The sequence below is a fragment of the Dactylosporangium vinaceum genome (genome assembly GCF_019904175.1).
Classification (GTDB): Bacteria; Actinomycetota; Actinomycetes; order Mycobacteriales; family Micromonosporaceae; genus Dactylosporangium; species Dactylosporangium vinaceum.
Map to the genome: position 1 here is coordinate 5,713,106 of NZ_CP061913.1, position 109,851 is coordinate 5,822,956.

Below are 109,851 nucleotides of genomic sequence, written 5' to 3' on the forward strand. Positions count from 1 at the left end.
TCCTCGCGTAGCACCCGGCCGTTTCGGGGTGTGCACGCCGGGTGTTGCCAGACGGTAGGTGCCGCCTCGGGCAGCGCCTAGGCTTGCCGGCGTTGTGCGCACAAACGTCGTTGCGCCGCTTTCGCGCATTCTGCTCACGGCGTTGCCACCGGGCCGATCCGCACGGTGCCGGCCTGCGCCGAAGCTCCCCGCCGCCTCCGCGAGCCCTCCACAACCGGCACCTACAGTCGGCCGGGTGAGCCGACTCAGCGGGCTGTGGGCCTGTATCGCGGGCGGGGCCGCGCTGGTGCTGCTGGTGCTGTACCTCGACCCGATCACCGATCAGCGCGACTGCCCCAACTGGGGCGCCTCCGGCAACGCGAGCGCCTACGGCGACGAGCGCTGGGACTACGGCGTGCTGCTGCTGTGCATGCTCTGGATGGCCGCCGTCCTCATCGAGCAGTTCCTGCCGCCCGCCCGCCGCAGCCGAAGCCAGGCCGGCGGCGTCTGGCGCACGGCCGCGGCCGGCGTCGTGACGGTGCTCGTGAGCTGCTGCGGCCTCGCGCCGATCGGGCTCACCTGCCACTGAGGCGCCACCCGCCGCTCACTGCCGGGCGGAGAAGCCAGTACGCCACGTCGGGAACGCCGGCCGCGTGAGCGGCGTGCCCATCGAGCTCACCCGCCCGCAGGGGGACTGTCCGAACGGTGGCTGCCGCGGCTAACTCGATGTATATAGAGTTATGCGGTGACCCGGACCCGGCGACCGTCTCCGCAGACCACCGCCGTGCTGCACGCCCTGGCGGCGCAGCCGGCCACGTGGCGGTACGGCTACGAGCTCGGCCTCGAGGTCGGCCTGCAGGCCGGCACCCTGTATCCGATCCTCATGCGGCTGTGCGACCGCGGGCTGCTCGAAGCCGTCTGGGAGGACGGCCCGCCGCCCGGCCGCCCGCCGCGCCACCTCTACCGGCTCACCGGCGAGGGGCTCCGGCTGGCCGCGGCGACCCCGGCCGCCCGCCGCGCCACCTCTACCGGCTCACCGGCGAGGGGCTCCGGCTGGCCGCGGCGACCCCGGCCGCCGCACCGGCCGGAGCGGCGCCCGCCCCGGCGCGTCCGGCGAGACTGCGAGGTGCGTGGTGAACGGCGGCGGGTGGCTGCTGGCGGCGGCGGTGCGGCTGCTGCCGGCGCCGCGGCGGGAGTGGGGCGCGGCGATGCTCGCCGAGCTCGACGGCATCGGCCCGGCCGGGGAGCGGCGGCGGTTCGCGGCCGGCTGCGTCGCGGCGATCCTGACCCGGCCCGCGGTCTGGCGCCGGGTCGGGTACGCGCTGCTGCCCGTCGCCGCGGCCGGGTTCGTGGTGCGGTGGAGCGCGGCGATCGACTGGGCGCCCCGGCGCTGGGGCGTCGTCGCGTTCGCGCTCCTGCTCGCGGCCGTGGCGGAGCTCGGGGTGTTCGGGCCGCTCGGACCCGTCGGGGCCGGGTGGGCGGCGCGGGCCACCCGCCTCGTGGCGTACGCGCTCGTGGGCGTCCTCGCCGTGGAGGCCGGCTGGTTCATGGCCCACCAGACGAACGCCGACCTCGGCGGTGAGCCGGTGCTCGCGGTGGTGTTCGCGGGCTTCCTCGCCGGGGCGCTGGCGGTGACGGGGCATCGCGCGGCGGTGACGGCGCGGACCCTGCTGACCGGCCTCGCGGGCGGCTTCGGGCTGGCCGGGGTCTGGGCCGCGCTGGTGCTGCTGGACCCGCCCGTCCCGGCCGACGTCGGGCTCGCGGTGGTGCTGCTGGGCACGGGCCTCGCCGGGATCGGGTCGGCCGTCGAGCGCCGCCGCGGTCCGGCCGCCGCGTGGACTGCCGCGGCGACCGCGGGGACCATTGCGGTGCTGCTGATCTTCAATATCGTGACGGTATTGTCGGCGACCGGTGCGGACGATCTGATCCCGCACCTCCTGCCGCCTCTGGTGCCGGCCCGGGCGCAGGTCGCCGGAAGCCGGATCGAGCTGCCCGACCACTACCTGTGGCTGCTGCTGCTCGGCTGGTTCCTGGCGCTCGCCCAGTGGGCCGCGGCCCGCCCGGCCCGGGAGCCGGACGCCGGAGCCGCAGCCGTCCCGCCGGGCGGGAGCCTCAGGCTCGGGTCGGCGGGCCGGGTTGCCGGCCGGAGCCGCCCAGGCCGGCCTCGCGGGCCTTGACGATCGCCTGGGCGCGCTCCGAGACCTGGAGCTTGGTGAAGATGTTGGCGATGTGGTTGCGGACCGTCTTCAGGCTGATCATCAGTTCGTGGGCGATCGTCGCGTTGCCCTTGCCCGCGGCGACCATCTCCAGGACCTCGCGCTCGCGTTCGGTGAGGGACGGGAACGCGGCGGTGCGCGAGCCGGTGCCGGTGGCGAAGTGGGCGATGACCCGGCCGGCGATCTGCGGGCCGAAGATCGCCTCGCCGGCCGCCGCGGCGCGGATCGCGCGTTCGATCTCGTCCTGCTCGGCGCCCTTGAGCAGGTAGCCGCGGGCGCCGGCGCGCATGGCGGCGAAGACCGAGTCGTCGTCCTCGAACATGGTGAGCACGACGACCGCGGCGGGCGAGCCGGACCGGACCAGCCGGCGGGTCGCCTCGATGCCGTCCAGGCCGGGCATCCGGATGTCCATGAGGACCACGTCGGGCGCCACGGAGGCGGCCACGTCGAGCGCGCGGTCGCCGGTGTCGGCCTCGCCCACGATCGCGATGTCGGCCGATCCGGTGAGCATCAGCTCCAGGCCGCGGCGGTAGGCCGGGTGGTCGTCGACGACGAGCAGCCGGATCATGGCTGCACCTCCTCGGGGTGGCCGGCGGGCAGCGGCAGGACGGCCCGGACGATCAGGCCGCCCTCGGGGCGACTGGTGATCGTGCAGCTGCCGCCGAGCTCGGCCGCCCGCTCGCGCATCGACGTCCAGCCCACGCCGCCGGTGGCGCCGGGGCCGATGCCGTGGCCGTTGTCGGCGACGGTCAGCTCGAACGCCCCGCCGACCTCGACCGCGATGCGGCAGCGGGTCGCCCCGGCGTGGCGCACGACGTTTGTCATCGCCTCCGAGGCGATCCGGAACGCCGCGGCCTCGACCGCGGCCGGCAGTGACGGGAGCACCGGCGGCCCGGTGACCTCGAACGTGACCTCGCCGGTCAGGGCGGCCGCGCGCTGCCGGACCGCGCCGAGCAGGCCGACCTCGTCGATGGCGGGCGGGCGCAGGTCGTCGACGAGGCGGCGTACCTCCGCGATCGCTGCTTTGACCTCGTCGCGGGTCTCGGCGATGAGCGCGTTGCGCTGCGCCGGGTCGGGCCGGGACTGGGTGGCGTTGAGCTTCAGCACGACCGCGGCCAGCGACGGGCCGACGCCGTCGTGCAGGTCCCGGCGCAGGCGGCGGCGCTCCTCCTCGCGGGCAGCCACGATACGGCTGCGCGACTCCCGCAGTTCGTCGTTGAGCTGCCCGGCCCGGACCACGACCGCCGCGTAGCGGGCGAGGTCTTCCACCAGATCCAGGTCGGCCCGCGCGAACTGCCGCCCGGCCGACAGGTCCACGGCCAGGTAGCCGATCCGCTCGCCCCGGTGCACCATCGGCTCGCACAGCGCGCCGTCGTCCGGCGCCACGCTGCGCTCGATCCGGACCCGGTCCACCCGCAGTGCGGCCGCCACGGCCTCGGCCACGGCGGCGACGAGCCCGTTCGGATCGGCGGCGTCGGCCCGGTCGGCGAGCAGCCGGATCGCCGCGCGCGGGTCGCAGCGCAGGCCGTACACCCAGCGCTCGATGTGCCGGCGCAGGTACGAGTAGGCCGGATGCACCGTGACCGCCACGACGCCGACGGCCAGCAGCCCGCCGAGCGTGTCGTGGCCGGTGAGCCGGGCGGCGCCGAGCAGCAGCAGCGCGTAGACGACGGCCACCGCGGCGACGAGGAGCAGGTACGTCAGCGTGCGCGACAGCACGAGCTCGATGTCGAACAGCCGGTGCCGCAGGATCGCGATGCCGACCGTGACCGGAAGACCCACCGCCACCAGCCCCAGCGCGACCGGGAACAGCGGCACCGCGGGCACCAGGAAGTGGTTCACCCACCCGGTGAGCAGCGCGACCGGGACGGTCAGGGTCCCCCACACCAGCCACAGCAGCTGGAGGCGCTGCGCCCCGCGGGCCCGCCGCAGCCGGCGCCGGACCGCGACCGGGCTGCCGAAGCACAGCGCCACCACCAGCAGGAGCCCGAGCACGCCCAGCCCGGCGCTCACCGGCTCGGGCAGCCACGGCACCGGCGGGGCGGCACCACCGTGACCGTCCTCGAACCCCTGCCGGTCGCCGGCCGCACCGACCATGAACAGCACGGCACCGGCCAGCCCGGCCCGGACCCACCAGCGCCAGAAGGGGCTCGCCGCCCGCCCGTCGCAGCAGGTAGGCGATCAGCACCAGCCACAGGAACAGCAGCACCCAGGCGCCCTGGGTCAGCTGGTCGAAGGCGAGAGCGGCGGCCGAGGTACCCGGCCCGGGCGAGAACAGCAGCGCGAAGAAGCACAGCCCGTCGGCCACCAGCAGCCAGCCGACCGGGTGCCGCGGGCGCCACCGCAGCACCAGCAGGCCGGCCACGACGGGGGCGGCGGCGCCGAGCGAGACGACGGCCTGGTGCATGCCATCAGTCTGCGCGGCGCCGGCAGGCGTGTCAGCCCGCCCGGGAACGGTTCCCGGGTGACCCGGGACATCGGCACCGTGCGGCCGGGGCGCGGGTGCGGCGACAGTCATCGCATCACTGCTCACCGTGCCCGAGAGGACCGACAATGCCGACGTCCGTGTTCGAGAAGCTCCTGCCCTGGTCCGGCGCGCTGGCCGGCGCCGTCTGGGCCGTCCAGTTCGCCGCCGCCAAGACCGCCGACGATCCCGAGGACCCGCAGGCGGTGGCCGTCGTCGCCGGTGCGGTCGCGCGCAACTACGCCGCCGGCTTCGCGCTGCTGGCCGGGTCGTTCCTGCTGGTGCTGTTCGCGGCCGCGGCCCGCCGGACCCTGCGCGCCGGGGAGGCCGGCGAGTCGACGTACTCCTCGATCGCGCACGGCGGCCTCCTGGTCGCCGCGGCGGGCTTCGGCACGCTCGGGATCCTCTAGATCGCCCTCACCAACGCCGCGAAGGCGCACGACGCCGCCGCGACCGCCGCGATCGGCCAGCTCGCGCTGATCGGCTGGCTGCCCGCCCTGGCCGGGCTCGTGGCGGCGTTCTGGGGGCTCGGGCTGGGCGGCCTGCGCACCGCCACGCTGCCGAAGTGGTTCGCCGTGCTGACCGTGGTCCTGGCCGTGATCGGCGTGCTCGGCCCGCTCGCGGTCGTCGTGTATCTGCTGCTGCCGCTCTGGCTGGTGGCCGCCTCGGTCGTGACGGCCCGCGGCCCGGCGGTGCGCGCGCAGTCGCCGGTGGGTGCCTGACCGCCGGGCGGCGCCCGCGCGTCTCGCAGCGGGGCCCCTACCGGCGCTCGTCCCCGCTCGCATTGCGGGCCGCGCGGGCCACGGTCGTCGCGCCGCTGGTCAGGGCGCGGCGCCAGGGCGGGGCGCCGTCGATCTCGATCTGCAGGGAGAAGCTCAGGAACGTGCGGATGAGCACGATGAGGCCGAGGACGGCGACGTTCGCGAGGGTGGGGGCGACGGCCACGGTGCGGATGAGGTCGGCGGCCACGAGGACTTCGAGGCTGAGCAGGAGGACGCCGCCGAAGGTTTCCCGCAGCGCCTGGTAGGCCGGGCGGCCGCCGCGGGTCCGCCAGGTCCGCACGGCCAGGACGAGCGCCCAGAGCAGGCCCACGACGAGCACGCCGGCGCCGAGCGCATCGAAGCCCTGCGCCGTGCGGACCATGAGCTGCGTGAAGGTCATCGTGTGGACAGTACCAATGCGGCGCGTTCCTGTGTCGCAGTTGCGAGCGGGGCGCAGATCGTCGCCGATCTGCGCCCCGGGCCGTGCGTCAGGACGTGGTGCAGGTGAGCGCCGGCGTCGAGGCGTTGCCGGAGCCGGTGAAGCCGAACTGGGTCGAGCCGCCCGCGTTGAGCGAGCCGTTGTACGACACGTTGCGCACCGTGACGGCGGAGCCGCTGGTGGTCAGCGTGCCGTTCCAGAGCTGGGTGATCGACTGACCGCCGGCCAGGGTCCAGGTGACGGTCCAGTTGCTGATCGCCGACGCGCCCGCGGTGACGGTGACGTTGCCCTGGAACCCGCCCTGCCAGGCGCTGGTGGTCTGGTACACCGCGCTGCAGCCACCGCCACCGCCGCCGCCGGTGCGGCTCGGCGAGGTGGACGCGCTCGGCGAGCCGGACGCCGACGGCGACGGCGACGGCGACGAGCTCGTGCGGCTGGGCGACGGCGACGCGGACGTCGGCGTGGGGGAGCCGGCCGGCGGGTACGGCGCGCTGGAGGCCAGGCTGTAGGCGAGGCTGGGCTGGAAGCTGCCGGCGGCGAAGTTGCAGCCGTCGGCCTCGCCCGGGTCCTTGATCCACAGGTAGCCGTCGATGTTGGCGTCACCCGTGTTCAGGGTCGGGTAGTTGCCGAGGCGGCGGTCGGTGTTGTCGTCGGCGCACCAGTCGCCGGCGGCGCCGCCGTTGCGGCTGGTGTCGATGATCTGGTGCTTGCCGTTGATGCCGCGGCTCTGCAGGTAGGAGATGATCGACCGGCCGTAGTTGGCCTCGTTGCCCGTCGGCTGGAAGTTCGAGACGTTGGTGAAGAACCCGTCGGCGTACTGCACGCCGGCCGCGACCAGCCGCGAACCCTGCTCGGACGCGGAGTTCCAGGCGGAGTGCCCGCCGTCGAGGTACACCTTGGCGTTCGGGTTGGCCGACTTCAGCGTCTGCACCGCGGTGCTGATCGCCTGGGCCCGCTGCTGGACCTCGCTGCTGCTCAGGCACGTCTGCAGGGCGAGGGCGTCGGTCTCCATGATGACGATGACGGTCCGGTTGCCCAGGCCGCGCGCATAGCCGGAGATCCATTGCTGGTACTGGTTGAGGTCCGGGGCCCCGCCGGCACTCGCCCCGCCGCAGTCGCGGTTCGGGATCGCGTAGCTCGTCAGGACCGGTACCTGGTTCACGGCGTTGGCGGCGCCGACGATCGAGGAGACCTCGGACTGGATGGTGGAGATGTTGAAGTTCGCCATCCAGCGGGCCTGCGACTGGCTGGCGATCTTGTCGCGGATGACGGGCATCCGCGAGTCGCCCTGGTTGGCGTTGACCCAGCGGGCGACCTGCGAGTCGGGGTCACGGTAGAGGGTGCCGGACAGCGTGCCGGCCGAGGCCGATCCGATCACGGACCAACCGGCGGCGAAGGCGACGCAGGCCGATGCGGCCACGGCAGCTGCGATCAGGCGCCGGCGGGAGCGGCGTGTGGGCACGGAGACTCCTTCGAGTCGAGACGTCGAACCGATTTACGTCAAGCGATATGAGGGGGTGCCTATCATTGGCCGCCTCTGCCCGAATGGTCCACTCCGGCCGCCCGCGCGACCGTCTGGCCTGGGCAAACCCGTGAAACATCCACGCGGCACCGGCACCCGCCCGGCTGTCGCGGCGAAGGGTTCGTCGCCTCAGGGCCTACCGGCGCACCACGGCGCCGGCCTGCCTGGCCGTGAGCCGTCCCGTGCGGTGCAGCCATCGGATCGTGTCGCCGTAGGTCTCGGTCAGCGCGCGCGGCTCGACACCGAGCTCGTCGCGGGCGCGGGAGTCGTCGCAGCGGGTCGCGGCATCGACGAACACGACGCCTTCATGGTCGACCGGCAGGTGGAACGGGGTCACACGCTGGACGGCGGACATGCTCCGGCTCAGCGGCAGCATGGCGGCGGACGGCACGACCAGGCACGGCAGGCGGCGGCCGGTCAGCCCGCGCAGTGTGGCGAACATGGTCGCGCCGTCGACGAAACGGCCCGGGACCAGGTAGCGGGTCGGCTTGGCCGGCAGCGCGAAGACGGCGGCGTGCACGGCGGCGACGTCGCGGACGTCGACGACGTGGAGGCCGCCGCTCGGCCACACCGGATACCGCCCCCGCAGGATGTCCCGCAACCGGCGGGCCTGATCGCCGCAGTGCGGATCGTCCGGGCCGAGGACGGCGCCGGGCTGCACGATCACCACCGGCGCACCGGCGTCCTGCAGCCCGCGGGCGACGGCCTCGGAGGCGACCTTCGACCGGATGTACGGCCCCGGCGCGCTCGACAGCGCCGAGTCCGGGGTGACAGTGGCCCGCCGCCGCAGCAGCGCGGCGGTGCTCGACACGTGCACGACCGGGTCGCAGCCGGCCTCGACGGCCGCCCGCAGCACCGTTTCCGCACCGGCGACGTTCGTGCGCGCGATCGCCGGCCGGGCCCGGGCGTCCAGGTCGTACACGGCGGCGGCGTGCAGCATCGCGGCACACCCGCGCAGCGCGCGGGCGACCGAGCCGGGGTCGGTGACGTCGCCGACCACGTGGTCCACGGTCGCGGGCCCGCCGAGCGGCTCCAGGGCGGGGCCGATGCGCGCGGCCGAGCGGACCAGGAGCCGCACGTCGTGGCCGGCGGCGACGAGCGCCGCCACGCTGTGCGAGCCGACGAAGCCGGTGCCCCCGGTGACCAGGATCCTCATGCCGGCCAGGATCGGGCCGGGCGGTGCTCACCCGCCAGGTCAGATAGTGGCCAAACGCTGTTCAACCGGCGCGCGGCGATGCAGAGTGCAGGTGGAGGTGACGACGTGTCGGCGTCGCTCGGCGAGGTGCTCGAGACCGCCCGGCGGCAGCGGTTCGTCGGCCGCCGGGCCGAGCTCGCCGGGTTCGACGCCGCCGCCGGAGGGGCCTCGGCGCGGCGGGTGCTGTTCGTGCACGGCCAGGGCGGCATCGGCAAGACCACGCTGCTGGCGGAGCTCGGCGCCCGGGCGCGGGCGGCCCGGCGGACCGTGGTGCAGGTCGACGGGCGCGACGTGGACCCCTCCCCGGACGGGCTGCGCACGGCCACCGGGTGGCCGCTGCCCGCCCGGGCGGTGCTGCTCGTGGACGGCTACGAGCACCTGGCCCCGATCGACGGGTGGCTGCGCGAGCAGTTCCTGCCGACCCTGAGCGCCGACACCGTGGTCGTCCTGGCCGGCCGGGAGCCGCCGTCCGCGCCCTGGCGTGCCGACGCGGGGTGGCGGGCGCTGCTGGCGGTGTACCGTCTCGACGCCTTCAGCCCCGACGAGACCGCGCAGCTGCTGGCCCACGCCGGCGTCGCGGCGTCCGTGCGGCCGCACCTGAGCGCGCTCGGCGCCGGGCACCCGCTGACCTTGGCGCTGCTGGCCGACCTGGCCGTCCGCGGGCAGGTGCCCGGCACCCTGGCCGACGCGCCGGACCTGATCTCGACCCTGCTGCGGTCGTTCGTCGGCGAGGTCCCGACCCAGCCCCAGCTCACCGGCCTGGCCACCTGCGCGATCGCCTGGTCCACGACCGAGGACCTGCTCGCCCGGACGGTCGGCGCCGACGCCCCCGCCGTGTGGCAGTGGCTGGCCCGGCTGCCCTTCGTCACGAGCGGGCCCGGCGGGCTGACCGTCCACGACCTGGCCCGTGACGTCCTCAACGCCGAGTTCCAGCGCCGCGTGCCCGAGCGCTACCGGGCCCACGAGCGCCTGGTCTTCGACCACGCGGTCGCCGCCCTGCGCACCGCCGCCGGCCCGCACCGGCAGCCCGCGGCGCACCAGCTGCTGTTCGTCCACCGCCACGGCCCGTTCGGCGCCGTGATCACCGCGCTGCGCACGCAGGGCTCGGCCGCCGTCGTCCCGGCCCGCCCCGACGAGCACGAGCAGGTGTGCGCCGCCGTCGAACGCTTCGAGGGTACGGCGAGCGCCGGCCTCGCCCGCGCCTGGCTGGGCGAGCAGCCGGAGCGGCTGTCCGTGGTGCGCAACGGCGGGCGCGTCGCCGGCTTCGCCCACCACGTGCTGTGCCCGAGCGGCTCCCCGCTGGAGGAGCGCGACCCGGTCGTGCGGGCCGTGCTCGGCCACGTCGCGCGGGAGGGCCCGATCCGCCCCGGCGAGCACGTGCTGATCAACCGCTTCGCCGCCGGGGTCCGCGAACACCAGCGCGACCCCTACATGGTGGTCGCGGGCCCGGTGTCAAGCCTCATCGAGTGGCTCACCCGCCCGCTGGCGTGGTCGTTCGTGGTCGTGGTCGACGACGCGTTCTGGGCGCCGAAGTTCGACTACCTCGCGTTCGCACCCCTGGTCCGCGTCGAGGTCGGCGGCCTGCCCCACGTCGCGTTCGGCATCGACTGGCGCCGCCTGCCGGTCGCCGCCTGGCTCGACCTGATGTACGAGCGCGGCCACACCGGCGGCACCGGCCCGGCCCCGGCCACACTGCTGCGCCCGCCACCGCTGCACCGCGCCCGCTTCGACGCCGCTGTCCGGTCCGCCCTGCAATCCCTGCACCGGCCCGAACGGCTCGCGGCCAGCCCGCTGCTCGGCCCCGCCCTGGGCGCCGACGCGGCCCGGCTGCGGGCAACGATCGAGGCCGCCGTCGTCCAGGTCGGCGACCTCCCGAAGGGCGGGCAGCTCCACGCCGTCCTGCACCGCACCTACGTGCGGCCGGCGCCGACGCAGGAGGCCGCGGCCGCGGTGCTCGACCTGCCGCTGAGCACCTACCGCCGGTACCTGGCCAAGGCCGTCCAGCACCTGACCGACATCCTGTGGACGATCGAGGTCGGCGAGCCCGTCACCGGCTAGCCGGGCCGCGCCACCCAGGCCAGGACGCGGTCCACGTCGGAGCGCGTCCAGCCGATCGCGGGGTCGACCCCGGCGCGGGTGTGCGGGGTCAGCCGATGCGGGCGCCGTAGACGTGGTCGACGGTCATGGCCATGAGGACGCGGCGGTCGGCGACCATCGCTGCGCGGTACTCGGCCCAGTCGGGGTGTTCGCCCGCGGCGCGGCGGTAGTAGGCGACGAGGGCCTCCACCTCCGGGCCGTTCGGGTCGGTGCCGGGGCCGGTGAGGGTGGCGATGCCCTCGGCGGTGGCCCAGGCGCGGCCGTCGCCGCTCGTGACCTCCAGGGTCGCGCGCGGGTCGCGGCGCAGGTTGGCGGTCTTCGCGCGGCCCTCGGTCATCGAGACGTAGATGGCGCCGGCCGCGCGGTCGTAGAAGGGCATGACGGGGGAGAGCTGCGGGCGGCCGTCGGACTTGATGGTGGCCAGGACGCCGAGGCGGCTGTCGGCGAGCAGCGTGCGCGGGTCGAACTCGTCGGCCGTCATGGGGCTCCTCGGGCGATCGCGGTCGTTGGCCCCTGAAACCCTACACGGGCGGTAGGGGGCGCGGCGGGGTTGACGGTCAGGGCGCGACCGCGGCGCGCAGGCGGGCCCGGGCCAGGGTGCGATCGGCGGGGCGGTCCTCGTCGTGGCCGCGGCGGGCGGCGTAGACGCGGACGAGGTCCGGCAGGGTGTAGCGGCCGGGGGCGCGCGGGCGGATCAGGTGCTCGCGTGCGAGGCGCTCCAGGTCCGCGGGGGTGGCCAGCAGCGCCGCGGCGGCCTCGGGGCCGAAGTCGGGGCCGGGGTGCAGGGCCAGGCCGCGCAGGAGGTCCCGGGCCCGGCCGGGCAGGGCGCGGTACGACGGGTGCAGGGCCGACTCGACGCGCCCGTCGAGCTCGAGGCGCCGGCGGCGCTCGTCGAGGCGGTCGGCGTGGTCCGTGACGGTCCAGCCGGGGCGGGCCGTGAGCTCGGCCGCCGCCGCGGTCAGGGCCAGCGGCAGGTGCCCGCACCGCTCGGCCACGCGGCGGTAGGCGGCCGGGTCGGGGCCGGCCGGGACGCCCGGCGCCGCCCGGAGCAGGAGCCGCTCGGCGTCGGCCGGCGGGAGCGGCTCGACCTCGACCCGGGGGCCGTCGAGGCGGCGGCGGGAGGTGACGAGCGTGACCGAGCCGGGGGTGGCCGGCAGCAGCGGCCGGACCTGCTCCATGGACGCCGCGTCGTCCAGCACGACGAGTGCCCGGCGACCGGCCGCCCGGCGGTGCAGTTCGTCGGCGAGCTGGGCCGGCTCGACCGGCGGCAGCGCCGGGTGCCGGCCGCGCAGACCGGCGACAAGCACGACGTCGAAGTCGCCGGCGGCGGCCAGCCGGTGCGCGGCGCGCACGGCCAGTGCGGTCTTGCCGGCGCCGGGCATGCCGGTGAGGACGGTCAGGGGTTCGCCGATGGCGGCCAGCTCGGCGCAGCGGCCGACGAACCCGGGCCCGTCGTCGGGGAGCCGGTCGTACACCCGGACCCGGGCGGCCGCCTCGGTCCCGACCCGGCCGTCGCGCAGCGCCTGGCGCCACCGGGCCAGGTAGTCCGGGTAGTCGTGCAGCGCCTGGACCACGGCGACCACCAGCTCGGCGTTGATCCGGCGGCGGCCGGTCTTGAAGCAGTCCACGACGGTGCCGCGCCGGGCCAGCTCGTCCGCCCGCCGCCCGGCCGCGCGCCAGCGCGTGTTGATCCGCCGCGTGATGGTGTCGAACGACGGGTCACCCGCCCACGTCTTCAGCCCGCGCAGGCAGCCGACCAGGTCGTCGAGGCTGTGCGCGCGCGCCGGATCCGGCGGCCCCGCGGGCACCGCAAACGTCATGTCGAACCCCCGTTCATTCGGCATCGTACGACCCCGGGCCGGGTGGGCGAAGTCCAAACGTTTCCGTATGGAAAGTGAGCGGCCGAACCGTAGGCGCATCGAAATATGTACCGGTAGCGTTCCGGCGCGTGAACCCAGCGTTAACCCGGCCCCTCCGCCGCATCGCGACCGGCTCGACAGTCCTCGTCACGCTGGCCGCGGCCCTCGCCGGCCCGTCGGCGGCCCACGCCGAGCCCCCGGCCGCAACCGCCACGGCCACCGCCGCGGCGCCGGACGCGCGGCCGCTCAGCGCCGCCCAGCTGGCCGCGGCCGACGCCCGCGCGGTCACGAAGGCGCGGGCCGAGGGCCGCGCGGTCGAGGTCGCCGAGCGGGCCACCGAGACCCAGACCTGGCTCGCGCGGCCGGACGGCAGCATGCACTTCGAGGAGTCGGCGGTCCCGACCCGGGTGCGCCGCGGCGACGGGACCTGGGGCACGCCGGACCCGGCGCTGCGGATGGCGGACGGGCGGCTGCGCCCGGTGCTGTCGGCCGCCGACGTGGCGTTCTCCACCGGCGGCAGCGGGCCGTTCGCGACGATGCTCGTCGGCGGCCAGCGGCTGGCCCTGACCTGGCCGACAGTGCTGCGTGCGCCGACGGTCAGCGGTGACGCCGCCACCTATGCCGAGGCGCTGCCCGGTGTCGACCTGGTCGTGCGGGCGACCGAGGACGGGTTCTCCCACGTGCTGGTGGTCAAGAACCGGGCCGCGGCCCAGCTCTCCGAGCTGCAGACGATCCGGCTCGGCCTGGCCGGCACCGACCTGACCGCCGGCGTCTCGGCCGACGGCGAGCTGCGGTTCACCTCCCGCACCGGCGCGGTGGCGGCCTCGGGCAGCCGCGCGCTCATGTGGGACGCCGGTGCCGGGGCCACCGCGAAGGCGCCCGGCGACCTGACCCGCAAGTCGGTCGCGGCCAGCACGCTCGACGGCGGCGCCCTGGTGCTGCGGCCGGACCTGTCGCTGCTCGGCGCGGCCGACACGCAGTACCCGGTGTACATCGACCCCAGCTACTCCAAGGGCGAGAAGCGCTGGGCCTACTCCAACAGCAAGAACGAGAACAACGACAACGAGGTGCGGGTCGGCAAGTCCCCGTCGAGCGGGGCCACGTACCGCGCCTACTTCACCTTCGACGTGAGCGGGCTGGCCAAGAAGCGCATCTTCGCCGCCCAGTTCCACTCGACGATCGTGCACTCGTGGAGCTGCGCCAACACGCCGTTCAGCCTCTACCAGGTGGCCGGCGCCGGGTCCGGCAAGATCACCTGGGACGGGCCGGACCTGGGCGCCAAGATGGGCGAGTATTCCGGCCACGCCCACAAGCCCAGCAGCACGTCGAGCTCGGGCGGCTGCTCCGACGACCCGCAGCCGGACAAGCCGTTCGAGATCGGCGGCAGCATGACGTCGGCGGTGAACACGGCCGCCGGCAACAGCGTGAGCGAGGTCGCGTTCACGCTCACCGCGTTCAGCGGTGCGACCGCCGGAGAGAGCATCGGCGAGCGCTGGAAGAAGTTCAAGCTGGCCGACACCAAGCTCACCGTCGACTACAACTCCCCGCCGGCCACGCCGACGAGCGCCAGCACCGACGGGCGCGGCTGCACCACCGGCGCCGGCCGGCCGGTGCTGTCCACCGCGACGCCGACCCTGCGCGCCGTCGTCTCCGACCCCGACCCGGAGACCGACCTGCAGGCCGTCTTCGAGTGGCAGCAGTACAACAGCGGCACCGGCACCTGGACGGCGCTCGGCAGCGGGCAGATGAACAGCCTCGCCAAGGGCGGCACCGGCTCGGTGCAGATCAGGTCCGGGCTGGCGCAGGGCGGCATCTACCAGTGGCGGGCCAAGACCGTCGATCCATGGACGTACGGCAGCACCAGCGGCACCGACAGCTCAAGCCCCACCGGATGGTGCGAGTTCACCGTCGACCTGATCGGCCCCGCGCTCGCGCCGGGAGTGTCGTCGCCGGTCTACGGCAGCGACCTCAACCAGGTGTACGGCGCCGTCGGCCGGACCGCACCGTTCACGTTCACCGCGTCCGGCGTCGCCGACGTCACCGCCTACCGCTACGGCTGGGCCGACCCGCCGACCACGCAGGTGAGCGTGGCCGCCGGGGCGAGCGCGACCCTCGCGGTCACCCCGCCGCCGCCGGCGCCGGCCGACCCGACCTCGGGCGGGCTGAGCCGCCTCTACGTGGTGAGCCTCGACGCGGCCGGGCACATCAGCCCGGTCACCGAGTACGCGTTCAACCTGGGCTCGGCCACGGCCGCGAACGGCTACTGGAAGCTCGACGACGCCGCCTTCGCCGACAGCGCCGGCAGCGCCCCGGCCGCCGTGCCCGCCGGTGGCCCGGCGACAGGCGTCGCCGGACGGTTCCAGCCCGGCCCCGGCAAGGCCGCGCCGGCGACCGTGACGTTCGACGGCACCGACGACACCGCCACCGTCAACGCGCCGGTGGTCGACACCTCGACGAGCTTCACCGTGTCGGTCTGGGCCCGCAGCGACGGCGACACCGCCGACTACCGCAGCGTGGTCAGCGCCCCGGCCACCCACTCCAGCTCGTTCCTGCTCGGCCGGGCCTCGACGAACAAGTGGCGCTTCGCGATGCCGCAGACCGACACCGTCGCGCCGACCCACGTCAACACCTTCAGCACCTCGGCGATCCAGGCCGGGGCGTGGACGAACCTGACAGCCGTCTACGACGCCGGGGCCAGGATGGTGTACCTCTACGTCAACGGCGTCCTCGAGGGCTCGACCGCCCAGCCGGCCGCGATCGCCGCCACCCGGCTGCAGCTCGCCGGGGACTTCTGGAACGACAGCCCCACCTTCGAGAACAAGTGGAAGGGCGGCCTGGCCGACCTGCGGCTGTGGAACCGGGTGCTGAGCCCGGGCGAGGTCGCACCCCTCGCGGCCGACCTCGTCGGGCGCTGGACCCTTGACGGCGACGGCACCGACTCGACGCCGTGGCAGCGCACCGCCACCCCGACCGCGACGGCGTTCTACGTCGAGGACCGCGACAGCTCGGCGTTCTCGGCGCTGCAGGGCGACGGCGCGACGGTGGCCGCGACGACCGCCGGGCCGGCGCTGCGCAGCGACCAGTCCTACACCGTCGCCGCCTGGGTCCGCCTGGACAGCACCACCACCTACGAGGAGGTCCTCGGCCAGGGCGGCACGGCCCGCGGCGCGATCTTCCTGCGCTACGACTACGTGACGAAGAAGTGGCAGTTCTTCGTCCCGACGGTCGACGTCGGCACCCCGTCGTACTACTCGGCCCGCTCCACCGCCGACGCGGCCGTGGGCGTGTGGACGCACCTGGTCGGCGTGTACGACGCCGCCGCCGGCAACTTCAAGATCTACGTCAACGGGTCGCTCAACGGCTCCATCGCCGGGCGCATGTGGGCCTCGTCGGGTGTGTTCGACATCGGGCGGCAGCGCTTCGGCACCGGCGACTTCTTCACCGGCGCCATCGACGACGTCCGCGTCTACCAGGGGGCCATGCCGGCCGCCCAGGTCGCCGCCCTGTACGCCGCATGAGGAAGGGGCCCGCCATGACGTCCACCCGCACGCGGATCGGGATCGGCGCGCTGATCCTGGCGCTGCTGCCGGTCGTCGCCGCCGACCACGGGTTCACCGACCCCGCGGCCGGGCACCTGCACGCCCAGCGCGACGCCGCGCTGCCGGGCGAGCCGATGCGCTACGACCCGCCGGCGGCGACGAGCACCGGCTCGCAGTACACCATCAAGGCTCCGTCCTGGCCTGAAGGCGCCGCCACCGTCCACCTCGGACGGGACAGGGTCAGAGCCGGTGCCCTGCCGGTGTACGTCCGCGCGGCCGGTGCGCCGGCCGCCGGCGACCTGCCGGTGCGGGTGCTGGACCGAGCCGCCACCCGCGCCACCGGCGTCGAGGGGCTCGTCGTGCAGCTGTCCGGCGCGGATGGCACGACGGTGCACGTGGACGTCGACTACCGCGACTTCGAGGGCGGCTACAGCGGGGGCGCCGCGTCATCCCTCGGCCTCGTCGAGCTGTCCGGGTGTACCCCGCTCACGGCGGCCTGCACCGCGAAGCCCCTGGACACGGCCAACGACGTCGCGCGGCGCACGCTCGGCGCGGACGTCTCCGCGGCCGCGACCCTGGCCGTCGTCGAGGAGCCCAAGGGCCCCGCCGGCGACTACTCGGCCACCCCGCTCAAGGCCACGTCGAGCTGGGAGGGCGGCAACAGCGCCGGCGACTTCACCTGGCAGTATCCGCTGCGCATGCCGCCGGGGCTGAACGGGCCGGAGCCGGACCTGGGCCTGTCGTACTCCTCCAGCTCCATCGACGGCTCGATGGCCGCCTCCAACAACCAGCCGTCGTGGCTCGGCGAGGGCTTCGACATGTCCACCGGCGCCATCGAGCGCAAGTTCGTGTCCTGCCAGAGCGACATGGGCAACGGCGCCAACAACACCACCAAGACCGGCGACCTGTGCTGGAAGACCGACAACGCCGTGCTGCACCTCAACGGGCAGTCCACCGAGCTGCTCAAGGGCACCGACGGCCGGTGGCACGGCCGGTCCGAGGACGGCGCGCGGATCGAGCTCAAGTCGGGCACCGAGAAGGCCGTCAACGGCGACCAGGACGGCCAGTGGTGGGTGGTCACCGAGACCGACGGCACCCAGTACTGGTTCGGCCGCAACCAGCTGCCCGGCTGGGTCTCCGGCAACCCGGTCACCAACTCGGCCTGGACGGTGCCGGTGTTCGGCAACAACGACAAGGAGCCGTGCCACGCCAGCACGTTCGCCGCGTCCGGCTGCGACCGGGCGTGGCGGTGGAACCTCGACTACGTCGTGGACCCCAGCGGCAACACGATGTCGTACTGGTATCAGGTCGAGAAGAACTCCTACGCGAAGGCCGGCTCGGCGACGACCCTGGCCGGCTACACCCGCGGCGGCTGGCTCGACCGCATCGACTACGGCACCCGCTCCACCACCGCCTACGCGACAGCGCCCATGCAGGTCGACTTCGGCGAGGCCGACAGGTGCGTCACCGCCGCCTGCGGCACCCACGACGCCACCAACTGGCCGGACACGCCGTGGAAGATGCAGTGCACGGCCAGCCCCTGCTACAACGGCAGCCCCACGTTCTGGACCACCAAGCGGCTCGGCACCCTCACCACCAAGGTGGCCGGCAAGCCCGTCGACCAGTGGACGTTCAAGCACACGTTCCCGGACCCGGGTGACACCACCCGCGCCGGGCTGTGGCTCGACTCGATCGGCCACACCGGCCTGGCCGGCACCACCGACCCCACGCCCCGGACCAAGGTCGTCCTGCCCGACGTGCACTTCGTCGGCGTGCAGAAGCCGAACCGGGTCGACGCGACAGACCTCGCCCCGGCGATGAACTGGTGGCGGATCAGCACCGTCGAGACCGAGGGCGGCGGCACGATAAACGTCACCTACGCCGACGCCGACTGCGTCGCGGGCACCCGCGTGCCGGACAAGACCGCGCTGTGGAACAACACCCTGCGCTGCTTCCCGGTCTACTGGACCCCCGAGGGCGCGAGCGCGCTGACCCTCGACTACTTCCACAAGTACGTGGTGAGCCGGGTGACGCAGCAGGACAACGCCCTGCCGTCCGACGAGCGCTCGGTGCCGGTCGTCACCAGCTACGAGTACCCGAACCCGCCGGCCTGGCGCTACACCGACGACGACGGGCTCGTCGACGACAAGACGAAGACGTGGTCGGTGTGGCGCGGCTACGACCTCGTGCGGACCATCAGCGGCACCGGCGGCGACGCCGTGCGCGCCGAGACCACCTACTTCCGGGGCATGGACGGCGACAAGTTCGGCACCGGCACCGCCACCCGCTCGGTCACACTGCCCGCGACCGGCGGCGCCCCGGCGGTCACCGACAGCGACTTCTACGCCGGGCTGGTGCGGGAGGAGCGGCAGTACAAGGACCTCACCGGCGGTGAGATCAGCGCGACGGTCAACGTGCCGTGGCGCTCCGATCCGCCGACCGCCACGCGGACCATCGACGGTGTCAAGGCCGAGTCCCGCTTCGTCGCCGTCACCCAGGAGCGCAAGCGGGTCCAGCTCGACGGCGGCCGCGGCTGGCGCTCCACCACCGAGAACACCGTGTTCGACGACTACGGCATGGCGATCCGGCACGAGGACCTCGGCGACGACGCCGTCACCGACGACCAGAACTGCACGATCACCGACTACGCCCGCAACGGCACCGCCTGGATCCTCGACGCGGTAAGCCGCGAGCGGCAGTTCGCCGTCGACTGCACCCGGGCCCAGCAGGCCGGGCTCACCGAGGCCGACGTCGTCTCCGACACCTACACCCTCTACGACAGCGGGGCCCGCCTGGCCGCGCCCAGCAAGGGCCTGGTCACGCAGACCGACGAGCTCGTCGGCTACCCGTCGCGGTACATCACCGCCTCCAAGGCCACCTACGACGACTACGGCCGCGTCCTGACCGCGACCGACGTGCGCGGCAACACCACCAGGACGACCTACACGCCGACCGCCGGCGGCCCGGTCACGGCGACGGAGGAGCTCACCCAGCAGGGGTGGAAGACGAGGACGACGTTCGACCCGGCCTGGGGCGAGCAGCTCAGTGTGGTGGACAAGAACAGCAAGACCACCCTGCAGCAGTTCGACGCGCTCGGGCGCACCACCGCGGTGTGGATGCCGAACCGGACGGCCGGCCAGACGCCGAGCGTCAGCTTCGCCTACTTCGTGCGCAAGAGCGGCAGCGTCACCATCTCCAACCAGCTCGACAGCAACGGCACCGGCTACCGCACCAGCGCCGCGTTCCTGGACGGGCAGGACCGGCCCCGGCAGACCCAGACGGCCGAGGGCACCGCCGCCGGCGGCCGGGTCATCACCGACACCTTCTACGACAGCGCCGGGCGGCAGTTCAAGCAGAACGGCGCCTACGTCGTGGACGGCGCGATAAGCGTCACCGACCCGACGCTCGTCAAGCACCTCGACGACGTGCAGGTGCCGACCCAGACGATCACCGCCTACGACGGCGCCGGGCGGGTCACCACCTCCACGTTCCGGATCAAGGCCGTCGAGCGGTGGCACACCACCACGACCTACGGCGGCGACCGGGTGGACGTCGTGCCGCCGGCCGGCGCGATGCCGACCTCGACCTACGCCGACGTCCTCGGGCGGACCGTGCGGCAGCGGCAGTACCACACCGCGCTCGGCGGCACCGCGTTCACCGATCTGACGTACACGTACGACCGCAAGGGCCACCTGACCCAGGAGACCGACACCGCCGGCAACCCGTGGACGTACACCTTCGACTTCGCCGGGCACGTCATCAGCCGCGACGACCCCGACAGCGGCACCACGACCAGCAGCTACAACGACACCGGCGACATGCTCACCACGACCAACGCCGAGGGCAAGACCCTCGCGTACGTCTACGACGGGCTCGGGCGGATGACCGAGCGGCACAGCGGCACCGTGACCGGGCCGCTGCTGGCCGACTGGGCCTACGACACCGTGCCGCTCGCGGTGGGCAACCTGGTCGTCAACGGCCAGCAGCTGCGCTCCCGCTCCTACGTGGGCACGGCCGCCTACACCACCCGCATCGACGGCATGAACGACCTCTACCAGCCGACCGGCGAGACGATCACCATCCCGCCGAGCGAGTCCGGCCTGGCCGGCACCTACTCCTACTCGTTCGCCTACACCGCCGGCGGGGCCGAGGCGTCCACGACCATGCCGGCGCTCGGCGGTCTGGCCAAGGAGAAGCTGACCACCGGGTACAACGCCCTCGGCCAGCCCGACACGCTCAAGACGAGCATCTCGCCGACCGGCGACGACGTCTTCCTCGTCAACGGCACCCAGTACACCCGCTACGGCGAGCTCGGGATGATCGCCCGGCGCAACGGCACCGGCACCTGGCTGGACACCGCCTACGACTACGAGCCCGGCACCCGCCGCCTCGAGCAGATCCACACCACCCGGGAGACCGGCCCCAGCGAGGTCGCCGACGTGCACCTCACGTGGGACGCCTCCGGCAACCTGCTCAGCGCGAAGGACCTCGTCGCCGGCGACAACCAGTGCTTCGGCTACGACTTCGCCCAGCGCCTGGCCGAGGCGTGGACGCCGGCCGGCGGGGACTGCGACGCCGCCCGCAGCCAGTCCGCGCTCGGCGGCCCGGCCCCCTACTGGAACTCGTACACCTTCGACACGGTCGGCAACCGCTCCACGTCGACGGAGCGCACGAAGACCACGTCGGTGAGCCGGTCCTACACCTACCCGGCGGCCCGGACCAGCCAGCCGCACACGCTGCAGACGATGACGACGAGCGGGGCGGGCACCGCCGCCTACACCTACGACAAGGCCGGCAACACGCTCACCCGCCCGGCCAACGGCACCGCCGGCGCGACGCAGACGCTCACCTGGAACGCCGACGGCACCCTTGCCACGAGCACTGACGCGACAGGCACGTCGAGCTACGTGTACGACGCCGCCGGCAACCGGCTCATCAAGCACGAGCCGTCCGGCAACACGCTCAGCCTGCCCGGCCAGGAGCTGCGCAGCGCCGGGGGAGCGGCGACGGCGACCCGGTACCTCACCCACGCCGGCAAGGTGATCGGCGTGCGCACCACCGGCAGCGGCCTGACCTGGCAGGTCGATGACCAGCAGGGCACCGGCACCATCGAGGTGGACGCGGCCACCCAGGCGGTCGTGCGGCGCTGGCTGACGCCGTTCGGCGCCGAGCGGGGCGGCCCGGCCCCGTGGGTCACCGACAAGGGGCTCGTCAACGGCACCAAGGACAGCACCGGCCTGCTGCACATCGGCGCCCGCGAGTACGACCAGACGGTCGGCCGGTTCGTGAGCCTCGACCCGATCATGGAGCACGACGATCCACAGGCCATCCAGGGGTACAACTACGCCGACGCCAACCCCGTGACGCTGAGCGACCCGGACGGGCGGATGCCGGCCCGCGACGGCGGTGGCGGCAGCATCTGGGGCCGCATCGCCAACGCCGTGCACCGGCTCGTCAAGGCGGTCGTGCACTACATCCAGTACTACCGGCGGGGCAAGCAGCCGGTGTACCAGCACTACATCCCGCCGCGGCGCAAGCCCACGCCGCCCTACCAGCACTACATTCCGCCGCGCAAGCCGCGGGTCTACGGCCCGTTCGTCACGCACGGCATCAACCTGCCGAAGGGGCCGATCTTCTGCCCCCTGATGGGCTGCTACGACGCGCCCGGCGTCCGCCACGGCGGCAACCCACGGGCCGCGTGCCGCTCCTTCAACGCCGGGTTCAGCTCGCCCGCCGCCTGCGACGACGGCTTCGACGCGGCCGAGCGGCTGCGGTCGGGCAAGAGCTCGCACGACGCTCAGGTGAAGCGGGGCTCCGACGCCTACGAGGAGCACTGCGCGGCCAAGGGCGACGAGTCGTGGTGCACCGCGCTGAAGCGGCCGCCGGCGCACATCAACGTCCTGCCCGAGCACGCCGTCGCGACCGAGATCGCGCTCTACATCGGCGGCGAGAAGGAGACGCGGCCGGGTGACGCGTGGACGTACCACAAGGAGGCGCACCGCCACGGCCCGGAGATCTACCTCTCGGTCAACATCTGCGTCGGGCTGTGCGTCGGCATCACCATCACCAGCCGGGGCGACGTCTTCGTCGGCGGCAGCATCACCGCCGGGGCGTCCGGCGGCTCGATGATCACCGTCGGCGTCAACCCGCAGCCGATGTCGAGCATGAACGACAACGGGGCCGCGTACTGCGCCGGCGGCGTGGCCAGCGGCTGCGTCACGGTCGGCTGGGACGGCAAGACCGGCAAGCCGGTGTACGGCGTGTCGGGCTCCCTCGGCGTCGGCGTCAAGGGCGGCGTGACCCGCACCTACAGCCACAAGATCGGAGAGGCGAGTTGAGGAAGACGGCAGCGGTACTCGTGATGGCCGTGACCGCGGCCCTGACCGGCTCGGCGAGCGCCTGGGCGGTCGCCTGGGACAACGTGAAGCCGGTCGTCGACTCCGGCAAGAGCACCGCGGGTCTGCAGAAGCTCGTGTGGACGGCGACGAACCAGGCGCCGGTCGACGCGGCGTTCGCCGACGGCTCGCTGAGCTCCGACGGCGGCGCCGGCCTGGCCCAGGTGTACAGCCACACGAACCAGCAGATGTACTACAAGTCGGCGAGCCAGTGCGCCTCGGCGAAGGCCGCCGTGGCCGACGCCGACGCGAAGTACACCCTGGCCGCCTGGTGCTTCTCCGGCGCCGACGAGACGTCCGACGCGTGGGTGCCGCAGGCCGTCACCAGCTCGCAGGACGCGCAGCAGTCCAGCGGCTACTCGGCCGGCGGCGACGAGATCGTCGGCCTGTGGCGGCAGGCGGCGAACGCGGGCAACCGCGGCCGCTGCACGAGCGTCCCCGACGACGCCGGCCGCTCGGTGAACCTGCGGGCCATGTTCATCCAGCGCCCGTACACCGACGGCACCCACAGCGCGTACCGCCACGTGCTGCTCGTCGCCCCGACCGGCAACGGCAACGTCATCGCGCCGATCTGCGACGTGCACGGCGGCGGCGCGGTCTGGTACGGCCCGTACCTGTTCGTCTCCTGGCACGGCGCCGGGTTCAAGGTGTTCGACACCCGCCGCACGTACAAGATCCCGTACGACACCACCTGCGGCACCGGCGGCGGCGCGCCCGGCGTCAACGACATCGGCGTCGTCGGCGGCCGGGTCTGCGCCGCCGGCTACCGCTATGTGATGGTCCAGGTCGGCCAGTTCGCCACCACGCCGTCCGGCTGCACGACGACGCCGACGAGCCTCAACGCGGGGCTGTGCTTCTCCGGGATCTCGCTGCAGTGGTCGGACAACTCCATCGTGTCCTCGGAGTACCGCAACCCGGCCGACATGACCGCCTCCGCCGTCCCCGCCCGGATCGTCAACTGGTCGACGGCCGACCTGGTCAACCGCATCACCACCGGCTCCGCCACGCCGGTCACCGCCACCCGACTGGCCACCACGAACTTCGAGGGCATCCAGGGCGTCATGGAGCGCCCGAACGCCACCTCGGGCCGGGCCGAGTTCTACATCTCGCGCACCGTGCCGGGCAACGACAGCAGCGAGCTGTGGTACGAGCACGACGGCGACGGCGTGTGCCCGGCCAAGGGCGTCTACGTGGACAACGCCGAGCAGGTCAGCTACTGGGTGGACAGCGACGGCAACGGGCATCTGTGGACCTTCACGGAGTACGGCGGCCGCCGCATGCTGGTGCGGATCTACACGAACGAGTACAACGACCCACCGTCCGGCTGCCCCACCCAGTGAAAGCACCGCGGCCGCCCCATCCCCCCGGGGCGGCCGCGGTCCCACCATGGACCGGGCCGGTGGTGGCGGTGAACCTCAGCAGATGTTGACGGCGCCGCGCATGGGGATCCAGTCGCACGAGGTGGTGCCGGGGTCGGGGACCCCGTCGTGGTCCACGTCGAGCCAGTAGTCGACCTGGGCGATCGGCCGGTAGGTCGCGCCGGAGGTCAGGGTGCTCGGCACCGTGAACGTGTGGGCCAGCAGCTCGGAGTTGTTCTCGTCGACCTGCCGACCGTAGGAGTCGGGCGACTCCACGTCGGCGGTGACGGTCCAGGTGGTGTCGGCGGAGAACCACATGTGCAGCTCGGTCTGCACGTCGTCGGTGGAGTAGTTGGCCAGGGCGACCCGGGTCACGATGCCGCCGCCGGCGCACACCGTGGCCGAGCCGCCGAGTGTCGGCCCGCCGGGCGTGGTGTAGGTGGTGCCGCAGCGGGACTGGAACGGGTCGGCGAGGCTCCCGATGATCATCAACCCGGTGCTCGGCTCGCACAGGGCCTTCTGCTGGGCCGCGCCGTGATCGGTGTCGTTGGAGTCCATCCAGGTGTTCAGCAGGGCCACCTCGGTCCGGGTGCCGGTGGCCGGGTACAGGTCGCGCAGGCCGTGGGCGTCGTCGGGCAGCGGGCGGATCGCGTCGCCGGCCGGGCGGTTGGCCCACGGGTGGGTGCCGTAGTTCATGAACGCGTACGAGCCGTGCGTATGGTGCAGGCCGAAGGCGTGCATGAGCTCGTGGAGGTACGACGGGCGGAACCAGGTGTCCCCGGCGACGCTGTTGCGCCCGGCGCTGAAGAGCGCCTCGCCCGCGTCCGGAGGGGTGCGCACGTCCCAGCCCCAGACGGACTGGTCGAGAAGTGCGATCTGGACCTCGTTGTAGGTGCAGGAGCTGATGCTCATCTGCTTGGTCTGGCCGATCGCGTCCTTCTCCTTGATCGACGTCACGAAGCCGACGTGGATGGTCGGCACGGTGTCGTTGAACGGCGTCCCGTAGACGAACGGTGCGGTGGTGCTCGTCGTCGAGGAGATCTTCGCAGCGGTACCGCCGGTCAGCCCGATCTGGCGGTCGACGTCCTTGACGGCCTGGAGCAGGGCGGCGGTGTCACTCAGGGTGGTGCCGGTGTACTCCGCGGTGTGCAGCACGACCTTCACCGACCCGGAGGTGAACTTGATGGAGTTGCACACCACGTTGCCGTTCCCGTCGTAGCCCTTCAAGGGGATGTAGGCGGCGGCGGGCTCGGCGACGGCGGTGGCGGCCACGAGGCCGGCGAGGGCGCTGAGGAGGCGCCGGGCGAAGGTATCCATGGCGGCCAGTGTGGTCCCGGTCACTGCGGCCGCACCGTGTCGAATGACGCGCACGAAGTGACGGCTGCCCGACTGGCCGGGCGGCTGCAGTTCCCGCCGGGTCGGTGCGCTGTCCACGCTCAGCGGACGGTCACGACTACGCCGCGTTCGGTTACCGTGACGGTCAGCGGCGTCAGGTCGGGGATCGCCGCGTCGGCGTTGAGCTCGGCCAGGGCGTGGGAGGTGGCGACGGCCACGGTCGCCGCCCCGGCCGCGCGCCCGGCGGCCAGGCCGGCGGGGGCGTCCTCCACGACCAGGCAGCGGCGGGCGTCGAAGCCGAGGGCGGCCGCGGCCTTCCGGTAGCCCTCCGGGTCCGGCTTGCCGGCGGTCACGTCCTCGGCGGCGACGAGGACGTCCGGCGCCGGCAGCCCGGCCGCGGCGAGGCGGGCGCGCATCAGGGCCCGGGGGCCGGAGGTGACGGCCGCCCACCGGTGCGGTGCCAGCCGGTCGAGCAGCGCCGCCGCGCCCGGCAGGGCCACGACGCCGTCGAAGTCGGCGCGTTCGAGCGCCTCCAGCTCGGCCACCGCGGCCGCCCGGCCGTCCGGGGGGATGAACATCGCGACCGTGTCCGCGGTCCGCCGCCCGTGGCAGACGCGCAGGATCTCCTCGGCGTCGTAGCCGTGCGCCGCCCCCCACGTCCGCCAGGTCCGCTCCACCACCGGCGTCGAGTCCACAAGCGTCCCGTCGATGTCGAACAGCACGGCGTCCACCTCGAAGATCATGATCGGAGCGTACGTCCCCCTATCGCCGGCCGCGGAGCGCCGCCTCCTGCAGTGCGGCCGCGGCGGCCCGGGCATCGGGGACCGTGACCGTGACGCGGCGGCCGCTCGTGAGGTTCAGGCGCAGGGCCGGGCCGGAGCGCACGGTGCAGTACGTGTGCCAGGGGGTCCACCAGAAGCCGAACGCGACCTGCCCGAGGCCGATCTCGACGACCTCGGCGGAGGCGATCCGGTCGAGCGGGTAGCTGCAGCGGGGCCAGGCGGCCGGGCCGAACCGGATGGCGACGCCGTTGGGGCCGGCCGCGGTGCGGATGCTGACGCCGGTCAGCACGTTGAGCAGCACGATCACGGCCGCGGTGAGGATCGGCAGGGCCAGGTCGCGCGGCGAGCCGTCCGCGCTCGCCCCGCCGATCAGCAGCGGCACCAGCAGGGCGGCGCTGACGAGGACGATCGGCCAGTTCGTGACCCGGCCGGTGTAGATCGAGTATGCCGTCATGGCGTGACCATCCCTAGGTGAGTTTGGCGATCAGGCGGAGCAGGTCGGCGCGGGTCAGGCCGTGCTCGCGGGCCACGGCGACAAGGGTGCGGGCCGCCTCGGCGACCGGCGTCGGCTCGGTGACCGCGGAGGCCACCCGGGCGCCGCGGCCGCGGCGAAACTCCAGCAGCCCGTCGTCGCGCAGGCGGCGATAGGCGGTCAGGACCGTGTTGCGGTCGACGGAGAGGGCCGTGGCCAGCTCGGCCGCGGGTGGCAGCTGCTCGCCGATGGCCAGCTCACCCGACGCCACGCCCCGGCGCACGCACGCGGCGATCTGGTCGGGCAGCAGCTCCCGCGAGGCATGATCGACTGTCCATCTCATAGTGCTAGTATTATTAGCACCATTCACCGCACGGTCAAGCGGCGTCGGCGCGAGCGCCAGGCGACCGGAATTTGTAAACTGCCAAGGTGGAGGTCAGTGAGACGTCGATGATGGCCACGCTGCTCGGCGCGGTCGAGGACGCGGCGCCGGTCGATGCCGTGGAGTCGATCACCCGGGAGCTCGCGAAGGCCCTCGAGGCGGTGTCGGCCTCGTTCCTCATCGCCGACCTGAGCGGGCGGGCACTCGTCCGCCTGGCGCACGTGCCCGGGGACGAGGCCCCACCCGGCGACGCGGGCCGGCGGCGGGGCGACGAGGTGGCGACGGTACTGCCCTTCGACGGCGGCCCCGCGGAGCAGGCCCTGCGCACGCAGACCCCGCAGGTCCTCGCGGGCGAGGCGGGCTGGACGGTGCTCGCGCCGGTCACCGAGCGTGGCGAGGTGATCGGGCTCCTGGAGCTCGTGCTGCCGTCCGAGCCGGACGAGCGGGCGCTGGCCGAGATCGGGCGCATCGCCCACCTGCTCGGCTTCGTGGTGATCGCCAACCGCCGGCACACGGACCTGTTCGAGTGGGGCCAGCGCACCACCCCCTTCAACCTCCCGGCCGAGATCCAGCGCCGGCTGCTGCCCGCCGCGTTCACCTGCGAGGCCGGGGCCTTCACCCTCTCGGGCTGGCTGGAGCCGGCCGCGAGCATCGGCGGCGACACCTTCGACTACGCCCTGGCCCGCGACGCGCTGCACTTCAGTGTCACCGACGCCATGGGCCACGGCGTCGCCAGCGCGCTGACCGCGACGCTCGGCGTGGGCAGCCTGCGCAACACCCGCCGCAAGGGGCAGGGGATCGTGGAGCAGGCCGAGACCGCGAATGCCGCGGTGGCCGAGCACGCCGCGGCCGGCAGCACGTTCGTCACCGCCGTCCTGGGCCGCATCGACCTGAGCAGCGGCGTGTGCACGCTTGTCAACGCCGGGCACCTCCCGCCGTTGCTGGTGCGCGGCGACGAGATCGAGCCGCTGCGGCTGCCGCGCAACTTCCCGCTCGGGATGCTCGCCGAGGCGACGTTCACCGCCGGCGAGGTGCAGCTCGAGGCCGGCGACCGGCTGGTCATCGTGACCGACGGGATGCGGGAGCGGGCGGCGGCCCGGATGGACCTGCACGCCGAGCTGCGCAAGGTGGCCGGCCTGCACCCGCGGGAGGCGACTCGGGCCCTGGCCGACGCGGTCCTGCGCGTGACCGGTCCGGTCCTCGCCGACGACGCCACCCTGCTGATCATCGACTGGTACAACGAGCACGGCCGGCTGCGCCGGACAAGCGCCGGCGCCGACCAGGCCCGGGCCAGCGCGCCTATGCCGGACTGACGAGCGCCGCCTCGGCCGCCGCCACGGTGTCGTGGACCGGCATCAGATGGTCGACCGACGTCAGCTCGAACACCTGGCGCACGATCGGCTGCGGGCCGGCGACCGCGGCCCCGCCGCCGTGGGCCCGCAGCTGCTTGTGCAGCCACACGATCAGGCCGAGCGCGCTGGAGTCGATGAGCGGGACCTCGCCGAGGTCGAGCACGATGCTGCGGGTGCCGTCGTCGAGGACCTCCTGCAGCCGCTGCCGCACGCGGGGTGTGTTGGCCATGTCGACCACCCCGCTGAGCTGCACGATGAGACATTCGCGGCCGGGCCGAGTGGTCCAGGACACATCCACGCCCTCAGCCCACGCCGCCCGTGAGCGCCGGCCGGCGCGACCGGGCCGACACCCCGGTCGACGGCGAGCGGCTCGAGCAGCCGGTGACACCGATGCGCCGGTGAGCCCGGCCGGCCGCCCGATTGACACGGCGGGCGGCGCTGCTCACCCTGGGTTACCCCTGGTCGAGGAGCCGACACCGCATGCCGTACCGCCACCGACTCTGGATCGCCGCCGTGCTCGGGCTGGCCCTGGCGATCGCCGGTGTCCTGCTACGGGTGCCGCACGGGGCGGCCAGCCGGCCGATGGTCGGGCCCATGCCGTTCCTGGACCTGGCCCGGGAGCCGGCGCGGGATCCGGCGGTGCCGCTGGACGCGCTGTTCGTCGGCAACAGCCTGCTCGGGTCGTTCACGAAGGCCGGCGGTGAGGACACGCCGGGGCTGGTGCGCCACCTCGCGGCCGGGGCCGGCCGGACGCTGAACGTGACGGAGGTCATCCACTCCGGATACACGCTGCGCCAGACCTGGAACGACGGGCTCGTCGCGTCCGCGCTCAGCGGGGCCCGGCGCTACGACTGGATCGTGCTGCAGGAGTACAGCACGCAGGTCGCCGTCCACCCGGCCGACACCCGCGGCACGCTGCTGGATCTTTACGCCCCGACGTTCGCCCGCGCCCTGAAGCCCGGCGGGCGGGTGATCCTGGTCAAGAACTGGGCCCTCGTCGACCCGTCGCCGTTCCCGTCCCGCGCCGCGGCGAAGGCGGCGATCGACGCGAACTATGCGGGGCTGGTCGCGGCTCTGGGGGTACACCCGCTGCTGGCGCCCTTCGGCGACGAGTTCGAGGCGCTCATCGCCGACCGGGGCACGCCGTTCCTGATCGTGCCGGACGGCAAGCACCCCAACGACACCGCGATCTACCTCGACGCGGTGACGCTCTACGCCATGCTCTTCGCCGACTCGCCCCGTCACCTGGCCGACCTGTACCTGCCGGCGCCGGTCGCCGCCGACGTCCGCGACCTGGCCGCCCGCGCCCTGGGCTACTGAGCGCAGCCCGGCCCGGCGTGGCGGACCTGGCCGGCGTCGGCGGACGTGTCGAAGAACACCTCGGCACAGTCCGGGTTCGCACACGTCTTCAACCGGGCCAGACTGCCCGTCTGTACCGCCAGCAGCAGCTCGACCTGCACGAGCGCGATGACCGCATCGGCCCCGTCACCCTGCGGCGCATACACCGGCCGGCCCGCCCGCACCGCCACCGTCACCGCCCGCGCGGGCACCGTGAACCCGTCGTCGTGCCGCCGGAGCCATGCCCGCAGCCGGTCCCGGAACGCCCGAAGCGGCGCCAGGTCCGGCTCGACGAGCGTCAACCGCGGTGCCGCCTGCCCGGTCTGCCGAGCCCAGGTCGCCAGCGCCGCCCCCAGCCACGCCCGGGCCGCGCTGCGCTCGTCGAGCGCCGTGGTGTTGGCCAGGTCCTGGACCAGGCACAGCCCGCCCGGGGCCATGGTACTGCCGTTTCCCGCCATAGATGAAGATCTTAGTCGTACGTGGCCCGGGCGCTCGTCCAGAGGCTCGCGGCCCGGTGCGGGGCCACGGCGGCGATGTGGGCGGCCGGGCGGACGGTGGCGCAGCGACGGTCAGGGCAGCGCGGCCAGGACGGCGTCCAGGGGCATGGCGGCAGCGCCGGGCAGGACGAGGGCGGCGGTGGTGAAGCGGGCCGGGTCGGCGTGCGGGTTGGGGACGGCGACGCAGCGCAGGCCGGCCGCGTCGGCGGCGGCCGCGCCGTGCGGGGTGTCCTCGAAGGCGACCGCCTCCGCCGCCGCGACGCCGAGCCGGTCCAGGGCCAGCCGGTAGACGGCCGGGTCCGGTTTCGGGGCGGGCACCTCGTCGCCGGTGGCCAGGACCTCGAACCGGGGGAGCAGGCCGGCCCGGCTCAGCATGGCGCCGACGTGCTCCACGTGGGAGCTGCTGGCCACGGCCAGGCGCAGGCCCAGCTCCGCGGCCCGGTCCAGCCAGCCGGTGATGCCGGGGGCCGGTTGCAGGGCGGCGTTGAGGACGGCCCGGTGGGCCTGGCGCAGGGTGTGGCTGGACGTGCGGTCGTAGGCCGAGCCCACCGCGGCGGCCAGGGCGAGGTAGCGGGCCTCGTTGGCGTCGCCGCCGTGGTCGGCGAAGAAGCCCCGCGGGTCGAGCTCGAGGCCGTGCCGGCGCCACTCCCACTGCCAGCTCGCCAGCAGCGTGGTCTCCGTGTCCATCAACAGGCCGTCGAAGTCGAAGATCAGCGCTTTCGGAGTCACCCGCCGAGTATCGCAAGGAGCGCGCGCAGGCCGGCCGTGACGGCCACGGCGCCGACGATGCACACCAGGTGGGAGCGGCCCCACCGGCGCAGCGCCACGGCCACCGCCAGGCCGGGCAGGGCGGTCCAGTCGAAGTCGTGCCAGCCGGCACCCAGCAGGTCGACGGTGAGCAGGCCGGCCAGGAGGACCACCGGCAGCGCGTCGGCGACGGCCCGGACCCTGGGCGGAAACTCGCGGCCGCCGAGCAGGGCCGGGCCGGCCGCCTTGTAGAGGATGTTGAGCGCGGCCAGCGCGGCGGTGGCGATGATCAGCATGGTCACGGCGTGCGCTTCCGCAGGCTCAGGGTGGCCGCGGCGGCGGCCAGGGTCAGGGCGACGCCGGGCGGCAGGAACCGGCAGGTGGTGGCGATGACCGCGGCGAGCAGGCCGGCCGGGGCGAGGCGCGGGTGCGCGCGGAGGGCGTCGTAGAGCAGCAGGCCGAAGAAGCCCGGGAAGATGATGTCGAGGCCGAGGTCGCGCAGGGCCGTGCCACCGGGGACGAGCAGGGCGCCCAGGGCGGTGCCCAGGATCCAGGCCGGCCACTGCGCGAGCGTGGCCCCGAACATGAGCTGCCGGTCGAGGCCGCCGCCGGGCCGCTGGGCCGCGACCCAGGAGCCGTCGACGACGGCCTGGCCCTGCACGGCGCGGCGCAGCGGGCCGCCGGGCAGGAACGGGGCGGTGGCCGCGGCCATCGGCACGAACCGCAGGTTCATCAGCGCGGCGCTGGCCAGGGCCGGGCCGAGGCCGCCGCCGGCAAGGGCCGTCACGAGGGCGAACTGGGCCGACCCGGAGAACACGACGGCGGACATCGCGATGGCCAGCCAGGCCGGCCAGCCGTGCGTCACCGCGAACGCTCCGAACCCGACCGCGAGCAGGAACGACCCCGCCGCCAGGCCGACGCCGACGCGGAGACCCTGGGACCAGCCTGTCTTCTTCACATGGTCTAACGTACATTAGGCCATGTGAATTCGTACGAGTGGCGGTTCGTCGGCGGGCATCTCGCGCTGGACCTGGCCAACACCGTGTCGTGGCGGCTCGACCCGGCCCGGACCGTCGACCGGCTCGGCTCGGCCGACCTGCTCGCCGGCTGGTTCCGGGCCGCGACCGGGTTGACCGCCGACGCCGACGCCGGCGTGCTGCGGCGCGTCCAAGCGCTGCGGGCGGCGGCGACCCGGCTTGTCGACGCCCACCTCGACGGCGCGGCCGACCGGGGGAGCGCGCGGGTGGTGTTCGACGCCTGGCGGGCCGCCCTGGACCGGGCCGTGCCGGGCGACCGGCTCCCGCTGGCCGAGACGGCGTCCGGCGCGATCGAGGACCACCTCGCCCTGGCCGTCGCCGAACTGCTGCGCCGGCCGGACCCGGCGGCGCTGCGCCGCTGCGACGGCGACGGCTGCGGGTGGCTGTTCCTGGACACCACCCGCAACCACAGCCGCCGCTGGTGCGACTCCGCGGACTGCGGCAACCGGGCCCGGGTCCGCGCCTACACCAGCCGCCGGCGGCAGCGCGCCTGAGCGATGCTCGTCACCGGGTGAGCAGGACCACCGCGCGCAGGCGGGTCACCGGGATCGGGCCCTCCTGCCGCGAGTCGTAGCTCTCGGCGGGGTTGTCCCCGGTCACCACCAGGTGGCCCGCCGGCACCGTGGCGTGCCCGGCCAGCGCCGGATAATGCGCCAGTTCCGCCGGTACCGCCTCACCCGCCGCCGCCACCAGCCGCTTGACGAACCACAGGCGCCCCGGGTCGCCCGCCCGCACCGCCCCGGGCTCGGCCGGCGGCGCCAACAGCACGAGCCGCCCGGTCGCCGCCTGGCGCGTCCGGCGGGCCAGGACCTGGGCGCCGTCGGCAAGCGTCGGCAGCATGCTCGGCCCGTCGACGCGGACCAGCACGAGGCGGCGCCGGGCCCACACCAGCCCGCCGAGCACCAGGAGCGCGGCGAGCGCGGCGGCGATCCGCACGGGGCTCACGCGCCCGCCGGCTGGTAGCCGGACGCCTGGAGGGCGAACAGCGTCGCGTACTCGCCGCCGACGGCCAGCAGCGTCTCGTGGTCGCCGCGCTCGTGGACCGCGCCGTCGGCCAGGACCACGATGTCGTCGGCCTCGCGGATCGCGTTGAGGCGATGGGAGATCAGGACGCTGGTGAGGCCCGCGCGCTCGGCCCGCAGCCGGGCATGCACCTCGTGCTCGGCCGCGGCGTCGAGGCCGGCGCTCGGCTCGTCCAGGATGACCAGGTCGCGGGCGTCGCGCAGGAACGCGCGGGCGATGGCGATGCGCTGGCGCTGGCCACCGGACGGGTTGACGCCGGTGTCCATGCCGGTGGCCTGGGCATCGGGGGCGTTGAAGCGCCGGCCGAGCATGGTGTCGTAGCCGTGCGGCAGCGCCGCGAGGAGCTCGTGCATGCCGGCCCGGCCGGCCGCCGCGTGGATGCGCGGGCGGTCGTCGAGGGCGGGCAGGTCACCGACGCCGATGTTCTCGGCCGCGCTCAGCTCGTAGTTGACGTAGTCCTGGAAGACGGCGCTGATCCGGGCCCGCAGCTCGGCCGGGTCCAGCTCGCGCAGGTCGATGCCGTCCCAGAGGATCGCGCCGCGGGTCGGGTCGTAGAACCGGCACAGGAGCTTGACAAGCGTCGACTTGCCGCAGCCGTTGCGCCCGACCAGGGCCGTGGCCCGCCCGGCGGGGATCGTCAGGTCGAGGCCCCGCAGGACCCACGGATGGTTCGGCCCGTAGCGGAACCAGACGTCACGCAGCTCGATGCCGGTCCGCAGCGGCGGGGCCGGCCGGGTGACGGCCGGGACCGGCAGGTCGGGCGGGTCGGCCAGGACGGCGCGGTAGCTGTCGAACAGCAGCAGCGCCTGGATCGCCTTGGCCGCCTGGGCCGCCGCGCCGGCGAGGGCGGTCTGCACGCCGAGGACGGCGGCGAGGAACATCGCGATGTCGCCGACGCTGTGCGCCCCGGCCCGGGACTGGGCGGTGACCACCAGCAGCGCGGCCCCGGCGACGATCGCGGCGGCGGTGGCCAGGCCGGACTGCACGAGCATCGCGCGGCGGTCGGTGGCGTGCTCGGCCGCCTGGGCACTGCGCCGCTCCCGGAGCATCCGCTCGCGCAGGAACCCGCCGAGGCGGAACAGCCGGACCTCCTTGGCCGCCTGCTCGGTGGCGAGCATGTCGCGGTAGAACAGTTCGCGGCGCTTGGCCGGGCTGATGTCCCACTCGGTCCAGGCCCGCTGCCGGCCCAGGATCAGCTCGGCGGCGAGCACCGGCAGGCCGGACAGCAGCACGGCGGCGGCGACGACGGGGCTGACCGTCCACAGTGACGCGACGAGCCCGCCGACGGTGAGCGCGGCCGCGAACACCCCGAACGCGCTGTCGATGACCTGGCCGGGGCCGCGCCCGCCGGACTCGTCGGCGAGCATGAGGCGGTCGAGGTAGTCCGGGTCCTCGAACCGGGCCACCCCGACCACGGTGTCCACCGCCCGGAACAGCCGGTCCTTGGCCAGCAGCGCGACCGCCCGCTCCACGTCGGCGCGCACGTAGGCCAGGACCGCCGGGCCGAGCCCGATGAGCACGCCGACCCCGGCCAGCGCACCGACCGCGCCCGTCCAGCCCGGGCCGGTGGCGCCCCGGGCGAGCCCGTCGACGACGGCCCGGGTGAGCAGCGCGGCGGCGACCGGCAGGGCCGCGCTGAGCAGCGTGCCGAGGGCCAGGACGGCGGTCCGGCCGGGCGCCGCCCGCACCGCGAGGGCCACGGCGGCGCGCAGGTGCCCGGCGATCCGCGCCGGGGCCAAGCCCAGCCGTTGCTCGGTCATGCCGCCGCCTCCGCAAGCTCCGGCGTCGGCCTGACCGTCGGGCTGTGCGGGTGATTCGCGGCCACTGCGCTTCGCTCCGTACCGCTCATGCTCAAACCAGCGCGGGCTGCTGGTAGTCGTGGCTGGCGATGGTCTGGCCGGGCCCGACGGTGCAGAAGGAGGGCGTGGCGTGCACGTGGAAGGCGCGCGCGACCGGGCCGCGGCGCTTCTCAATGACCGTGCGCACGCCGGGGCCGAACGCCTGGGCCATGAGGTCGGCCTCCTCGGCCTCGCGGATCACGGCGAGGGTGCGGGTCCGGTCGCCGATCGCGGCGGCGGTGGCGCTGAACCCGGCCACGTGCGACTGGCAGAGCTCGCAGTCGGGGTCGAAGAAGCCGATGACGGTGCCGGGCGTGAGCTCGTCGCGGGTCAGGATCTCGCCGGTCGTGGTCGCGGCGGTGAACTCCTCGATCCGCTCGCCGACCTCGGCCATGGTGGGCGCGCCCCGCTCGATGGTGGCCAGCCGGCTCTCGGCCCCGACCACCCGGCGCAGGAGGGCGAAGGTCAGGACCAGGTTCAGGACGACGACGATCGTCAGCACGACGGTGAGCGCGATGAGCACGGGGACTCCTCGGTTCGGGCCGGGCCCGGCGGTGCAGACCGCCGGGCCCGGGGAGGGGGTGTGAGCGCCTAGCAGCAGGGGCGGCGGCCGTCGGCGGTCCGCGCGCTCAGGATGCCGGCGGTGCCGCAGCCGAAGCCGCACGTGCCCCGCACCGGGGTCGCCTTCGCGTCAGCCGTCGGCACGACCAGCTTCAGCAGGCTGTGGGTCAGCTTCTTCATGTCGATCTCCTCCAGGTGGGTGGTGCGCTCCTCTGCCGGACGGCAGAAGTCTTCGGTGGGAGCAGGAACTGCCGCACGTCGTCGAGCACCGTCACAAGCGCGCCGCCGAGCACACCGGCCAGGCCGGCCAGCAGTGCGGCGCCGAGCGCCGGCGTCTCCTCCGCGAGCGCGGTGGTCAGGGCCCCGGCGACGGCGATCGCGATAAGCGCGAGGTTGCGCCCGATGTGGAACGTCCCGAGCGGCGCGGCGCTGTGCCCGAAGCACTGGCAGGTGGTGCTGATCCCGCGCCGCACGACGATCCCGATGGCCACCGCCAGCCCCGCGAGGAGCCCGGCCGCCAGCGTGAGTCCGCCGACGCCGGTTGCCCTGGTGGGTACCGCCACCAGCCCGACGATCGCCAGCTCGCACAGGACGACCAGCCCGGCGACCGGCCGGACCAGCCGCTCCGGCAGGATTCCCATGCGCCGCGTCGAGCGCCGGAACGCCCCGAACGCCCCGGTGCTGCGGACCTTGGTGAAGGCCGAGACCGCGAACACCGTGCCGATGAGCACCCGGCCGAACAGCCCGACGTACAGCACCCGACCTCCCCGTTGCAGAGCCGTGAGCCGATCGTGCCGCCGCGCCGCTGGCATTTTGTTAACGGTTCGTTGGTGCGCTGGTGGCACGCGCCGATACACCGGTCGACGCCGCGCGATATATCACGTACTTATATTCAAGCGTTATGCTTCACGGCGTGAGAGCCACCATCCTGGTCGGCGTCGACGGCACGACGTCCTCCCTGCGCGCGGCCGCCTACGCCGTGGGGCTGGCCCGCCGCCAGCAGTGCCGGCTCGTCGCGGTGTACGTGCGCGCCCGGCCGGCGGGCATGCTGTCGCTCGTGGACACCGGCGGCGCCGCGACCACGAACGTCATCGACGCCCACGACGCGGTCGAACTGCAGCTGCGGACCGCTGTCGAGCAGCAGCTCACCGACCTGTCCCTCGACGCCCGGCTCGTCGTGCGCACCGGCGAGCCGTTCACCGAGCTCGCCACCGTCGCCGACCAGGTGCAGGCGGACTCGGTGATCGTGGGCCGCTCGGCCAGTGCCTGGCACCGCTTCGCCGGCTCCGTCGCCGTCCGCCTGGTCCGCTGCGGCCGCTGGCCGGTCACGGTGGTGCCGTAGGGCCGGCCGGTCACCGTCGCGCGTGCGGGTTGCGCGGCCCTGACTTTCCGGGACCTTCGGCCCTACGGCGGGGTGCCCGAGATCTTGATGCTGAATGGCATGAAGACACTGCTCCTGCGCGGGGGTGCCGTCGCCGTCGCCGCGGCGGCGCTGCTCGCACTGCCGACTCCCGCCGCCGCGCACGAGAAGTGGTTCGTGCCCGACCCGGGCTCCTACCCGACCGACTGGGCCTTCATCCTGCGCCCGGTGACCGCGTCGCTGCTGGTGGCCGTCCTGCTGGCCACGGCGCTCTGGCGCTGGGTGGCGGTGCGCTTCCTGCCCGCACCGGAGCTGGGCTTCCTGCGCTTCGTGGGGCGTGTGGTGCCGTACGTGCCGCGCCTGCTCGCCATCCACCTCGGCGTCTCACTGGTGGCCGCGGCCGTGACCGGCCACTTCCTGACCCACGACCTCGAGGTCGACGAGCTGACCGGCGGCTCGGCCCTGCTGCTGCTCGAAGGCGCGCTCGGCGTGTGGTTCATCACCGGCATCCGCCTGCGCCCGGCCGCGATCCTGCTCGCCCTGACCGGCCCGCTCGCCCTGCTGCTGACCGGCCCGGTCGGGCTGCTCTCCGCGATGGACCTGCTGGGCGTGGCCGTCTTCCTGTCCTTCGTCCCTCCCTCCGACGCCACCTTCGGCCGCGTCGAGCCGGACCCGGCAACCCTGCGCAAGGCCCTCCTCGCGCTGCGCCTCGGCGCCGGCGGGGCCCTGCTCACCCTGGCCTTCGCCGAGAAGCTGGCCAACCCGGCCCTGGCCCGCGAGACCGTCCACATGTTCCCGCGCCTGGACGTGTTCGCGCTTGTCGGCATCCACGTCCCGGTCGACACCTACATCGCCGTGGCCGGCGCCACCGAACTGCTCTTCGGCCTGCTTGTCATCTCCGGCGCCCTGCCCCAGGCCGCCGTCCTGGTCGCGGGCATCCCGTTCAACACGACGCTCTTGCTCTTCGGCGGCACCGAGATGCTGGGCCACCTCCCGGTGTACGGCGTCTTCCTGACCCTCCTGGCCTACGGCTCCAACCCGTCCACCGCCCGGCTGGTCCGCTGGCTCCCCGCCCTGCGCGGGCGCGCCCAGGCCCCGGTCCCCGCCACCGCGTAGCCCGCAGCCGCGGACGCCGGCGTCCGCCCGCCGGCACCGGCTCCGCGCTGCCCTCGCGGCGCAGACCGGTGCAGGCGGGTCCGGACGTGGGCGGCTCACCGTGGACGACCGCCTGACGGGTCGCCGGGCCGCCCCGGCCGTCGCCACCGCAGCGGGCCGGTCCGGCTCCTGGCTGTGGTGGGCGACGGCTGACAACGAGACGATGACCTGGCACCTGCTGGGCCCGGCCGGTGATGGCCGCGGCCCAAGTGCCCGTTACACCGGACTCGTTGTGCCGTTGGTGCGCCCCCGCTGCACCACCGGCCGGACTAGCCTGCCAGAGGCGTGTTAAAAATTTGTTGTACCGCGTTTGCCCAGCTCAGGCCCGCAGCCCGGCCTCTCGCAGCAGCTCCTCGCGCTGCTGCAGCGGGAGCCGGTCGACGTACAGCACCCCGTTGAGGTGGTCGGTCTCGTGCTGCAGGCAGCGGGCGAAGTACCCGGTGCCGGTGACCGTGATCGGGGCGCCGTGGCGGTCCTGCCCAGTCACCGTGGCGATCGACGCCCGGGGCAGCGCGGCCCGCGGGCCCGGCACCGACAGGCAGCCCTCGTCGCCCTCATCGGGCGGGGCGAGCGCGGAGGCGACCGCGAGGACCGGGTTGACGATGTGGCCGACCTGCCGCACGTCGTCGGCGTCCGGGCAGTCGTACACGAACACCTGGAGGTCGACACCGATCTGGTTGGCCGCCAGGCCGACGCCGCGCGCCTCGTACATGGAGGCGAACATGTCGTCGATGAGCGCACCGAGCGCGTCGCCGAACTCGGTGACGTCGGCGCAGCGGCGGTGCAGGACGGGATCGCCGTAGCAGACGATCGGCCGGGCGGTGCCCTCGGTGGTCGGCATTGATCAAGTCTACCCGGCGCGGGTGTCCGATCCCGCGGGGTCCACTGTGGACGCCGGTGGCCCGGCACCGCCCGGCCGGCCGCCGCGTCAGACCTCGAGCACCAGCTTGCCGCGGGTGTGCCCGGTCGCGCTCTGCTCCTGCGCGGCCGCCGCCTCGGCCAGTGGGTACACCCGGGCCACCTCGACCCGCAGGTCGCCGGCCGCGGCCCGCCGGGCGACCTCGGCCAGGGCGGCGGCACCGGTGCCGTCCCCGGCGGAGAAGGTGATGCCGAGCTCGCGGGCGGCCGGGTCGGCGATCGTGACGATCCTCGCCCCGGTACCGCCCCGCAGCGCGACCGAGTCCGCCAGCACACCCGCACCGGCCGCGTCGAACACCGCGTCGACCCCCTGCGGCGCGAGCGCTCGCACCCGCTCGACAAGGCCCTCGCCGTACGCCACCGGCAAGGCCCCGAGCGAGCGCAGGTAGCCGTGGTTGCCCGGCGACGCGGTGCCGATGACCACGGCACCCAGCGCGGCCGCGAGCTGGACCGCGATGCCGCCGACCGCGCCCGCCGCGCCGTGGATGAGCAGGGTCTCGCCGTCCTTGACGCCGAGCGCGCCGAGGACCCGCAGCGCCGTCTCGCCGGACACCGGCAGCGCGGCCGCCGTCGCCCAGTCCAGGCCGGCCGGCTTGCGGACCGCCGCGGTGGCCAGGGCGTACCGCGCGTAGGAGCCCGTGTCCGTGAGCGCCAGCACCTCGTCGCCGATCGCGAGGTCCGTGACGCCCGGGCCGAGCGCGTCGACGACCCCGGCCGCCTCGATGCCCGGGATCTTCGGGAACGCGGTCGGGTACACCTGCTCCAGCCAGCCGTTGCGGATCTTCCAGTCGAGCTGGTTGAGGCCGGCCGCCCGGACCCGCAGCCGGACCTGCCCCGGGCCGGGCTGCGGCACCTCGCAGGAGGCGAGCCGCAGCACCGCGGGCCCGCCGAACTGTTCGAACACGATGGCTTCCATGGCGTGAAGCCTGCGCCCGGCCGCGCGGGTGGTGAAGCGGACCGGCCTGGCTAGGACTCGCGGTCCTTGGCTGCGCGGCGGTGGTGTCACGATGATGGGTGGCATGGACCGTCAGGGGTTGGCCGAGTTCATCCGGCGGCGCCGGCAGGCCGTGGGGCCGCGGGAGGTCGGGCTGCCGGCCGGGCCCCGCCGCCGCACGCCGGGGCTGCGCCGCGAGGAGGTGGCGCTGCTGGCCGGGATGTCGGCCGACTACCTGATGCGCCTGGAGCAGGCCCGCAGCACCCAGCCGTCCACCCAGCTGCTGCAGGCCCTGGCCCGCGGGCTGCGCCTCGACGACGACCAGCGCGACCACCTGTACCTGCTGGCCGGGCACCGCCCGCCCGCCGGCCGGCTCGCGGGGGCGCGCGTCAGCCCGGCACTGCTCACGCTGCTCGGCCAGCTGACCGCGAGCCCGGCGCAGGTCGTCAGCGACCTCGGCGACCTGCTGGCCCAGAACGCGCTCGCCGAGACGCTGTTCGGTGCCGTCTGCTCGCCGGCGCCGCACGACCACGAGCTCGACCACAACATCGTGTGGCGGTGGTTCCACGATCCGCGGCTGCGCGCGGCGTTCCCCGACGACGAGCACGGGTACCTGAGCCGGCTGCACGTGGCCGACCTGCGGGCCGCGGTGACCCGGCGCGGCGCCGACACGGTGGCGGCCGCACTCGTCCGGCGGCTGTGCGCGGGCAGCGCCGAGTTCGCCGGGCTCTGGGCCCGCCACGAGGTCGCGGTCCGCCGGCGCAGCCGCCTGCGGGTCCGCCACCCGGTGGCCGGGCTGCTCGAGTTCGACGCCGAGACGCTGCTGACGCCGTCGGAGGATCAGCGGCTGGTGCTCTTCACACCGCTGCCCGGCGGGGGCGGCCGGCCGCACCTCGCGGGTGCGCCCCACGCGCCCGGCCGTCAGCTCCCGGACGGCGGGTCCACGGCCCGATTGTCGCCCGGGTGAGCAGCGGTGTCGATCCCCCGGAAGCTGTCCGCGAAACGCGTGCCGGATCTACCCGTTGGAGGGACGATCATTCGCTCACCGGACGGATTCGCGGCTCCGCGATTCGTTTTATGGTTCGGCCATGATGACCGTAAAGGTTCAGCACCACCTCGACGAGGAGATCATCGGGATCTCGGTCGGCGGGGTGCTTTCCATGGAGTCCAAGCACCGCCTGCGGTCGTCCATCGGCAAGTCCCTCGTCGCGTGCCCGCGCGCCGTGATCGTCGACCTGACCGACTTCGACGATCCGACAGGCACGGCGGCGCCGCTGTTCCAGGCCGCGCAGCGGCGTTCGTTCCGCGATCACGGGGTGTCCCTGATGTACGTGGTGCCGGCCCGCGGGCAGCTGCGGGCCCGGCTGGCCAACCCGTTCTGGCACCGGGCGCTGCGGCTGTACCGCACCCGCGCGGACGCGTACGCCTCCGCGCGGCGCGGCCCGCCCGCCCCGGACCGGTTCGTGCTCGCGCTGGAGCCCGACGACTTCGCGCCGAGCCGGGCCCGGCTGCTCGTGCACGACGCGTGCCGGCTTTGGGACGTCCCGGAGGTGGCCACCGCCGCCTGCCGCATCGTGTTCGAGCTCGTCCACAACGCCGTGCGCCACGCCGGGACCGGCATGCACCTCACGGTGAGCCGGCGCGGCAACTACCTGCACATCGGGGTCCGCGACGGCGACTCGCGGCCGCCGGTGAAGCTGCCGCCGAGGGGCCCGGCCGCCGCGCCCGGCGACGGCCTGCGCATCGTGGACCGGGACGCGACGGCGTGGGGCTGCCTGCGCAACGCCGGCGGCAAGATCGCGTGGGCCGCCATCTGGCTGCCGCCGGGGAAGCCTCCGAAGGATGAAACACGGCACTGACGAGCGGCTATATGTTCCCAAACCCGCCGTGGCGGGTACCAATGGTCCTATGCACGGCGAGCTGGAAACGCTCGGGCGCCACGCGCGCCCGCTGCACGGCATCCTCGGCTGGTGGGCCGTGACGAGCTTCGGTCTGCTCAGCGTCCTGGTGGCCGTGATCGCCGTGAGCTGGCCGACGTCGGTGCGGGCGGTCGGTGCGGCCGGGCTCGGGGCCTGGCTGCTGTTCACCGCCTGCGGCCGGGTCGGCGGCGGGCAGGTGCTGCGGGCCCGCTACGGCGGCCCGATCGTGCTGCAGGCCGGCCCCGGCGTCCTCGCCCTCACCGGTGTGGTGCTGCTGCGGCTGCCGCAGTTCGACCCGTCGGTCAGCATCGCCATCGGGGGCCTGGCGTTCGGGATCGCCGCCGCCGGTGACGCCGCGTCCGCCCAGCCGTACCCGAGCCTGCCCCGGCAGTGCCTTCGGGTGCGGGCGGCGGCCGGGGTCGTGGCCGCGATCGCGCTCGCCGCGACCCCCGTCATCGGGCTGATCATCGCCGCGGCCGTCGTCGGGATCGGCGAGCTCGTGCTCGCGGTGCGGCTGCTGCCGGAGGTCGAGCGGCTCGCGCAGATGGTCGAGCGGGAGGGCGGTACCCCCGAGGTGCTCTTCGCGGCCGAGGAGGAGCGCTAGGGCCGATCGAGCAGCCCGGCGACGAACCTGTCGAGGCCGGCGCGGATCTGCTCCAGGCTCAGGCCGAGCGTCCGGCGCTGGTGGTCGAGCAGGCTCGGCTGCATCAGTGCGAGCAGGGCGCTGGCGGCGTAGCGCGGGTCGAGGTCGCGGTGCGCGGCGGCAAGCAGGTTCGCCAGGTGCAGGTGGTAGGCGCTGTAGGGCCCGCCCGCGTAGCCGTGCGGCGTCTTGACCGAGGCGAGCAGGCGCAGGTCCCACTGCTCCTCCTGCAGGTCGAGCAGCGCGTGGACGAAGGCGCGGACGCGGTCCTCCGGGCCGGCGCCGGGGCCCAGCGGTGCCGGCCCGGCCAGGAACGCCTCCTGGAACCGGACCTCGGCCTCCTCCAGGAGCGTGTACGCGAGGCCGCTGACGTCCCCGAAGCGGCGATAGGCGGTGCCGACGCCGACTCCGGCCGCCCGGGCCACCTCGTCGAGCGCCAGGCCGGCGACGCCCTTCGCCGCGACGATGCGCTGGGCCGCGTCGACCAGGCGCTGCCGGTTGCGGGCGGCGTCGGCCCGCTCGGCCGGGGGCTGGTCGAGCAGGGGGAGGGGCGCGGGCTTGCGGCGGCTCACGTGACGATCGTCCCATGCCTTGTAACCGGAACGGTTTCCACTTACGCTGGCCGAGTAAGTGGAATCAATTCCGGTTAGCTGAGGGAAACGAGGCGTGCCATGGGCGCGAAAGTCGCCGTCATCTACTACTCGGCCACGGGCAACGTGCACGCCCTCGCCGAGGCGATCGCGGAGGGTGCGGCCGCGACCGGCGCCGAGGTGCGGCTGCGGCGGGTGCCGGAGCTGGCGCCCGACACCGCGATCGACGCCAACCCGGCCTGGCGGGCCCACGTCGAGGCCACCCCGCACGTCGAGGTGGCCACGCTCGACGACCTCGTCTGGGCCGACGCCTACGCCCTCGGGTCGCCGACCCGCTACGGCAACGTCGCCGCGCAGCTCAAGCAGTTCATCGACACCAGCGGCGGGATCTGGTCGGCCGGGCACCTGCAGGACAAGGCGGCGACCGCGTTCACCAGCGCCGGCAACGTCCACGGCGGCAACGAGTCCACGCTGCTCGCCCTGTACAACACCTTCTATCACTGGGGCGCGTTCATCGTCCCGCCCGGCTACACGGACCCGGCGATCCACGCCGCGTACGGCAACCCGTACGGCACCGCCCACCCCGGCGCCGAGGGTGCGCCGTCCGCGGCCACCCTGGCGGCGGCGCGGTACCAGGGCCGCCGGCTCGCCGCGGTCGCGGCCCGCCTGCGCGACAGCGCGCTTGTGGCATAGTCGCCGGAACCGGGTACCATCTACTACGAAGGGGAGTAGTCCTCCGCCGGTCGTCGTCAGTTCGGAGCCCTCGCGGCTCCCGGTGACCGGGCCCTCGCCGGAGGGTGGGCCAGACCTTCGACCCAGCAGGTGACATACGACGTCGCCGCTGTCGGGTCGGAGGCGCGCCTGCTCCGAGCCCGCCGGTGGCGGGAAGGACCTCCGATGAGGATGACCCTCGCCGATCACATCCGCCGGTTCCTGCGCGGCCCGCAAGGTCAGCAGCTGATCTCGCGAGCCCGCCGCGAGCTGGCCAAGCCGCAGAACCGCCGCCGCATCATGCAGGTCGTGGCCCGTGTCCGCCGTCGCCGTTGAGCGCCCGGTCGCCCGGCGCGACCTGGCCGCCGAGCTTCGCTACGACCGCGACGTCGTCCTGGTCGTCGCCGGCATCCCCGGTGCCGGCAAGACGACACTGCTGCGGCGGCTGTTCCCGGACGGCGGCGACGGCGTGCGGGTGCTCGACTCCGACCACACCCGCACGTGGTGGCGGCGCTACCTGGGCCGGCTGCCGTACCGCTCCTGGCGGCCCGTGGTGCACCTCACCCACTACGCGCGCCTGGTCCGGGCCATGCGCACCCCGGGGCCGATCGTGGTGCACGAGTGCGCCACCCGGCCCTGGGCCCGGCGGCTGATCTTCCGCGCCGCCCGCCGCCCCGTCCACCTGCTGCTGCTCGACGTCAGCCCGGCCGAGGCCCTCGCCGGGCAGGTGGCCCGCAACCGCCGGGTCCGCCCGTCGGCGTTCGCCACCCACTGCCGCAACTGGCAGCAGGTCGTCCGCCGGCCCCATCCGCAGGCCGCGACCGTCACCGTCATGGACCGCGCGCAGGCCGCGCGCCTGGAGGCCATCCGGTTCGGCGGATGCTAGCCGGGCACCCGCGCGTCCGGGCGGGCGAAACAGTTCCACATCCCGATGGGATACCCCGCGGCGGAGGGGTACTCGACAGGTGTGGGGGATGAAGATCGTCAAAGGGTCGTGGTCGTGACCGGCGCGTCGAGCGGCATCGGCCGGGCGTCGGCGCTCGCCTTCGCCGCGACCGGGTGCCGGCTGGTGCTGGCCGCCCGGTCCCGGGAGGACCTGGAGCTCGTCGCCGACGCCTGCCGGGCCCGCGGCGCGCCGGTGCGGGTCGTGCCCGCCGACCTGGCCCGCCCGGAGAGCCTCGGCGCGGTCGCGGACACGGCGGTGGCCGCGTTCGGCGGCATCGACGTGTGGGTCGACACCGCCGCGGTGATGGCCTACGGGCGGTTCGAGGACGTCCCGGCCGACGTCTTCGAGCAGGTGGTGCGCACGGACCTGCTCGGCCCGGCCGCTGTCGCCCGGGTCGCGCTGCACCGTTTCCGGGCCCAGGGCCACGGCGTGCTGATCTTCGGCGGGTCGCTGCTGGGCACGATCGCCACGCCGTACATGAGCGGCTACGTGACGAGCAAGTGGGGCCTGCGCGGGCTCGTGCGGGTGCTGCGGCAGGAGACCCGCGACGCGCCGGACATCCACGTCTGCCTGGTCGCCCCGGGCGCCGTCGACACGCCCATCTACCGCAACGCGGCCAACTTCGCCGGGCGGATCGGGCGCCCGCCGCCGCCCGTCGCGTCGCCGTCGACGGTGGCCCGGGCGATCGTCGAGTGCGCCGGGCATCCGCGCGCCACGGTGAACGTCGGCTGGACCAACCGGTTCATCCGGTTCGGCTTCGTCGCGCTGCCCGGCGTCTACGACGCGCTCGTCGGCCCGCTGATGCGCCTGGGCGGGCTGTCGCGCGAGACCGTCGCACCGCACCGCGGCAACGTCTTCGAGCCGCTGCCGCCGGCGCTGCCCGGGGGCGGCGGCGCTACGGGGCGAGATGGTCCAGGATCAGGCCCACAGCGAAGTCGAAGCGTGCTTCGCCGCTACCTGCCGTCAGCTCGGCGGCGTGCCGTCGGGTCTGCGGAAACGCATCGTCCGGCAGCGCCGTGAGCCGGGCCATCAGCTCGTCGCGGCTCAGCACCCACTCGTCGGCGCTGCCCGCCCGGCGCTGCACGACCATGGAGCGCTCCAGGGCGTAGGCGGCGACGTACAGCGACAGCGCGTCCATGGCCCAGGCCGCCGTCTGCGGCGCGATGCCCCCGGCGAGCAGGATGGCCAGCATGCCCTCGCCGACCCGCAGCGTGTCGCGGTTGCCCGGGGCCATGGCCAGGGCGGCCCGGGAGATGCCGGGGTAGCGCAGGTACTGGTCGCGGATCCGGGCGCACACACCGTGGATCTGCGCGCGCCACGCCGCCGGGTCCGGCTCGGGCAGGTCGAGCTCGGCGAACAGCCGGCCGATGATCAGGGCGTCGATGTCGGCCTTGTTGACGACGTGGGCGTAGAGCGACGCCGGGCCGGTCTCCAGCACGGCCGCGATCCGCCGGATCGTGAGCGCGTCGTAGCCCTCGGCCGCGACGACCTGGAGTGCGGCGTCGACGATCCGCTCGACGGTGATCGGCGCCTTGCGCACCTTGGCCCTGGGGGACATGGCCTGACCCTATCGTGGCACGAACTAAGTTCCACGGCGGTACCCGGCGATGTGTGAGCCCGCACCACCCGGGAATAGGCAGCTCATGACCGAGATCACCGCGCACCACGGGCTCCTGCGGGACACGAAGCTGCACGTCGACGACCATGGCGGCACCGGACGGCCGGTCGTGCTCCTGCACGGCTGGCCGCTGTCCGGGGAGTCGTGGAAGGCGCAGCTCCCCGCGCTGCGCCAGGCGGGTCACCGGGCGATCACCTACGACCGGCGCGGGTTCGGGCGCAGCGACAAGCCGCTCACCGGCTACGGGTACGACACCCTCGCCGAGGACCTGCACACCGTGCTGCGGGAGCTCGACGTGCGCGACGCCACGCTCGTCGGGTTCTCGATGGGCGGCGGCGAGGTCGCGCGGTATCTGGCCAACTACGGGCCGGACCGGGTCCGCAGCGTCGTGTTCGCCGCCGCGGTGACGCCGTACATGATGCACACCCCCGACAACCCCGACGGGCCCCTCGCCCCGGCCGCGGCGGCGAAGATGGCGGCCGGGCTCACCGCCGACCGGGACCGGTTCTTCGACGGCTTCATCACGGAGTTCTTCTCGGTGGGCGGGCAGCTGAAGGTCACCGAGCAGCAGCGCCAGGAGGCGCTCGCCCTGACCCGGCAGGCGGGGAAGATCCCGGCGCTGGAGTGCCTGACCGCCTTCGGCAACACGGACTTCCGTGACGATCTGGCCAAAATCACGGTGCCGGCATTGGTACTGCACGGCGACGGGGACGCCACCGTGCCGTTCGACGGGTCCGGGCGGCGCACCCACGCGGCGCTGCCGGGCAGCCGGCTCGTCGTCCTGCCCGGCGCCCCGCACGGCTGCAACGTGAGCCATCCGGACGCGTTCAACCACGCCCTGCTGGACTTTCTGGCCGACTGAGCCGGATCGCGGACCGGCCGGTACCCTCAACATCCGTGGCCACGGAACCTGTACCCGACCTCTTCGACGCGTTCGCCGCGGATGCCGAGGTGGGCCGGGATCTGGCCGCGGTCGACTGGGCCGCGACACCGCTCGGCGAGCCCGCCGGGTGGCCGCAGAGCCTGCGCACCGCGGTGAGCATCCTGCTCGCGTCGCGGTTTCCGATGTGGATGGCCTGGGGCCCGGAGCTGACGTTCTTCTGCAACGCCGCATATCGCCGGGACACGCTGGGCCGCAAGTATCCGTGGGCCCTCGGCCGGCCGGCCAGCACGGTGTGGGCCGAGATCTGGGACGACATCGGCCCGCGGATCGACACCGTGCTCACCACCGGCACGGCCACCTGGGACGAGGCGCTGCTGCTGTTCCTGGAGCGCTCCGGCTACCGCGAGGAGACCTACCACACGTTCTCCTACAGCCCGCTTCGCGACGACGACGGCACGCTGACCGGGATGCTGTGCGTGGTCAGCGAGGAGACCGACCGGGTCATCGGCGAGCGGCGGATGGCGACCCTGCGCGACCTGGGCTCCGACCCGAGCGTGGTGCGCACCGAGCAGGAGATGCTGGGCTTCGTCGCCGAGCAGCTCGGGCACAACCCGCGCGACCTGCCGTTCACGCTCACCTACCTGTTCGACGGCGAGGGCGACGCCCGCCTCGCCGCCGCGACCGGCCTGCCGGACGGGCACCCGGCGGCCCCGGCCCACCTGCTGGCCGGTGACCCGGCGGCCGTGTGGCCGGTGGCCGGGGCGTGGCCGACGCCGGTGCTGGTGGACCTCGACGGGCCCGCGTTCACGGGGCTGCCGCACGGCGGCTGGCCCGACCCGCCGGTCCGGGCGCTGCTGCTGCCCCTGCTGCAGCAGGGCGGCGCACCCTACGGGCTGCTCGTGGCCGGGCTGAACCGCTACCGGCTCTCCGACGCCGGCTACCGCGGGTTCCTGGAGCTCACCGCCGGGCACGTCGCGACCGGCATCGGCAGCGCCCGCAGCTACCAGGCCCAGCAGCGGCGGGCCGAGGAGCTGGCCGAGCTCGACCGGGCCAAGACGACCTTCTTCTCCAACATCAGCCACGAGTTCCGCACCCCGCTGAGCCTCATCATGGGCCCGGTGCAGGAGCTGCGCGAGCGCCTCCCGGCCGGCGACCCGGGCCTGCACGACGAGGTCGACGTCATCCACCGCAACGCGCTGCGGCTGGGCAAGCTCGTCAACACGCTGCTGGACTTCTCCCGCATCGAGGCCGGCCGGATGCAGGCCAGCTACGAGCCGGTCGACCTGCCGCTGTTCACCGCCGAGCTGGCAAGCGTCTTCCGGGCCGCGGTGGAGCGGGCCGGGCTTGCGCTGGAGGTCGACTGCCCGCCGCTGGACCGGCCCGTGTACATCGACCGGGGCATGTGGGAGAAGATCGTCCTCAATCTGCTCAGCAACGCGCTCAAGTTCACGTTCGAGGGACGGATCCGGGTGGCCGTCGCGGCGCAGGAGCAGCACGCGGTCGTCACCGTGGCCGACAGCGGGATCGGGGTGCCCCCGGAGGAGATGCCCCGGCTGTTCGAGCGCTTCCACCGCATCGCCACCGCGCGGGCCCGGTCCAACGAGGGCAGCGGGATCGGCCTGGCGCTGGTGCAGGAGCTCGTCCACCTGCACGGCGGCACCATCGCCGCCGAGAGCCGGCCCGGCACCGGCACCACGTTCACCATCCGGCTGCCGTTCGGCGCCGCTCACCTGCCGGCCGACCAGCTCGCCGCGGCCACCGGCAGCGACACGGCGACCGAGACCGCCGAGCCGTTCGTGCGCGAGGCCCTGCGCTGGCTGCCCGGCGCCGACCAGGACCCCCCGGCGGGCGCCATGGTGCCGGCCGGCGCCGCGGACGGGCCGCGAGCCCGGGTCCTGATCGCCGACGACAACGCCGACATGCGCGACTACCTGCGCCGCCTGCTCACCGGCGGCTACGAGGTGACGACCGTCGCCGACGGCGCGGCCGCGCTCGCCGCCGCCCGCACCCACCCGCCGGAGCTCATCGTCAGCGACGTGATGATGCCCGGCCTCGACGGGCTCGGGCTTGTCGCGGCGCTGCGGTCCGACCCGCGCACGGCGGGAGTGCCGGTCATGCTGCTCTCGGCCCGGGCCGGGCAGGAGGCGGCCGTCGAAGGGCTCTCGGCCGGCGCCGACGACTACCTCGTGAAGCCGTTCGCGGCCCAGGAGCTGCTGGCCCGGGTCCGGGCCAACGTCGACCTGGCCCGCCTGCGCAACCATCACGCCCGCTGGCGTACCGCGCTCATCGACTCGCTGCAGGAGGGCTTCTTCGTCGCCGACGCCGAGGGCACGATCGTCGAGATCAACTCGGCGTTCACCGACATCCTCGGCTACCGGGCCGACGAGCTGCCGTTCCCGCGGCCGCACCCGTGGTGGCCCGACCCCGCGACCGACCCGGCCGCCGACGAGCAGGTCGTCCGGCAGGCCGAGCAGGTGCTCTCCGGGCAGCACGGCACGATGGTGGTGCCGCTGCAGCACCGCAACGGCCACCGGCTGTGGGCCGCCGTCTCCATCAACTCGGTGCAGGACGACACGGGCTCCCGGATGCTCGTGGGCACGCTGCGCGACATCACGACCGAGCGGTCCGCGGCCCAGCGCGACACCGCCCTCAACGCCATGAACCAGCGGCTCGCCGACGCGCGGACCGTGCCCGAGGTCCTGCAGGCCGCGGTCGGCCAGCTGCGCCGCCAGTGGCACGCGACAGGGGTCGCCGCCCGGGCCGCCTCCGTGTCCGCCGCCGACGCCGCGATCGGCGCCGAGGCCCCCGCCGCGCTCGACGGCCTCCTCGACCTCGGCCAGTCGCGGATCCTGATCGAGATGGGGCCCGGCGGCCGGCCCGTCGGCGCCGGCACGACGCTCGACTCGCCGCTCGGCCCGGTGGCGCTGCGGCTGGTCCTCGACCCGGCCCGCGGGTTCGGCACCGAGGACCAGACCCTCCTGCTGCTGCTGTGCGGCAGCATCGCCCAGGCCCTGCACCGGGCCTACGCCTTCGACCGGGAGCGCGAGGTCGCGGTCGCGCTGCAGCGCTCGATCCTCGGCCCGGCCACGCTGCCCGAGGGCTTCGCCGTGCGCTACCAGCCGGCCACCCGGCCCCTGGAGGTCGGCGGCGACTGGTACGACGCGGTCGACCTCCCCGACGGCCGGATCGGCATCATGGTCGGCGACTGCGTCGGCCGGGGTCTGTCGGCGGCGACCATCATGGGCCAGCTGCGCAGCGCCGCCCGCGCCCTGCTGCTGCAGGCGACCGGCCCGGCCCAGGTCCTCTCGGCCCTCGACCGGTTCGCCGGGCTGCTGCCGGGCGCGTCGTGCACCACGGCCTTCTGCGCCATCCTCGACCCCGCCGACGGCGGGCTGGTCTACGCGAGCGCCGGGCACCCACCGGCCATCCTGGCCCTGCCGGACGGTGAGCGGATGCTGCTGACCGGGGGCCGCGGCCTGCCGATCGGGGTGCCGCGGGGCGGGGACCGGGCCGAGACGTCGACGGTGATCTCGCCGCGCGGCGTCCTGCTTGTCTACACCGACGGCCTGGTCGAGCGCCGCCGGCGGCCCATCACCGTGGGCATCGACGACGCCGCCGACACCGTGCAGTCCCACCAGATGCTGCCGGTCGAGCAGCTGGCCGACCGGATCATGGAGCAGATGGTCGGCGCGGACGGCGCCAGTGACGACGTGGCGCTGCTGCTGTACCGCCACCCGGCGCCCCTGGACCTGTCCTTCGACGCCCGCAGCAGCGAGCTGGCCCCGACCCGGGCCGCGCTGCGGGGCTGGCTGCACCGGGCCGGCGTCGGCTCCCAGCTCGCCCAGCAGGTGCTCGTCGCGGCGGGCGAGGCGTGCGCCAACGCCATCGAGCACGGGCACCGCAACGGCGCCGGCTGGGTCCGGCTGCTGGCCCGGGCGATGGGGCCGGACCTGCACCTGACCGTCGTCGACAACGGCGAGTGGCGCCCCGCGCGCGACCAGCCGGACCCGAACCGGGGCCACGGCCTGAAGCTCATGCGTGCCCTCATGCAAAACGTCGACCTGCGCACCGGCGCCACCGGGACCACCGTCGAGATGTTCACGAGGATCACATCATGACCACTCCGCTGCAGATCACGACGGGCCACACCGCCGACGGCGGCGCGCAGCTGCGGGCCGTCGGCGAGATCGACCTCACCAACGCGGAGCAGTTCGCCGACCGGCTCCGGGCCGCGCTGTCGCCCGGCGTCCGGCTGCAGGTCGACCTGACCCGGGTGGACTACCTCGACAGCGCGGCCCTGGCCACCCTGTTCGCGCACGCCGAGCAGCTGGACATCCGCATCAGCCCGCTCAACGAGGCGCTGCTCGTCTTCAGCGGCCTCGACCAGCTCGCCACCGTCGAGGTCGTGGCGAGCGGCGGTGACGCGGACGGGAGCGGGGACGGGCGCGGGCGCCTATGACCGCTCCCGACACCGGCACCACCAGCGGTGACCAGCTGCGGCGCATCCAGCAGATCACCGACACCGCGCTGTCCCGCCTCGGTGTCGAGGACCTCCTCGCCGAGCTGCTCGTGCGCGCCCGCGAGCTGCTGCAGGCCGACACCGCGACGGTCATGCTGCTCGACCCGACAGGCACCGAGCTCGTCGCCACCGCCGCCAGCGGCCTCGAACGCGAGGTCCACCAGGGCGTGCGGGTCCCCGTCGGCCGCGGCTTCGCCGGCTCCGTCGCCGCCCGGGCCGAGCCGGTGGCGATCGACCGGATCGACGAGACCACCGTCGTCAGCCCGGTCCTGATCCACGAGCGCATCGCCGCGATGCTCGGCGTGCCGATGATCAGCGGCGGCCGGCTCATCGGCGTCCTCTACGTCGGCGCCCGCTCGCAGCGCCGCTTCACCCCGGCCGACGTGGAGCTGCTGCAGCTCGCCGCCGACCGGATCGCCCCGGCCACCCAGGCCCGCCTGCAGGGTCTCGACCGGGCCACCGCCTACGCCCTGCAGCGCAGCCTCCTGCCGACCCGCCCCCCGGACATCGCCGGCCTGGAGCTGGCCGTCCGCTACGTCCCGGGCGCCGACGTGGGCGTCGGCGGTGACTGGTACGACGTGTTCGAGTTGCCCACCGGGAGCATCGGCGTCGCGGTCGGTGACATCGCCGGCAACGGCCTGCGAGCCGCCGTGGTCATGGGGCGCATCCGCTCGGCCCTGCGCGCGTATGCCCTCGAGACCGACGACCCCGCCGACGTCCTGACCCGGCTCGACAGCAAGATCCACCGGTTTGAGCCGGGCGCGATGGCCACCGCGATCTACGCCGTGATCGACCCCGGCCTGGAGACCGTCGCGCTGTCGGCCGCGGGCCACCCGCCGCCGGTGTTCGCCGCGCCCGGCGCCCCGGCCGAGCTGCTCCCGATCCGCCCCAACCTGCCGCTCGGCACCGACATGTCCCTGCCCCGGCACGACACCACTGTCGCCCTGCCGCCGGGCGGCACCCTGCTGTTCTACACCGACGGGCTGGTCGAGCGGCGGGCCCATTCGATCAATCGGGGCCTGGACCGGCTGGTCGCCGCGGTCGGCCCGGCCAACCCCGACGAGCTGTGCACGAGGGTGATGGCGGCCATGCTCCAGGACGGCGCGGCCGGTGACGACATCGCCCTGCTCGCGGTGCGCCGCACCGCCGACGGCCCCCGTTGACGGCATGTTCTGTCAATGGTTGACAAATCGCCGGGGGTCGTCTTTGCTTTCGACATGCGTCGATGGCTGCTCGCGGGTGCCGCGATCCTGACCGGCCTGTTCGCCGTCCCGGAGCCGGCCGCGGCCGCGACGCCGGTGCGCATCCTGGCGCTCGGTGCGTCGATCACGTGGGGGACCGCCTCCACCGACGGCAACGGCTACCGCGAGCAGCTGCGCCGCCACCTCGCCGACGACGCCGGGATCGCCGTGGACTTCGTCGGCTCGCAGCAGTCCGGCACCGGCGCGGACCGGGACAACGAGGGCCACCCCGGCTACCGCATCGACCAGGTCGCGGCCGGGGCCGACGCCTGGATCGCGGCCGCGAAGCCCGATGTGGTGCTGCTGAACGCCGGCACCAACGACATGATCCAGAACTACGACCTGGTCGACGCGCCGGCCCGGCTGAGCGCCCTGATCGACCAGATCCTGCGCGGCGCCCCGGCCGCGACGGTCATGGTGTCCACGCTCGTGCCCAACCGCGACAGCGCCGTCGACGCCCGGGTCACCGCGTTCAACGCCAAGCTGCCCGGGATCGTGCAGGCCAAGGCGGCGGCCGGGCGGCGGGTGAGGCTCGTCGACCTCCACGCCGGCCTGACCCTGGCCGACATCGGCTCCGACGGCATCCACCCGACCGACGACGGGTACTCGAAGCTGGCCGACACCTGGTACTCCGCGCTGCAGCCGGTGCTCGGCGCCGGCCGCCCGTGGCCGCTGTTCCGGACCGATCTCGGCGCGGCGGTCCAGCAGCTGACCTGGACCGACACGGTGGCCGGATCGCTCAATGTCGGCGGCTACTGCTGCGGCCTGACCGCGATGGAGTCCGGCCGCCGCGCCGAACTCGCCCACGGCGGCACCTACGCGCTGATGTACTCGGGCAACGATCTGAGCGCGGCCGGCTCGTACTCGTACAACCGCCTCTACGACGTGCACCTGGCCGTCACCACGGGCACGACCCTCACGTACTGGATCCGCCCGCAGCAGGCGAACGGCGCCTACGTGGCGATCGACCTCCTGCTCACCGACGGGCGCAGCCTGCGCGACTCCGGGGCCGTCGACCAGTTCGGCGTGCGTGCCCACCCGCGCTACCAGGGCCAGGGCGGCCACGTGCTTGTCGACCAATGGAACCGGATCACGGTCGACCTCGGCCCGCTCGCGGGCGGCACTGTCGACGAGATCCGCATCGGCTACGACCAGCCCGGGAGCACGGGCCTGTTCCGCGGCTACGTCGACGACATCGACATCACTCGGCCGGCGGTATGACGATTGGCGGTCCTCACTGTGGGAACAGGGGCTGTTGCAGCACCTGAGCAGTGAGGAGTATCGCCATGGCCGAAGAGCGAGCGCCACGGGAAGTGGGGCGGACGGCTGCCGACGAGCCGGAGAGCCCGCCGAACAAGCCGACCGCGGAGCAGGGGCCGGACGAGCTCAGTGCGCTGCCGAAGCAGTCGTACTGGCAGGTGCTCAAGCGCACCGTCAAGGAGTTCAGCGACGACAACATCACGGTGTGGGCCGCCGCGCTCACCTACTACGGGGTGCTCTCGATCTTCCCCGGGATCCTGCTGCTCGTCACCGTGCTGCGGCTGTTCGGGCAGGACACCGTGCAGCGCGTGATCGACAACATCGGTGACGTCGCGCCCGGGTCGACGGGGGCGATTCTCGGCGACGCCGCCCGCAACCTGCAGGACGGGCAGCAGTCGACGGCGGGGCTCCTGGCCGTCGTCAGCATCCTGGGGGCGCTGTGGTCGGCGTCCGGGTACATCGGCGCGTTCATGCAGGCGTCGAACGCCATCTACGACGTGCCCGAGGGGCGCCCGGTGTGGAAGACGCTGCCGATCCGCATCGGCGTCACGATCATCACCGGCGTCCTGCTGACGGTGGCGGCGCTGCTGGTGGTGTTCACCGGCCCGGTGGCCGAGACCGCGGGCCGCTGGATCGGCGCCGGGGGTGCGGCCGTCACGGCGTGGAACATCGCCAAGTGGCCGGTGCTCGTCGCGCTCGTCGTGCTGCTCTTCGCGATCCTGTACTGGGCCTCGCCCAACGCCAAGCACGGCGGCTTCCGCTGGGTCAGCCCGGGCAGCATCCTGGCCGTCGTGATCTGGCTGATCGCGAGCGCCGGCTTCGGCTTCTACGTGGCCAACTTCGGCTCGTACAACAAGACCTACGGCAGCCTGGCCGCGATCATCATCTTCCTGATCTGGCTCTGGATCTCCAACATCGCCATCCTCCTGGGCGCCGAGTTCGACGCCGAGCTCCAGCGCAGCCGGGCCATCCAGGCCGGCCACAGCGAGACCGACGAGCCCTACGTCGACCTGCGCGACACCCGCAAGCTCAAGAACCTGAAGAAGCAGCCCCGCTCGGCCTGACCGCCCGCCCGGCCGGCCCGCAGCGCGGGCCGGCCGGGCGGTGTCACGCGACGACGCGGAAGGTGTCGAGCGTCGCGTCGGTGGCGTCCGGGACGACCATGCCGGCGGCGAGGCCGGAGCGCAGGTAGTCGACGATCTCGGCGCTGATGCGCTCGCCCGGGATCAGGGCGGGGATGCCGGGCGGGTAGGGGGTCAGCTGCTCGGCACAGACGCGTCCGGCCACCGCTGCCGCCGGGACCTGCTCGGCGGCGCCGAAGAAGGCGTCGCGCGGCAGGATCACCGGCTCCGGCTCGAACTGCTGCGGCGACGGCAGGTCGACCGGCTTCGGCCGGGGCAGGCCCGGTGCGGCCGCCACCAGCCGGGTCATGGCGTCGACCAGGCGGTCGGCGGTGGACTCGTCGTCGGCCATCGACATGGTCGCCTCGACGCGGCGGTGGTCGGACAGGCCGACGTCGATCAGGCAGTGCTCGCGCAGCCAGTCGGCCGCCTGGTAGCCGCTGATGCCGAGCTCCTGCAGGTCCATGACCACGTGCATCGGGTCGAGCTCGCGGCTGGCCTCCTTCACCACCAGCTCGTCGTGCAGGACGCGCAGGCCGCCGATCGCGCCGAGGCGCTGCCGGACGTCCGCGGTCAGGGCGAGCGCGTCGGCGAGCAGCCGCTGCCCGTGCTCGACCATCTGGCGGCGCCATCCGTCGATCCCGGCGTACAGGATGACGTTCGGGCTCGTAGTCATGAGCAGATCGGCGCAGGCCGACAGGTGGCGCGGGTCGACCAGGTCACCCTGCGTGTGGAAGACCGAGCCCTGTTCGAACCCGGCGCCCATCTTGTGCACGCTGACCACGCAGACGTCGGCTCCGGCGTCCATCGCCCACGTCGGCAGGTCGTCGTGGAAGGGCAGGTGGGCGCCCCACGCCTCGTCGACGATCAGCGGCTTGCCCCGCCTGTGGCAGATCTCGGCGAGCGCCTCCAGGTCGGCGCAGGTGCCGTACGGCGTCGGGCTCACGACGAGCGCCCCGCTCGCGTCCGGGTGCCGGTCCCAGGCGGCCTCCAGCGCCTCCGGGGACGGCGGGTGGGCCAGGTGCAGCTCCTCGTCGTAGCGCACCGCAATCCACCGCGGCTCGATCCCGGCGAAGATCAGCCCGGCCACGATCGACTTGTGGGCGTCGCGGCTGAGCAGCAGCTGGCCCTGGCCGCCGGCGACGGCCAGCATGGCCGCCTTCACCGACAGGGAGCTGCCCGCGGTGGCGAAGAACGCCGTCTGCGCCCCGACGGCGTCGGCCATCAGCTTCTCGGCCGTCGAGAGGTACCCGTTCGACGACGAACGGTCGTCCAGCCCGGCGGAGGCCAGGACGTCGGCGCGGTACGTGTCCGCGCCCAGGACGGCCCGGGCGCGCGGATCGGCCCCGCGGCCCAGCCGGTGCCCGGGCGGCGTATAGCCGTATCGCCCCAGCCGGTGGTATTCCTCGAGCGCGTCGAGGAGCGGAGCCTGGCTCTGGTTCATTCGGTACTGTCGCACGAGACTGCTCTACCACCCTTCGGGCGACCGGAAACGATCCTCATGCGACTTGGTGAACAGCTCATCGACCTGCGCCGGCGGCTGCACCGGGAGCCGGAGATCGGCCTGGACCTGCCCCGCACCCAGGCCCGCGTCCTCGAGGCGCTGGCCGGGCTCCCTCTGGAGGTGAGCACCGGCCGGGGGCTGTCGTCGGTGACGGCGGTGCTGCGCGGGGCCCGCCCGGGCCCGGTGGTGCTGCTGCGCGGCGACATGGACGCGCTGCCGGTCACCGAGCTGGCCGACGTGCCGTACGCGTCGCAGGTCCCCGGGGTCATGCACGCCTGCGGCCACGACCTGCACACCGCCGGGCTTGTCGGCGCCGCGCATCTGCTCGCCGGGCGCCGCGAGGATCTCGCCGGCGACGTGGTCTTCATGTTCCAGCCGGGGGAGGAGGGGTACGACGGCGCGGGTCTGATGATCGAGGAGGGGGTGCTCACCGCCGCCGGTCGCCCCGCCGACTTCGCCTACGGGCTGCACGTCCTCGCGACCGACTTCCCCCGCGGCGTGTTCGCGGCCCGGCCCGGCCCGCTGATGTCGGCCTCGGCCGGGCTGTTCGTGCGGGTCGTCGGGGCCGGCGGGCACGGCTCCGCGCCGCATGACGCGGCCGACCCGATCCCGGCCGCCTGCGCGATGGTGACCGCGCTGCAGACGATGGTCGGGCGCCGCTACAGCCCGTTCGAGCCGGTCGTGGTCACCGTCGGCGCGTTCCACGCCGGCACGCTGCGCAACATCATCCCCGACGAGGCGGTCTTCGAGGCCACGGTCCGCACGTTCAGCGCCGCGGCCGGCGAGCAGATCGCCCGGGAGTCGGTCCGCCTCTGCGAGGGCATCGCCGCGGCGCACGGGCTGCGGGCCGAGGTGCGGTTCGTCCCGGAGTACCCCGTGACGGTCAACGACCCCGCGCAGGCCGCGTTCGTCGCCGCCACGGCCCGGGACTGCTTCGGGCCCGAACGGTTCCGGGAGATGGCACATCCGGACCCCGGCTCCGAGGACTTCTCGCGAGTCCTCCAGCGCGTGCCCGGTGCGTACTGTTTCCTGGGCGCGGCCGTCGCCGACGATCACCGGGGACTGCCGAACAACCACTCACCCCGGGCCGAGTTCGACGACAGCGTGCTCGTCGACGGCGCCACGCTGCTGGCCGAGCTGGCAGCGCGGCGCCTCGCGCCGGCGGCGTCCTAGACCTCGTCGGGGTCGCCGCCGGAGCGCTCCACGTCGGCCCGCTGATCGGCCTGGCCGACCGGCGTGCCGTCCTCGGCGTCGCGGGCCGTGCGCTCCTCGCCGGCCAGGTCGTCGCTCAGCGCAACCGGCACGACGGGCGGCACCGGCTGCCCCTGTGGTGTCGTCATGGTGTACCTCCAGGCTCGGGAATCGACTCCCGTGATACCCGGCCCGCGGCGTTGTACACGGTCAGTCGGCCGCGGCCGCCGCGGCGGTGGGGTACACCGGCAGGATCCACGTCAGGTTGGTGATGTCCAGGACGCTGCGCACCATCGGCTGGACGGCGGCCAGCCGCAGCCAGCCGCCCGCCGCCACCAGCGCGGTGCGGGTGCGGACGAAGACGTTCAGGGCGCTCGAGTCGCACATCGGGACGTTGGCGAGGTCGAAGATCACCCGCGGATGCCTGGCCGGGTCGACGGCGGCCAGGGCCGTGACAAGTGGCTGGAGCGTGTCGAACAGCAGGCGGCCGGAGACGCAGACCACTGTCGGGTCCCCGTCGAGGATCTGCACCTTGACCAGGTCTGCGGGGTTGCCGCCGGGTTCGCCGCCTCCGTCGCCTGCGTAGGAAGTCTGCACGTCCGGCAGTTTATCCGGCCCGCTCCGCGGGCGGCGCGGGGTGATCTGCGAGAGGGTGGATGCGTGTCGCCATCTGTGAACGAGCCGTGGCCCTGGCGGGCCGCCGTCGCCGATCTGCTCCAGCGGACCCGGCTGGCCCAGCCCGACGAGCTCGCCGGCGAGGTGAGCGCGGCCGCGGCCCCCCTCGGCCTGGCCGCCCGGATCTACCTGGTCGACCAGGAGCAGCGCAACCTGCACCCGGTGCCGCAGCCGGAGGTGGCGACCCCGGAGCCGCTGGCCGTGAACTCCACAGCGGCGGGACGGGTGTTCATGACGGTGCAGGGCGTCACCGAGGGCAGCAACGTGTGGCTGCCGCTGCTCGACGGCAGCGAGCGCCTCGGCGTGCTGCACCTGGCGGCCGGCGGGGCCCCCGTGCCGCCGGACGAGAGTTTCCAGGCCGGCTGCGACCTGTTCTCCCAGCTCGTGGGCCACATGGTGGCGACCAAGATCCCCTACGGGGACGCGCTGCTCAAGGTCAAGCGGACCCGGCGGATGTCGGAGGCGTCGGAGCTGCTGTTCCGGCTGCTGCCGCCGCTCACGTTCGTGTCGCGGCGGATGGTCGTCTCGGCGATCCTGGAGCCCTGCTACGAGGTCGGCGGCGACGGGTTCGACTACGCCTCGGACGACTCGACGCTGTTCTTCGCGATCTACGACACGGCCGGGCACGGGCTGCGGGCCGGGCTCGGCACGGCGACGGTGATGTCGGCCGTGCGCTCCGCCCGCCGTGGCGGCGACGACCTGGTCGGGCTGGCCCGGGCCGCGGACCGCGCCCTGGCGGCGTACCTGCCCGAGCTGCGCTTCACCACGGCCGTCCTGTGCGAGCTCGACGTGGCCGGCGGGCGGCTGCGGTACGTCAACTGCGGCCACCCCCGCCCGCTGCTGCTGCGGGGCGGCAAGGTGGTCGCCAGCCTGGACGACGGGCGCCGCCTGCCGCTCGGGCTGGACGACCCGGGGACCGAGGTGGGCGAGGAGGTCCTCGAACGCGGCGATCGGCTGCTGCTGTACACCGACGGCGTGACCGAGACCCGGGAGCGGGGCGAGCAGTTCGGCATCGACGCCCTGGCCGACCTGCTGGAGCGCACGACCGGTGACCTGCCCGCGCCGGAGGCCCTGCGCCGGCTGTGCCACGCGGCGCTGTCCCGTTACGACGGCCCGCCGACCGACGACGCGACGCTCATGCTCGTCGAGTGGTCCCACGAGGCCGTCCGGGCGATGGTCCCGACCGCGTGACCGGGGGCCGTCACCCGGACGCGGGTGCGGGAGACGCCGAGGGGGCAGCAACGACGTCTCCCGCGAATCCGCGCTGCGCTACGGCGTGACCGCCTGCTTCACGTCGGCCGTGGCGTCGCGGGCGTTGCCCTTGGCCGACTCGGCCGTCGTCTGGGCGGCGCCCCGGGCCGTGCTGCCGACCTCGGCCGCGCGGGTCGCCCCCGGCGCGGACCCGCAGCGGGTGCGGCGGCTGCGCGCGGCGCTGCGGGCGGCGCGGTCCCTGGCCGAGGTCGGCGAGGTGCTGCGCCCGGACGCCCCGGCCACGACCAAGCCCACGCTGACCGGTGCGCCGCTGGCGTACGCGACCCGGCACGGACGCGAGGAGGGCCGGCTGTGAAGGCGCTTGTGTGTCGTCGTTCATCGCGTGCGGGCAGTGCTGGTACTGCCGCCGCGAGGAGTACTCGCTGTGCGACAACGGCAATACGAACCCCGCCGTCACCGAGACCATGTGGGGCGCCGCGCCCGGTGGCTGCTTCGGCTACTCCCACGCGATGGGCGGCTTCGCCGGCAGCCACGCGCAGTACGTCCGGGTGCCGTTCGCCGACGTCGGCCCGTTCACGGTGCCCGACGGCGTCAGCGACGAGCGGGCGCTGTTCGCCTCCGACTCGGCCGCGACCGGCTGGATGGGCGCGGACCTCGGCGGGGTGCAGCCGGGAGACGTGGTCGCGGTCTGGGGCGCGGGCGCGGTCGGGCAGATGGCGGCCCGCGCGGCCCTGCTGCTCGGCGCGGAGCAGGTCATCGTCATCGACCGGTTCACACCCTGATCGTCCGGTTTCGGCCCGTCATCACCGGCCCGTCAGTGCGGCCCGGTCCGGCCGGTGAAGTCCGGCCGGGCCGTGGCGCCGCCGTCCTCGTCGAGCGCCTGCTGGATGCCGGCGTCGTTGCCCGACTCGTCGTCGGTCTGCCCGTCGTCGGCCGAGGTCGCGACCGCGTCGACCAGATCGGCGAGCGGCAGGCGCTCCTCGTCGCGCCAGACGCCCGCGGGGCGGGTGTCGTCCGGGCCGGTATCGTCGGGGCGGGTGTCGTTGGTTGCCATGCGACAGCGCTACCCCGGCGGGGGATCGGCAAACGAAAGCGCTGTGTGGGTTCACCGGCGCCGGGTACCAGTACCGGCATGCGCACTGACGACTACCCGAACCCGGTGTCGGACCCGGAGGCCGCGGGCCTGCCCGGCACCGCCGATGACGACTCCACCGCCCGCGACGACGGCGAGTCCGTCCGCATCGCCGACGGCCCCGACCCGAGCGCGCTGCCGCTGGACCGCGACGACCAGCCGCTCGCCATAGATCACTTCGGCACGACGCCGGAGGAGGCCCGCGAGGGCGAGCCGCTCGACCTGAAGCTCGAGCGCGAGGTCCCGGACCCGGCGCTCGAGGAGATCGGCGAGCCCCGGCCCGACGCGCGGGCGGTGGCCGACACCGAGGAGACGTTCGACCCGGACGCCCTCGCGGCCGATGTCGACGCGGTCGAGCAGGGCACCGTCATCGACGATGCGCCCGTCGAGCCGAACCTCGACTCCCCGGTCTCCATGTACGACACGGGGATCGGCGGCGGCAGCGGCAAGGTCGGGCGGCTGGTCGAGCCGGACGAGGGCCTGGGGCCGGACGAGGAGAAGGACGCGATCGCCTACGACGCCGGCTCGGCCGGTGGCGGCGCGAGCGCCGAGGAGGCCGCCCTGCACGAGGTGCCGGAGCTCTGAGCCAGCGCCGCGACGGCCGCCCCGGCGGTCGTGACGGCGTTGTGCCCGGCCAGCGGAACCTCCCCGACCATGGCGTTCGGTGTGCGGGCGGCGGCCCGCTCCAGCCAGCGCCGGGGTGCGATCGGGTCCCGCTCGCCGCGCAGGAGCAGCGTGGGGACGGTACCCACCAGCGGCAGCCGCTCGTCCATGCGGTGCTCCACGCAGCGGCGCAGGGTGCCCAGCACGCGCCGTGGCCCGGCGTCGCGAAGGTCGGCGGCGAGAATCCGGGCCTGCCAGGGGTCCTCGCGGGCCAGATCGCGCAGCCAGCGCCCGATCTGGCCCGCGGCGCTCGCCGCGGCCGGGTCCACCGTCGGGCCGACGAGCACCAGCGCCGACACGAGATCGGGGCGGACGATCGCCAGCTCGACCGCGACCTGGCAGCCGAAGGAGTTGCCGAGCACGCCGGCGGGGCCGATCCCGGCCCGGTCCATCCAGGCCGCGACGACCTCGGCGTGCCGGCGCGGGCCGTAGATCTCCCGCGGCTTGTCCGACAGCCCGAAGCCGGGCAGGTCCGGGACGTGCACCGATGCCGGGGCCAGGGCGGCGGCGGTCGGCATGAGGTAGCGGTGGGACACGGCCAGGCCGTGCAGGAGCACCCAGGCCGGCGCGCCCGGCGTCAGGTGCTCCCGCACGTGCAGCCGCAGCCGCCCGGCGCACACGTTGTGGCTCACGAACCCGAGGAACGGGTGCGGCGCGGCGACGGCGGCGCGGCGTTCGGCGCGGCTCATGCGGGCCAGGCGGAGTGCCATACGCCGGCGTTCAGCCCTTGCCGTCCGCGGCACGGCGCACCGCGTCACGGACCCGGTCCACGACCGCGAGGATCGGGCCGCCGGCGATGTTCGCCTTCGCCGACTCGGCACCGGGGTGCGGGCGGGTCGGGGCGACCTTCTCCGCCGCGGCGAACGCGGTGGCCAGGCGCTGCAGCCGCTCGGCCGGCACGTGGGCGCGCAGGTGTGGGAACTCGTAGCGCTCCTCGTGCCGGGCGTGCTCCAGCACCGAGGTGCGCAGCAGGAGCAGCCCGGTGTCGAAGCCCTCGGCGTCCACGCCGGCGTCGATGAGCTCGGTCAGCGTCTCCTTGGCCAGGCGCTCCTCGGCGAGGCGGTCCTCGACCATGGCGTCGTTGTCGCCGAGGGTGCGCGACAGCGGGTGGATGAGCTCCTCCTCGGCCGTCTCGTGCACGGCCAGCAGGCGCACGAGATCGTCGAACGCCTGCTTGCGCGCCTCGCCGGTGGCGCCGGTCACGAGCAGGAACTGCTCCTCGATCCGGGCGTGCTGGAGCAGCAGCAGGTCGACGACGTCCTCGGTGCGCGGGTCCAGCACGGCCTCGCGGTCAGGCACGGCGGGCTCCCTCGCGGGCGCGGAGGGACTCGACCGGGTGCGGGCCCTCGGTCTCGATGCGGTACTCGTCGCCGAACTTCTCCCGATGCATGTCGATGACCTCCTCCGACGGCGGCTTGCCACCGGCGTGGAGCTGCTCCTGCATCCACTCGAAGCGCTCGTGGGCCTCGCGGACGTAGCCCTCGCCGAGTTTGGTGAGATCCATCTGGGTGGCCAGCAGGCCGCGCAGGAACTCCTTGTTCGGCTCGAACAGCAGCGGCTCCGGCACACCGGCCGCGCCGACGATCTGCTCGGGCTCCCGGCCGTCGTACTGGCGCAGGAGGTCGGCGGCCTGCTGGAGCTGGGCCAGCTCCATCTGCAGGTGCAGCTCCCAGATCGCCTTGATCCGCGGGTCGCTCTCCTGCTCCATGAACGAGTAGTACAGCCAGCACTCGTTGTACTCGTGGGTGATCAGACGCTCCCACATCGTCTCGCCCGGGTCGACGAGCGACTCGTAGTGCGTGACGTGCTCCTGCTCGATGAGGCTGATCTCCTGGTACAGCTGGCGGGCGATCGGCTCCATGTACTGCGGGCCGACGTTCATGTAGTACATCATCACCTGCTGCTCGGCCGACAGGATCGTCAGCGCGTGCAGCTTCGAGCGCGGGTCGACCAGGTCCTTGTCGTAGGGGGCGCGCACCTCGTCGAACGGGTGGCGGTGCTCCAGCGCCGTCGGGCGGCCGGGCATGACCTCGGTCAGCGCGTCGACGATCTTCTCCGCCCGGCGCCGCTCGACCATCTCGTAGAGGTTCGCGTACCGGTACAGGTGGTCGAAGTCCTCCAGCACACCGAACTCGTAGGCCTGGCGGAGGTACGGGTCCGGCTCGTGGCGGGCGACCCACGCGGTGAGGTCGACGGCCACCTGCTCGTAGCCCAGTGTCGTCTCCAGCACGCTGGCCAGCCCGGGCAGCAGCCAGTTCACGGTGCGCTGCTGCTGGCTCTCGACGTAGCGGGTGTACGCCAGCAGCTGCTTGACCTGCGGGTCCGGGCACATCCGGGCGAACTGGTGACTGAACATGATGGCCTCGACCTCGATGCCGTTCATCGTGATGATGCGGCACCTGGTGTACGGGTCCACGGCCTCCGGATCGACCGGCTCCACGTTCAGCTCACGCCAGCTGCGGATCTGCTCCTGCAGCGGAATTCCCTTGTGATCCAATGGATTGAACACGGCGGCTCCCTTCCCTGCCGCCGCTACCCACGGCCCCCGCGGCAAAACAATCCATTGACGCGCCCCGTGCGGGGTATCGGCGATGGCATGAGCATGCTGACCGCGGCGGTTCGCACGGCCGCACACGCGCGCGGCGCCCGCCTGCTGCACCCGCGGGGCCGGACGTTCACCGGAGCACTGACGACGTTCGGCACCCGCGGCCACCGCTGGGGCGCCGCGCTGCTGGACGAGCCGGCCGTCCACCCGGCCGTCGTGCGCGTCTCGAAGGGCGCCCCGACCCCGGCCGGCTGGCCCGACGTGCTTGGCCTGGCGATCCGCCTGCCGCAGCCCGAGGGTGACGTCGACCTGCTGCTGTCCAGCTGCACGGCGGTGCCGGTCCTGCGGCACCTGCCGTGGCCGCGGCGCGACTTCGGCGGGCGCTACGGCACGCTGCTGGCCTACCGGGCCGGGCGCCGCCGCGTGTTCCTCGCCACCCAGCCCGAGCCGGGCCTGGGCAGCACGCTCGACGCCGTCGTGCGCGCCGCCGCCGGCCCGGGCATCCAGCTGCCGCTCGTGGCCGCCTCCCGCTGGGGGAGCTGGCGGTCGTTCGCGGTCCTGCGGTTCGGGCCGGTCCTGGACGCCGGGGCCGACGCGGCGCTCGCGTTCGACCCGATCGCCAACGCCGCCCCCGACCTGGCCCCGGTAGGCCTGGTGCAGCGGCTGCGCCAGCCGGTCTACCGGGCGTCCCAGCAGGGTCGCGGACGCTGAGCCGTCACCCCTTCGGAGCCGCCGCGTCGGTCCTGCGGGCCGCCGGGTTCCCGGTGATCCGGGCCGGCTTGGCGTTGCGGGCCAGGTGCTCGGTCGTGCGGGCCGGGGCGGCCACCAGGTTGACCGTCCCGGGCGGGCCGGACAGCGGCTCGAGCTCGGCGACGAGCGCCTGGCGGGTCTGCTCGAAGGCGGCGCCGAGGCGTTCGCGCTCGGCGGCGTCGACGGCGCGGCGCAGGGCCGGCAGTACCTCCCGCTCCTCCTCCTGCACGTGGTGGTCCACGGCCGCCACGAAGGCGGCGAACGCCTCGTCGAAGTGCGGCGAGCCGGTCAGGTTCCGGGCCGAGCGCAGCAGGTGCTCGGCCTCGTGATGCTCGTCGATCGCGTGCCCGACCTCCTCGTCCCCGTCCGGCTGCGACCGCTCGATCGCCGGGTACACCTCCTGCTCCTCGGCCCGGGCGTGGGCCGTGAGGCGCACCGCGACCTCGTTGAGCAGCGCGACCCGGTCGCCGGTGCCGGAGCGGACCCGGTCGAACAGTTCCTCCATCGCGCGGTGGTCGCGCTCGATCAGCTCGGCGGCGTCTGTCGTGCCCATGGGAGTACCCCCTGCAGATGCGTGTCGGGTTGTCGCCGTTTCGGCGGGTCCACCCGTGCCCGGCCGATGCCGCGGCAAACACCCGGTTTGCGTTCGGCCATCGACGGAGATCACCCGGTCATGACGAATCGCGTCCGGCCGCCGGTGCCGGTCCTCACTGTTGTGATCATCTTCGCGCTCTTCACGCTGTTTGCGCTGATCGCCCTCGCGGTGTCGGTCCGCGGCTCCGGGTTCGGCGAGGACGCGGGCATCAGCCTGGGCCTGGCCGCGGTGTGCGGGGTCGTCGGGTCCCGGCTCTGGTTCGGCGCGCAGATCGCCCGCTGGTTCGCCGTCGCGATCGGCGTGTTCATGGTCGCGGTCGCCGTGTTCAACGCCTCGACGCCTGCCGTCGCGCTCCTGTACGGCGGGCTCGGCCTGGCGGTCATCGGGCTGCTCACCGGCCCGCGCAGCGCCCGCGAGTTCTTCGCCCGGGGCCGGGAGGTCGGCATCGCCCGTTGATCACCGTCGTCGCGTGTGCCGCGCCCGCTACGGGGTACCACTTTCATGCGGACCTAGTGATTGGCGGGGGAAGTGAATGCAGGACGACGGTGGCGTACTCGGTGACAGCGCACTGCGCTGGAGCCCTCGCAACGGCAGCGAGGTCGGGATCGCGGCGGCGGCGCGAGCCTGGGTGCTCGCCGCGCTGCCCCGGCTGCTGACCCGGCCGGCCGCGCCCTGGTTCTGCGACAACGTCGAGTTGCTGGTGTCCGAGCTGACCGCCAATGCCCTGCTGCACGCGGGCGGCGTCGAGCACATCGACCTGGAGCGCAGCGGCGACGTCCTGCGCATCTCGGTGCACGACCCGAGCACCGACGAGGCCATCGCCCCCCGCGCACCGGCCCCCGACGTCGACAACGGCCGGGGCCTGCTGCTCGTCGAGGCACTGGCCGCCCGCTGGGGCGTCCACCAGCACCCCGGCGACGGCAAGGACGTGTGGCTCGAGCTGGCCCTGGATCGATGATTCGGCCTCCGGAACGTTTGTGTGCCCGATGACCAGGGAACGGGTCACGCAACTGAGGAGGTGACGGCCGTGGCCGATTTTGGTGGAGCTCACGAGGCCGCGTCCACGGCCGAGCTGGTGAAGCGCGCCGCGGAGCAGATCTCGACGCTCGTGCGCGACGAGCTGGCGCTGGCGAAGGTGGAGCTTGTCGAGAAGGGCAAGCGGGCGGGCGTCGGTGGCGGCCTGTTCGGCGCGGCCGCGGTCCTGGCCTGGTTCGGGGTCGGGCTGCTGCTGACGCTGCTGGTCGTGCTGCTGGACCTCGTCTGGCCGCTGTGGCTCGCGGTGCTCGTCGTGCTCGTCGTGGTCCTCGCCGCGGCCGGTGTGGCCGCGCTGCTGGGCCGCAAGCAGCTGCAGCAGGCCGTGCCGCCGGTACCGCAGCAGGCGGTCTCGGGCGTGCAGCAGGACGTGAACACGGTGAAGGCCGCCGTGCGCGAGGGGCGCAGCGCATGACCGGTCCGGAGCTTGCGGAGGGGCCGGTCATCGGGGGGTGCAGTTCGACGGTCGTGCGCCCGGAGCGGAGCGGAGGGTGCATGACCGGTCCGGAGCTTGCGGAGGGGCCGGTCATCGGGGGGTGCAGTTCGACGGTCGGGCGCCCGGAGCGGAGCGGAGGGTGCATGACCGGTCCGGAGCTTGCGGAGGGGCCGGTCATCGGGGGGTGCAGTTCGACGGTCGGGCGCCCGGAGCGGAGCGGAGGGTGCATGACCGGTCCGGAGCTTGCGGAGGGGCCGGTCTTCGGGGGGTGCAGTTCGACGGTCGTGCGCCCGGAGCGGAGCGGAGGGTGCATGACCGGTCCGGAGCTTGCGGAGGGCGCATGACCGCGCCCCAGGACCCGGTCGTTCTGCGCGCCGAGATCGCGGCGACGCGGGCCGACCTGGCCGGCACGGCCTCGGAGCTGGCCGCGAAGACCGACGTCAAGGCCCGGGCCCGAGACGCCGCCGCCGCGGTGGCCGTCGAAGCCCGCCGCCCGCTGCCCTGGGCCGTGCTCGCCGCGGCCGGCGCGAGCATTGCCGTGATCGTGTACACCGTCCGCCGTTGGCGGGGATGAGAGGGAGATTTGCATGCGTCTGCTGACTGTGGCCGCGGGAGTGGCCGTCGGCTATGTCCTCGGCACGAGGGCGGGGCGGGAGAAGTACGACCAGATCGTCGCCAGCACCGGGCGACTGCGCGCCAACCCGACCGCGGGGCAGGCGGTGCAGACAGTGCAGGAGCTGTTCACGTCGCCCACACCCACGCCGTCGCCCGGCCCGTCGCCGGCCGTGACGGCCACGCCGTCGCCGGCGCTCGACCCGGCCGGGGTGGCGCCGAAGCCGCGGAAGCGGACCCCGGCGAAGGCCACGACGAAGCCGATCACGCCTGAGACTGCGTCGGATCTCGAGACGCCGGTCTGAGCTTATGTACTGGTGCGCCGGCCGCTCGTGGAGCGGCCGGCGCACTGTGCTGTATCCGGTTTGTGGTGGTTGTTGGTGCCGATAAGTCGGGCGCTTCGCGCCGCGCCTTATCGGATTTATACGGCGTCGCGGTTTATGCCGGTTTTATGGCGTCAAGCGGGGCGAAATCGACAGAGGCGGCTGCGCGGCCCGCGGCGGCGGACCGGCACCGCGGCTCGGCCGGCGGTGCGGCTCTGACCGGTGAGGCCGGTCAGGCCGGCGAACTCAGCGCGGACGAGATCGTCGTCGCGGCTGATCAGTTCGGCGAACACGGCGTCGTAGTCCCGGTCCCATTCCGGGGAGAGTCCCGTGTGCATGGTTCGATCACCACCTGCGGGCACCGCACCGCCGACCGCTCGCCTCCGATGCGCCCGGCGGTGCGGTGGCCGTGTGTCAGCTGTTGAGGACCTTCTGATCCGTGTGGGTGGCGGCGGTGCCGACGGCGACCTTGCGGGGCTTGGCCTTCTCCGTGACCGGGATGCGCAGAGCCAGCACGCCGTTGTGGTAGGTCGCCTGGATTCTCTCCGTGTCCAGCGACTCGCCGAGGAACATCTGGCGGGAGAACACGCCGAGAGGGCGCTCGGACAGCGTGACCTGGGCGCGCTCGCCGAGGTCGGCCGGGCGTCGCTCGGCCCGTACCGTCAGGACGTTGCGCTCGACGCTGATGTCGATGGCGTCCTGGTCCACCCCCGGCAGATCGAACACGATCACGAACTCGTCGCCGTTGCGGTACGCATCCGCGGGCATCGCCGACGGGTGGGTCCAGGTGCCGGCCGTGGGCGCCCCGAACAGCTGCTGGGCGAGCCGGTGCACCTCGGTGAAGGGTTCGCTGCGCATCAACATGACTGCCACCTCCTGCACTCGACTGATGAGTCAATGCGCGATACCTTCGTTGTACCACGTCATCGTTCCGACGACAACCAGAACGTCAACGAACCGATGACATTGACCCGGAGTCCAGATGAATCTTGTTGCCGCCATCGCGTCCGTCCTGGCCACGATCGACCAGATCAACGCGGCCCAGGCCCTTCCTGCCCAGGCCACCTCGGGCCCGGCTGTTTCCGATGAGGCCGTCTCGGGCCCGACTGCCTCCGATCACGCCGTCTCGGCCCGTGTAGCTGCGGGGGACACGGTCGACGATTGGGCCTTGGCGGGCCCGGACGGCTCCGTCGGGCGTGGGCGCCCCGGTGTCGGTCGGGGCAGCGCCATGGTGGCCCACACTGAGGCGGCTGACGCTGGGTCGGGCGGCACCGTGGCAGCCACCGCCGCGTCGGGCGGCGCTGGGTCGGGCAACCGCGGGGCGGGCGGGGCAGGATCAGGCGGGGCTGGGTCGGGCGGCGCTGGATCGGGCGGAGCGGGACCGGGCGGGGTGGAGCCGGTCGATGCCGAGGTGATCCTGCGATCGCTGGTGGTCCTCCGTGCAGTCCAGGACGAGCTGGCCCGGATCGAGCCGGACCTGATCGCTGCCGCCCGCCGGGCCGGCGTCAGCTGGCAGGCCCTGGCCCCGGCGCTGGGCGTGGCCAGCCGGCAGGCCGCCGAGCGCCGCTACCTGCGCTCCGCCACCGCCACCGCCCCCGGCCACACCCGGGACGGCCGGGTCCGTGCCGAGCGCGACGAGCGGGCCGGCACCAAAGCGGTCGCCCGCTGGGCCAACGCCCACTCCGCCGACCTGCGCCGGATCGCCGGCCAGATCAGCGGCCTGACCGACCTGCCCCGAGCGGCCGAACACGACCTGGACCGCCTGCACGCCGCCCTCGGCCACACCGACGCCGCCGCCCTGCCCGCCCTCCTGGCCGAGGTCCGCCCCCACCTCGAGCACCACCCCCACCTGGCCGGCCAGATCGACGAGGTGACCGCCGGCACCACCGAGGTCCGCCGCCGCACGGGCCGCGCCCGCGCCGCCCGCCGCGACGCAGCGACCGACTGACAACCGCCCGCCGCGACGCAGTGGCGCATTGACGCATTGGCCGGCTGGCAACCTCCGGCCGCCTCGAAGGTGCCGGAGCGGGTGGCAGTCGTGGGCGGGCGGTGGTCAGCGGTGGGTGCGGGTGGCGGTGCTCTCGCGCACCACGAGCTGGTGGGGGATGACGATCGAGCGGCCCGGGTTGCCGGCGGCCGGGGTGCCGCTGGAGGGGATTGCGCCGGCCGGAGCCAGCCGAGTGGCCAGGCAGTCGAGGGCGGCCTCGGCGATGGCGGCCTTGTCGGGGGCGATCGTCGTCAGCGAGGGTGTACTGAACCGGCCGTCCTCGATGTCGTCGAACCCCACGACCGCGACGTCGTCCGGGACGCGGCCGCCGAGCTGGTACAGCGCTCGCATCGCGCCCAGGGCCAGCTGGTCGGTGAAGCAGAACAGCGCGTCGAAGCGGCGCGTCTCCTCGACCAGGCGGCGCAGCGCGGCGGCGCCGTCGGGGCGGTGCAGGCGGTCGACCTCGAGCTCCAGGGCCGGATCGGGGCGGATGCCGGCCTCGGCCAGCGCGGTTCGGTACCCGCGGTGGCGCTGCTCGGCGGTCCCGTTGGCCAGGTGGGGCTGCAGGCCGATGGCGGCGATCCGGCGGCGGCCCGTGGCCAGCAGGTGATGGGTGGCGGCCGCCGCGGCGGTGACGTTGTCGATGGCGACGTGGTCGAAGAGGCCGTCGGCGTCCTGCTCGCCGAGGAGGACGACCGGTGGCCCGCCGGCCGGCCGGGCCCGCAGGTCGGCGGCGCCGAGTGACCATGGACTGAGCAGCAGCCCGTCCACCGCCTGACCGCCCGGGGTACGGCCCCCGTCCAGCAGCCGGCGCTCCCGGTCCGCGTCGCCGCCGGACTGCTCGACGAGCACGGTCCAGGCCCGGCGCTCGGCCGCCTCGGTCACGAGCGCGGCGAGCTCCCCGAAGTACGGCGACGCAAGCTCCGGCAGCACCAGCCCGATCAGCCCCGACCGGCCGCCGCGCAGGGTCCGGGCCGCGGCGTTCGGCCGGTACTGCAGCTCCTCGATCGCCCGCTGCACCCGCTCCCGGGTCGCCGGCGCGACGAGCGGGAAGTCGTTGACCACGTTCGACACGGTCCGGATCGACACACCGGCGCGCTGCGCGACGTCCTTGAGGCTGGCACCCACGTCCGCGATGGTACGGGACGAATTGCCACGTTGCATGCCACGTTGCAATCGAGTCGTGCGCACCACTTGCAACGTTGCATGCCACGTTGCAAGCTGAGGACATGACGACTTCGACCAGCGCGTTCTCGAATCCGGCCGGCGCGCACCGGGACGCGGCCGCCAATGGCCCGTCCCCGGCTGCCGTCACCCCGTCCGCGTCCGCCGTCAGCTTGGCCCCGGCCGCCGTCGGTCGGGACGTAGCCGCAGCCAGTCGGGAGGTAGCCGCCGGCCGGGACATGGCCACCGTCGGCGCGGCCGCGACCGCCGCCCTTGACGCCCAGCAGCCGTCTACGACCGCGCGCGAAGCCGGTGCGACCGAGGCTGAGGTGCCCACGGTGGCCGAAGTGCGCGCGGCGGCTGAGGTGCGCGCAGCGGCCACGGTGCCCACGGAGGCCCAGGTGCGCGCGGCGGCTGAGGTCCGCGCGGTCGCCGAGGTGGCGCAGGTGGATGTGCAGCGGGCGCGGGATGAGATCTACCGGGATGGGATCACCGCGCTGCGCGGTGCGTTCACGACCGAGTGGGCCGATCGGATGCGCGAGGACATGCAGGCCGCCCTCGACGAGGCGCTGGCCCGGCCGGACGGGGCCGTCGGGCGCGGGCCGAACCGCTACTACGTGGAGATCCACCCCGAGCAGCTGCGCGGGTTCGTCGACCTGGTCACGCACCCGTGGGTCGTGGCCGTCTGCGAGGCCGTGCTGGGGGCGCAGTACACGATCGTCGAGCTCGGCTTCGACACCCCCGGGCCGGGCGCCCTGGATCAGCCCTGGCACCGCGACTTCCCGATGCACGAGGTCACGCGCAGCAGCGGGCGGCTCAACTCGCTCGCGTTCAACCTGACCGGGGTCGACACGACCGAGGCCATGGGGCCGTTCGAGATCGCGCCCGGGACGCAGTTCGACGACGAGCCGGCGTTCGCGCACGGGATGTTCCCGCCGAAGGAGTTCTACCCGCGGTATCTGGAGCGGGCCGTGCGCAAGTATCCGCGCCGCGGTGACATCTCGGCCCGGTCGGCCCTGACCATCCACCGCGGCACCAGGAACGTCTCGGACACCTCCCGGCCGGTGCTGGTGCTGGGGGTCGACGCGCCCGGGGCCGGCAACGACGAGCGGCACGACATGGCCGTCACCCGCGACTACTACGCGGCCCTGCCCGCGGCCGTGCGCGACCACCTGGCGTGCACGGTCGTCGACGAGCTCACGCCCATCCGGCAGAAGCACACGATCGAGGGGCTCGTCATGGGCGAGGCGTAGCGACGACGTGCTCTCAGGGACCGCAAGGCGGTGCTCGTCGGCGGGCGAGGCGCGGCGGCTACGCGCTCTCGCGGACCGTCAGGCGGTGCGGGACGAGGCATTCCTGAGGCGGCCGCTGCGAGGAGCCCGTGATCCGCTCGGCCAGGAGGTCCACGGCCAGGCGGGCCAGCCGCTCGATGTCCGGCTCCACGGTCGTCAGCGTCGGGATGGAGAACCGGCCGTCGTCGATGCCGTCGAAGCCCGCCACCGCCACGTCGGCCGGCACGCGCAGGCCGGCGTCGTGCAGGGCCCGCAGCGCCCCCAGGGCCAGCGTGTCGTTGAAGGCGAACACGGCGTCGAACGCGACGCCGGCGTCGAGCAGGGCGCGGATGCCGGCCGCCCCGTCGGCGCGGTGCCAGCGTTCGGCCGGGGCCAGCAGCTGCGGGTCGGCCGGCAGGCCCGCGGCGGCCAGGGCGGCCTGGTAGCCGGCCAGGCGCAGCCGCGCGCTGACGCCCTCGGCGGTGTGCTGGACGCCCAGCGCGGCGATCCGGCGCCGGCCCGCGCCGGCCAGGTGGGCGGTGGCCTCGCGGGCGGCGGCGACGTTGTCCACCGCGACGTGGTCGGCCGGGCCGAGGCCGTCGACGACGTCGACGCGCTCGCCCAGCAGGACGGTGGGGGTGGTGCCGTCCAGCTCCGCGCCGGTCAGGGCGAGGGGGCTGAAGATGAGGCCGTCGACCAGGTGGTCGCGGATGCCGGCCGCGACCTCGCGCTCGCGGGCCGGGTCGCCGTCGGTGTGGTCGACCAGGACGGTCCAGCCGTGCGTCGCGGCGGCGGTGACGATGTGGCGGGTGAGCTCGGCGAAGTACGGGTTGTCCAGCTCCGGCACGGCGAGCGCGATGATCCCGGTGCGGCCCTGGCGCAGGTTGCGGGCGCTGAGGTTCGGGCGGTAGTCGAGCGCGGCGATGGCCGCCTCGACCCGGGCGCGCGTCTCCGGGCGAATGTGTGGATATCCGTTGACCACGTTGGAGACGGTCTTGACCGAGACGCCCGCCCGCTCGGCCACATGTTTGAGGCTGTGCCGCACGAGCAGCACTGTACCGCGATCATGCCTCTTTACAACGTTGCCTACAACGTTGTAAAACGTCCAACATGCACACCGCACGCGTCGTCATCGATCCCGCGTTCCGCATCGGCGAAGCCGACCGGCGGCTGTTCGGGTCGTTCGTCGAGCACATGGGCCGCTGCGTCTACGGCGGGATCTTCGAACCCGGGCACCCCAGCGCCGACCCGCTCGGCCTGCGCCAGGACGTGCTCGAGCTGACCCGCGAACTGGGGGTGAGCGTGGTGCGGTACCCCGGCGGGAATTTTGTTTCCGGGTATCGGTGGGAAGACGGGACCGGGCCGGTGGGGGATCGGCCCCGGCGCCTGGACCTGGCCTGGAAGACCATCGAGACAAACGCGTTCGGCCTGGACGAGTTCATGGTCTGGGCGCGCGCCGCCGGGGTCGAGCCGATGCTGGCGGTCAACCTCGGCACGCGGGGCGTGCAGGAGGCGCTGGACCTGCTGGAGTACGTCAACCACCCCGGCGGCACCAGCCTGTCGGACCGCCGCCGCAAGCACGGCGCCGAGCAGCCCTACGACGTGAAACTGTGGTGCCTGGGCAACGAGCTCGACGGGCCGTGGCAGGTCGGGCACAAGACCGCCGACGAATACGGCCGCCTCGCCGCCGAGACCGCCCGTGCGATGAAGCTGATCGACCCGAGCGTCAGCCTGATCGCCTGCGGCAGCTCCAACCGCGGCATGGCCACGTTCGCGGCCTGGGAGGCGACAGTCCTCGAGCACACCTACGAGCACGTCGACTACATCTCCGCGCACACCTACTACGACCCGTCCGACGGCGACCGGGCCAGCATCCTCGCCTCCGCCGTCGACATGGACGCGTTCATCGACGAGGTCGTGGCCACCGCCGACCACGTGGGCGCGAAGCTGCGCAACCGCAAGCGGCTCAAGATCTCGTTCGACGAGTGGAACGTCTGGTATCAGTCGCGGCTCCAGCACGACCTGGACCGGCGCGGCTGGGTCGAGGCGCCCGCGCTGATCGAGGACGACTACACCGCCACCGACGCCGTCGTCGTCGGTGACCTGCTCATCACGCTGCTGCGCCACGCCGACCGGGTCGGGGTCGCCTGCCAGGCCCAGCTGGTCAACGTCATCGCGCCGATCCGCACCGAGACCGGCGGGCGGGCCTGGCGGCAGAGCATCTTCCATCCGTTCGCGCTCACCGCCCGCCACGCCCGCGGCACGGTCCTGCGCACCGAGCCGGTGACGCCGTCGCACGACACCAAGCGCTACGGCCCGGTCCCCAGCCTGTCCACCGTCGCCGTGCACGACGACGAGACCGGTGCCCTGTCGGTCTTCGCCGTCAACCGCGGCGAGACACCCCTGAGCGTCGAGCTCGACCTGCGGGCCTTCCCGGGCCTGACCACCACGGAACACCTCACCCTGGACGGCCCACCCCGCCGTCTCGACACCGCCGGCCGGATCACCGTCGAGCTGGCCGGCGCTTCCTGGAATCTGATAAGGAGCAGCTGAGATGACCGCCATCAGCAGACGCCGCGTACTCGGCTACGGACTCGGCCTGGGCGCCGCCGCGCTCGGCCTGGCCGCCTGCGGCGACGACGCGAACGACACCCCCCAGGCCGCCGGCAACGGCGGCAAGGACTACACCGGGCCCAAGGTCCAGCTGAACCTCTGGAACGGCTTCACCGGCGGCGACGGCGACATCTTCAAGAAGCTCGTCGACCAGTTCAACGGCGAGCACACCAACATCGCGATCACCGTGGCCACCTACAAGTGGGAGGACTACTACGCCAAGCTCCCCGGCGCGGTGTCCAGCGGCAACGGCCCCGACATCGCCGTCATGCACATCGACATGCTCGCCACCTTCGCCGCCCGCAAGGTGATCCAGCCGATCGACGACGTCGCGAGCGCGCTCGGGCTCTCCGAGTCGGACTTCGCGCCGACGGTGTGGAAGGGCGGGATCTACCAGGACAAGCGGTACGGCATCCCGCTCGACATGCACCCCGTCGGCCTGTACTACAACAAGGCCCTGTTCCAGCAGGCCGGACTCGACCCGGCCAAGCCGCCGACGAACAAGGCGGAGCTGGAGAGCGCCCTCGGCGCGCTCAAACAGGCCGGCATCCAGGGCTTCTGGGTCAGCCCGTTCCAGTTCACCGGCGGCATGACCGCATATTCGCTCGTGTACCAGTTCGGCGGCTCCCTGTACAACGCCGACGCCACCAAGGCGGCCTTCAACTCCACCGAGGCCGTCGACGCCGTCAGCTGGTTCACCAAGCTGATCGCCGACGGGCACTCACCGGCGAACGTCGGCCAGGACGCGGACTACCTGGCCCTCAAGAGCGGCAAGAACGCGTTCAACGTCAACGGCATCTGGCAGGTCAACGACCTCAAGAAGAGCCCCGACGTGCAGTGGGGCGTGGCGCCGGTGCCGCAGCTCGGCAGCAAGAAGGCCGTCTGGGCGAACTCGCACAACTTCACGATCGTGCAGCAGAAGAAGGCCGACGCCAACAAGGTCGCCGGGGCGAAGGTGTTCATCAACTGGCTCAGCCAGCACTCGCTGGACTGGGCGGCCGGCGGGCAGGTCCCGGCCCGCAACGCGGTGCGCGAGGACCCGAAGTTCAAGGAGCTCGCCGAGATCAGCACGCTCGCCGCCGAGCTGCCCGACGCCGTCTTCCCGCCGGCCGCGCCCGGCATCGGCGACGTCACCGCGCTGTTCTACACCGCGTTCAACGAGGCGGTCCTCGGCAAGAAGACGCCGAAGCAGGCCCTCGACGACGGCGTGGCGAAAGCGGACAAGCTGCTGGAGGACAACCGGAAGAAGTACGGGAGCTGACGTCATGCACGGGCGGGCCACCCCCTATCTCTTCCTTCTGCCGTACCTGCTGGTGTTCGGCGTGTTCGGGCTGCTCCCGATCGGGCTAGGGGTGTGGCTCAGCCTGCACCAGTGGGACTTCTCGCTGCCCAACAAGCCGTTCACCGGCCTCGACAACTACCTCGAGCTCTTCCAGCCCGACTCGCTCGTGTACGGCGACTGGTGGGAGAGCGTGCGCGCGACCGCGATCTTCACGGTGGCGTCGGTGCCGCTGCTGGTCGTGCTGCCGCTCGGGATCGCGCTGCTGCTCAACCGCGAGTTCCCCGGCCGCACGTTCTTCCGGGCCGTGTACTTCGCGCCGTACGTGCTCGGCGTCGCCGTCATCGGCCTGCTGTGGCGCTTCCTGCTCGACGCGAACCTCGGCTTCGTCAACGCCCTGCTGGGCGAGCTCGGCCTGCCCGCGGACACGCCCTGGCTGACCGGGACGCCGTACGTGTGGGTGTCGCTCGTCGGCGTCACCGTCTGGTGGACGTGCGGCTTCAACGCCGTGATCTACCTGGCCGGGCTGCAGGATATCCCGGCCGAGCTCTACGAGGCGGCTAAGGTCGACGGGGCCTCGGCCTGGGCCCGGTTCCGGCACGTGACGCTGCCGGGCCTGCGCCCGGTCCTGCTGTTCGTCATCACCACGACGATCCTGGCCTCGGCCAACATGTTCGGCCAGTCGTACCTCATCACGCAGGGCGCCCCCGGCACGGAGACGCGCACCGTGGTGTCGTACATCGTCAGCCTCGGCCTCGGGTCCAACGACGCCGGCCGGGCCGCGGCGATGAGCGTCACCCTGACCCTGATGCTGGCCCTGGTCAGCGTGGCCAACTTCCGGCTCTTCCGCTACCAGGAGGACTGACCGTGCGCCGCCTCGCGCTCTACGCCATCCTGGTGCTGCTCACCGCGGCGTTCCTCGTGCCGCTCGGGTGGATGGTGCTCACCTCGCTCAAGACCTACCCGGCGGCCCAGCACAGCCCGCCGACCTGGCTGCCCGACCCCGTGTCCGGCTACGGCTACCACCGCATCGTCGAGCCGGGCTCGCAGAACCCGGTCCTGCGCTGGTTCGCCAACAGCATGCTCGCCGCGACGCTCAACGCGGCACTCGTCGTGGCGACCGCCTCGTGTGCCGCCTACGCCCTGGCCCGCATGCAGTTCCGCGGTCGCCGGCTCATGTTCGGGCTCATCGTGGCGACCCTGTTCGTGCCGCCGGCGACGCTCATCGTGCCGAGCTTCCTCGTCGCCGACACGTTCGGCTGGCTGGACACGCTGACCGTTGTCGTCGTGCCGAGCGCGGCGAGCGCCTTCGGCGTGTTCTTCCTGCGCCAGTTCTTCCTCTCGCTGCCCCGCGAGATCGAGGAGGCGGCGATGCTCGATGGGGCCACCCAGTGGCAGGTCTTCACCCGGGTGGTCCTGCCGCTGTCCCGCCCGGCCCTGGCGACGCTCGTGGTGCTGCAGTTCCTCACCAACTGGAACGACTTCCTGTGGCCGATCTTCGTGCTCTTCAGCCCCGGCCGGCTGACCCTGCCGGCGGGCCTGGGCCTGCTGCAGGGCGAGTACGTCAGCGACTACCCGGTCATCATGGCGGGCGCGGTCCTGGCCAGTGTCCCGGCGCTGGCGCTGTTCGTGGTCGCGCAGCGGTACATCATCGAGGGCGTCTCCCGCAGCGGCCTGAAGGGATGAGACGCGCCCTGCTGGCCCTGACCCTCCTGCTGAGCGCATGCTCCGGCGAAGCGAGCCGTCCCGACGCCACCTCCACCGGTTCCACCTACGCCGGCCCCACCTACACGAACCCGGTCTACACCGGCGACGCCCCCGACCCGCAGGCCGTCCGCGTGGGCAGCACCTGGTATCTGGTGCACACCAACGCGGGCGGCCGCAACGTCCCGGTGCTGACCTCGCCCGACCTGGTGCACTGGACGGCGGCCGGGGACGCGCTGCCCGCGCTGCCGGCGTGGGCCGACGGCGGCCGGACCTGGGCGCCGGAGATCATCGAGCTCGCGCCGGACCGGTACGTGCTCTACGTGACGGTGGCCGACCGCGCCTCGGGCCGGCAGTGCATCGCGACAGCCGTCGCACCGCGCCCCGAGGGCCCCTACCGCGCCGACTCGCCCGGCCCCCTGGTGTGCCAGGCCGACGAGGGCGGATCGATCGACGCGAGCCCCTTCAAGGACGGCGACTCGCAGCTGTACCTCCTGTGGAAGAACGACGGCAACGCGACGGGCCGGGACACGTGGCTGTGGTCGCAGCGCCTCGCCCCCGACGGCCTGTCCCTGCTCGGGGCGCCGGCCCGGCTGATCCGCCAGAGCGAGCCGTGGGAGGGCCGGGTCGTGGAGGCCCCGTTCATGTGGCGGCGGCCGGGCGGCACGGGCCGCGCCGGCGAGACGCCACCGGCCGGTGCGCGGCTGCTGCTGTTCTACGCGGCCAACGCCTACGACACCGCCGACTACGCGGAGGGCTACGCCGTGTGTGACGCCCCGCTGGGCCCGTGCCGCAAGCCGCCCGGCAACCCGCTGCTGGCCTCCCGCGGCCCCGCGTCCGGCCCGGGCCACGCGTCGATGGTCGAGGTCCACGGCCGGACCTGGCTGCTGTACCACGCCTGGCCACGCGGCGCCGAGGGCTCGACGAGCCCGGGCCGGCAGCTGTGGCTGGACGAGGTGACCTGGGACGGCGACACTCCGCAGGTGCGCGGGCCGTCCGCGTCGGCGCGCCCCGTCCCCTGATCGCCGGTACCGTGGAAGGGGTGCTCATCGCCCACCTCAGCGACCTCCACATCGGCGCCACCCCCGCGACAGTCACGCGGCTGGAGCAGGTGATCGCCTATCTGCAGCGGCTGCGGCAGGCCCCGGACGCGATACTGGTGACCGGGGACCTCGCCGATCACGGGGCGGAGGGGGAGTACCTGATCGTCGCGGGCCTGCGCCGGCTGGGCGCGCCCCTGCTGGTGCTGCCCGGCAACCACGACGACCGCGCGACGATGCGCCGGGTGCTGCTCGGCGCCGAGCCGTCGCCGGAGCCGCTCAACCAGGTCGTGCACGTCGGCGATGCGGTGTTCGCGCTGTGCGACTCGAGCGTCCCCGGCCACGCCGAGGGCCTGCTGTCCGACGCCACGATCGGCTGGCTGGAGTCGGTCCTCGACGAGGCCGGCGAGCGCCCGTCGTTCGTGTGCTGCCACCACCCGCCCGTGCCCGTCGGCAAGCCCGCGGCCGACGCGGTCAAGCAGGTCGGTGCGTGGCGGCTGGCCGCGCTGCTGGAGTCGCGCCCGAGCGTCGTGGCCCTGTGCTGCGGCCACATCCACAGCGCCGCGGTCGGCGCGTTCGCCGGCAAGCCGGTCCTGGCCGCGCCCGGCGTCGAGTCGACGATGCTGCTGCCGTGGGAGCCGCCGGACCGCCCGGACCCCGGGCCGGCGCTGGCCTTCCACCTGTTCGAGGACGGCCGGCTGACCACCCACTACCGGGCCGCGGTCAGCGCCGGCTGAGCGCGGCCGCGCCGCTACCGCGCGGATCGGGGCCGACCGATGCGGTTGAACGGCCGCCGGCGGGGGAACGCGAATGGCATGCTCGACTTGTTCAGGCGCGCGTTCGACGGGCCGTCGGCCTGGCCGGCCCGGATCATGGGGGCGGTGCTGGCGATCGCCGGCCTGGCCGTGTCCGTGCGGCTGGCGCTGTTCCAGTACGGGGTGACCGCCGCGCCGTGGGAGCCGTGGTTCGGCGACGGCAGCGTCCGCGTGCTCGAGTCGGCGTTCTCGCGGGCGCTGCCGGTGCACGACGCGGCGCTCGGGGCCGTCGCATACCTGGTGGAGGCCGCGCTGGAGCTCACCGGCGGGACCCGGCGCTGGAAGGCGCACCCGTGGCTGGTGCTGCTGCTCGGCCTGGTCTCGGCGGCCATGGCGGCGACCGCGCTCGGGCTGCTGATCCTGCAGGCCGCGGTCGTCGGCGCGTTCTGCACGCTGTGCCTGTTCTCGGCGCTCGTCTCGCTGAGCGTGCCGTTCCTCGTCGCCCGCGAGGTGTTCGCGGCCTGGGGCGAGGTCCGGCGCGGCCGGCGATACGGGCTGAGCTGGCCGGCGGCCGTCCGCGGCGGCCAGCCGGCCTGAGCCGTCACCGCCCGAGCCGCTCCCAGAAGTGGGCCAGGGTCGCCGCGCCCTTGAGGAGCATGTCGACGGATACCCGCTCGTCGCTGTCGTGCCAGCGGTCCTCGGGCAGGCCGGTGCCGAAGAACACCAGCGGTGCGCCGATGGTGCGGGCGAGGAGCTCGGCCGGGCCGCCGCCGGCGTTGCCCATCCGGCCGGCGGGGCGGCCGAAGCCGTCCTCCATCGCGGCGGCGAGGGCGAGGACGGCCGGATGGTCCGGCGGTGACTCGTACGCGTCGCCAGTCGTCCGCTCGGAGAGGGTCAGCTCGTAGTCGACGGTGTCGGGCAGGTTGGCGGCGACCCAGCGGCGCAGCTGGTCGGCGACGTCCGTCGCCTTCTGCCCGGCCACGGTACGGATGCTCAACCCGGCCGTGGCCGCGGACGGGATCGCGCCGCGGGCCGCGCCGACCGGGTCGCCGGCCAGCAGGGTCAGCACCTCGGCCGCGGGCCGGGTCCACAACTGCTCCAGGACGGTGAACCCGGCCTCGCCACGGGCGCTGCGGGTCTCGGAGCGGGCCAGCCAGTCCTCCTCGGTGAAGGGCAGGGCGGCCAGCTCGGCCCGGCGGCGCCCGCTCGGGCCGATGACGTCGTCGTAGAAGCCGGGCAGCGTCACCCGGCCCTTGTCGTCGTGCAGCCGGCCGATGAGCCGGGCCAGCTCCACGGCCGGGTTGGGGGCCGGGCCGGAGACGGCACCGCTGTGCACGTCGCGCAGCGGGCCGCGGACCTCCAGTGTCGCCGACACGATGCCGCGGATGCTGGTGCACACCGCGGGGTGCTCGGCCCGCCACATGAGCGTGTCGGAGAAGACGATGAGGTCGGCGCCGAGGCGGTCGCGGTGCTCGTCGAGCAGGTCGGCCAGGTGCGCGGACCCGGTCTCCTCCTCGCCCTCGACCACGAGCTTCAGGTTCACCGCCGGTGCGTCGCGGCCGGTGGCGTGCAGGTGCGCCCGGACGCCCCAGAGGTGGGCGAGGAACTGGCCCTTGGCGTCGGAGGCCCCGCGGCCGAAGACGTAGCCGTCGCGGACCGCGGGCTCGAACGGCGGGGTCTCCTCCCACTACTCGTCCTTGGCCGCGCGCACGTCGTGGTGGCTGTAGACGAGCACCGTCGGCGCGCCGGGGGCGGCGCACCACTCGGCGTAGACGGCCGGCGCGCCGGGCACCTTCCAGATGTCCACGACCGGGAACCCGACCGCCCGCAGCTCCCCGGCCAGCCAGTGCGCCGAGCGCAGCAGGTCCGGCTCACGCTCCGGCAGCCCGGCGACGGAGCGCAGCCGGACCCAGCCGATGAGCTGCTCGACGAGCTCCGCCTGATGCCGGGCCAGAAATTCGTGCACCGCCGCCTCCTCCAGGTCGTCGCGAGCCGCAGCAACTGCGGGGCGAGCCACGGCGCGACGACCTGGCGTACCCCGGCCGGGGTGAGGTGCGGGCCGTCGCTGCGCACCCGGATACCACCCACGGTCCAGATGAAACGACCGTCCGGGCACAGCACGCGATTGAGGTCCAGCAGCGCCGGATGGCCGGGGTGCCGGGCCGGCGTCAGCAGCGGGCCGTTCACCGGACGTTTCACCCTCGCCGGCCTGGGCACTGCGCCTGCATGGACAACGCTGCCTCGATCACGCCGTGCGAAGACGGCCCGCTGCTGCTGCGTGGCGATTTCACGCTCGTCACCCAGGACGGCGAAGTGATCGACCCCGGCCGCCGCACGGTCGCGCTCTGCCGGTGCGGGCGCTCCGCGGTGAAGCCCTTCTGCGACGGTACCCACAAAGTAGTCGGCTTTCAGGCGCCCAGCGCACCGGCGAGCGGGCGCCCGTTGGCGATCGACGACTGATCGCGCAGGGAGCTCTCGCCGGCCGCCCAGCGGTCCAGCAGGTGCCCGGCGAAGCGCGCGTCCAGGGCGAGGGCGCACGCCGCCCCGAACAGCAGCAGCGAGGTCTGCTCCGGGCCCGCCTCCGCGCAGAACGAGCCGCACAGGTCGTGCGCGGCGATCTGCTCGTGGACGGCGTCGGCCTCGACGTGCTCGTCGTAGAACCGGGTCGCGTCCGCGCCGAAGCCGAGGCGGCGCAGCCCGTTGCCGTAGCGGCGGTTGGGCAGTGAGGACGTCATCTCGTACACCGCGAGGTGCCCGACGATCGCGCCGAGCAGCCGCCGGTTGATCCCGAACAGCGACATCAGGTTGTTGATGGCCAGGGTGACCGCCGGTGCCTGCTCCAGGTACGCCCCGTAGGCGGTGTCCAGGCCGAGCTCGCGCATGGTGGTGCGGAACAGCTCCGCGTGCATGCGCTCCAGGCGGCCGCCGCCGTACTCGTCGGCCTGGATCTCGACGAGGGCCGCCTTCGCCCGGCCCGTGAGGCGGGGGATCGCCCACGTGTGCGGGTCGGCCTCGCGGTGGTGGTAGACCGAGCGGTGCATGACGAACTCGCGGAACTGCTCGAGCGTGGCCCGGCCGGTGAGGTACTTCGACAGCGGCGGCCCGTCGTCGGCCTCCACGATGGCCGCGAGCGCCCGCGGCACCTCGTTGGCAGGGACCGGATCCGGCATCGGTACCAGCGTGCGCAGCGCGGACTCGAAGCGGCGCTCGGCCGCCTGGTGCAGCGCCAGGCGCGACGGATGCCACTCCCACCCGTCGTCGACGCCGTCGAACCCGCGGTAGTGCAGCTCGTAGCCGATGTGCAGGGCCAGCTGGAGGTCCTCGTCGGCGAGGGGGTCGCCGGAGAGGTTCACGAGCGGCAGCAGCGTGCGCGGGGGACCGGCGAGTGCGTCGACGAGGGTGGCCGACAGCGGCCCGCGCGGTTTCGGAAGCTCCATAGGGTGATCGTTCCCGGGCAAACTTCGGTTAAGCATGACAATTTCGGGGAAGTCGCAGGCCCATGACGACGACGATGGCGGCGCCGGCCGACACCGACACCGCGCTCCTGCGGCTCGGGGAGCGCCTCAAGGCCGCCGGATACCGGTTCACGACCGTCACGCCGGCCAGCCACGACCGGGTGAACGCGCGGCCCGGCAACGCCCGCGCCCGCAGCCTCACCGACGTGCTCGGGTGGAGCCGGCCGTTCGCGCCCGGTGCGCTGCCGGACGACGTCGTGACACTGCTCGAACAGGCCGGGCAGCTGCGCCACGACGACGACGGGTGGCACAGCCTGATCCGGGTGTCCAGCTACGACGGCGAGCTGTTCGTGCACTCCGCCTTCCCGGCCTGCGCGGCCGACGCGGTGTTCTTCGGCCCGGACACGCACCGGACCATCGACGCCGCCCTGGCCCACCTGCGCACCGCGCCGGCACCGGCCCGGGTCGCCGAGATCGGCACCGGCAGCGGCGCCGTCGCGATCGCCGTGGCCAAGCGCGTGCCCGCCGCGGAGGTGGTCGCCGTCGACATCAACCCGACGGCCCTGTACTTCGCGCGGATCAATGCGGCGATGGCCGGTACCGCCAACGTCCGGGCCTGCCGCAGCGACCTGCTCGACGCCGTGGGCGGGCAGTTCGACCTGATCGTGTCCAACCCGCCGTTCATGATCGACCCGGAGTGCCGGCCCTACCGCGACGGCGGGGGCGAGCACGGCCACGACCTGCCGCTGCGGGTGCTCGACACCGCCGTCGCGCGGCTGGCCCCGGGCGGTTCGCTCGTCCTGCTCAGCGGCACCGGCGTCGTCGACGGGCGCGATCCGCTGCGCGCGGCCGTCACCGAGCGGCTGGCCGGGACCGGCCTGCGCCGGGAGTACCGCGAGATCGACCCCGACGTCTACAGCGAGAACCTCGAGCACGCCTACGCCCACGCCGACCGCATCGCGCTCGTCGTGCTGACCGTGACCCGGCCGGAGGATGCGTCCTGATGTCCGTCACCGCCCTGCACCCGCTCGACGCCGCGCGGACGGCGTCCCGGCTGGCCCTGACCGTCGGCGTCGAGGAGGAGTTCCTGCTGCTCGACCCCCGCTCCTGGCAGAACGCGCCGCGCGCCGCCGAGGCCCGCGCCGCGCTGCCCGCGGCGATGCACGAGCGCAGCCAGGTCGAGTTTCGCCGCAGCATGATGGAGATGGTCACCCCGGTCTGCGCGGACCTGCCGCAGCTGCGCGCCGCCCTGCGGGAGAACCGGGTCGCGGCCGGCGCGGCGGCCACGGCGGCCGGCGCCCGGCTGGTCGCGGTGGCGGCCACCCCGGTCGGCGAGCCCGACCTCGAGGTCGTGGACACGCCCCGGTTCCACGCGATCGCCCGCCATTACGGCCCGATCGCCTACGACCCGGCGCTGTGCGGGTTCCACGTGCACGTCGGCGTCCCCGACCGCGAGCTGGCCATCCAGGTCTGCAACTGGCTGCGGCCCTGGCTGCCGGTCGTGCAGGCGCTCACCGCCAACTCGCCGTTCCACGCCGGCGCCGACTCCGGCCACGCCAGCTGGCGCGGGATCGCGCTGGAGCGCTGGCCCAGCCTGAGCCCGTCGCCGTACCTGCGCGACTGGAGCGACTACGAGCGGATCGTCGCCGAGCTCGTCGCCAGCGGTGTGATGCTCGACGCGTCGATGGTGCTGTGGTGGGCCCGGCCGTCGCTGCGGTATCCGACGGTCGAGATCCGGGTCGGCGACGTCTGCCCGACCGCCGCCGAGACCACCGTCGTCGCCGGACTGGCCCGCGCCCTGGTCGCCACCGCGATCGCCGACATCGCCGACGGGGCCGAGCTGCCGCGGCCGCCGGAGCACCTGCTGCGCGCCGCCCACTGGAACGCCGCCCACGCCGGCGTCGGCGGCACCCTGCTCGATCTGCGCTCCCACACCGCCCGCCCGGCCTGGGAGCTGGTGGCCGACCTCGTCGACCTGGTCGAGCCGGCCCTCGACCGGCACGGCGACGCGGCCCACGTCGTGGACGGGCTGGCGGTCCTGCGCGAGCACGGCACCGGGGCCGACCGCCAGCGCCGGTCCGGGTCGCTGCCGGCGGCGATGGACGAGCTGGCCGAGGCGACGGTCACGGACTGAGACCGGCCGGCGGACGACGCGGGGGCTGCCGGCCGGCCCGCGCCCGCCATCCGTCACCGTCCGGCCGCACCGACCAGGTCCGCGGCGGTGTACCGGTCGCGGCCGGCGTCCTTCGACGCGTACAGGGCGCGGTCGGCCGACAGCATGAGCTCGTGCGCGGTGGTGACCATCCCGGCGCCGCCGATGGAGATGGTGACGGTGATGGCACCACCGTCCGGCAGCCCGATGCGGGCGCCGCCGACACCCGCGCGGAAGCGCTCGGCGACCGCGGCGAGGTCGTCCGGGCCGGCGCCGGGCAGCAGCACCGCGAACTCCTCGCCGCCGTAGCGGGCGACCAGGTCGCCGGGGCGGGACAGGGCGCGCAGGCGGCCGGCGACCTCGGCCAGTACGACGTCGCCGCCGTGGTGCCCGAGGGTGTCGTTGACCCGCTTGAAGTGGTCGATGTCGATGAGCAGGACGCCGATGCGGGCGCCCGGCCGGGCGGTGCGGGCCAGCGCCGTCTGGAACGCGCGGCGGGTGCGCAGACCGGTCAGCTCGTCGGTGACGGCGGTGTGCCGCTGGGCGCTGACCAGGCCGGCCATCCGGCCGATGACGAGCAGGAAGATCGCGGTGCAGGTGATGCTGGCCACCGGCACCTGCGGGTCGGCGTGGCGCAGGTACAGCCCGAGCGTCGTGAGCGGCGCGACCGTCGCGGCGAGCGTCAGTACGGCCAGCCGGGCCGGGTTGGCGTCGGGCGTCGCCGCCGGGGCCCGCTCGGCCAGCTTCGGCACCGACGGGTGCAGCACCGCGGTGCCGATGCACACGGCCGCGCCCATCCAGAACGCGTCGAGGAGGTTCCCGGCCCGGTAGGTGCCGTTGAGGGTCTGGAACAGGTAGGTGCCGTCGGCGACGGCCGGGGTGCGGTTCGGGTGCGGGCGTGCCGTCACAGGGCCGGACCCGGTAGAACCCGCTCGCCGGCGACCTCGTTCAGCCCATGATGAAGCCGACGAGCGGGGCGTCCTGGCTCACGCAGGCGCTCGGGGCCATGACCTCGGAGGTGTCGCCGCCGTTGACGCCGGTGCGGAAGGTGCCCGGGGCGCCGGTGCAGGAGGTCGCCGTGTAGGTGATGCGCACGCCGTCGGCCTCCCACCGCGGGGCCGCGCCGGCGCGGTCGCTGACCTGGTGCTGCTCGGAGCCGTCGCGGTTCATGACCCAGACGGTGTCGTTGTGCACGTACGCGATGCGGGTGGCGTCCGGGGAGAGCACCGGCTGCTTGCTGACCTCGTCCTGCGTGAGGCGGGTGGCGTGGCCGGTCTGCTTGATGTACACGGCGCCGTGGCTGGCGTACACGACCGGGGTGCTGCTCGCGGCGGCGGCCGTGGCCCCGACGGTGGCGGCGATTCCGGCGGCGGCGGTGAGACCGGCCATGACCAGCGTGCGCGTGACGGTGTTGCGGTTCATCCCTGCCCCCTGTGTTGCTGTCTCGTCCGTGTGACGCCGAGACCATCGGCGCAACCGGGTGGCACCTGAACGAAACCGTTGTGGAACTTTCACGGCCCCGGGCTCCCTACCCGCCGTAGCGGACAGGCAACTTGACGTCTATCGATGCGATAGTCAGGTTTGACTGATGCAGAGGAGCCGAACGTTACCGTCGCCGCTGCGGCTGGCCGCCGCGACCGCGACCGCCCTGTTCGCGGGGGCCCTGCTCATCGCCGCCACCGCCACCGCCGGCCCCGCGCCGGCCGCCGCCCCGTCCACCCCGGCGCCGTCGCTGCCCAACATCTCGCCGATGCCGCCGTCCACCCCGACGAACCTGCGGGCCACCGCCGCCACCTCGACGTCGGTGACCCTCGCGTGGAACGCCTCGACCGGCGGCTGCTGCGGGGTCAGCGGCTACGACATCGGCTACATGCCGGCGTTCAACGACTACGGCTACTCCGTGTCGGTCGGCAACGTCACCACGACGACCATCAACACCAGCCCGGGCACCGAGTACCGGTTCTCGATCTCGGCCCGCGACGACGTCGGCCACCGCTCCGGGACCTCGCAGCAGCTCACCGTCGTCACCCCCGTCGCATCGTCCGGCGACACCACTCCGCCGGCCGCCCCGGCCAACCTGACCGCCAGCCCGACCAGCGGCACCCGCACCACCCTGACCTGGTCGGCGTCGACCGACAACGTCGGCGTCACCGGCTACAACGTGTACCGCTTCGACGGCTGGTTCACCTCGACGCTGCTGAGCACCACGTCGGCCACCAGCTACTCGGCGTCGGTGACCTCGGCCCGCGACCAGTTCTACGTCCGGGCCCGCGACGCCGCCGGCAACGTCTCGATCGCCTCGAACGTCGTCGCCGTCACCGGCGGCAGCCCCAACCCGGGCGGCAGCTCCAGCGGCCCGGCCACGTCCTCCAGCCCGCCGGCGCCGGCCCTGTCCTGCCGCGGCACCTTCACCAACACCTCGGTGTGGTCCTCGGGCTTCGTCGCCGACGTCACGATCACCAACACCGGCACCAGCCCGATCACCGACTGGGTCATCACGTTCAGCTTCGGCGGCGACCAGCACATCACGCAGTCGTGGAACGGCACCTGGTCGCAGACGGGCAGCGCCGTCACCCTGACCCACGCCTCCTGGAACCGCACCATCCCGCCGGGCGGCTCGGCCACCGTGGGCCTGTACGGCACCCGCAGCACCACACCGGCGCCCCCGGCCACGATCTACGTCAACGCAACGGCATGTGCTGCATGATGGACACCAGCCGCTGACAGCGCTGTGGGTCCTCGGTCAGTCCCTGGTCGAGGCCCCACAGCCAGTAGTCGACGCTGCGGTACAGCACCCAGCCCCACGCGCGGCGCTCGTCGAGCCCGGCCGCGTCGACGACGGCGAAGAAGTGCCCGGCGACGTCGGCGTCGCCCATCTCGTCCAGCCGCGTCCACAGCACCCGGGCCAGGTCATACTCGATGTCGCCGCGCAGCAGCACCGGGTCGACGGCCAGCCACTCACCCTCCCGCCCCCGCAGCACCTGCTCGCTGTGCAGGTCGGCGTCGACGGCCAGGTCGGCCGCGGGGCGCCTGAGCGACGGGGCCGCCCGGTGCGCCGCCCGCAGCCAGCCCGCGTCGAACGGCTCACCCTGGCGCCGCCACTCGGCCACCACATCGCGGACCCGGCTCCCGGTCGACGGCACGTCCGGCGGCACGGGCACGGCGAGCCGCCGCATCACCCGCCCGAGCTCGACCATCGCCTCCCGGACCGGCACCTCCCGTAGCGACGGCCCGTCGAGCCGCTCCAGCAGCATCGCCCCGCGCGCCGGGTCGGCGTCGAGCACCCGTACCGTGCCCCGCCCGGCCCAGAACCGCAGCGCCGCCACCTGCTGGGCGACCTCCGCCGCCGACGGCGCCAGCCGCAGCACGAGCCGCTCGCCGCCGCGGGCGACCGGGATGACGAGCGCGTTCGAGCCGTGCATCACCGCCCCGTCGACCCGCAGCCCCCAGCGCCGGCACTGCTCGGCGGCCAGCGCCGGCAACGTGTCAAGCCACTCGGTGCCCGCGTGCCACCAGCGCGGCATGGCCCGCAGCGCCGCCGGCACGACGATCTCAGCGGACACCGTGGACCAGCAGCGCCGCGGTCGGCAGGGTGAGCGTCCCGTCCGCGGTGACGTACCGCCCGGCCAGCCGCTCGTACTCCCGGCGGGCCGCCGCCACCGTCCGGGCGTCCCGGCCGGCCAGGGCCTCGCCGAGCGCGCCCATCCCGCTCGCCGCCCCGCTCCACCAGGTGTCCAGGTCCGTGCGGTGCTCCCAGGTGAGCACCCGCCCGCCGACGTCACGCAGCCCGGCCCGGTCGAGCAGGCCGGCCGCCCCGGCGGCGGTGCGGGGGAAGTTCAGCTCGTCGGGGACCGTCGGCGGGGCCGGCTCCAGGTCGGCCGCGTCCAGGACGTCGAGCCACAGCTGCTGCAGCGGCGGCGCCGGCCGCGGCCACACGGTGAAGGCGACCCGCCCGCCCGGCGCGCTCACGCGGGCCAGTTCGGCGACGGCGCGGGCCGGGTCGGCGACGTGGTTGACGACGAAGTTCGCCACGACGGCGTCGAAGGAGCCGTCCGGAAAGTCGAGGTCGGGCAGCCGCCCGGCGCCGACCGTCACCGCGGGCAGCCGCGACCGGGTGAACTCGACCATGCTCGGCTCGGCGTCGACCGCCGTCACCCGGGTGCCGCGCCCGGCCGCGAGGGCGGCCACGGTGCCGGTGCCCGTCCCGACGTCGAGCAGCCGCACCCCGGCGGTCGCGCCGGCCGCGTCGAGCAGTGCCGGGGCGGTGTACCCGCACAGGTGGGCGTAGCTGCCGGCGAACGCCGCCGCCGCGTCGGTCCATTGCACGCGGCCATCATAAATTCGGGTGCCGCCCGCCGTCGCGCTGGTTAAGCTGCCCCCTCGTGTGGAAACGGCTGCGGCACCTGCGCATGGACGTCCGGCCGCTGCGGCATCGCGACTTCCGGCTCCTCATGGCCTCCGGGCTCATCACGATGTTCGGCAGCTTCATCACGATCGTCGCGGTGCCGTACCAGATCAAGCAGCTGACCGGCTCCTACGTCGCGGTGGGTGCCGTCGGGGTCGTGGAGCTCGTCGCGATCGTCGGGTCGGGCCTGTGGGGCGGCGCGATCGCCGACGCGGTCGACCGGCGCCGGGTGGTGCTCTGGTGCGAGGCCGCGATGGCCGTGTGCACCGGTGGCCTGCTCGTCAACGCCGTCCTGCCGCACCCGGTCGTGTGGCCGCTGTACGTGGTCGCGGGGCTCGTGGCCACGCTCGACGGGCTCCAGCGCCCCTCACTCGACGCGATGCTGCCCCGGTTGGTGCCGCGCGACGAGCAGACGGCCGCGAATGCGATGCAGGGGATCAGGTACCAGATCGGCGCCATCGCCGGCCCGGCCGTGGGTGGGGTGCTCGTCACCGTCGCGGGTGTCCCGGCCGCCTACGGGGTCGACGTCCTCACGTTCATCGCCTCGGTGGCGTTCCTGTTCCTGCTGCGCCCGATCCCGCCGGCGGTGGAGGCGGAGCGCCCGAGCCTGGCCGGCATCGGCCGCGGCGCCCGCTACGCCTGGTCCCGCCCCGAACTGCTCGGCACCTACTTCGTCGACATCGCCGCGATGTTCCTGGCCATGCCGATGGCGCTGTACCCGTTCGTTGCCGACGCCCTGCACGCCCAGTGGGCCCTCGGCCTGCTCTACGGCGCCATGCCGTTCGGCGCGATGCTGATCTCCCTCACCAGCGGCTGGGCGTCACGCGTCCACCGCCACGGCCTGGCCGTGCTCGTCGCGGCGGGCCTGTGGGGCCTGGCGATCGCCGGCTTCGGCGCCGCCCCGAACATCGCCACCGCCCTGGTGTTCCTGGTCCTGGCCGGTGCGGCCGACATGGTCAGCGGCCTGTTCCGCTCCACCATCTGGAACCAGACGATCCCGGACCACCTGCGCGGCCGTCTCGCGGGCATATCGCTGCTGTCGTACTCGATCGGCCCGACCGCCGGGCAGATGCGCTCCGGCGTCATGGCCGCAATGGTGGGCCTGCGCCCGGCCATCGTCGCCGGCGGCCTGCTCTGCACCGGCGCGGTGGCGGCCTGCACCGCGCTCATGCCCGGCTTCACCCGCTACGACGAGCGGACCTCCCCCCACGCCGACGCGGCGACCCCGGCCGCCACCGACGCGCTGGAGCCGACCGCGGCGCAGTAGCGGCCGGGGGGTTCACCCGCCGCAGGCCGGGGCGGTGCCCGGGCCGTCGAGCGCGGCCGGCGAGACGCTGACCGCCGCATCGGCGACGGTGAGGTCGAGCGCGAGCCCGGGCCCGTCGAACCGCACACTCCACGGGCCGGCCGCGGCCGGCGCGCCGGACAGCCGGATGCGGCATGCGCCGAGCGCGGTACCGGTGGCGTCCAGCACCTTCTGGTAACTTTCGTCGCTCAGGCCGGCCTTGAGCACCCCGAGCGCAGCCGCCCGCTGGACGTTGCTCAGGCTCTCCAGCCGCAGGCCACCCCCGGCGGCGGCCTGCTGATCGGTGTCGAGCGTGCCGAGGAACGCCCTGGCGGCGTCGGTGACCGCCGCCGGCCGCTGCGGACTCCCCGCGCTCGGGGCAGGCCCGGATGTGCAGGTCGCCGCGGCGGGAGCGGCCGGCGCCCGGACCGGCCCGCAGGCGGTCGAGACGGTCAGGATCAGCGCGGCCGCGAGAACGATTTTGCCCATAAAGCGCCAGTTTATCGGCGTTCCACCACCCCCGCGCGGGGCGCCGCGGACCACGGGGCGCCGCGTAGCCTGGTGGTGTGCTTGTCATCTTCGGGCTCCGGACCAAGACGGAGGTCCTGCGCTGGGTGACGTTCGTGTGCCGGGTCTGCGGGCACGGCGGCCCCATGCTGCTGCTGCGGGGCGTCACGAAGTTCAGCCTGTTCTTCATCCCGCTGTTCCCGGTCCGGGTCCGCTACGCCGTCGAGTGCCGCAATCCCGCCTGCCGATCCCGCACGAGCGTCAGCGCCGCCGACGCGGATCGGATGCCGGCCTCGACTCACCGCTGACCCCGTGCCTTGACACCCCACGCGCCCGCCGCGTACAAACGCCAGTGTTGAGAGCGCTCTCAGGCGCTCGGCATCCCAGCTCCCAAAGTTCCAGAGAGCGCTCTCTGAAAGGGGCAGCATGCAGAACCCGGCGTTGCTCGTCGAGGCGGCCGGCCAACCGAGCCGGCGCGGCGGTGTGGTGTTCGTGCGCTGTCCGCATCCGCTCACCGGACCCTACGGCATCGTTGTCGAGTCCATTGTGGACACGTTGGAGCGGCACGGGCGGGTGGTCCGGTTCAGCGCCGGGGCCCGCAGCGCGCCGCCGGACGTCGACGGTGCGATCCTCATCGGCACCACCGAGATGCCGCGGCTGTACCCGTTCGTGCTCGTGGACACCCACGAACCTGCGGCCGGGGTCTCCGCGGTGTGGGCCGACCGCGCCGCCGGGGTGCAGTCGCTCGTGACCCACCTGCGCGAGCGCGGGCACCGGCAGGTGGCGACCATCGCCGCGACCCACGACGGCGGGCGGGCGGCCCGGTGCCTGCTCGACCGGGCCGATCCGCCCACCGCGATCGTCTGCGCGACCGCGGCCCTCGGGCTCGACGTGTTACGCGCGGCCCCACACCTGGACGTCGCCGTCTATGACGAGACCGGGGTGGGGCCGCTGCTGCATCCGGGGCTCACCGTGGCCCGGCCGCCGTGGGCGGCGATGGGGCGCACGGCCGCCAGTGCTCTCGTCGCACTGCTGGAAGGCGCGGGGGAGATATTCAGAGAGCGCTGCCTGAATGAGATCCTGACAATGGTGAATGCCGAGACGGTGAACATGCTGACCAGTGCGGACAATGATTGACAGCACGTCGGTGACGTCCAGCGTTTCGTTTGACGCGGCCCCGGGCGGGAACAGGGCGGCAATGGCCACGAATGACAATGCGATCCTCGTCGGCGGTCCGCGCGACGGCGCGACGATCGAAGCCGGCGACGCACCGGTGCTCGAGTTCGAGATCGACGGTTACCTGCACCGCTACATCCACACGACCAAGCAGCGCGACAGCTACGACGTCTACAACTACGACGGCGAGATCGACCCGAACGGGGCCATGCCGGGCGCGGAGACCCCGGAGCCGCGCGAACAGGCTTAGGCGCCGGCGGCCGGGCGGACCGGGTGCCTCGCGCCGCGGCCCGCCCGGCCGTCACCCGCGCCGAGGCGCCCGCCGTCGCGGAGGATCGATCCAGCTGCACGTGCCCGGCCCGCCAGCCGAGCCGCTCCTGGCCGACCAGCGCGACCACGTTGAAGCCGCCGAGGCCGGCGTCGTGGCGGAACACGATCAGCAGCCCGACCCCGACCGCCAGGTTTCCGGCCGGCGCGGCGTAGAGCGGGTCGATCCGGCCCACGTCCATGACCCGCGGGTGCAGCAGCGAGCACAGCGGCACCAGCCCGACCGCGATCCCGGACCGCACGGCGAAGCGCCAACCCTTCCGCGCGACGGCCAGCACGACGAGCGGCAGCGTCACGGCGGCGTAGAGCACCGCGAACGGCAGCCGGGTGAGGTGCTCGAGCAGGAGCGCGACATCGTCCGCACGAGCACCGTCATCTCCCTGAAGGAGGAGATGCCCCTGCGCCTGCGCGCGCTCCTGGAACATCAGAGCGCCCCGTGAGGCCGGCTCAGCCGACGGCGACGATCACCCGGGCGGGCTCGCGGTCGGTGGCGTTCGCGGTGATGGGGAAGTCGAAGTACGTGTCCGGGTACGGCTCGTCGCGCAGCGTGTAGTGCCACCACTCGCACTCGTAGGCACCGAAGCCGCTGGACTCCATGATGGTGCGCAGCTGCCGGCGGTGGCGCGCCTCGGCCGCCGTGATGCCCGGGGCGCCGTGGTGCGAGCGCACGTCCATCAGGTCGTGGTCGCCGCCCATCGGCACCAGCGCGCCGGTGTCCAGGCGGAACAGCGTCAGGTCGACGGTGCTGCCCCGGCTGTGGCCCGACCTCGCGGCCACGTAGCCCAGCTCGAACATCTCGGCCCGGGTGATGTTCGGGTGGTGCCGCTGCTTCGCCCGGCCGTCATCCGGCTCCCGCGACCAGCGCAGGAAGCGGTCGACGGCGCGCTGCGGCCGGTAGCCGTCCCACAGCAGCAGGCCGAGGCCCAGCGCCGCCGCCCGGTCACGGGCCCCGGCCAGCGCGGTGCCGAGCGCCCGAGTGCCGACGACCCGGTTGGCGAGGTAGCCGTCGACGGGCCTGCCGGTGAAGTTGTCCCAGGTCGCGTACTTGGCGTCCCAGCGGATCCCGGGCACGAACTCGTCGATGTAGACGAAGTCGGCCCTCACCGCTGGCGCCCGGTCAGGGTCAGCGACACCAGCCGGTCGAGGACCTCCCCGAGCGGCCGGCCGGCCGCGGCCATCATCCGCGGGTACCGGCTGTAGGAGGTCAGGCCGGGGAAGGTGTTGACCTCGTTGAGCACGACCGAGCCGTCATCGAGCAGGAACATGTCGACCCGGGCCAGGCCCCGGCAGCCCAGCGCGCGGTAGATGGCCTTCGCCGTCTCCTGGACCAGCGCGCGGGACTGCGCCGGGATGTCGGCCGGGACGATGAACGACGAGTTCTCCGAGCCCGTCTCCGGCGTCGCCTCCTGGTGGATGCGGAAGAACCCGTGCGACAGGGCGACCCGGTCGACCTCCCCGACGAGCAGGTCATCGTCGTTGCCGAGGATCGCGCACCCGATCTCGCGGCCGTCGACGGCGGTCTCGATCAGGACCTTCGCGTCGTACTGCCGGGCCGTCTCCACCGCATCCTGCAGGTCCGCGGGTCCGGCGACCTTCGTCACGCCGAACGAGGACCCGGAGCGGGCCGGCTTCACGAAGACCGGGTACGTGAGCTCCTCGGCGTCGATCTTCTCGTCGGCCGGCACGGTCCGCACGGCCGGGGTGGCGATGCCGGCCGCGCCGACCACGAGGTACGTCAGCGACTTGTCCATGCACAGCGCGGAGCTCTGCACGTCGCAGCCGGCGTAGGGGATACCGGCCAGTTCGAGCAGGCCCTGCACGGTGCCGTCCTCGCCGCCCTTGCCGTGCAGCACCGGCAGGACCAGGTCCAGCCGGATGGTCTCGTACCGGCCCTCGTCGAGCACCAGCAGGCCGTGGACACTGCGGTCGGGCGACAGCACGGCCGGCCGGGAGTCGCCCCGCTCCCAGTCCGGGGCCGGGCCGGCGCAGAGCTTCCACTCGCCGCGCAGCGTGATCCCGATGTAGTACGGCTCGTAGCGCGCCGGGTCCAGGTGCCGGGCCACCTCCCGGGCGGACTTGACCGAGACGGGGTGCTCCTCGCCCACGCCGCCGAAGAGGATGCCGATACGGACTTTAGCCATGCTGGTCCCCGATTCCTTGGGTGCGGCCGGTTTCGTGGTTCCGGCAGCGCAATATGGAGTTCTCGACCGTGTCGCTCAGGGCGTGGTCGGTGAAGTACGCGGTGTGCGGGCTGATGAGCACGCCCGGGAGCTTCTGCAGCCGCAGCAGGAGGTCGTTTTCGATCGGCCGCCCGCCGCAGTCGGCGTAGAAAATCCCCTCCTCGCCCTCGATGACGTCCAGCGCCGCCCCGCCCAGGTGCTCGCGCTCCAGGGCATCGACGAGCGCCTCGGTGTCCAGCAGCGGGCCGCGCCCGGTGTTGACCACGACCGCGCCGCGCTGCAGCAGCTCGATGCGCCGCCGGTCCAGCAGGTGGTGCGTCTGCGCGGTGAGCGGCGTGTGCAGCGTGACGATGTCGCTGCGGCGCAGCAGCTCGTGCAGCGCGACGTACTCGGCGGGGGCGTTCGGCCGGCTGTCGTAGGCCAGGACGCGGCCGCCGAAGCCGCGCAGCCGCCGCATGACCGCCGCCCCGATGCGTCCGGTTCCGATCACCCCGACGGTCAGGTCGCGCAGCTCCCGGCCGCGCACCTCGTGCAGCCGGTAGTCGTGCGCCTCGGCCCGGGTGAGCGTGGACTTCGCGTGGCGGATCGCCATCAGCATCAGCATCAGCGTGTAGTCGGCCACGCTGTCCGGCGAGTACGCGACGTTGCCGACGGTCACCCCGATGCTCTCGGCGAAGCGCACGTCGATGTGGTTGTACCCGATGCTGCGGGTGGACACGTAGGTCACGCCGGCCCGGCGCAGTGCCAGCAGCGTGGCGGCGGTCACGGGCGTCTTGTGGCCGATGCTGACGCAGCGGTTGCCCCGCGCCAGCTCGGCGTTGTCCACCGAGACGGCCGCGTCGGTGATGGTCGGGCTGACCCCGTAGCTCGGCGCCAGGGTCCGGAACAGGGCGGCCTCGTCGGGCTCGCACCCGTAGACGGTCAGGCCCATGGTCGGGCCGGCCGGCGGGCTGATGGTCATGCGGCAAGTGCACCGGTCCCGGTGTTGCCGGCGCGTATGAGGATTTTGATACGCGGGCGATAGGCGGCCGGCCGTACGATCGAGCGGATGCGGGTGTTGATCGTGGAGGACGAGCCCTTTCTGGCCGAGGCCATCCGGGATGGACTGCGCCTCGAGGCGATCGCCGCGGACATCGCCGGCGACGGCGACACCGCGCTGGAGATGCTCGCGGTCAACGACTACGACATCGCCGTGCTCGACCGGGACGTCCCCGGCCCGTCCGGCGACGAGATCGCCAAGCGCATCGTCGCCTCGGGCAGCGGCATGCCGATCCTCATGCTCACGGCGGCCGACCGGCTCGACGACAAGGTCTCCGGGTTCGAGCTCGGCGCCGACGACTACCTGACCAAGCCGTTCGAGCTGCGCGAGCTCGTGCTGCGGCTGCGCGCGCTGGACCGCCGCCGGGGCCACAACCGCCCGCCCGTGCTGCAGCTCGCCGGGCTGCGGCTCGACCCGTTCCGCCGCGAGGTCTACCGCGACGACCGCTACATCGCGCTGACCCGCAAGCAGTTCGCCGTGCTCGAGGTCCTCGTCGCGGCCGGGGGCGGGGTCGTCAGCGCCGAGGAACTGCTGGCCCGGGCCTGGGACGAGCACGCCGACCCGTTCACCAACGCGGTGCGCATCACGATCTCGGCGCTGCGCAAACGCCTCGGCGAGCCCGGGATCATCGACACCGTGGCCGGCGTCGGCTACCGCATCGACGCGCAGCCCGCCGCCGCCCGGTCGGGCCCGCCGCATGGATAGGGTGCCGGGGCTGAGCGTCCGGCTCAAGCTCACCCTCAGCTACGCCGGGTTCCTGATGTTCACCGGGGCCATGCTGCTGGCGGTCGTCTGGGTGTTCCTGCTGCGGTACGTGCCGGATCAGGCGCGGATGTCCCGGGGCGACCCGTACGTCGGCGAGCCCGGCTTCTTCAGCCCGAGCCGCCAGGACCTCCTGCACGCGTTCGCGCCGCGGGTGGTCGAGATGCTGGTGTTCCTGCTGGTGTTCGGCCTGCTCGGCGGCTGGATCCTGGCCGGGCGCATGCTGGCGCCGCTGACCCGGATCGCCGACGCCACCCGGATGGCCGCCGACGGGTCGCTGTCGCACCGCATCCGGCTGCCCGGCGCCAAGGACGAGTTCCGCGAGCTCGCCGACGCCTTCGACGCGATGCTGGCCCGGCTCGAGGCCCAGGTCGCCGAGCAGCAGCGCTTCGCGGCCAACGCCTCCCACGAGCTGCGCACCCCGCTGGCCGTGACCCAGACCCTGCTCGAGGTGGCCCGCAGCGACCGCAGCCGCGACGTCGGCGAGCTCGTCGACCGCCTCCAGATCGTCAACAGCCGGGCGATCGAGCTGACCGAGGCGCTGCTCCTGCTGAGCCGGGCCGACCGGGGCGCCTTCCCGCGCGCCCAGGTCGACCTGTCCCTGATCGCCGAGGAGGCCACCGAGACCCTCCTGCCGCTGGCGGAGAAGCGCGGCATCACCATCGAGACGAGCGGCGACATCACGCCCGCGATGGGCTCGCACGCGCTGCTGCTGCAGCTGACCACCAACCTGGTGCACAACGCGATCGTGCACAACCAGCCGGACGGCGGCACGGTCTGGGTCACGACCGGCGCCCGCCCTCGGGCGGTGACGCTCACTGTCGAGAACACCGGCGAGCGGCTCAGCCCGCGGCTCGTGGCGACGCTCGGCGAGGCGTTCCAGCGCGGGACCGAGCGCATCCGCACCGACCACGCCGGCTTCGGTCTCGGCCTGGCCATCGTCAAGAGCATCGCCCACGCCCACGGCGGGACCCTCACGCTCACCGCGCGCCCGGCGGGCGGCCTGCGGGCCACGGTGCAGCTGCCCGCACCGTGAGGCTCAGCCGGCGCTGAGGTTGTCCTCCACGTCGCGCTGCAGCCGCTCCGCCGCCGCGGCCAGGAGCTGCTCCGCACGCTCGGCCGGGATCGCCGCGTCCGGGGCGCTGACCCGCACCGGCAGCTCGGCGCCGCCCGCCGGCCCGTCGACCGCCTGCACCGTGCCCTGCACGTCGTCGCGGTCCGCGAGCCGCCAGCGCAGCCGCATGTCGTCCGCCTCGGCCGTCACCAGGCAGCGGACCTGCACCCCACCGGCGCGCAGCCGCACCTCGCCGGGCCCGGCCGGCTCGCCCTGCACGCCCGGAGGCAGCCAGCGGTCGAGGCGGGCCGGGTCGGTGAGGTTGCCGAACACGACCTCCGGCGGGGCGCTGAACCCGTACGCACGATCGATTTCCATGCCACCTCCGCTACCCGGGCCGGGCGGCGGAAATCGACGTGCCGCCCGCGGTGGCCGCAGTGCCGTTTCAGGGGCGGGGGGACGTCCGGGTCCAGGTGCGCCGCCGGCCCCGCCGCGGGCGACCCCGCAGCGCGGCCAGGCAACGCGGGCAGACATGGCGAACGTCGTCACCCGGGTTGAGCGTGTCGGTGTCCCGGTATTCCCACGGCACGTGCGGAAACACGAGCAGCCGGGCCCGGAACAGCGGCACCCCGCACACCGTCTGGTTCTGGCCGGCGAGCCACGCGTGGACCTCGCCGGCCGGCACCCGGATGCCGTCGGCGTCGCGGCGCTCGCCGGACGCCGCCACCGTCGCCCGTGCCATGCGCGACTCCTCATCGGTTGACGCCGGCGGCGCCGAGCCGGCCGCGGCGTGAAGATCAGCCCGAGCGTGATCATGCCGGGCCCGAGCACCGGCTGCCGCCGGTTGTCCGCGGCGTCGACCGGGACGGAGCCGGTGTCGCAGCCGCGTCCGGCCGGCCTAGCGGTCGGTGTCGCCCTCGCCGGTGTGCTGCTGAGCGTAGTCGACGCCCTTGTCGATCTGCCCGGAGTACTTCTCGCCGGTGCGCTCGTCGACCTGGTCACCGGCCTTGTCGATGGCCTGGTCGACCTTGTCGTCGTGCTGGTCGGCAAAGTTCTTGGCCTTGTCCATGAAATCGTTCATGCCGGTCCGGTACCCCTCGCGCCCGGCGGTAACCAAGCCGGCGCGCCGATGTTTCGAGCCGCGGGTCGCGGGCAGATGCGCCCCGGAACGCCGACTGTGAGGAGCTTCGATGGCCGAGGATGCCGGGCCGCCGCCGGACCGCGGCGCCCAGCCGATCAACATTCCGGAGCCGCACCGGTACCGCACCGACGCCGCCCCCGACCGCCCGGGCGACCCGGTCCGCAACGCCCACGGCGAGGGCACGGCCACGGCGGTGCTCGACGTGCGGCCGGCGCCGCCCGACCGGCCGCTGGTGCACCGCCCGCTGCCCGGCACCGCCCTGACCCGGCTGCTGCGCACCACCGACGCCAAGGAGATCGGGGTCCTGTACCTGCTGACGTCCTTCGCGTTCTTCATCGTCGGCGGCTTCATGGCCCTGCTCATGCGGGCCGAGCTCGCCCGGCCCGGGCTGCAGCTGCTCTCGCCGGAGCAGTACAACCAGCTGTTCACCGCGCACGGCACGATCATGCTGCTGCTGTTCGCGACCCCGCTGGTGATCGGGTTCGCCAACTTCGTGGTGCCGCTGCAGATCGGCGCGGCCGACGTGGCCTTCCCGCGGCTCAACGCGGTGTCGTACTGGCTGTTCCTGCTCGGCGGCGTCCTGGTGGTGAGCGGGTTCTTCACGCCCGGCGGCGCGGCCGACTTCGGCTGGACCGCCTACGCGCCGCTGAACACCGAGCAGCACTCGCCCGGCATCGGCGCCGACCTGTGGATCATGGGCCTGGTGATCTCCGGCCTCGGCACGATCCTCGGCGCGGTAAACCTCATCACCACGATCGTCACGCTGCGGGCGCCGGGCATGACGATGTTCCGGCTGCCCATCTTCACCTGGAACATCCTGTGCACCGCCCTGCTCATCATCCTGGCGTTCCCGGTGCTGGCCGCGGCGCTGCTGGTCCTGGAGGCCGACCGCAAACTCGGCGCCACCGTCTACGACGCGGCCTACGGCGGGCCGATCCTGTGGCAGCACCTGTTCTGGTTCTTCGGCCACCCCGAGGTCTACGTGGTCGCGCTGCCGTTCTTCGGCATCGTCACCGAGATCCTCCCGGTGTTCAGCCGCAAGCCGGTCTTCGGCTACAAGGGCCTCGTCGGGGCCACGATCGCGATCACCGCCCTGTCGATGACGGTCTGGGCGCACCACATGTTCGCCACCGGGCAGGTGCTGCTGCCGTTCTTCTCGTTCCTGAGCTTCCTGATCGCGGTACCCACCGGCATCAAGTTCTTCAACTGGATCGGCACGATGGCCCGTGGGCAGCTCACGTTCGAGACGCCGATGCTGTTCTCCATCGGCTTCCTGGTCACGTTCCTGCTCGGTGGCCTGTCCGGGGTCATCCTGGCCAGCCCGCCGCTCGACTTCCACCTGAACGACTCCTACTTCGTCGTCGCGCACTTCCACTACGTGCTGTTCGGCACGATCGTCTTCGCCGCGTTCGGCGGCGTGTACTTCTGGTTCCCGAAGATCACCGGCCGGATGCTCGACGAGCGCCTGGGCAAGCTGCACTTCTGGACGATGTTCGTCGGCTTCCACATGACGTTCCTGGTCCAGCACTGGCTCGGCAGCCGGGGCATGCCGCGCCGCTACGCCGACTACCAGCCCAGCGACGGCTTCACCCTGCTCAACACCATCTCCTCGATCGGCTCGTTCGTCCTGGGCATCTCGACGCTGTTCCTGCTGTGGAACGTCTGGCGGTCCTGGAAGTTCGGCCGGGTGGTCACGGTCGCCGACCCGTGGGGCTTCGGCAACTCCCTGGAGTGGGCGACCAGCTGCCCGCCGCCGCGGCACAACTTCGAGTCCCTGCCGCGCATCCGCTCGGAGCGCCCGGCGTTCGACTACAAGTACGGCAAGCAGATCGCCGACATCGCCCGTGACCGCCCGCAGCGCGAGGTCCGCCCGGCTCAGGAGCTCGACGATGAGGGCTGAGTGGCGGGTGTTCGCCGTCATCGGCGGCTTCCTGGTCGTCGTGACCGGGGTCTACGCCTGGCTGACGGACGTGATGACCGGCGGTGTCGAACGGGTCGGCACCGTCGCGCTGGCCCTGTCGACCCTGCTGTGCGCGATGATCGGCGGCTCCTGGTATCTGATCTCCCGGCGGATGCCGCCGCGCCCCGAGGACCGGGAGGATGCCGAGCCGGCCGACGGGGCCGGGGACGTCGGCTTCTTCAGCCCGTACTCGTACTGGCCGATCCTCGTCGGCCTGGGCGCCGCCACGGCCGCCTTCGGCATCGCGGTCTGGCAGATCTGGCTTGTCGGCGTCGGCCTGGTCCTGGTCGTCCTCTCGGCCGCGGGCCTGCTGTTCGAGTACTACACCGGCACCACCCGCAGCTCCGACTGAGCGCGACCGGGCCGGCTGCGCGTTGATCACCGTGGCCGGGCGGCTTCACGGAGGGCCAGGTCGGGGGCTGTTGCAGGGATCGGCGATCCTCGGAGTCACCATCGCGGACGAGGAGGCTGCCGACGTTGACCGAACCGGCCGAGCACACCGCACAGCCGCGCACCCGGCTCACCGACCCCGCCGGGCTGTGCCTGATCGGGCTCGGGAGCATGGCGGTGCTCAACTTCTTCACCATCATGTTCTCCGGTGCCCTCGACGACTACCAGCCCGGGCTCGTGCACACGCTGTTCGCCTGGCTGCTGATCGTCGGGTGGCTGTACACCGCCGTCACGTTCATCCTGTGGCTGCACCTGGCCCGGGAGAACCTCGAGGACAACGGCGCGGACGGCCTGCGCTGGAAGCCCGTCCAGCCGGTCGTCTCCTGGTTCACCCCGGTCGCCAACCTGTGGGTGCCGATGCTCGTCGTCGCCGAGGTGTACTACCGCTCCGACAAGCTGGGCAACGAGCCGCTGCCGAGGAAGGTCGCCGGCTGGTGGGCCACGTTCGTGATCTCACTGATCCTGTTCGCGTTCCACGAGTTCGCGGTCGTCAACGCCAGCGTGCTGTTCCACTACGAACCGTGGCTCAACCTGGTCTACGGCGCGGTCGGCTGCGTGGCCGCCGGCCTCGGCTTCCACATCGTCAGCCACGTCACCGAGATCCACCAGCAGTGGGCGACGGCCGAGCCGGACGCCGGGTGACGTAAATCAGCCGCAGGATGCCGTTGTCGTACCGCTTGTGCGAGACCAGCCGCAGCGCGACAGCGGTGTCGAAGAGGGGGAGTCCTGCGCCGGGGGCGCACAGGTAGACGCCGAAGGCGGGCTGGTGGTTGGCCGCGGCCTCGGCGTACCGGTAGGTGCCGGGGTCGGCGTGCTCGCGGATCGCGTCCAGACAGGGCTCGCGGCCGTCGACCCACAGCGGCAGCGGCGGGAACTGCACGCGCACGTCGGCGGCGAGCAGCGCGGCGAGCGCGGCCCGGTCACCGGTCCGGTGCGCGTCCACGTAACGGCGCAGCATCCGCCGCTCCGCTCCGCTCCGCTCCGCTCGCCGCCCGCCCGCCCGCCCGCCCAGTCCAGGCGCTCGCGGAGCCGCGCGGCCGTCGAACCCGGGCCGGCCGCGCCAGGCCCGCAGGAACGTCTCCTGCACCAGGTCCTCGGCCTCGCCGAGCGCGCCCACCATCCGGTAACAATGCGCCCGCAACTCACGGGCGGTCACCGCCGCGGCAAGCTCGTCGTCGCCGTCGACTGATCGATGCTGAGCTGGGCGCCGAGCTCCTGGAAGCCGAGCGCCCGGGCCACCCGGCGCGACGGCTCGGGCCGGGCCCGCCACTGCGGGAGCAGCCCGGCGTCCAGGGCGGCGGTGACGGCCGCGGCGGCGACCGTCCGGGCCAGCCCGCGGCCGCGGTGCGCCGGATCGGTCAGGACGCTCAGGTGCGCGACGCCGCCCGGCCAGACCTCGTAGCCGGCCGCGGCGACGACGGCCGGCCCGTCCCGCACGACGAACGCCGGCGAGGTGATCGCGTCGAGCCCCGCCTCGCCGGCCTCGTCGCCCGGGACCCGGTCGAGCAGCGGGCGCAGGTCCGCGGGGTCCGCCGCGGCGGCGCCGGCCACCGGCCGGAAGCACTCGGCGTCGCAGTAGGCGAGGGTCGCCGGGCCCAGGACGCCGGCGAGCGGCAGCCGGGCGCCGATGACCTGCGGGTCGGTCACGGCCGTGACCGGGAGGCCGCCGAGCGCGCGGCGGACGGCGGCGGCCGTGTGCTCGTCCGGCGCGGTGGCGATGGCGGCGTCACCGATGGTGACGATCCCGACCCAGCCGGGCGGGCTCAGGTGTGACGCCGGCGACACGACCACCGTGACGGCCGCGTCGGTGAAGCGGACGGGCGCCGCGGCCATCCCGGTCCACACGCGGCGCACCCGGTGGAGCATCGATCCGTCGGGCATGTGTCACGCTCCGCCACTCGTTCCGATTGTGATTGGCCGGTCCGGGCGCGGGGTACAAGCGCCGCCGTGACAAACATCGTCCTTCCCGGCAGTGTCCTGGCGGGCACCGCCGCCGAACTCGTCGAACGTCACCGGGCGGAGCCGGGCGGCGACGGCACGTGCCAGGCGTGCGGCTGGCCCGCCCCGTGCCCGGCCGCACAGCACGCCGGCCTGGTGCTCGCGTCCACCCCGGCCGCCCGGGCCGCCGCCACGGGGCCTGTCGCACCGCCGCTGCGCGCCGCGGCCTGAGCGGGCTGCGGCGGTCACCAGCCGCGAACCCGCGGCCACACGGCCTCGACGATGCGTGAGCCGGGCTCGACGACGTGGTAGGCGTCGTGCTGGCCGGCGGTCGCGCACGCGTGGATCGGCAGGATCCGCACCCGGGCGCCGACCGGCAGCTCCGGCAGCCGCGCGGCACTGCCGGGCCGGATCGCCAGCATCCCGTGCTCCTGGCTCGCGTCGGCCATGACCAGGTCGTCGAAGAGGACACCGTCGAGGTCGGCGACGAGCCCGTAGCTCTGGTCGACCCGCTGCCGTGACGTACCCCGATCGCGGGACGTGGCCATCCAGCCGCCGTCGGTGAGGATCCAGCCCTTGCCGGCCTGGTGCCCGATGACGGTGACGACGACCGACAGCGCGAGATCCGCGTGGCTGCACACGCCGATGCCGGCCATCACGAGGTCGAAGAAGACGAAGTTGCCGGCCCGGACCTCCGTCACGCCGCGCAGGTCGGTGGCGAAGTGCGCGGTCGGCGTCGACCCGACGCTCACGACAGGCGTGGCGAACCCGGCCGCGCGCAGCACCTGCGCCGCCCGCACGGCCACGTCCCGCTCGTGCTGGGCGGCCGCCCGCAGCTGCTCGTCACCGTCGGCGAAGTACGACTCCCCGGCGTGCACCAGCACTCCGCGCACCTGCCCGCCGGACGCCTCCAGCGTGGCCGCGATGTCCACGAGCGCCGGATCGTCCGGGTGTACGCCACCGCGGTGCCCGTCGCAGTCGACCTCGATGAACGCCGGCACCCCCGCGCCCGCGGCCTGCTCGACGCTGTCCAGCAGCACCGTGAGGTCCACGCCGCGCTCCCGCAGGGCCCGCACCCGTGGCAGCTTGTGCGGGGCGATGCCGACGGCGTAGAGGATGTCCCGGTATCCGGCGTCCGCGAACGCCTCGGCCTCGGCGAGAGTCGACACGGTGATCGCCCCGCCGGGCTCGACGATCCCGGCGACCTCGACCGACTTGGCCGTCTTGACGTGCTGGCGCAGCGAGACGCCGAGCCGCTCGAGGTGGGCCTGCAGGCGCCTGGCGTTCGCCTCGACGCGGCCGCGCTCCAGCGCCAGGAACGGGGTCGAAGGATCGTCCAATGAGCCGGTCACGACTGGTCAGGCTACCGGCTCCGACTGGTAGCCCGCCGCCTGCAGGCGAAACAGCCGGGCGTACGCACCGTTCGCGGCCATCAGCTCGTCGTGGGTGCCCCGCTCGGTGATCCGGCCGTCGGCGAGGACGACGAGCGTGTCGGCGTCGCGCAGCGCACCCAGGCGGTGCGAGATCAGCAGGCTCGTCGCGCCCGCCCGGTGCGTCCGCAGGCCCCGGTGGATCGCGTGCTCGGCCTCGGCGTCCAGGCCGGCGCTCGGCTCGTCGAGGATGAGCAGGTCGCGGCCGTCGCGCAGGTAGGTGCGGGCCAGGGCCAGGCGCTGCCACTGCCCGCCGGAGAGCAGCACCCCCGTGGACTCGTCGTCCGGCCCGTCGGTGAACATTTTCGAGAGCATGGTGTCGTACCCGTGCGGCAGCGCCCGCACCGTCGAGTCGATCCCGGCCCGGGCCGCCGCGGCCCGGATGCGCTCCGGCGAGGACATCGCGTCCACGTCGCCGAGGCCGATGTTCTCGGCCGCGGTGAGCTCGTAGGTCATGTAGTCCTGGAACAGCGCGCCGATCCGGCTGCGCAGGTCGTCGAGGGACAGGTCGCGCACGTCCTGGCCGTCCCACAGGACGGTGCCGCGGTCCGGGTCGTAGAACCGGCACAGCAGCTTCACGATCGTGCTCTTCCCGGCGCCGTTCAGCCCGACCAGGCCGACCGCCTCGCCGTGCGGGATGACGAGCGTGACGCCGCGCAGGACCCAGTCCTGGTCGGGCGAGTATCGAAACCACACGTCGCGCAGCTCGACCGCGGTGCGCAGCCGGGGGACCGGGGCCGGGTCCGGCGGCTGCGGCAGGTCGGGGGTCGCGTCCAGGACGGCCCGGAAGTGCCGGTAGAGCAGCAGCGCGTGGTGCATCAGCGCCACCCGGTTGACGAGCGCGGCCAGCGTGGTCTGCAGCGCGGCGATGGCGGCCACGAGCGCGGAGACGTCGCCGACGCTGAGCGCACCGTGCAGCGCGGCCCGGGCCGCCCAGGCCAGCGCGGCACCCAGCACCAGCGCCGAGAGCAGGCCGAGTGCGAACTGCACGCGCAGCGTGCGGGCGTCGAGGCGGCGGCGCTGCCCGTCGGAGGCGGCCAGTTCGTCGAGCATGCGCAGGCGGAACAGCTCCGAGAGGCCGAGCAGGCGCACCTCCTTGGCGGCGGGGAGGCTCGTCTGCAGCTCGGCGTAGAAGAACTCGCGGCGCTCGTGCGGGCTGATGCTCCACATCATCGCCGCCTGCTCGCGGCTCAGCCGGACCTCGGCGATGAGCGCCGGCAGCAGCCCGACGAGCGTGACAGCGGCGATGGCCGGGTTGATCGCGGCCAGCACCACGACCATGCCCGCGAGCGTCACCGCGAGCTGGGCGGTGCCGATGACGCCGCGGACGACCTGGCCGGGGCCCGAGCGGCCGGCGGTCTGCGCCATCCGGAGGCGGTCGTGGAACGCCGGGTCCTCCAGCCGGGCCAGGCCGGTCAGGCGGGCGGTGGCCTGATACAGGTCGGACTGGGCGCGGCGGCCGATCGCGCGCCCGACCTCGTTCTGCAGATACGTGCCGAGCGACGGCAGCGTGGCCGCGAACAGCCCGGCGACGACCAGGCCGGCGATGCTGAGGGCGAGCGTCCGCGCGGTACCCCCGCCGCTGGAAATTTCATCGAGGGCGCTCTTGAGCAGCCACACGGTGGCGACGGGCACGGCCGCGCCGACCAGGGTGACCACGGCGTCACCGGCCAGCCGGGCCGGGGTGGCGCGCACGCCGAGCCGCAGCGCGTGCCAGGCATCGTGGAGTGGTTGACGCATCCGCGTAAATTACCGTGACTGTGCTCGATATACATGCCCTGCGGTGGCTGCCGTGGCTGCTGATCCGGGTCGCCGGCGGCAGCATGGCCCCCGCCCTGCACGACGGTGACCTGCTGCTGGTGCGGCGCTACCGGGGCCAGCCGCTGCGCGTCGGCGACATCGTCGTGCTGCACCGGCCGACCGGTCCCGTGCAGCTGCCACCGGGCGTGACTGTCGCGGCCGGCCCGGTCCCGCCGCAGCGGGCGGGTCGGCTCGTCAAGCGCATCGCCGCATTCGAGGGTGACGATGCCATGGTGGTGCTCGGGGACAGCCCCGGGTACGACTCCCGGCTCTTCGGGCCGGTCCCGGTGAGCACCACCATCGGCATCGTGCGGCGACGGCTCTAGCCGAGGCGGAAGCGCTGGGCCGCCGTCGTGTTGCAGTCCCAGATGCGCAGCAGGTCACCCGCCTTCTGGTTGTTGTTCGGGTCGTCGACGCAGCGGCCCGACTGCGGGTTGAACAGCGTGCCGTCGGCGCGCGTCGTCCAGGTCTGCGACGCGGTGCCGTTGCAGTCCCACAGCTGCACTGCCGTGCCGTTGGCCGTGCCGCCGTTCACCACGTCCAGGCACTTGCCGAGCGTGCGCAGCGACTGGTCGCCGGGCGCCGACCAGCGCTGGGCGTCGCTGTTGTTGCAGCCCCAGAGCTGCACGGCCGTGCCCGAGGCCGGGGAGGCGTTGGCCACGTCGGCGCACAGCCCGCCCGGGCCGGTCACCGGGCCCGGCGGCAGCTTCCAGAGCTGCGCGGACGAGCCGTTGCAGGTGTAGGTCTGCAGCTGCACCGCCCCCGGCGTGGTGTTGCCGTTGGGCACGTCCAGGCACTGACCGCCGGACACGAGGGCCCCGCTGGACTGGTGTGACCACTGCTGTGCCGCCGCGCCCGAGCACGTGGCGATCGTGACCGCGGCGCCGGCGGTCACGCACTTGCCCAGGACGCGCAGCGTGTTGTCGGCGCCGTAGGCGAACGTCTGCGCGGCGGTGTGGTTGCACCCGTACATCTGCAGCGCCGTGCCGTCCGTGGCGCTCCCGCCGCGCACGTCCAGGCACAGCCCGCCGACGCCGACGACCTCGCCGGCGGTCGGGTTCGCCGTGGCCGAGCCCGCGAGCGTGACGGTGTGCTGGGCGTTGAGCGGCAGCGCGGCCGTCGTCACGGTGACGGTGCGCTGGTTGGCGTTCCACGCCCAGGCCGTCTCGGGGACCTGCACACCGTCGACGCTGACCGCGGTCGGGGCGTTGGAGTTCGAGAGCCTGAGGGTGTACTGCCGGGAGGTCGGTGCCCCCGCGAAGCTCCCGGTCTGGGCGCCGATCGTGAGCGTGCGCGACGCCTCGCTCCAGGCCAGCGGGGCCCGGGTCGACGCCGTCGGCGCGCCCTCACCGGCGTCGGAGTAGAGCGAGAAGGTGCCGTCGGCGCCGGCCGCCACGTTGACGGTCAGCTGGGTCAGGGGCCGCTGGGCGGCGTTGTCGACGTAGTCGGTGCGGGTCGGCAGGATGCCGCCGGACTTGACGAGCACCGGCATCTGCGACAGCGGCGAGGTGTAGGTCACCGTGGACGGTCCACTGTAGACCTGGCCGGTGAAGTAGTCGGTCCAGGAGCCCGGCGGGATCCAGACCGAGCGGGAGCCGGAGCTGCTGGTGATCGGCGCGACGAGGACGTTGTCGCCGTAGAGGTACTCGCTGGGGTTCGTGTACGCCTCGGCGCTGCCCGGGTAGTTGAGGTACAGCGGCCGGGTGATCGGCACGCCCGTCGCGCTGGCCTGCTGGGCGAGCGTGTAGGTGTAGGGGACCAGGGCCTCGCGCAGCCGCAGGAACGTCTCGGCGCTGGCCTGGGCCGCGCCCGTGTAGTTCCACGGCAGCCGGTCGCCGTGGTCGGAGTGCAGCCGGTCGACCGGCTGGAAGGTGCCCAGCTGCAGCCACCGCGCGTACAGGTCGTCGGCGAGGTGCCCGCCGTGGAAGCTGCCGATGTCGTGGCTGACGTTGGAGAACCCGGCCGCGGCCTCGTCCGGCGTGAACCGGGCCTCGAACGCGAGCATGTCCCAGGTCGCCGGGGTGTCGCCGGTGAACTGCATCGTGTTGCGCCGCTCGGCCCACGGCCCGACGGCGAAGTTGGAGTCGTCGTTGCCGAACTCGGCTCCGCCGATCCGCCCGAACGAGAACCCGCGCAGCCCGCGCGCGGCCGCCGCGTCGGCGTACGCCTGGTTGATGAGCGTGTCCGGCGACACGTGCGGGTCCGACGCGGTCGAGGCGCCGCAGCCGGTGCAGTAGTCGAGCCACCAGGTGCGCACGCCCTGCTGTTCGAACGACTTGTGCAGGTTCATGTACGCGGCCATGTGCGCGGGCTTGGACCAGTCGAAGACGTAGTTGCCGCCGTCCGGGATCAGCCCGCCGGCCTGGCTGTTCGCGGTCGCGAACTTGGGATCGTTCCCGGCGATGCTGGTGTGGACGTTCAGCGAGACGTTGAGCCCCTGCTGCTTCGTCCAGTCCATGAAGCCCTGCGGGTCCGGGAACAGTGCGGTGTTCCAGTTCCAGCCGTTCCACTGGCTGGGCGACTTGAAGTCGGTGTCGATGACGAGCCAGTCGATCGGCGTGAACGAGCTGCGGAACGTGGGCAGCAGCGTGTTCTGGTAGTCGGCCGTGCTGTACGCGTAGTAGCGGGAGTACCAGACGCCGTACGCGGACTGGGGCAGCAGCGCGGAGCCGCCGGTGAGCGCGTTGAGGTCGCTGAGGCCCTGCTTGAAGTTCTGCCCGTAGCCGAAGAAGTAGCCGTCCTGGTACGGCTGGTTGCCGTGCCCCGGCCGGGTGCTCACGACGTGCGCGGCGTTGAGCAGGGCGGTGCGGCTGTCGTCGAGGAGGTACCAGCCGGACTTGGCCAGGATCCCCGGGTGCTCCGGCACCGGCACGGTCCGCGGGTTGTCGAGCGACCGCGACCAGCCGCCGAGCGCGTCCTTCGGCCCGGCGCCGTACCCGGTCGTCAGCAGCGTGTTGGCCGCCGCCGGATACGTCGTCGAGCCGGTCGGCGTCAACGCGATGCTGTCGATGTTGACGCGCCCGGAGTCGCTCGCGTTCTGCACGACCGTGACGGTGCTCGTCCCGGCCGGCACGCTGACGGTCGTCGCGGCGGTGCTCCACGTGTCCCAGCTGCCCGTCGGCGGCAGGCTGAGCTGCGGCCCGGCCGTGCTGCCGATCTTCGTCGACATCGACCGGGTGGTGGTCTGCCCGTCCCCGCCCGCCGCGTTGGCGTAGCGGACCTGCAGCTTGTAGCTGCCGGCGGCCGGCACGTTGCTCACGTCGATCGCGAGCGACGACCCGGTCTTCTCGATCCCGGCCACGAA

The 109,851-nt window shown here is 73.7% G+C and carries 114 protein-coding genes and 5 pseudogenes (1 of these 119 running past the window's edge); 62 read left to right on the top strand and 57 right to left on the bottom strand.

The genetic code is table 11. The features are described 5' to 3' along the window. Positions 1-235: 235 nt before the first annotated feature. From Dvina_RS25615 to Dvina_RS54460, 3 genes and pseudogenes are all read left to right on the top strand, one after another. On the top strand, positions 236-568 hold the full coding sequence (locus tag Dvina_RS25615) for a hypothetical protein (RefSeq protein WP_223104991.1): 333 nt from the start codon (positions 236-238) through the stop codon (positions 566-568). Between the two features lie 294 nt (positions 569-862). Further along, a pseudogene (locus Dvina_RS54455) lies at positions 863-907 on the top strand (hypothetical protein); the annotation flags it as partial. 205 nt (positions 908-1,112) lie between these two features. Continuing rightward, a complete protein-coding gene (locus tag Dvina_RS54460) occupies positions 1,113-2,156 on the top strand; it encodes a hypothetical protein (protein ID WP_246656721.1) in 1,044 nt (347 codons plus the stop codon). Here Dvina_RS54460 and Dvina_RS25630 read toward each other — a convergent pair. Then, positions 2,092-2,763: a response regulator transcription factor gene (locus Dvina_RS25630; protein ID WP_223104993.1), complete on the bottom strand. Its 672-nt coding sequence runs from the start codon at positions 2,761-2,763 to the stop codon at positions 2,092-2,094. The two genes, Dvina_RS54460 and Dvina_RS25630, sit on opposite strands and share 65 nt — an antisense overlap. Beyond that, entirely contained in the window at positions 2,760-4,292 is a 1,533-nt protein-coding gene (locus tag Dvina_RS25635) for a sensor histidine kinase (RefSeq protein WP_246656586.1), read from the bottom strand. Before Dvina_RS25635 ends, Dvina_RS25630 begins: the two co-directional genes overlap by 4 nt. 456 nt (positions 4,293-4,748) lie before the next feature. On the opposite strand from Dvina_RS25635, the gene Dvina_RS25640 reads away from it, so the two are divergent. Beyond that, a complete protein-coding gene (locus tag Dvina_RS25640) occupies positions 4,749-5,069 on the top strand; it encodes a hypothetical protein (protein WP_223104995.1) in 321 nt (106 codons plus the stop codon). Positions 5,070-5,168: 99 nt separating this feature from the next. Further along, positions 5,169-5,381 (top strand): hypothetical protein, encoded by a 213-nt coding sequence (locus tag Dvina_RS25645; protein WP_223104996.1) that lies wholly within the window; start codon positions 5,169-5,171, stop codon positions 5,379-5,381. Positions 5,382-5,418: 37 nt separating this feature from the next. On the opposite strand, the gene Dvina_RS25650 is transcribed toward Dvina_RS25645, so the two are convergent. The 3 genes from Dvina_RS25650 to Dvina_RS25660 form a co-directional block, all read right to left on the bottom strand. After that, entirely contained in the window at positions 5,419-5,820 is a 402-nt protein-coding gene (locus tag Dvina_RS25650) for a DUF1622 domain-containing protein (RefSeq protein WP_223104997.1), read from the bottom strand. 88 nt (positions 5,821-5,908) lie between these two features. Next, positions 5,909-7,321 (bottom strand): glycoside hydrolase family 6 protein, encoded by a 1,413-nt coding sequence (locus Dvina_RS25655; protein ID WP_223104998.1) that lies wholly within the window; start codon positions 7,319-7,321, stop codon positions 5,909-5,911. 196 nt (positions 7,322-7,517) lie between these two features. Continuing rightward, positions 7,518-8,537, bottom strand: a complete 1,020-nt coding sequence (locus Dvina_RS25660; RefSeq protein WP_223104999.1) for an NAD-dependent epimerase/dehydratase family protein — start codon at positions 8,535-8,537, stop codon at positions 7,518-7,520. 105 nt (positions 8,538-8,642) lie between these two features. Between Dvina_RS25660 and Dvina_RS25665 the strand changes: the two genes are divergently transcribed. Further along, positions 8,643-10,634, top strand: coding sequence for an ATP-binding protein (locus Dvina_RS25665; RefSeq protein ID WP_246656448.1), 1,992 nt, complete (start codon positions 8,643-8,645; stop codon positions 10,632-10,634). An 88-nt stretch (positions 10,635-10,722) separates the two neighbouring features. On the opposite strand, the gene Dvina_RS25670 is transcribed toward Dvina_RS25665, so the two are convergent. Further along, positions 10,723-11,154, bottom strand: a complete 432-nt coding sequence (locus tag Dvina_RS25670) for a PPOX class F420-dependent oxidoreductase (protein ID WP_223105001.1) — start codon at positions 11,152-11,154, stop codon at positions 10,723-10,725. Positions 11,155-11,230: 76 nt separating this feature from the next. Continuing rightward, positions 11,231-12,517: a hypothetical protein gene (locus Dvina_RS25675; protein WP_223105002.1), complete on the bottom strand. Its 1,287-nt coding sequence runs from the start codon at positions 12,515-12,517 to the stop codon at positions 11,231-11,233. A 104-nt stretch (positions 12,518-12,621) separates the two neighbouring features. Between Dvina_RS25675 and Dvina_RS25680 the strand changes: the two genes are divergently transcribed. Genes Dvina_RS25680 through Dvina_RS25690 form a run of 3 tightly spaced genes read left to right on the top strand, consistent with a single transcriptional unit; the run spans position 12,622 to position 23,806 of the window. Continuing rightward, positions 12,622-16,050, top strand: a complete 3,429-nt coding sequence (locus tag Dvina_RS25680; RefSeq protein WP_223105003.1) for a LamG domain-containing protein — start codon at positions 12,622-12,624, stop codon at positions 16,048-16,050. A gap of 14 nt (positions 16,051-16,064) precedes the next feature. Continuing rightward, entirely contained in the window at positions 16,065-22,409 is a 6,345-nt protein-coding gene (locus Dvina_RS25685; RefSeq protein ID WP_223105004.1) for an RHS repeat domain-containing protein, read from the top strand. Next, positions 22,406-23,806 carry a hypothetical protein gene (locus Dvina_RS25690; RefSeq protein ID WP_223105005.1) on the top strand — a complete coding sequence of 467 codons (1,401 nt, stop codon included), beginning with the start codon at positions 22,406-22,408 and terminating at the stop codon, positions 23,804-23,806. The genes Dvina_RS25685 and Dvina_RS25690 overlap by 4 nt, the downstream gene beginning before the upstream one ends. 75 nt (positions 23,807-23,881) lie before the next feature. On the opposite strand, the gene Dvina_RS25695 is transcribed toward Dvina_RS25690, so the two are convergent. The 4 genes from Dvina_RS25695 to Dvina_RS25710 all read right to left on the bottom strand — a co-directional run bounded on the left by Dvina_RS25695 (position 23,882) and on the right by Dvina_RS25710 (position 26,756). After that, positions 23,882-25,141, bottom strand: a complete 1,260-nt coding sequence (locus Dvina_RS25695) for a zinc metalloprotease (protein WP_223105006.1) — start codon at positions 25,139-25,141, stop codon at positions 23,882-23,884. A gap of 119 nt (positions 25,142-25,260) precedes the next feature. Next, entirely contained in the window at positions 25,261-25,902 is a 642-nt protein-coding gene (locus tag Dvina_RS25700; protein ID WP_223105007.1) for an HAD-IA family hydrolase, read from the bottom strand. 19 nt (positions 25,903-25,921) lie between these two features. Further along, positions 25,922-26,395: a hypothetical protein gene (locus tag Dvina_RS25705; RefSeq protein ID WP_223105008.1), complete on the bottom strand. Its 474-nt coding sequence runs from the start codon at positions 26,393-26,395 to the stop codon at positions 25,922-25,924. A 13-nt stretch (positions 26,396-26,408) separates the two neighbouring features. Then, on the bottom strand, positions 26,409-26,756 hold the full coding sequence (locus Dvina_RS25710; protein ID WP_223105009.1) for a GntR family transcriptional regulator: 348 nt from the start codon (positions 26,754-26,756) through the stop codon (positions 26,409-26,411). A gap of 86 nt (positions 26,757-26,842) precedes the next feature. Here Dvina_RS25710 and Dvina_RS25715 point away from each other — a divergent pair, with 86 nt between their 5' ends. Then, positions 26,843-28,108 (top strand): PP2C family protein-serine/threonine phosphatase, encoded by a 1,266-nt coding sequence (locus Dvina_RS25715; protein ID WP_246656449.1) that lies wholly within the window; start codon positions 26,843-26,845, stop codon positions 28,106-28,108. Here Dvina_RS25715 and Dvina_RS25720 read toward each other — a convergent pair. Next, complete coding sequence (locus Dvina_RS25720; RefSeq protein ID WP_223105010.1) at positions 28,095-28,445, bottom strand: STAS domain-containing protein; 351 nt, start codon at positions 28,443-28,445, stop codon at positions 28,095-28,097. The genes Dvina_RS25715 and Dvina_RS25720 overlap by 14 nt on opposite strands. 182 nt (positions 28,446-28,627) lie before the next feature. Here Dvina_RS25720 and Dvina_RS25725 point away from each other — a divergent pair, with 182 nt between their 5' ends. Next, the gene (locus tag Dvina_RS25725) at positions 28,628-29,467 is read left to right on the top strand and encodes a hypothetical protein (RefSeq protein ID WP_223105011.1); all 840 of its coding nucleotides are present in this window, start codon (positions 28,628-28,630) and stop codon (positions 29,465-29,467) included. On the opposite strand, the gene Dvina_RS25730 is transcribed toward Dvina_RS25725, so the two are convergent. The 4 genes from Dvina_RS25730 to Dvina_RS25745 form a co-directional block, all read right to left on the bottom strand. Beyond that, positions 29,461-29,943: a CGNR zinc finger domain-containing protein gene (locus Dvina_RS25730; protein ID WP_223105012.1), complete on the bottom strand. Its 483-nt coding sequence runs from the start codon at positions 29,941-29,943 to the stop codon at positions 29,461-29,463. The two genes, Dvina_RS25725 and Dvina_RS25730, sit on opposite strands and share 7 nt — an antisense overlap. A gap of 111 nt (positions 29,944-30,054) precedes the next feature. After that, positions 30,055-30,711 (bottom strand): HAD-IA family hydrolase, encoded by a 657-nt coding sequence (locus Dvina_RS25735; protein ID WP_223105013.1) that lies wholly within the window; start codon positions 30,709-30,711, stop codon positions 30,055-30,057. Then, entirely contained in the window at positions 30,708-31,025 is a 318-nt protein-coding gene (locus Dvina_RS25740) for an AzlD domain-containing protein (RefSeq protein ID WP_246656587.1), read from the bottom strand. The genes Dvina_RS25735 and Dvina_RS25740 overlap by 4 nt, the downstream gene beginning before the upstream one ends. A gap of 2 nt (positions 31,026-31,027) precedes the next feature. Then, complete coding sequence (locus Dvina_RS25745; RefSeq protein ID WP_223105015.1) at positions 31,028-31,687, bottom strand: AzlC family ABC transporter permease; 660 nt, start codon at positions 31,685-31,687, stop codon at positions 31,028-31,030. A 24-nt stretch (positions 31,688-31,711) separates the two neighbouring features. Here Dvina_RS25745 and Dvina_RS25750 point away from each other — a divergent pair, with 24 nt between their 5' ends. Beyond that, positions 31,712-32,260, top strand: a complete 549-nt coding sequence (locus tag Dvina_RS25750; RefSeq protein WP_223105016.1) for a CGNR zinc finger domain-containing protein — start codon at positions 31,712-31,714, stop codon at positions 32,258-32,260. 10 nt (positions 32,261-32,270) lie between these two features. On the opposite strand, the gene Dvina_RS25755 is transcribed toward Dvina_RS25750, so the two are convergent. From Dvina_RS25755 to Dvina_RS25775, 5 genes are all read right to left on the bottom strand, one after another. Next, positions 32,271-32,711, bottom strand: a complete 441-nt coding sequence (locus Dvina_RS25755; RefSeq protein ID WP_223105017.1) for a S26 family signal peptidase — start codon at positions 32,709-32,711, stop codon at positions 32,271-32,273. After that, entirely contained in the window at positions 32,708-34,549 is a 1,842-nt protein-coding gene (locus tag Dvina_RS25760) for an ABC transporter ATP-binding protein (RefSeq protein ID WP_223105018.1), read from the bottom strand. The genes Dvina_RS25755 and Dvina_RS25760 overlap by 4 nt, the downstream gene beginning before the upstream one ends. Before the next feature lie 91 nt (positions 34,550-34,640). Continuing rightward, positions 34,641-35,150: a hypothetical protein gene (locus tag Dvina_RS25765; protein ID WP_223105019.1), complete on the bottom strand. Its 510-nt coding sequence runs from the start codon at positions 35,148-35,150 to the stop codon at positions 34,641-34,643. 68 nt (positions 35,151-35,218) lie between these two features. After that, the gene (locus tag Dvina_RS25770) at positions 35,219-35,368 is read right to left on the bottom strand and encodes a hypothetical protein (protein WP_223105020.1); all 150 of its coding nucleotides are present in this window, start codon (positions 35,366-35,368) and stop codon (positions 35,219-35,221) included. Then, positions 35,365-35,946: a MauE/DoxX family redox-associated membrane protein gene (locus Dvina_RS25775; protein ID WP_223105021.1), complete on the bottom strand. Its 582-nt coding sequence runs from the start codon at positions 35,944-35,946 to the stop codon at positions 35,365-35,367. Before Dvina_RS25775 ends, Dvina_RS25770 begins: the two co-directional genes overlap by 4 nt. A gap of 155 nt (positions 35,947-36,101) precedes the next feature. On the opposite strand from Dvina_RS25775, the gene Dvina_RS25780 reads away from it, so the two are divergent. Together Dvina_RS25780 and Dvina_RS25785 are read left to right on the top strand one after the other, a co-directional pair. Beyond that, entirely contained in the window at positions 36,102-36,530 is a 429-nt protein-coding gene (locus tag Dvina_RS25780; RefSeq protein ID WP_246656450.1) for a universal stress protein, read from the top strand. 99 nt (positions 36,531-36,629) lie between these two features. After that, positions 36,630-37,664 (top strand): hypothetical protein, encoded by a 1,035-nt coding sequence (locus Dvina_RS25785; RefSeq protein ID WP_223105023.1) that lies wholly within the window; start codon positions 36,630-36,632, stop codon positions 37,662-37,664. 358 nt (positions 37,665-38,022) lie between these two features. Here the strand turns inward: Dvina_RS25785 and def are convergent, their stop codons facing one another. Further along, complete coding sequence (def, locus tag Dvina_RS25790) at positions 38,023-38,544, bottom strand: peptide deformylase (RefSeq protein WP_223105024.1); 522 nt, start codon at positions 38,542-38,544, stop codon at positions 38,023-38,025. A gap of 87 nt (positions 38,545-38,631) precedes the next feature. Further along, positions 38,632-39,537 (bottom strand): NADP-dependent oxidoreductase, encoded by a 906-nt coding sequence (locus Dvina_RS25795; RefSeq protein ID WP_223105025.1) that lies wholly within the window; start codon positions 39,535-39,537, stop codon positions 38,632-38,634. 103 nt (positions 39,538-39,640) lie between these two features. On the opposite strand from Dvina_RS25795, the gene Dvina_RS25800 reads away from it, so the two are divergent. From Dvina_RS25800 to Dvina_RS25810, 3 genes are all read left to right on the top strand, one after another. Beyond that, positions 39,641-40,522 carry a helix-turn-helix transcriptional regulator gene (locus tag Dvina_RS25800; RefSeq protein WP_246656451.1) on the top strand — a complete coding sequence of 294 codons (882 nt, stop codon included), beginning with the start codon at positions 39,641-39,643 and terminating at the stop codon, positions 40,520-40,522. Positions 40,523-40,643: 121 nt separating this feature from the next. Continuing rightward, positions 40,644-41,414: an ATP-binding protein gene (locus Dvina_RS25805; protein WP_223105026.1), complete on the top strand. Its 771-nt coding sequence runs from the start codon at positions 40,644-40,646 to the stop codon at positions 41,412-41,414. 49 nt (positions 41,415-41,463) lie between these two features. Then, entirely contained in the window at positions 41,464-42,078 is a 615-nt protein-coding gene (locus Dvina_RS25810; protein WP_223105027.1) for a hypothetical protein, read from the top strand. Here the strand turns inward: Dvina_RS25810 and Dvina_RS25815 are convergent. After that, positions 42,075-42,686, bottom strand: coding sequence for a TetR/AcrR family transcriptional regulator (locus Dvina_RS25815; protein WP_223105028.1), 612 nt, complete (start codon positions 42,684-42,686; stop codon positions 42,075-42,077). The two genes, Dvina_RS25810 and Dvina_RS25815, sit on opposite strands and share 4 nt — an antisense overlap. 99 nt (positions 42,687-42,785) lie before the next feature. Between Dvina_RS25815 and wrbA the strand changes: the two genes are divergently transcribed. The 4 genes from wrbA to Dvina_RS25835 all read left to right on the top strand — a co-directional run bounded on the left by wrbA (position 42,786) and on the right by Dvina_RS25835 (position 45,381). Beyond that, positions 42,786-43,397 carry an NAD(P)H:quinone oxidoreductase gene (gene wrbA / locus Dvina_RS25820; RefSeq protein WP_223105029.1) on the top strand — a complete coding sequence of 204 codons (612 nt, stop codon included), beginning with the start codon at positions 42,786-42,788 and terminating at the stop codon, positions 43,395-43,397. 204 nt (positions 43,398-43,601) lie between these two features. Continuing rightward, a complete protein-coding gene (locus Dvina_RS25825; protein ID WP_223106271.1) occupies positions 43,602-43,751 on the top strand; it encodes a hypothetical protein in 150 nt (49 codons plus the stop codon). Further along, positions 43,732-44,301: an AAA family ATPase gene (locus Dvina_RS25830; protein WP_223105030.1), complete on the top strand. Its 570-nt coding sequence runs from the start codon at positions 43,732-43,734 to the stop codon at positions 44,299-44,301. The genes Dvina_RS25825 and Dvina_RS25830 overlap by 20 nt, the downstream gene beginning before the upstream one ends. A gap of 114 nt (positions 44,302-44,415) precedes the next feature. Continuing rightward, positions 44,416-45,381, top strand: a complete 966-nt coding sequence (locus Dvina_RS25835; protein WP_246656452.1) for an SDR family NAD(P)-dependent oxidoreductase — start codon at positions 44,416-44,418, stop codon at positions 45,379-45,381. On the opposite strand, the pseudogene Dvina_RS54465 reads toward Dvina_RS25835, so the two are convergent. Next, positions 45,332-45,919, bottom strand: a pseudogene (locus Dvina_RS54465) (TetR/AcrR family transcriptional regulator); the annotation flags it as partial. The gene Dvina_RS25835 and the pseudogene Dvina_RS54465 overlap by 50 nt on opposite strands. An 85-nt stretch (positions 45,920-46,004) precedes the next feature. Here Dvina_RS54465 and Dvina_RS25840 point away from each other — a divergent pair. The 6 genes from Dvina_RS25840 to Dvina_RS25865 all read left to right on the top strand — a co-directional run bounded on the left by Dvina_RS25840 (position 46,005) and on the right by Dvina_RS25865 (position 54,946). Next, on the top strand, positions 46,005-46,841 hold the full coding sequence (locus Dvina_RS25840) for an alpha/beta fold hydrolase (RefSeq protein WP_223105032.1): 837 nt from the start codon (positions 46,005-46,007) through the stop codon (positions 46,839-46,841). 35 nt (positions 46,842-46,876) lie between these two features. Next, on the top strand, positions 46,877-50,980 hold the full coding sequence (locus Dvina_RS25845) for a SpoIIE family protein phosphatase (RefSeq protein WP_223105033.1): 4,104 nt from the start codon (positions 46,877-46,879) through the stop codon (positions 50,978-50,980). Further along, positions 50,977-51,321, top strand: coding sequence for an STAS domain-containing protein (locus Dvina_RS25850; protein ID WP_223105034.1), 345 nt, complete (start codon positions 50,977-50,979; stop codon positions 51,319-51,321). Before Dvina_RS25845 ends, Dvina_RS25850 begins: the two co-directional genes overlap by 4 nt. Next, the gene (locus tag Dvina_RS25855; protein WP_223105035.1) at positions 51,318-52,544 is read left to right on the top strand and encodes a PP2C family protein-serine/threonine phosphatase; all 1,227 of its coding nucleotides are present in this window, start codon (positions 51,318-51,320) and stop codon (positions 52,542-52,544) included. Before Dvina_RS25850 ends, Dvina_RS25855 begins: the two co-directional genes overlap by 4 nt. A 54-nt stretch (positions 52,545-52,598) precedes the next feature. Next, positions 52,599-53,843 carry an SGNH/GDSL hydrolase family protein gene (locus Dvina_RS25860; protein ID WP_223105036.1) on the top strand — a complete coding sequence of 415 codons (1,245 nt, stop codon included), beginning with the start codon at positions 52,599-52,601 and terminating at the stop codon, positions 53,841-53,843. 65 nt (positions 53,844-53,908) lie between these two features. Beyond that, positions 53,909-54,946: a YihY/virulence factor BrkB family protein gene (locus tag Dvina_RS25865; RefSeq protein ID WP_223105037.1), complete on the top strand. Its 1,038-nt coding sequence runs from the start codon at positions 53,909-53,911 to the stop codon at positions 54,944-54,946. 43 nt (positions 54,947-54,989) lie between these two features. On the opposite strand, the gene Dvina_RS25870 is transcribed toward Dvina_RS25865, so the two are convergent. After that, a complete protein-coding gene (locus Dvina_RS25870; protein ID WP_246656453.1) occupies positions 54,990-56,462 on the bottom strand; it encodes an aminotransferase class I/II-fold pyridoxal phosphate-dependent enzyme in 1,473 nt (490 codons plus the stop codon). A 42-nt stretch (positions 56,463-56,504) separates the two neighbouring features. Between Dvina_RS25870 and Dvina_RS25875 the strand changes: the two genes are divergently transcribed. Next, the gene (locus Dvina_RS25875) at positions 56,505-57,680 is read left to right on the top strand and encodes a M20 metallopeptidase family protein (RefSeq protein ID WP_223105038.1); all 1,176 of its coding nucleotides are present in this window, start codon (positions 56,505-56,507) and stop codon (positions 57,678-57,680) included. Here the strand turns inward: Dvina_RS25875 and Dvina_RS25880 are convergent. Together Dvina_RS25880 and Dvina_RS25885 are read right to left on the bottom strand one after the other, a co-directional pair. Then, positions 57,677-57,847 carry a hypothetical protein gene (locus tag Dvina_RS25880; protein WP_223105039.1) on the bottom strand — a complete coding sequence of 57 codons (171 nt, stop codon included), beginning with the start codon at positions 57,845-57,847 and terminating at the stop codon, positions 57,677-57,679. The two genes, Dvina_RS25875 and Dvina_RS25880, sit on opposite strands and share 4 nt — an antisense overlap. 61 nt (positions 57,848-57,908) lie before the next feature. Beyond that, positions 57,909-58,295, bottom strand: a complete 387-nt coding sequence (locus Dvina_RS25885) for an STAS domain-containing protein (RefSeq protein ID WP_223105040.1) — start codon at positions 58,293-58,295, stop codon at positions 57,909-57,911. Between the two features lie 63 nt (positions 58,296-58,358). Here Dvina_RS25885 and Dvina_RS25890 point away from each other — a divergent pair, with 63 nt between their 5' ends. The 3 genes from Dvina_RS25890 to Dvina_RS25900 all read left to right on the top strand — a co-directional run bounded on the left by Dvina_RS25890 (position 58,359) and on the right by Dvina_RS25900 (position 60,367). Next, a complete protein-coding gene (locus tag Dvina_RS25890; protein ID WP_223105041.1) occupies positions 58,359-59,564 on the top strand; it encodes a PP2C family protein-serine/threonine phosphatase in 1,206 nt (401 codons plus the stop codon). Positions 59,565-59,649: 85 nt separating this feature from the next. Continuing rightward, positions 59,650-59,940, top strand: a complete 291-nt coding sequence (locus Dvina_RS25895) for a hypothetical protein (RefSeq protein WP_223105042.1) — start codon at positions 59,650-59,652, stop codon at positions 59,938-59,940. Positions 59,941-59,950: 10 nt separating this feature from the next. Further along, a complete protein-coding gene (locus tag Dvina_RS25900) occupies positions 59,951-60,367 on the top strand; it encodes an MDR/zinc-dependent alcohol dehydrogenase-like family protein (RefSeq protein WP_380029823.1) in 417 nt (138 codons plus the stop codon). 32 nt (positions 60,368-60,399) lie between these two features. Here the strand turns inward: Dvina_RS25900 and Dvina_RS25905 are convergent, their stop codons facing one another. Beyond that, entirely contained in the window at positions 60,400-60,639 is a 240-nt protein-coding gene (locus Dvina_RS25905; RefSeq protein WP_223105043.1) for a hypothetical protein, read from the bottom strand. Between the two features lie 78 nt (positions 60,640-60,717). On the opposite strand from Dvina_RS25905, the gene Dvina_RS25910 reads away from it, so the two are divergent. Then, positions 60,718-61,302: a DUF5709 domain-containing protein gene (locus Dvina_RS25910; RefSeq protein WP_223105044.1), complete on the top strand. Its 585-nt coding sequence runs from the start codon at positions 60,718-60,720 to the stop codon at positions 61,300-61,302. Here the strand turns inward: Dvina_RS25910 and Dvina_RS25915 are convergent. From Dvina_RS25915 to Dvina_RS25925, 3 genes are read right to left on the bottom strand one after another with little or no spacing between them, the layout of a single operon-like run. Next, positions 61,230-62,090: an alpha/beta fold hydrolase gene (locus Dvina_RS25915; protein ID WP_223105045.1), complete on the bottom strand. Its 861-nt coding sequence runs from the start codon at positions 62,088-62,090 to the stop codon at positions 61,230-61,232. The genes Dvina_RS25910 and Dvina_RS25915 overlap by 73 nt on opposite strands. Before the next feature lie 10 nt (positions 62,091-62,100). Then, positions 62,101-62,679 carry a hemerythrin domain-containing protein gene (locus Dvina_RS25920; RefSeq protein ID WP_223105046.1) on the bottom strand — a complete coding sequence of 193 codons (579 nt, stop codon included), beginning with the start codon at positions 62,677-62,679 and terminating at the stop codon, positions 62,101-62,103. Beyond that, positions 62,672-63,889, bottom strand: a complete 1,218-nt coding sequence (locus tag Dvina_RS25925) for a hypothetical protein (protein WP_223105047.1) — start codon at positions 63,887-63,889, stop codon at positions 62,672-62,674. Before Dvina_RS25925 ends, Dvina_RS25920 begins: the two co-directional genes overlap by 8 nt. An 87-nt stretch (positions 63,890-63,976) precedes the next feature. Here Dvina_RS25925 and Dvina_RS25930 point away from each other — a divergent pair, with 87 nt between their 5' ends. Further along, positions 63,977-64,636 carry a phosphodiesterase gene (locus tag Dvina_RS25930; RefSeq protein ID WP_223105048.1) on the top strand — a complete coding sequence of 220 codons (660 nt, stop codon included), beginning with the start codon at positions 63,977-63,979 and terminating at the stop codon, positions 64,634-64,636. 4 nt (positions 64,637-64,640) lie between these two features. Here the strand turns inward: Dvina_RS25930 and Dvina_RS25935 are convergent, their stop codons facing one another. Then, positions 64,641-65,228 (bottom strand): hemerythrin domain-containing protein, encoded by a 588-nt coding sequence (locus tag Dvina_RS25935; RefSeq protein WP_223105049.1) that lies wholly within the window; start codon positions 65,226-65,228, stop codon positions 64,641-64,643. 120 nt (positions 65,229-65,348) lie between these two features. On the opposite strand from Dvina_RS25935, the gene Dvina_RS25940 reads away from it, so the two are divergent. The 5 genes from Dvina_RS25940 (at position 65,349) to Dvina_RS25960 (ending at position 67,655) form a co-directional block, all read left to right on the top strand. Then, on the top strand, positions 65,349-65,726 hold the full coding sequence (locus Dvina_RS25940) for a hypothetical protein (RefSeq protein WP_223105050.1): 378 nt from the start codon (positions 65,349-65,351) through the stop codon (positions 65,724-65,726). A 76-nt stretch (positions 65,727-65,802) separates the two neighbouring features. Next, positions 65,803-66,228 carry an ATP-binding protein gene (locus Dvina_RS25945; protein ID WP_223105051.1) on the top strand — a complete coding sequence of 142 codons (426 nt, stop codon included), beginning with the start codon at positions 65,803-65,805 and terminating at the stop codon, positions 66,226-66,228. A gap of 69 nt (positions 66,229-66,297) precedes the next feature. Continuing rightward, positions 66,298-66,717: a phage holin family protein gene (locus Dvina_RS25950; protein WP_246656454.1), complete on the top strand. Its 420-nt coding sequence runs from the start codon at positions 66,298-66,300 to the stop codon at positions 66,715-66,717. Positions 66,718-67,078: 361 nt separating this feature from the next. Next, positions 67,079-67,312 carry a DUF3618 domain-containing protein gene (locus tag Dvina_RS25955; RefSeq protein WP_223105053.1) on the top strand — a complete coding sequence of 78 codons (234 nt, stop codon included), beginning with the start codon at positions 67,079-67,081 and terminating at the stop codon, positions 67,310-67,312. Between the two features lie 13 nt (positions 67,313-67,325). Next, a complete protein-coding gene (locus Dvina_RS25960) occupies positions 67,326-67,655 on the top strand; it encodes a hypothetical protein (RefSeq protein ID WP_223105054.1) in 330 nt (109 codons plus the stop codon). A 152-nt stretch (positions 67,656-67,807) separates the two neighbouring features. Here the strand turns inward: Dvina_RS25960 and Dvina_RS25965 are convergent, their stop codons facing one another. Then, entirely contained in the window at positions 67,808-68,011 is a 204-nt protein-coding gene (locus tag Dvina_RS25965) for a hypothetical protein (RefSeq protein ID WP_223105055.1), read from the bottom strand. A gap of 76 nt (positions 68,012-68,087) precedes the next feature. Next, entirely contained in the window at positions 68,088-68,537 is a 450-nt protein-coding gene (locus Dvina_RS25970) for an Hsp20/alpha crystallin family protein (protein ID WP_223105056.1), read from the bottom strand. 547 nt (positions 68,538-69,084) lie between these two features. Here Dvina_RS25970 and Dvina_RS25975 point away from each other — a divergent pair. Further along, positions 69,085-69,621, top strand: coding sequence for a hypothetical protein (locus Dvina_RS25975; RefSeq protein WP_223105057.1), 537 nt, complete (start codon positions 69,085-69,087; stop codon positions 69,619-69,621). A gap of 105 nt (positions 69,622-69,726) precedes the next feature. Here the strand turns inward: Dvina_RS25975 and Dvina_RS25980 are convergent, their stop codons facing one another. Next, complete coding sequence (locus Dvina_RS25980) at positions 69,727-70,788, bottom strand: LacI family DNA-binding transcriptional regulator (RefSeq protein ID WP_223105058.1); 1,062 nt, start codon at positions 70,786-70,788, stop codon at positions 69,727-69,729. 101 nt (positions 70,789-70,889) lie between these two features. On the opposite strand from Dvina_RS25980, the gene Dvina_RS25985 reads away from it, so the two are divergent. After that, complete coding sequence (locus Dvina_RS25985) at positions 70,890-72,077, top strand: phytanoyl-CoA dioxygenase family protein (protein ID WP_246656455.1); 1,188 nt, start codon at positions 70,890-70,892, stop codon at positions 72,075-72,077. A 58-nt stretch (positions 72,078-72,135) separates the two neighbouring features. Here Dvina_RS25985 and Dvina_RS25990 read toward each other — a convergent pair whose 3' ends face one another. Next, positions 72,136-73,140, bottom strand: coding sequence for a LacI family DNA-binding transcriptional regulator (locus tag Dvina_RS25990; RefSeq protein WP_223105059.1), 1,005 nt, complete (start codon positions 73,138-73,140; stop codon positions 72,136-72,138). A gap of 65 nt (positions 73,141-73,205) precedes the next feature. Here Dvina_RS25990 and arfA point away from each other — a divergent pair, with 65 nt between their 5' ends. From arfA to Dvina_RS26025, 7 genes are all read left to right on the top strand, one after another. Continuing rightward, entirely contained in the window at positions 73,206-74,648 is a 1,443-nt protein-coding gene (arfA, locus tag Dvina_RS25995) for an arabinosylfuranosidase ArfA (RefSeq protein WP_223105060.1), read from the top strand. A 1-nt stretch (position 74,649) separates the two neighbouring features. Next, on the top strand, positions 74,650-75,969 hold the full coding sequence (locus Dvina_RS26000) for an ABC transporter substrate-binding protein (RefSeq protein ID WP_223105061.1): 1,320 nt from the start codon (positions 74,650-74,652) through the stop codon (positions 75,967-75,969). Positions 75,970-75,973: 4 nt separating this feature from the next. Further along, entirely contained in the window at positions 75,974-76,852 is an 879-nt protein-coding gene (locus Dvina_RS26005; RefSeq protein WP_223105062.1) for a carbohydrate ABC transporter permease, read from the top strand. A gap of 2 nt (positions 76,853-76,854) precedes the next feature. After that, entirely contained in the window at positions 76,855-77,673 is an 819-nt protein-coding gene (locus Dvina_RS26010; protein ID WP_246656456.1) for a carbohydrate ABC transporter permease, read from the top strand. Further along, positions 77,670-78,713, top strand: a complete 1,044-nt coding sequence (locus Dvina_RS26015) for a glycoside hydrolase family 43 protein (protein ID WP_223105063.1) — start codon at positions 77,670-77,672, stop codon at positions 78,711-78,713. Before Dvina_RS26010 ends, Dvina_RS26015 begins: the two co-directional genes overlap by 4 nt. A 20-nt stretch (positions 78,714-78,733) precedes the next feature. Next, complete coding sequence (locus tag Dvina_RS26020) at positions 78,734-79,468, top strand: phosphodiesterase (RefSeq protein WP_223105064.1); 735 nt, start codon at positions 78,734-78,736, stop codon at positions 79,466-79,468. Positions 79,469-79,546: 78 nt separating this feature from the next. Beyond that, a complete protein-coding gene (locus Dvina_RS26025) occupies positions 79,547-80,083 on the top strand; it encodes a vitamin K epoxide reductase family protein (protein ID WP_223105065.1) in 537 nt (178 codons plus the stop codon). Positions 80,084-80,087: 4 nt separating this feature from the next. Here Dvina_RS26025 and Dvina_RS26030 read toward each other — a convergent pair. Both Dvina_RS26030 and Dvina_RS54470 read right to left on the bottom strand, forming a co-directional pair. Beyond that, positions 80,088-81,104: pseudogene (locus tag Dvina_RS26030) on the bottom strand (M20/M25/M40 family metallo-hydrolase); the annotation flags it as partial. A gap of 69 nt (positions 81,105-81,173) precedes the next feature. After that, the gene (locus Dvina_RS54470) at positions 81,174-81,452 is read right to left on the bottom strand and encodes a hypothetical protein (protein ID WP_246656457.1); all 279 of its coding nucleotides are present in this window, start codon (positions 81,450-81,452) and stop codon (positions 81,174-81,176) included. Between the two features lie 260 nt (positions 81,453-81,712). Here Dvina_RS54470 and Dvina_RS26035 point away from each other — a divergent pair, with 260 nt between their 5' ends. Beyond that, entirely contained in the window at positions 81,713-81,946 is a 234-nt protein-coding gene (locus Dvina_RS26035) for a CDGSH iron-sulfur domain-containing protein (RefSeq protein ID WP_223105066.1), read from the top strand. Here the strand turns inward: Dvina_RS26035 and Dvina_RS26040 are convergent. Further along, entirely contained in the window at positions 81,895-82,923 is a 1,029-nt protein-coding gene (locus Dvina_RS26040; protein WP_223105067.1) for an iron-containing redox enzyme family protein, read from the bottom strand. The two genes, Dvina_RS26035 and Dvina_RS26040, sit on opposite strands and share 52 nt — an antisense overlap. A gap of 62 nt (positions 82,924-82,985) precedes the next feature. Here Dvina_RS26040 and Dvina_RS26045 point away from each other — a divergent pair, with 62 nt between their 5' ends. After that, positions 82,986-83,945, top strand: a complete 960-nt coding sequence (locus tag Dvina_RS26045) for a methyltransferase (protein ID WP_246656458.1) — start codon at positions 82,986-82,988, stop codon at positions 83,943-83,945. Next, a complete protein-coding gene (locus tag Dvina_RS26050) occupies positions 83,945-85,075 on the top strand; it encodes a carboxylate-amine ligase (RefSeq protein ID WP_223105068.1) in 1,131 nt (376 codons plus the stop codon). The genes Dvina_RS26045 and Dvina_RS26050 overlap by 1 nt, the downstream gene beginning before the upstream one ends. Before the next feature lie 53 nt (positions 85,076-85,128). Here Dvina_RS26050 and Dvina_RS26055 read toward each other — a convergent pair whose 3' ends face one another. Next, on the bottom strand, positions 85,129-86,001 hold the full coding sequence (locus tag Dvina_RS26055; RefSeq protein WP_223105069.1) for a GGDEF domain-containing protein: 873 nt from the start codon (positions 85,999-86,001) through the stop codon (positions 85,129-85,131). A 40-nt stretch (positions 86,002-86,041) separates the two neighbouring features. After that, positions 86,042-86,515: a TolB family protein gene (locus Dvina_RS26060; RefSeq protein ID WP_223105070.1), complete on the bottom strand. Its 474-nt coding sequence runs from the start codon at positions 86,513-86,515 to the stop codon at positions 86,042-86,044. 166 nt (positions 86,516-86,681) lie between these two features. On the opposite strand from Dvina_RS26060, the gene Dvina_RS55285 reads away from it, so the two are divergent. Continuing rightward, positions 86,682-87,800 carry a cellulose binding domain-containing protein gene (locus tag Dvina_RS55285; protein ID WP_223105071.1) on the top strand — a complete coding sequence of 373 codons (1,119 nt, stop codon included), beginning with the start codon at positions 86,682-86,684 and terminating at the stop codon, positions 87,798-87,800. Here Dvina_RS55285 and Dvina_RS26070 read toward each other — a convergent pair. Next, on the bottom strand, positions 87,775-88,656 hold the full coding sequence (locus Dvina_RS26070) for an aminoglycoside phosphotransferase family protein (protein WP_223105072.1): 882 nt from the start codon (positions 88,654-88,656) through the stop codon (positions 87,775-87,777). The genes Dvina_RS55285 and Dvina_RS26070 overlap by 26 nt on opposite strands. Further along, the gene (locus Dvina_RS26075; protein ID WP_223105073.1) at positions 88,646-89,419 is read right to left on the bottom strand and encodes a class I SAM-dependent methyltransferase; all 774 of its coding nucleotides are present in this window, start codon (positions 89,417-89,419) and stop codon (positions 88,646-88,648) included. Before Dvina_RS26075 ends, Dvina_RS26070 begins: the two co-directional genes overlap by 11 nt. Before the next feature lie 56 nt (positions 89,420-89,475). Here Dvina_RS26075 and Dvina_RS26080 point away from each other — a divergent pair, with 56 nt between their 5' ends. After that, the gene (locus tag Dvina_RS26080) at positions 89,476-90,765 is read left to right on the top strand and encodes an MFS transporter (protein WP_223105074.1); all 1,290 of its coding nucleotides are present in this window, start codon (positions 89,476-89,478) and stop codon (positions 90,763-90,765) included. A gap of 12 nt (positions 90,766-90,777) precedes the next feature. Here Dvina_RS26080 and Dvina_RS26085 read toward each other — a convergent pair whose 3' ends face one another. Then, a complete protein-coding gene (locus Dvina_RS26085) occupies positions 90,778-91,272 on the bottom strand; it encodes a DUF3500 domain-containing protein (protein ID WP_223105075.1) in 495 nt (164 codons plus the stop codon). Between the two features lie 77 nt (positions 91,273-91,349). On the opposite strand from Dvina_RS26085, the gene Dvina_RS26090 reads away from it, so the two are divergent. From Dvina_RS26090 to Dvina_RS26100, 3 genes are all read left to right on the top strand, one after another. Beyond that, complete coding sequence (locus Dvina_RS26090) at positions 91,350-91,598, top strand: zinc ribbon domain-containing protein (RefSeq protein WP_223105076.1); 249 nt, start codon at positions 91,350-91,352, stop codon at positions 91,596-91,598. A gap of 118 nt (positions 91,599-91,716) precedes the next feature. Further along, entirely contained in the window at positions 91,717-92,427 is a 711-nt protein-coding gene (locus Dvina_RS26095) for a substrate-binding domain-containing protein (RefSeq protein WP_223105077.1), read from the top strand. Beyond that, positions 92,420-92,716, top strand: coding sequence for a hypothetical protein (locus Dvina_RS26100; RefSeq protein ID WP_223106272.1), 297 nt, complete (start codon positions 92,420-92,422; stop codon positions 92,714-92,716). Before Dvina_RS26095 ends, Dvina_RS26100 begins: the two co-directional genes overlap by 8 nt. Before the next feature lie 157 nt (positions 92,717-92,873). Here Dvina_RS26100 and Dvina_RS55780 read toward each other — a convergent pair. The 4 genes and pseudogenes from Dvina_RS55780 to Dvina_RS26120 all read right to left on the bottom strand — a co-directional run. Further along, positions 92,874-93,218: pseudogene (locus Dvina_RS55780) on the bottom strand (YitT family protein); the annotation flags it as partial. 22 nt (positions 93,219-93,240) lie between these two features. Continuing rightward, on the bottom strand, positions 93,241-93,897 hold the full coding sequence (gene vanX / locus Dvina_RS26110; RefSeq protein WP_223105078.1) for a D-Ala-D-Ala dipeptidase VanX: 657 nt from the start codon (positions 93,895-93,897) through the stop codon (positions 93,241-93,243). Further along, a complete protein-coding gene (gene vanA, locus Dvina_RS26115; protein ID WP_223105079.1) occupies positions 93,894-94,934 on the bottom strand; it encodes a D-alanine--(R)-lactate ligase in 1,041 nt (346 codons plus the stop codon). Before vanA ends, vanX begins: the two co-directional genes overlap by 4 nt. Then, positions 94,927-95,934, bottom strand: coding sequence for a D-isomer specific 2-hydroxyacid dehydrogenase family protein (locus Dvina_RS26120; protein ID WP_223105080.1), 1,008 nt, complete (start codon positions 95,932-95,934; stop codon positions 94,927-94,929). The genes vanA and Dvina_RS26120 overlap by 8 nt, the downstream gene beginning before the upstream one ends. A gap of 87 nt (positions 95,935-96,021) precedes the next feature. On the opposite strand from Dvina_RS26120, the gene Dvina_RS26125 reads away from it, so the two are divergent. Further along, positions 96,022-96,717, top strand: coding sequence for a response regulator transcription factor (locus tag Dvina_RS26125; RefSeq protein WP_223105081.1), 696 nt, complete (start codon positions 96,022-96,024; stop codon positions 96,715-96,717). Further along, positions 96,710-97,810, top strand: coding sequence for a sensor histidine kinase (locus tag Dvina_RS26130; protein WP_223105082.1), 1,101 nt, complete (start codon positions 96,710-96,712; stop codon positions 97,808-97,810). The genes Dvina_RS26125 and Dvina_RS26130 overlap by 8 nt, the downstream gene beginning before the upstream one ends. A 3-nt stretch (positions 97,811-97,813) precedes the next feature. Here Dvina_RS26130 and Dvina_RS26135 read toward each other — a convergent pair whose 3' ends face one another. From Dvina_RS26135 to Dvina_RS26145, 3 genes are all read right to left on the bottom strand, one after another. Then, a complete protein-coding gene (locus tag Dvina_RS26135; RefSeq protein WP_223105083.1) occupies positions 97,814-98,206 on the bottom strand; it encodes an SRPBCC family protein in 393 nt (130 codons plus the stop codon). Positions 98,207-98,273: 67 nt separating this feature from the next. Then, positions 98,274-98,570, bottom strand: a complete 297-nt coding sequence (locus tag Dvina_RS26140; RefSeq protein ID WP_223105084.1) for a hypothetical protein — start codon at positions 98,568-98,570, stop codon at positions 98,274-98,276. Positions 98,571-98,726: 156 nt separating this feature from the next. Further along, positions 98,727-98,909 (bottom strand): antitoxin, encoded by a 183-nt coding sequence (locus tag Dvina_RS26145; RefSeq protein WP_223105085.1) that lies wholly within the window; start codon positions 98,907-98,909, stop codon positions 98,727-98,729. Positions 98,910-99,162: 253 nt separating this feature from the next. On the opposite strand from Dvina_RS26145, the gene ctaD reads away from it, so the two are divergent. The 3 genes from ctaD to Dvina_RS26160 all read left to right on the top strand — a co-directional run bounded on the left by ctaD (position 99,163) and on the right by Dvina_RS26160 (position 102,021). Next, a complete protein-coding gene (gene ctaD / locus Dvina_RS26150; protein WP_380028334.1) occupies positions 99,163-100,869 on the top strand; it encodes an aa3-type cytochrome oxidase subunit I in 1,707 nt (568 codons plus the stop codon). Continuing rightward, complete coding sequence (locus Dvina_RS26155; RefSeq protein ID WP_223105087.1) at positions 100,859-101,281, top strand: cytochrome c oxidase subunit 4; 423 nt, start codon at positions 100,859-100,861, stop codon at positions 101,279-101,281. Before ctaD ends, Dvina_RS26155 begins: the two co-directional genes overlap by 11 nt. A 125-nt stretch (positions 101,282-101,406) precedes the next feature. Then, entirely contained in the window at positions 101,407-102,021 is a 615-nt protein-coding gene (locus Dvina_RS26160; protein ID WP_223105088.1) for a DUF4328 domain-containing protein, read from the top strand. 376 nt (positions 102,022-102,397) lie between these two features. Here Dvina_RS26160 and Dvina_RS55540 read toward each other — a convergent pair. Both Dvina_RS55540 and Dvina_RS26170 read right to left on the bottom strand, forming a co-directional pair. Further along, positions 102,398-102,535 (bottom strand): annotated as a pseudogene (locus Dvina_RS55540) (sigma factor); the annotation flags it as partial. After that, positions 102,532-103,260, bottom strand: a complete 729-nt coding sequence (locus Dvina_RS26170) for a GNAT family N-acetyltransferase (RefSeq protein WP_223105090.1) — start codon at positions 103,258-103,260, stop codon at positions 102,532-102,534. The pseudogene Dvina_RS55540 and the gene Dvina_RS26170, both read right to left, overlap by 4 nt. Before the next feature lie 66 nt (positions 103,261-103,326). On the opposite strand from Dvina_RS26170, the gene Dvina_RS26175 reads away from it, so the two are divergent. Beyond that, positions 103,327-103,548: a hypothetical protein gene (locus tag Dvina_RS26175; RefSeq protein WP_223105091.1), complete on the top strand. Its 222-nt coding sequence runs from the start codon at positions 103,327-103,329 to the stop codon at positions 103,546-103,548. Positions 103,549-103,562: 14 nt separating this feature from the next. Here Dvina_RS26175 and Dvina_RS26180 read toward each other — a convergent pair whose 3' ends face one another. Both Dvina_RS26180 and Dvina_RS26185 read right to left on the bottom strand, forming a co-directional pair. Then, positions 103,563-104,669 carry an alanine racemase gene (locus Dvina_RS26180; protein ID WP_223105092.1) on the bottom strand — a complete coding sequence of 369 codons (1,107 nt, stop codon included), beginning with the start codon at positions 104,667-104,669 and terminating at the stop codon, positions 103,563-103,565. A gap of 6 nt (positions 104,670-104,675) precedes the next feature. Next, entirely contained in the window at positions 104,676-106,487 is a 1,812-nt protein-coding gene (locus Dvina_RS26185) for an ABC transporter ATP-binding protein (RefSeq protein ID WP_223105093.1), read from the bottom strand. 20 nt (positions 106,488-106,507) lie between these two features. Here Dvina_RS26185 and Dvina_RS26190 point away from each other — a divergent pair, with 20 nt between their 5' ends. Then, positions 106,508-106,873, top strand: coding sequence for a S26 family signal peptidase (locus Dvina_RS26190; protein WP_246656459.1), 366 nt, complete (start codon positions 106,508-106,510; stop codon positions 106,871-106,873). Here Dvina_RS26190 and Dvina_RS26195 read toward each other — a convergent pair. After that, a protein-coding gene (locus Dvina_RS26195) for a ricin-type beta-trefoil lectin domain protein (protein WP_223105094.1) crosses the window boundary here: on the bottom strand, positions 106,870-109,851 show its 3' portion. It continues 477 nt past the right edge of the window; only the last 2,982 of its 3,459 coding nucleotides appear in the window; its start codon lies beyond the right edge, outside the window — the gene reads right to left on this strand; its stop codon occupies positions 106,870-106,872. The genes Dvina_RS26190 and Dvina_RS26195 overlap by 4 nt on opposite strands.

Excerpts from the sequence above, each read along its gene's own strand:
- Dvina_RS25855 (WP_223105035.1), top strand. The coding sequence starts at position 51,318 with ATGACCGCTCCCGACACCGGCACCACCAGCGGTGACCAGCTGCGGCGC.
- Dvina_RS25965 (WP_223105055.1), bottom strand. The coding sequence starts at position 68,011 with ATGCACACGGGACTCTCCCCGGAATGGGACCGGGACTACGACGCCGTG.
- Dvina_RS26035 (WP_223105066.1), top strand. The coding sequence starts at position 81,713 with ATGGACAACGCTGCCTCGATCACGCCGTGCGAAGACGGCCCGCTGCTG.
- arfA (WP_223105060.1), top strand. The coding sequence starts at position 73,206 with ATGCACACCGCACGCGTCGTCATCGATCCCGCGTTCCGCATCGGCGAA.
- Dvina_RS25675 (WP_223105002.1), bottom strand. The coding sequence starts at position 12,517 with ATGCCGAATGAACGGGGGTTCGACATGACGTTTGCGGTGCCCGCGGGG.
- Dvina_RS26100 (WP_223106272.1), top strand. The coding sequence starts at position 92,420 with ATGATTGACAGCACGTCGGTGACGTCCAGCGTTTCGTTTGACGCGGCC.
- def (WP_223105024.1), bottom strand. The coding sequence starts at position 38,544 with ATGCCGACCACCGAGGGCACCGCCCGGCCGATCGTCTGCTACGGCGAT.
- Dvina_RS25640 (WP_223104995.1), top strand. The coding sequence starts at position 4,749 with ATGCCGACGTCCGTGTTCGAGAAGCTCCTGCCCTGGTCCGGCGCGCTG.
- Dvina_RS26145 (WP_223105085.1), bottom strand. The coding sequence starts at position 98,909 with ATGAACGATTTCATGGACAAGGCCAAGAACTTTGCCGACCAGCACGAC.
- Dvina_RS25710 (WP_223105009.1), bottom strand. The coding sequence starts at position 26,756 with ATGAGATGGACAGTCGATCATGCCTCGCGGGAGCTGCTGCCCGACCAG.
- Dvina_RS25970 (WP_223105056.1), bottom strand. The coding sequence starts at position 68,537 with ATGTTGATGCGCAGCGAACCCTTCACCGAGGTGCACCGGCTCGCCCAG.
- Dvina_RS26170 (WP_223105090.1), bottom strand. The coding sequence starts at position 103,260 with ATGCCCGACGGATCGATGCTCCACCGGGTGCGCCGCGTGTGGACCGGG.
- Dvina_RS26140 (WP_223105084.1), bottom strand. The coding sequence starts at position 98,570 with ATGGCACGGGCGACGGTGGCGGCGTCCGGCGAGCGCCGCGACGCCGAC.
- Dvina_RS26005 (WP_223105062.1), top strand. The coding sequence starts at position 75,974 with ATGCACGGGCGGGCCACCCCCTATCTCTTCCTTCTGCCGTACCTGCTG.
- Dvina_RS26120 (WP_223105080.1), bottom strand. The coding sequence starts at position 95,934 with ATGACCATCAGCCCGCCGGCCGGCCCGACCATGGGCCTGACCGTCTAC.
- Dvina_RS25800 (WP_246656451.1), top strand. The coding sequence starts at position 39,641 with ATGGACCGTCAGGGGTTGGCCGAGTTCATCCGGCGGCGCCGGCAGGCC.
- Dvina_RS25695 (WP_223105006.1), bottom strand. The coding sequence starts at position 25,141 with ATGGATACCTTCGCCCGGCGCCTCCTCAGCGCCCTCGCCGGCCTCGTG.
- Dvina_RS25905 (WP_223105043.1), bottom strand. The coding sequence starts at position 60,639 with ATGGCAACCAACGACACCCGCCCCGACGATACCGGCCCGGACGACACC.
- Dvina_RS25805 (WP_223105026.1), top strand. The coding sequence starts at position 40,644 with ATGATGACCGTAAAGGTTCAGCACCACCTCGACGAGGAGATCATCGGG.
- Dvina_RS25650 (WP_223104997.1), bottom strand. The coding sequence starts at position 5,820 with ATGACCTTCACGCAGCTCATGGTCCGCACGGCGCAGGGCTTCGATGCG.
- Dvina_RS25760 (WP_223105018.1), bottom strand. The coding sequence starts at position 34,549 with ATGACCGAGCAACGGCTGGGCTTGGCCCCGGCGCGGATCGCCGGGCAC.
- Dvina_RS26025 (WP_223105065.1), top strand. The coding sequence starts at position 79,547 with ATGCTCGACTTGTTCAGGCGCGCGTTCGACGGGCCGTCGGCCTGGCCG.
- Dvina_RS25910 (WP_223105044.1), top strand. The coding sequence starts at position 60,718 with ATGCGCACTGACGACTACCCGAACCCGGTGTCGGACCCGGAGGCCGCG.
- Dvina_RS26015 (WP_223105063.1), top strand. The coding sequence starts at position 77,670 with ATGAGACGCGCCCTGCTGGCCCTGACCCTCCTGCTGAGCGCATGCTCC.
- wrbA (WP_223105029.1), top strand. The coding sequence starts at position 42,786 with ATGGGCGCGAAAGTCGCCGTCATCTACTACTCGGCCACGGGCAACGTG.
- Dvina_RS25865 (WP_223105037.1), top strand. The coding sequence starts at position 53,909 with ATGGCCGAAGAGCGAGCGCCACGGGAAGTGGGGCGGACGGCTGCCGAC.
- Dvina_RS25960 (WP_223105054.1), top strand. The coding sequence starts at position 67,326 with ATGCGTCTGCTGACTGTGGCCGCGGGAGTGGCCGTCGGCTATGTCCTC.
- Dvina_RS26135 (WP_223105083.1), bottom strand. The coding sequence starts at position 98,206 with ATGGAAATCGATCGTGCGTACGGGTTCAGCGCCCCGCCGGAGGTCGTG.
- Dvina_RS25630 (WP_223104993.1), bottom strand. The coding sequence starts at position 2,763 with ATGATCCGGCTGCTCGTCGTCGACGACCACCCGGCCTACCGCCGCGGC.
- Dvina_RS25740 (WP_246656587.1), bottom strand. The coding sequence starts at position 31,025 with ATGCTGATCATCGCCACCGCCGCGCTGGCCGCGCTCAACATCCTCTAC.
- Dvina_RS26130 (WP_223105082.1), top strand. The coding sequence starts at position 96,710 with ATGGATAGGGTGCCGGGGCTGAGCGTCCGGCTCAAGCTCACCCTCAGC.
- Dvina_RS26045 (WP_246656458.1), top strand. The coding sequence starts at position 82,986 with ATGACGACGACGATGGCGGCGCCGGCCGACACCGACACCGCGCTCCTG.
- vanA (WP_223105079.1), bottom strand. The coding sequence starts at position 94,934 with ATGGCTAAAGTCCGTATCGGCATCCTCTTCGGCGGCGTGGGCGAGGAG.
- Dvina_RS25730 (WP_223105012.1), bottom strand. The coding sequence starts at position 29,943 with ATGGCGGGAAACGGCAGTACCATGGCCCCGGGCGGGCTGTGCCTGGTC.
- Dvina_RS25810 (WP_223105027.1), top strand. The coding sequence starts at position 41,464 with ATGCACGGCGAGCTGGAAACGCTCGGGCGCCACGCGCGCCCGCTGCAC.
- Dvina_RS26185 (WP_223105093.1), bottom strand. The coding sequence starts at position 106,487 with ATGCGTCAACCACTCCACGATGCCTGGCACGCGCTGCGGCTCGGCGTG.
- Dvina_RS25880 (WP_223105039.1), bottom strand. The coding sequence starts at position 57,847 with ATGACGACACCACAGGGGCAGCCGGTGCCGCCCGTCGTGCCGGTTGCG.
- Dvina_RS26040 (WP_223105067.1), bottom strand. The coding sequence starts at position 82,923 with ATGGAGCTTCCGAAACCGCGCGGGCCGCTGTCGGCCACCCTCGTCGAC.
- Dvina_RS25945 (WP_223105051.1), top strand. The coding sequence starts at position 65,803 with ATGCAGGACGACGGTGGCGTACTCGGTGACAGCGCACTGCGCTGGAGC.
- Dvina_RS25660 (WP_223104999.1), bottom strand. The coding sequence starts at position 8,537 with ATGAGGATCCTGGTCACCGGGGGCACCGGCTTCGTCGGCTCGCACAGC.
- Dvina_RS25930 (WP_223105048.1), top strand. The coding sequence starts at position 63,977 with ATGAGCATGCTGACCGCGGCGGTTCGCACGGCCGCACACGCGCGCGGC.
- Dvina_RS25670 (WP_223105001.1), bottom strand. The coding sequence starts at position 11,154 with ATGACGGCCGACGAGTTCGACCCGCGCACGCTGCTCGCCGACAGCCGC.
- Dvina_RS25850 (WP_223105034.1), top strand. The coding sequence starts at position 50,977 with ATGACCACTCCGCTGCAGATCACGACGGGCCACACCGCCGACGGCGGC.
- Dvina_RS55285 (WP_223105071.1), top strand. The coding sequence starts at position 86,682 with ATGCAGAGGAGCCGAACGTTACCGTCGCCGCTGCGGCTGGCCGCCGCG.
- Dvina_RS25705 (WP_223105008.1), bottom strand. The coding sequence starts at position 26,395 with ATGACGGCATACTCGATCTACACCGGCCGGGTCACGAACTGGCCGATC.
- Dvina_RS25785 (WP_223105023.1), top strand. The coding sequence starts at position 36,630 with ATGAAGACACTGCTCCTGCGCGGGGGTGCCGTCGCCGTCGCCGCGGCG.
- Dvina_RS25915 (WP_223105045.1), bottom strand. The coding sequence starts at position 62,090 with ATGGCACTCCGCCTGGCCCGCATGAGCCGCGCCGAACGCCGCGCCGCC.
- Dvina_RS25875 (WP_223105038.1), top strand. The coding sequence starts at position 56,505 with ATGCGACTTGGTGAACAGCTCATCGACCTGCGCCGGCGGCTGCACCGG.
- Dvina_RS25985 (WP_246656455.1), top strand. The coding sequence starts at position 70,890 with ATGACGACTTCGACCAGCGCGTTCTCGAATCCGGCCGGCGCGCACCGG.
- Dvina_RS26060 (WP_223105070.1), bottom strand. The coding sequence starts at position 86,515 with ATGAACCGCAACACCGTCACGCGCACGCTGGTCATGGCCGGTCTCACC.
- Dvina_RS25935 (WP_223105049.1), bottom strand. The coding sequence starts at position 65,228 with ATGGGCACGACAGACGCCGCCGAGCTGATCGAGCGCGACCACCGCGCG.
- Dvina_RS25635 (WP_246656586.1), bottom strand. The coding sequence starts at position 4,292 with ATGGTCGGTGCGGCCGGCGACCGGCAGGGGTTCGAGGACGGTCACGGT.
- Dvina_RS25840 (WP_223105032.1), top strand. The coding sequence starts at position 46,005 with ATGACCGAGATCACCGCGCACCACGGGCTCCTGCGGGACACGAAGCTG.
- Dvina_RS25825 (WP_223106271.1), top strand. The coding sequence starts at position 43,602 with ATGAGGATGACCCTCGCCGATCACATCCGCCGGTTCCTGCGCGGCCCG.
- Dvina_RS25860 (WP_223105036.1), top strand. The coding sequence starts at position 52,599 with ATGCGTCGATGGCTGCTCGCGGGTGCCGCGATCCTGACCGGCCTGTTC.
- Dvina_RS26000 (WP_223105061.1), top strand. The coding sequence starts at position 74,650 with ATGACCGCCATCAGCAGACGCCGCGTACTCGGCTACGGACTCGGCCTG.
- Dvina_RS25955 (WP_223105053.1), top strand. The coding sequence starts at position 67,079 with ATGACCGCGCCCCAGGACCCGGTCGTTCTGCGCGCCGAGATCGCGGCG.
- Dvina_RS25725 (WP_223105011.1), top strand. The coding sequence starts at position 28,628 with ATGCCGTACCGCCACCGACTCTGGATCGCCGCCGTGCTCGGGCTGGCC.
- Dvina_RS25700 (WP_223105007.1), bottom strand. The coding sequence starts at position 25,902 with ATGATCTTCGAGGTGGACGCCGTGCTGTTCGACATCGACGGGACGCTT.
- Dvina_RS25795 (WP_223105025.1), bottom strand. The coding sequence starts at position 39,537 with ATGGAAGCCATCGTGTTCGAACAGTTCGGCGGGCCCGCGGTGCTGCGG.
- Dvina_RS25940 (WP_223105050.1), top strand. The coding sequence starts at position 65,349 with ATGACGAATCGCGTCCGGCCGCCGGTGCCGGTCCTCACTGTTGTGATC.
- Dvina_RS26155 (WP_223105087.1), top strand. The coding sequence starts at position 100,859 with ATGAGGGCTGAGTGGCGGGTGTTCGCCGTCATCGGCGGCTTCCTGGTC.
- Dvina_RS25770 (WP_223105020.1), bottom strand. The coding sequence starts at position 35,368 with ATGAAGAAGCTGACCCACAGCCTGCTGAAGCTGGTCGTGCCGACGGCT.
- Dvina_RS25685 (WP_223105004.1), top strand. The coding sequence starts at position 16,065 with ATGACGTCCACCCGCACGCGGATCGGGATCGGCGCGCTGATCCTGGCG.
- Dvina_RS26125 (WP_223105081.1), top strand. The coding sequence starts at position 96,022 with ATGCGGGTGTTGATCGTGGAGGACGAGCCCTTTCTGGCCGAGGCCATC.
- Dvina_RS26085 (WP_223105075.1), bottom strand. The coding sequence starts at position 91,272 with ATGGGCAAAATCGTTCTCGCGGCCGCGCTGATCCTGACCGTCTCGACC.
- Dvina_RS26095 (WP_223105077.1), top strand. The coding sequence starts at position 91,717 with ATGCAGAACCCGGCGTTGCTCGTCGAGGCGGCCGGCCAACCGAGCCGG.
- Dvina_RS26050 (WP_223105068.1), top strand. The coding sequence starts at position 83,945 with ATGTCCGTCACCGCCCTGCACCCGCTCGACGCCGCGCGGACGGCGTCC.